Annotated in this window: 110 protein-coding genes and 2 riboswitches (2 of these 112 running past the window's edge); of the genes, 40 read left to right on the top strand and 70 right to left on the bottom strand. The window is 56.2% G+C overall.

What is annotated here, in order from left to right; all coding sequences use genetic code 11:
- Positions 1 to 299: the end of a winged helix-turn-helix domain-containing protein gene (locus tag UF64_RS03550; protein WP_052657438.1), read on the top strand. It extends 940 nt beyond the left edge of the window; only the last 299 of its 1239 coding nucleotides appear in the window; its start codon lies off the left edge, out of view; it ends in the stop codon at positions 297 to 299.
- A gap of 97 nt (positions 300 to 396) precedes the next feature.
- Here the strand turns inward: UF64_RS03550 and UF64_RS03545 are convergent, their stop codons facing one another.
- From UF64_RS03545 to UF64_RS03515, 7 genes are all read right to left on the bottom strand, one after another.
- A complete protein-coding gene (locus UF64_RS03545) occupies positions 397 to 1167 on the bottom strand; it encodes an SDR family NAD(P)-dependent oxidoreductase (protein WP_044827215.1) in 771 nt (256 codons plus the stop codon).
- Positions 1168 to 1245: 78 nt separating this feature from the next.
- On the bottom strand, positions 1246 to 2253 hold the full coding sequence (locus tag UF64_RS03540; RefSeq protein WP_044827214.1) for an ABC transporter ATP-binding protein: 1008 nt from the start codon (positions 2251 to 2253) through the stop codon (positions 1246 to 1248).
- A gap of 38 nt (positions 2254 to 2291) precedes the next feature.
- Positions 2292 to 3122, bottom strand: a complete 831-nt coding sequence (locus UF64_RS03535; protein WP_044827213.1) for a carbohydrate ABC transporter permease — start codon at positions 3120 to 3122, stop codon at positions 2292 to 2294.
- Positions 3123 to 3132: 10 nt separating this feature from the next.
- Entirely contained in the window at positions 3133 to 4005 is an 873-nt protein-coding gene (locus tag UF64_RS03530; protein WP_044827212.1) for a carbohydrate ABC transporter permease, read from the bottom strand.
- Between the two features lie 149 nt (positions 4006 to 4154).
- Positions 4155 to 5465, bottom strand: coding sequence for a sugar ABC transporter substrate-binding protein (locus tag UF64_RS03525; protein WP_044827211.1), 1311 nt, complete (start codon positions 5463 to 5465; stop codon positions 4155 to 4157).
- A gap of 197 nt (positions 5466 to 5662) precedes the next feature.
- On the bottom strand, positions 5663 to 6613 hold the full coding sequence (locus tag UF64_RS03520; RefSeq protein ID WP_044827210.1) for a sugar-binding transcriptional regulator: 951 nt from the start codon (positions 6611 to 6613) through the stop codon (positions 5663 to 5665).
- 192 nt (positions 6614 to 6805) lie between these two features.
- The gene (locus UF64_RS03515) at positions 6806 to 7828 is read right to left on the bottom strand and encodes an aspartate-semialdehyde dehydrogenase (RefSeq protein ID WP_044827209.1); all 1023 of its coding nucleotides are present in this window, start codon (positions 7826 to 7828) and stop codon (positions 6806 to 6808) included.
- Between the two features lie 484 nt (positions 7829 to 8312).
- Here UF64_RS03515 and UF64_RS03510 point away from each other — a divergent pair, with 484 nt between their 5' ends.
- The 4 genes from UF64_RS03510 to sigJ all read left to right on the top strand — a co-directional run bounded on the left by UF64_RS03510 (position 8313) and on the right by sigJ (position 11697).
- Entirely contained in the window at positions 8313 to 9458 is a 1146-nt protein-coding gene (locus tag UF64_RS03510; RefSeq protein WP_235284950.1) for a cyclopropane-fatty-acyl-phospholipid synthase family protein, read from the top strand.
- A 247-nt stretch (positions 9459 to 9705) separates the two neighbouring features.
- Positions 9706 to 10122: a hypothetical protein gene (locus tag UF64_RS03505; RefSeq protein ID WP_044827207.1), complete on the top strand. Its 417-nt coding sequence runs from the start codon at positions 9706 to 9708 to the stop codon at positions 10120 to 10122.
- A gap of 134 nt (positions 10123 to 10256) precedes the next feature.
- The gene (locus UF64_RS03500; RefSeq protein WP_052657437.1) at positions 10257 to 10691 is read left to right on the top strand and encodes a carboxymuconolactone decarboxylase family protein; all 435 of its coding nucleotides are present in this window, start codon (positions 10257 to 10259) and stop codon (positions 10689 to 10691) included.
- Between the two features lie 103 nt (positions 10692 to 10794).
- Positions 10795 to 11697 carry an RNA polymerase sigma factor SigJ gene (sigJ, locus tag UF64_RS03495; protein WP_044827206.1) on the top strand — a complete coding sequence of 301 codons (903 nt, stop codon included), beginning with the start codon at positions 10795 to 10797 and terminating at the stop codon, positions 11695 to 11697.
- A 56-nt stretch (positions 11698 to 11753) separates the two neighbouring features.
- On the opposite strand, the gene leuB is transcribed toward sigJ, so the two are convergent.
- From leuB to ccoN, 20 genes are all read right to left on the bottom strand, one after another.
- Positions 11754 to 12857 carry a 3-isopropylmalate dehydrogenase gene (leuB, locus tag UF64_RS03490; RefSeq protein WP_044827205.1) on the bottom strand — a complete coding sequence of 368 codons (1104 nt, stop codon included), beginning with the start codon at positions 12855 to 12857 and terminating at the stop codon, positions 11754 to 11756.
- An 89-nt stretch (positions 12858 to 12946) separates the two neighbouring features.
- Positions 12947 to 13558, bottom strand: coding sequence for a 3-isopropylmalate dehydratase small subunit (gene leuD / locus UF64_RS03485; protein WP_044827204.1), 612 nt, complete (start codon positions 13556 to 13558; stop codon positions 12947 to 12949).
- Positions 13559 to 13562: 4 nt separating this feature from the next.
- Entirely contained in the window at positions 13563 to 13751 is a 189-nt protein-coding gene (locus tag UF64_RS03480; RefSeq protein WP_044827203.1) for a hypothetical protein, read from the bottom strand.
- An 11-nt stretch (positions 13752 to 13762) separates the two neighbouring features.
- A complete protein-coding gene (gene leuC, locus UF64_RS03475) occupies positions 13763 to 15169 on the bottom strand; it encodes a 3-isopropylmalate dehydratase large subunit (RefSeq protein ID WP_044827329.1) in 1407 nt (468 codons plus the stop codon).
- Positions 15170 to 15741: 572 nt separating this feature from the next.
- On the bottom strand, positions 15742 to 16146 hold the full coding sequence (rplS, locus tag UF64_RS03470; RefSeq protein ID WP_044827202.1) for a 50S ribosomal protein L19: 405 nt from the start codon (positions 16144 to 16146) through the stop codon (positions 15742 to 15744).
- A 3-nt stretch (positions 16147 to 16149) separates the two neighbouring features.
- Positions 16150 to 16866 carry a tRNA (guanosine(37)-N1)-methyltransferase TrmD gene (trmD, locus tag UF64_RS03465; RefSeq protein ID WP_044827201.1) on the bottom strand — a complete coding sequence of 239 codons (717 nt, stop codon included), beginning with the start codon at positions 16864 to 16866 and terminating at the stop codon, positions 16150 to 16152.
- 3 nt (positions 16867 to 16869) lie between these two features.
- The gene (gene rimM, locus UF64_RS03460; protein WP_044827200.1) at positions 16870 to 17544 is read right to left on the bottom strand and encodes a ribosome maturation factor RimM; all 675 of its coding nucleotides are present in this window, start codon (positions 17542 to 17544) and stop codon (positions 16870 to 16872) included.
- A gap of 47 nt (positions 17545 to 17591) precedes the next feature.
- On the bottom strand, positions 17592 to 18005 hold the full coding sequence (rpsP, locus tag UF64_RS03455; RefSeq protein ID WP_008889815.1) for a 30S ribosomal protein S16: 414 nt from the start codon (positions 18003 to 18005) through the stop codon (positions 17592 to 17594).
- A gap of 149 nt (positions 18006 to 18154) precedes the next feature.
- Positions 18155 to 19642, bottom strand: coding sequence for a signal recognition particle protein (gene ffh, locus UF64_RS03450; protein ID WP_044827199.1), 1488 nt, complete (start codon positions 19640 to 19642; stop codon positions 18155 to 18157).
- A gap of 266 nt (positions 19643 to 19908) precedes the next feature.
- Positions 19909 to 20766, bottom strand: coding sequence for a pantoate--beta-alanine ligase (gene panC, locus UF64_RS03445; RefSeq protein WP_044827198.1), 858 nt, complete (start codon positions 20764 to 20766; stop codon positions 19909 to 19911).
- A gap of 45 nt (positions 20767 to 20811) precedes the next feature.
- Positions 20812 to 21657: a 3-methyl-2-oxobutanoate hydroxymethyltransferase gene (gene panB, locus UF64_RS03440; RefSeq protein WP_044827197.1), complete on the bottom strand. Its 846-nt coding sequence runs from the start codon at positions 21655 to 21657 to the stop codon at positions 20812 to 20814.
- A gap of 213 nt (positions 21658 to 21870) precedes the next feature.
- Positions 21871 to 22569: a cyclic nucleotide-binding domain-containing protein gene (locus UF64_RS03435; RefSeq protein ID WP_044827196.1), complete on the bottom strand. Its 699-nt coding sequence runs from the start codon at positions 22567 to 22569 to the stop codon at positions 21871 to 21873.
- A gap of 79 nt (positions 22570 to 22648) precedes the next feature.
- Positions 22649 to 22837 (bottom strand): cbb3-type cytochrome oxidase assembly protein CcoS, encoded by a 189-nt coding sequence (ccoS, locus tag UF64_RS03430; RefSeq protein ID WP_044827195.1) that lies wholly within the window; start codon positions 22835 to 22837, stop codon positions 22649 to 22651.
- 4 nt (positions 22838 to 22841) lie between these two features.
- Positions 22842 to 25265 (bottom strand): heavy metal translocating P-type ATPase metal-binding domain-containing protein, encoded by a 2424-nt coding sequence (locus UF64_RS03425; RefSeq protein WP_044827194.1) that lies wholly within the window; start codon positions 25263 to 25265, stop codon positions 22842 to 22844.
- A complete protein-coding gene (locus tag UF64_RS03420) occupies positions 25262 to 25780 on the bottom strand; it encodes a FixH family protein (protein WP_044827193.1) in 519 nt (172 codons plus the stop codon). Before UF64_RS03420 ends, UF64_RS03425 begins: the two co-directional genes overlap by 4 nt.
- Positions 25781 to 25812: 32 nt before the next feature.
- Positions 25813 to 27312, bottom strand: coding sequence for a cytochrome c oxidase accessory protein CcoG (gene ccoG / locus UF64_RS03415; protein ID WP_235284949.1), 1500 nt, complete (start codon positions 27310 to 27312; stop codon positions 25813 to 25815).
- A 320-nt stretch (positions 27313 to 27632) separates the two neighbouring features.
- Positions 27633 to 28505, bottom strand: coding sequence for a cytochrome-c oxidase, cbb3-type subunit III (ccoP, locus tag UF64_RS03410; RefSeq protein ID WP_044827191.1), 873 nt, complete (start codon positions 28503 to 28505; stop codon positions 27633 to 27635).
- A gap of 15 nt (positions 28506 to 28520) precedes the next feature.
- Complete coding sequence (locus UF64_RS19855) at positions 28521 to 28682, bottom strand: cbb3-type cytochrome c oxidase subunit 3 (protein WP_082049488.1); 162 nt, start codon at positions 28680 to 28682, stop codon at positions 28521 to 28523.
- A 15-nt stretch (positions 28683 to 28697) separates the two neighbouring features.
- The gene (gene ccoO, locus UF64_RS03405) at positions 28698 to 29429 is read right to left on the bottom strand and encodes a cytochrome-c oxidase, cbb3-type subunit II (protein WP_044827190.1); all 732 of its coding nucleotides are present in this window, start codon (positions 29427 to 29429) and stop codon (positions 28698 to 28700) included.
- A gap of 14 nt (positions 29430 to 29443) precedes the next feature.
- Positions 29444 to 30901, bottom strand: coding sequence for a cytochrome-c oxidase, cbb3-type subunit I (ccoN, locus tag UF64_RS03400; RefSeq protein WP_044827328.1), 1458 nt, complete (start codon positions 30899 to 30901; stop codon positions 29444 to 29446).
- A 419-nt stretch (positions 30902 to 31320) separates the two neighbouring features.
- Here ccoN and UF64_RS03395 point away from each other — a divergent pair, with 419 nt between their 5' ends.
- From UF64_RS03395 to pgk, 3 genes are all read left to right on the top strand, one after another.
- The gene (locus UF64_RS03395; protein ID WP_044827189.1) at positions 31321 to 31827 is read left to right on the top strand and encodes a hypothetical protein; all 507 of its coding nucleotides are present in this window, start codon (positions 31321 to 31323) and stop codon (positions 31825 to 31827) included.
- A gap of 109 nt (positions 31828 to 31936) precedes the next feature.
- On the top strand, positions 31937 to 32782 hold the full coding sequence (dapF, locus tag UF64_RS03390) for a diaminopimelate epimerase (RefSeq protein ID WP_044827327.1): 846 nt from the start codon (positions 31937 to 31939) through the stop codon (positions 32780 to 32782).
- Between the two features lie 186 nt (positions 32783 to 32968).
- On the top strand, positions 32969 to 34165 hold the full coding sequence (gene pgk / locus UF64_RS03385) for a phosphoglycerate kinase (RefSeq protein WP_044827188.1): 1197 nt from the start codon (positions 32969 to 32971) through the stop codon (positions 34163 to 34165).
- 82 nt (positions 34166 to 34247) lie between these two features.
- On the opposite strand, the gene UF64_RS03380 is transcribed toward pgk, so the two are convergent.
- The 10 genes from UF64_RS03380 to gpmI form a co-directional block, all read right to left on the bottom strand.
- Complete coding sequence (locus UF64_RS03380; RefSeq protein ID WP_044827187.1) at positions 34248 to 35234, bottom strand: squalene/phytoene synthase family protein; 987 nt, start codon at positions 35232 to 35234, stop codon at positions 34248 to 34250.
- A gap of 94 nt (positions 35235 to 35328) precedes the next feature.
- Positions 35329 to 35865, bottom strand: coding sequence for a hypothetical protein (locus UF64_RS20100; protein ID WP_152630591.1), 537 nt, complete (start codon positions 35863 to 35865; stop codon positions 35329 to 35331).
- Between the two features lie 358 nt (positions 35866 to 36223).
- Positions 36224 to 37069: an alpha/beta fold hydrolase gene (locus UF64_RS03370; protein ID WP_044827185.1), complete on the bottom strand. Its 846-nt coding sequence runs from the start codon at positions 37067 to 37069 to the stop codon at positions 36224 to 36226.
- Positions 37070 to 37105: 36 nt separating this feature from the next.
- Complete coding sequence (locus UF64_RS03365; RefSeq protein WP_044827184.1) at positions 37106 to 37912, bottom strand: methyltransferase domain-containing protein; 807 nt, start codon at positions 37910 to 37912, stop codon at positions 37106 to 37108.
- A 120-nt stretch (positions 37913 to 38032) separates the two neighbouring features.
- Positions 38033 to 38221, bottom strand: a complete 189-nt coding sequence (locus UF64_RS03360; RefSeq protein ID WP_044827183.1) for a hypothetical protein — start codon at positions 38219 to 38221, stop codon at positions 38033 to 38035.
- 78 nt (positions 38222 to 38299) lie between these two features.
- Entirely contained in the window at positions 38300 to 38845 is a 546-nt protein-coding gene (locus tag UF64_RS03355; protein ID WP_044827182.1) for an RNA pyrophosphohydrolase, read from the bottom strand.
- Positions 38846 to 38888: 43 nt separating this feature from the next.
- Complete coding sequence (locus UF64_RS03350; RefSeq protein ID WP_044827181.1) at positions 38889 to 40412, bottom strand: divergent polysaccharide deacetylase family protein; 1524 nt, start codon at positions 40410 to 40412, stop codon at positions 38889 to 38891.
- Between the two features lie 58 nt (positions 40413 to 40470).
- Entirely contained in the window at positions 40471 to 41772 is a 1302-nt protein-coding gene (locus UF64_RS03345) for a S41 family peptidase (RefSeq protein ID WP_052657436.1), read from the bottom strand.
- Positions 41769 to 43118 (bottom strand): murein hydrolase activator EnvC, encoded by a 1350-nt coding sequence (locus UF64_RS03340; RefSeq protein WP_235284948.1) that lies wholly within the window; start codon positions 43116 to 43118, stop codon positions 41769 to 41771. Before UF64_RS03340 ends, UF64_RS03345 begins: the two co-directional genes overlap by 4 nt.
- Entirely contained in the window at positions 43108 to 44700 is a 1593-nt protein-coding gene (gpmI, locus tag UF64_RS03335; RefSeq protein WP_044827178.1) for a 2,3-bisphosphoglycerate-independent phosphoglycerate mutase, read from the bottom strand. Before gpmI ends, UF64_RS03340 begins: the two co-directional genes overlap by 11 nt.
- A 272-nt stretch (positions 44701 to 44972) precedes the next feature.
- Positions 44973 to 45078: riboswitch (glycine riboswitch) on the top strand.
- Between the two features lie 3 nt (positions 45079 to 45081).
- Positions 45082 to 45204: riboswitch (glycine riboswitch) on the top strand.
- Between the two features lie 69 nt (positions 45205 to 45273).
- Here gpmI and UF64_RS03330 point away from each other — a divergent pair.
- Positions 45274 to 46713 (top strand): L-serine ammonia-lyase, encoded by a 1440-nt coding sequence (locus UF64_RS03330; RefSeq protein WP_044827177.1) that lies wholly within the window; start codon positions 45274 to 45276, stop codon positions 46711 to 46713.
- Between the two features lie 162 nt (positions 46714 to 46875).
- A complete protein-coding gene (locus UF64_RS03325; RefSeq protein ID WP_044827176.1) occupies positions 46876 to 47409 on the top strand; it encodes a dihydrofolate reductase family protein in 534 nt (177 codons plus the stop codon).
- Between the two features lie 81 nt (positions 47410 to 47490).
- Here UF64_RS03325 and fabG read toward each other — a convergent pair whose 3' ends face one another.
- Positions 47491 to 48270: a 3-oxoacyl-ACP reductase FabG gene (gene fabG / locus UF64_RS03320; protein WP_044827175.1), complete on the bottom strand. Its 780-nt coding sequence runs from the start codon at positions 48268 to 48270 to the stop codon at positions 47491 to 47493.
- A gap of 229 nt (positions 48271 to 48499) precedes the next feature.
- Here fabG and UF64_RS03315 point away from each other — a divergent pair, with 229 nt between their 5' ends.
- Both UF64_RS03315 and UF64_RS03310 read left to right on the top strand, forming a co-directional pair.
- Entirely contained in the window at positions 48500 to 49501 is a 1002-nt protein-coding gene (locus UF64_RS03315; RefSeq protein ID WP_082049486.1) for a phosphotransferase enzyme family protein, read from the top strand.
- Positions 49498 to 50832 carry an aspartate aminotransferase family protein gene (locus UF64_RS03310; RefSeq protein WP_044827174.1) on the top strand — a complete coding sequence of 445 codons (1335 nt, stop codon included), beginning with the start codon at positions 49498 to 49500 and terminating at the stop codon, positions 50830 to 50832. The genes UF64_RS03315 and UF64_RS03310 overlap by 4 nt, the downstream gene beginning before the upstream one ends.
- Before the next feature lie 22 nt (positions 50833 to 50854).
- Here UF64_RS03310 and UF64_RS03305 read toward each other — a convergent pair whose 3' ends face one another.
- The 7 genes from UF64_RS03305 to UF64_RS03275 form a co-directional block, all read right to left on the bottom strand.
- A complete protein-coding gene (locus UF64_RS03305) occupies positions 50855 to 51628 on the bottom strand; it encodes a DeoR/GlpR family DNA-binding transcription regulator (RefSeq protein WP_044827173.1) in 774 nt (257 codons plus the stop codon).
- Between the two features lie 53 nt (positions 51629 to 51681).
- Positions 51682 to 53490: a methyl-accepting chemotaxis protein gene (locus tag UF64_RS03300; RefSeq protein ID WP_044827172.1), complete on the bottom strand. Its 1809-nt coding sequence runs from the start codon at positions 53488 to 53490 to the stop codon at positions 51682 to 51684.
- Positions 53491 to 53694: 204 nt separating this feature from the next.
- Positions 53695 to 55458 carry a methyl-accepting chemotaxis protein gene (locus tag UF64_RS03295; protein WP_044827171.1) on the bottom strand — a complete coding sequence of 588 codons (1764 nt, stop codon included), beginning with the start codon at positions 55456 to 55458 and terminating at the stop codon, positions 53695 to 53697.
- A 215-nt stretch (positions 55459 to 55673) separates the two neighbouring features.
- Positions 55674 to 56132, bottom strand: coding sequence for a 23S rRNA (pseudouridine(1915)-N(3))-methyltransferase RlmH (gene rlmH, locus UF64_RS03290; protein ID WP_044827170.1), 459 nt, complete (start codon positions 56130 to 56132; stop codon positions 55674 to 55676).
- A 79-nt stretch (positions 56133 to 56211) separates the two neighbouring features.
- Positions 56212 to 56601, bottom strand: coding sequence for a ribosome silencing factor (gene rsfS, locus UF64_RS03285; protein WP_369792934.1), 390 nt, complete (start codon positions 56599 to 56601; stop codon positions 56212 to 56214).
- Between the two features lie 54 nt (positions 56602 to 56655).
- The gene (locus UF64_RS03280; RefSeq protein WP_044827168.1) at positions 56656 to 57264 is read right to left on the bottom strand and encodes a nicotinate-nucleotide adenylyltransferase; all 609 of its coding nucleotides are present in this window, start codon (positions 57262 to 57264) and stop codon (positions 56656 to 56658) included.
- Positions 57261 to 58547, bottom strand: a complete 1287-nt coding sequence (locus tag UF64_RS03275) for a glutamate-5-semialdehyde dehydrogenase (protein WP_044827167.1) — start codon at positions 58545 to 58547, stop codon at positions 57261 to 57263. Before UF64_RS03275 ends, UF64_RS03280 begins: the two co-directional genes overlap by 4 nt.
- 251 nt (positions 58548 to 58798) lie before the next feature.
- On the opposite strand from UF64_RS03275, the gene UF64_RS03270 reads away from it, so the two are divergent.
- Both UF64_RS03270 and UF64_RS03265 read left to right on the top strand, forming a co-directional pair.
- Positions 58799 to 60673 (top strand): ABC transporter ATP-binding protein/permease, encoded by a 1875-nt coding sequence (locus UF64_RS03270; protein ID WP_044827325.1) that lies wholly within the window; start codon positions 58799 to 58801, stop codon positions 60671 to 60673.
- Between the two features lie 90 nt (positions 60674 to 60763).
- Positions 60764 to 61858: a YHYH protein gene (locus UF64_RS03265; RefSeq protein ID WP_152630590.1), complete on the top strand. Its 1095-nt coding sequence runs from the start codon at positions 60764 to 60766 to the stop codon at positions 61856 to 61858.
- Here UF64_RS03265 and UF64_RS03260 read toward each other — a convergent pair whose 3' ends face one another.
- On the bottom strand, positions 61859 to 62815 hold the full coding sequence (locus UF64_RS03260) for an AEC family transporter (RefSeq protein WP_044827166.1): 957 nt from the start codon (positions 62813 to 62815) through the stop codon (positions 61859 to 61861).
- An 88-nt stretch (positions 62816 to 62903) separates the two neighbouring features.
- Here UF64_RS03260 and UF64_RS03255 point away from each other — a divergent pair, with 88 nt between their 5' ends.
- Entirely contained in the window at positions 62904 to 63518 is a 615-nt protein-coding gene (locus UF64_RS03255; RefSeq protein WP_235284947.1) for a DUF4269 domain-containing protein, read from the top strand.
- On the opposite strand, the gene UF64_RS19575 is transcribed toward UF64_RS03255, so the two are convergent.
- From UF64_RS19575 to nadB, 3 genes are all read right to left on the bottom strand, one after another.
- The gene (locus tag UF64_RS19575; protein WP_052657434.1) at positions 63515 to 64585 is read right to left on the bottom strand and encodes a GAF domain-containing protein; all 1071 of its coding nucleotides are present in this window, start codon (positions 64583 to 64585) and stop codon (positions 63515 to 63517) included. The genes UF64_RS03255 and UF64_RS19575 overlap by 4 nt on opposite strands.
- Before the next feature lie 74 nt (positions 64586 to 64659).
- Positions 64660 to 65109 carry an MOSC domain-containing protein gene (locus UF64_RS03245; protein WP_044827165.1) on the bottom strand — a complete coding sequence of 150 codons (450 nt, stop codon included), beginning with the start codon at positions 65107 to 65109 and terminating at the stop codon, positions 64660 to 64662.
- On the bottom strand, positions 65110 to 66756 hold the full coding sequence (nadB, locus tag UF64_RS03240; RefSeq protein WP_044827321.1) for an L-aspartate oxidase: 1647 nt from the start codon (positions 66754 to 66756) through the stop codon (positions 65110 to 65112).
- Positions 66757 to 66993: 237 nt separating this feature from the next.
- Here nadB and UF64_RS03235 point away from each other — a divergent pair, with 237 nt between their 5' ends.
- The gene (locus UF64_RS03235; RefSeq protein WP_044827164.1) at positions 66994 to 67440 is read left to right on the top strand and encodes a GFA family protein; all 447 of its coding nucleotides are present in this window, start codon (positions 66994 to 66996) and stop codon (positions 67438 to 67440) included.
- On the opposite strand, the gene UF64_RS03230 is transcribed toward UF64_RS03235, so the two are convergent.
- From UF64_RS03230 to UF64_RS03195, 8 genes are all read right to left on the bottom strand, one after another.
- The gene (locus UF64_RS03230; protein ID WP_200892628.1) at positions 67431 to 68405 is read right to left on the bottom strand and encodes an SAM-dependent methyltransferase; all 975 of its coding nucleotides are present in this window, start codon (positions 68403 to 68405) and stop codon (positions 67431 to 67433) included. The two genes, UF64_RS03235 and UF64_RS03230, sit on opposite strands and share 10 nt — an antisense overlap.
- A gap of 94 nt (positions 68406 to 68499) precedes the next feature.
- Positions 68500 to 69801, bottom strand: coding sequence for an esterase-like activity of phytase family protein (locus UF64_RS03225; RefSeq protein ID WP_044827163.1), 1302 nt, complete (start codon positions 69799 to 69801; stop codon positions 68500 to 68502).
- Between the two features lie 164 nt (positions 69802 to 69965).
- On the bottom strand, positions 69966 to 70571 hold the full coding sequence (locus UF64_RS03220) for a flavin reductase family protein (RefSeq protein ID WP_044827162.1): 606 nt from the start codon (positions 70569 to 70571) through the stop codon (positions 69966 to 69968).
- Between the two features lie 88 nt (positions 70572 to 70659).
- Positions 70660 to 71949: an amidohydrolase family protein gene (locus UF64_RS03215; protein ID WP_044827161.1), complete on the bottom strand. Its 1290-nt coding sequence runs from the start codon at positions 71947 to 71949 to the stop codon at positions 70660 to 70662.
- 48 nt (positions 71950 to 71997) lie between these two features.
- Positions 71998 to 72939, bottom strand: coding sequence for an ABC transporter permease (locus UF64_RS03210; RefSeq protein ID WP_044827160.1), 942 nt, complete (start codon positions 72937 to 72939; stop codon positions 71998 to 72000).
- A 17-nt stretch (positions 72940 to 72956) separates the two neighbouring features.
- Positions 72957 to 74027, bottom strand: a complete 1071-nt coding sequence (locus UF64_RS03205; protein WP_044827159.1) for an ABC transporter permease — start codon at positions 74025 to 74027, stop codon at positions 72957 to 72959.
- The gene (locus UF64_RS03200; protein ID WP_044827158.1) at positions 74024 to 75631 is read right to left on the bottom strand and encodes an ABC transporter ATP-binding protein; all 1608 of its coding nucleotides are present in this window, start codon (positions 75629 to 75631) and stop codon (positions 74024 to 74026) included. The genes UF64_RS03205 and UF64_RS03200 overlap by 4 nt, the downstream gene beginning before the upstream one ends.
- A 132-nt stretch (positions 75632 to 75763) precedes the next feature.
- A complete protein-coding gene (locus UF64_RS03195; protein WP_044827157.1) occupies positions 75764 to 76771 on the bottom strand; it encodes a BMP family protein in 1008 nt (335 codons plus the stop codon).
- Between the two features lie 478 nt (positions 76772 to 77249).
- On the opposite strand from UF64_RS03195, the gene UF64_RS03190 reads away from it, so the two are divergent.
- Together UF64_RS03190 and UF64_RS03185 are read left to right on the top strand one after the other, a co-directional pair.
- Complete coding sequence (locus UF64_RS03190) at positions 77250 to 78350, top strand: site-specific DNA-methyltransferase (RefSeq protein WP_044827156.1); 1101 nt, start codon at positions 77250 to 77252, stop codon at positions 78348 to 78350.
- Between the two features lie 142 nt (positions 78351 to 78492).
- Positions 78493 to 78702 carry a hypothetical protein gene (locus UF64_RS03185; protein ID WP_235284946.1) on the top strand — a complete coding sequence of 70 codons (210 nt, stop codon included), beginning with the start codon at positions 78493 to 78495 and terminating at the stop codon, positions 78700 to 78702.
- 105 nt (positions 78703 to 78807) lie between these two features.
- On the opposite strand, the gene mutY is transcribed toward UF64_RS03185, so the two are convergent.
- The gene (gene mutY, locus UF64_RS03180) at positions 78808 to 79887 is read right to left on the bottom strand and encodes an A/G-specific adenine glycosylase (RefSeq protein ID WP_082049480.1); all 1080 of its coding nucleotides are present in this window, start codon (positions 79885 to 79887) and stop codon (positions 78808 to 78810) included.
- 69 nt (positions 79888 to 79956) lie between these two features.
- Between mutY and UF64_RS03175 the strand changes: the two genes are divergently transcribed.
- From UF64_RS03175 to UF64_RS03135, 9 genes are all read left to right on the top strand, one after another.
- Positions 79957 to 80568, top strand: coding sequence for a DUF721 domain-containing protein (locus tag UF64_RS03175; RefSeq protein WP_052657433.1), 612 nt, complete (start codon positions 79957 to 79959; stop codon positions 80566 to 80568).
- 232 nt (positions 80569 to 80800) lie between these two features.
- Complete coding sequence (locus tag UF64_RS03170) at positions 80801 to 81397, top strand: DsbA family protein (RefSeq protein WP_044827153.1); 597 nt, start codon at positions 80801 to 80803, stop codon at positions 81395 to 81397.
- Between the two features lie 73 nt (positions 81398 to 81470).
- Positions 81471 to 85004 (top strand): chromosome segregation protein SMC, encoded by a 3534-nt coding sequence (gene smc, locus UF64_RS03165; RefSeq protein ID WP_044827152.1) that lies wholly within the window; start codon positions 81471 to 81473, stop codon positions 85002 to 85004.
- 88 nt (positions 85005 to 85092) lie between these two features.
- Entirely contained in the window at positions 85093 to 86424 is a 1332-nt protein-coding gene (locus UF64_RS03160; RefSeq protein ID WP_052657432.1) for a bifunctional 2-polyprenyl-6-hydroxyphenol methylase/3-demethylubiquinol 3-O-methyltransferase UbiG, read from the top strand.
- Between the two features lie 449 nt (positions 86425 to 86873).
- Positions 86874 to 87239 carry an AtpZ/AtpI family protein gene (locus tag UF64_RS20835; protein WP_044827151.1) on the top strand — a complete coding sequence of 122 codons (366 nt, stop codon included), beginning with the start codon at positions 86874 to 86876 and terminating at the stop codon, positions 87237 to 87239.
- A 21-nt stretch (positions 87240 to 87260) separates the two neighbouring features.
- On the top strand, positions 87261 to 87983 hold the full coding sequence (locus tag UF64_RS03150) for a F0F1 ATP synthase subunit A (protein WP_044827150.1): 723 nt from the start codon (positions 87261 to 87263) through the stop codon (positions 87981 to 87983).
- Positions 87984 to 88043: 60 nt separating this feature from the next.
- Positions 88044 to 88268 (top strand): ATP synthase subunit C family protein, encoded by a 225-nt coding sequence (locus UF64_RS03145; protein WP_007089066.1) that lies wholly within the window; start codon positions 88044 to 88046, stop codon positions 88266 to 88268.
- 74 nt (positions 88269 to 88342) lie between these two features.
- Entirely contained in the window at positions 88343 to 88828 is a 486-nt protein-coding gene (locus UF64_RS03140) for an ATP synthase subunit B' (RefSeq protein WP_044827149.1), read from the top strand.
- Between the two features lie 4 nt (positions 88829 to 88832).
- Positions 88833 to 89336: an ATP synthase subunit B gene (locus UF64_RS03135; RefSeq protein ID WP_044827148.1), complete on the top strand. Its 504-nt coding sequence runs from the start codon at positions 88833 to 88835 to the stop codon at positions 89334 to 89336.
- A gap of 83 nt (positions 89337 to 89419) precedes the next feature.
- On the opposite strand, the gene UF64_RS03130 is transcribed toward UF64_RS03135, so the two are convergent.
- A complete protein-coding gene (locus UF64_RS03130; RefSeq protein ID WP_044827147.1) occupies positions 89420 to 90379 on the bottom strand; it encodes a glutathione S-transferase family protein in 960 nt (319 codons plus the stop codon).
- A gap of 157 nt (positions 90380 to 90536) precedes the next feature.
- Between UF64_RS03130 and UF64_RS03125 the strand changes: the two genes are divergently transcribed.
- Entirely contained in the window at positions 90537 to 91502 is a 966-nt protein-coding gene (locus UF64_RS03125) for a LysR family transcriptional regulator (protein ID WP_044827146.1), read from the top strand.
- A gap of 11 nt (positions 91503 to 91513) precedes the next feature.
- Here UF64_RS03125 and UF64_RS03120 read toward each other — a convergent pair whose 3' ends face one another.
- The 4 genes from UF64_RS03120 to UF64_RS03105 are packed head-to-tail and all read right to left on the bottom strand — an operon-like array spanning position 91514 to position 98285.
- Entirely contained in the window at positions 91514 to 93589 is a 2076-nt protein-coding gene (locus tag UF64_RS03120; protein WP_044827145.1) for a hypothetical protein, read from the bottom strand.
- Complete coding sequence (locus UF64_RS03115; RefSeq protein WP_044827144.1) at positions 93586 to 96294, bottom strand: DUF4159 domain-containing protein; 2709 nt, start codon at positions 96292 to 96294, stop codon at positions 93586 to 93588. The genes UF64_RS03120 and UF64_RS03115 overlap by 4 nt, the downstream gene beginning before the upstream one ends.
- On the bottom strand, positions 96291 to 97244 hold the full coding sequence (locus UF64_RS03110; RefSeq protein WP_044827143.1) for a DUF58 domain-containing protein: 954 nt from the start codon (positions 97242 to 97244) through the stop codon (positions 96291 to 96293). Before UF64_RS03110 ends, UF64_RS03115 begins: the two co-directional genes overlap by 4 nt.
- Positions 97245 to 98285 (bottom strand): MoxR family ATPase, encoded by a 1041-nt coding sequence (locus tag UF64_RS03105; protein WP_044827142.1) that lies wholly within the window; start codon positions 98283 to 98285, stop codon positions 97245 to 97247.
- A 113-nt stretch (positions 98286 to 98398) separates the two neighbouring features.
- Between UF64_RS03105 and UF64_RS03100 the strand changes: the two genes are divergently transcribed.
- The 5 genes from UF64_RS03100 to UF64_RS03080 are packed head-to-tail and all read left to right on the top strand — an operon-like array spanning position 98399 to position 101989.
- The gene (locus tag UF64_RS03100; RefSeq protein ID WP_044827141.1) at positions 98399 to 98980 is read left to right on the top strand and encodes a DUF1285 domain-containing protein; all 582 of its coding nucleotides are present in this window, start codon (positions 98399 to 98401) and stop codon (positions 98978 to 98980) included.
- Complete coding sequence (locus UF64_RS03095) at positions 98977 to 99621, top strand: CoA pyrophosphatase (RefSeq protein ID WP_044827140.1); 645 nt, start codon at positions 98977 to 98979, stop codon at positions 99619 to 99621. The genes UF64_RS03100 and UF64_RS03095 overlap by 4 nt, the downstream gene beginning before the upstream one ends.
- Before the next feature lie 35 nt (positions 99622 to 99656).
- The gene (locus UF64_RS03090) at positions 99657 to 99944 is read left to right on the top strand and encodes a hypothetical protein (RefSeq protein WP_044827139.1); all 288 of its coding nucleotides are present in this window, start codon (positions 99657 to 99659) and stop codon (positions 99942 to 99944) included.
- A gap of 30 nt (positions 99945 to 99974) precedes the next feature.
- Positions 99975 to 101330 (top strand): CCA tRNA nucleotidyltransferase, encoded by a 1356-nt coding sequence (locus UF64_RS03085; RefSeq protein ID WP_235284944.1) that lies wholly within the window; start codon positions 99975 to 99977, stop codon positions 101328 to 101330.
- Positions 101330 to 101989, top strand: coding sequence for a GDSL-type esterase/lipase family protein (locus UF64_RS03080; RefSeq protein WP_044827138.1), 660 nt, complete (start codon positions 101330 to 101332; stop codon positions 101987 to 101989). Before UF64_RS03085 ends, UF64_RS03080 begins: the two co-directional genes overlap by 1 nt.
- Before the next feature lie 15 nt (positions 101990 to 102004).
- On the opposite strand, the gene UF64_RS03075 is transcribed toward UF64_RS03080, so the two are convergent.
- The 5 genes from UF64_RS03075 to UF64_RS20710 form a co-directional block, all read right to left on the bottom strand.
- On the bottom strand, positions 102005 to 102358 hold the full coding sequence (locus tag UF64_RS03075) for a hypothetical protein (protein WP_044827137.1): 354 nt from the start codon (positions 102356 to 102358) through the stop codon (positions 102005 to 102007).
- 128 nt (positions 102359 to 102486) lie between these two features.
- The gene (locus UF64_RS03070; protein ID WP_044827136.1) at positions 102487 to 104286 is read right to left on the bottom strand and encodes a GGDEF domain-containing protein; all 1800 of its coding nucleotides are present in this window, start codon (positions 104284 to 104286) and stop codon (positions 102487 to 102489) included.
- 259 nt (positions 104287 to 104545) lie between these two features.
- Complete coding sequence (gene xerD, locus UF64_RS03065; protein WP_044827135.1) at positions 104546 to 105496, bottom strand: site-specific tyrosine recombinase XerD; 951 nt, start codon at positions 105494 to 105496, stop codon at positions 104546 to 104548.
- A gap of 26 nt (positions 105497 to 105522) precedes the next feature.
- On the bottom strand, positions 105523 to 107523 hold the full coding sequence (locus UF64_RS03060) for an antifreeze glycopeptide (RefSeq protein ID WP_235284943.1): 2001 nt from the start codon (positions 107521 to 107523) through the stop codon (positions 105523 to 105525).
- A gap of 67 nt (positions 107524 to 107590) precedes the next feature.
- A complete protein-coding gene (locus UF64_RS20710) occupies positions 107591 to 107728 on the bottom strand; it encodes a hypothetical protein (RefSeq protein ID WP_167722791.1) in 138 nt (45 codons plus the stop codon).
- A 400-nt stretch (positions 107729 to 108128) separates the two neighbouring features.
- Between UF64_RS20710 and UF64_RS03055 the strand changes: the two genes are divergently transcribed.
- The 7 genes from UF64_RS03055 (at position 108129) to UF64_RS03030 (ending at position 114204) form a co-directional block, all read left to right on the top strand.
- Positions 108129 to 108740 (top strand): shikimate kinase, encoded by a 612-nt coding sequence (locus tag UF64_RS03055; protein WP_052657430.1) that lies wholly within the window; start codon positions 108129 to 108131, stop codon positions 108738 to 108740.
- 4 nt (positions 108741 to 108744) lie between these two features.
- Entirely contained in the window at positions 108745 to 109860 is a 1116-nt protein-coding gene (gene aroB, locus UF64_RS03050) for a 3-dehydroquinate synthase (RefSeq protein ID WP_044827133.1), read from the top strand.
- Positions 109861 to 109991: 131 nt separating this feature from the next.
- Positions 109992 to 111266, top strand: a complete 1275-nt coding sequence (locus UF64_RS03045; protein ID WP_044827132.1) for an HlyC/CorC family transporter — start codon at positions 109992 to 109994, stop codon at positions 111264 to 111266.
- A 251-nt stretch (positions 111267 to 111517) separates the two neighbouring features.
- Entirely contained in the window at positions 111518 to 111967 is a 450-nt protein-coding gene (locus UF64_RS03040) for a CBS domain-containing protein (RefSeq protein ID WP_044827131.1), read from the top strand.
- 198 nt (positions 111968 to 112165) lie between these two features.
- Complete coding sequence (locus tag UF64_RS03035) at positions 112166 to 112735, top strand: DUF2889 domain-containing protein (RefSeq protein WP_044827130.1); 570 nt, start codon at positions 112166 to 112168, stop codon at positions 112733 to 112735.
- An 87-nt stretch (positions 112736 to 112822) separates the two neighbouring features.
- A complete protein-coding gene (locus UF64_RS19570) occupies positions 112823 to 113086 on the top strand; it encodes a hypothetical protein (protein ID WP_052657429.1) in 264 nt (87 codons plus the stop codon).
- Positions 113080 to 114204, top strand: coding sequence for a hypothetical protein (locus tag UF64_RS03030; RefSeq protein ID WP_052657428.1), 1125 nt, complete (start codon positions 113080 to 113082; stop codon positions 114202 to 114204). Before UF64_RS19570 ends, UF64_RS03030 begins: the two co-directional genes overlap by 7 nt.
- Before the next feature lie 32 nt (positions 114205 to 114236).
- On the opposite strand, the gene UF64_RS03025 is transcribed toward UF64_RS03030, so the two are convergent.
- Positions 114237 to 114845 (bottom strand): c-type cytochrome, encoded by a 609-nt coding sequence (locus UF64_RS03025; protein WP_044827129.1) that lies wholly within the window; start codon positions 114843 to 114845, stop codon positions 114237 to 114239.
- Positions 114845 to 115343, bottom strand: the 3' portion of a protein-coding gene (locus tag UF64_RS03020) for a sorbosone dehydrogenase family protein (protein ID WP_044827315.1). Its footprint extends 755 nt past the window's final position; only the last 499 of its 1254 coding nucleotides appear in the window; its start codon lies beyond the right edge, outside the window; the stop codon is at positions 114845 to 114847. The genes UF64_RS03025 and UF64_RS03020 overlap by 1 nt, the downstream gene beginning before the upstream one ends.

The raw sequence follows: 115343 nt of genomic DNA, 5'->3' as shown, positions 1-115343 counted from the left end.
GTTTTACCTATCGGATCGAGATTTATGTGCCCGCCGAGAAACGCGAATACGGCTATTACGTTTTGCCATTCATGCTAAATGGCGAGTTTGTTGCGCGTGTCGATTTGAAATCAGACCGGCAGGCCGGGGTGCTTCGGGTGCAAAGTGCGCATCTGGAAGAGCATGCCAAGGCCGGGGACGTCGCCGGGCCGCTAATGGAAAACCTTGTGCGTCTTTCGGTCTTCTTGGGACTGGACGGGGTCGAAGTGATGCCCGCCAACGATTTTTCCAAGTACCTTGCCAGTGTGGCGATAAGGTAAACGGGGCGCAGGTCCCACATCCGCGCCCCGTCTATCCGTCATCCTGGCTGACCACAAAAGCTTCAGGACATTGTGGTCATTATTGTTGCACCTGGCCTTACCAGCAGGTGTAACCCCCATCTGCCAGAACGATGGACCCGGTCATCAGGCTGGAAGCGTCAGATGCAAGGAACAGCACGACCGAACCGATTTCTTCGGTCAGACCCAGACGGGCCATCGGGGTGCCATTGATCCAGGCGTCATACATTTCCGGCTTGGATTTCACGAACTCATTAAGCGGGGTCGCGATGTAGGTCGGCGCAACCGCATTGACGCGCACACCACGTGCGCCCCATTCGGCCGCAAGCGATTTGGTCAGGTGATGAACCGCGGCCTTGGATGCGTTGTAATAGGCCTGTTCCTGCGGCTTGTTCACGATGAAGCCCGACATGGAGCCGACATTGACGATGACGCCGTTTTTCTTGGCCAGCATCTGCTTGCCGAATTCACGGCAGCACCAGAAGGTGCCGTTCAGGTTGACGTCAATGACATTGAGCCAATGTTCATCAGTCACGGTTTCAGCCGGCGTTTCGGAACGCGCAATGCCGGCATTGTTGACAAGGATGTCAACGCCGCCCTGCTTGGCCATCTTTTCGGCGCTGTCGCGGACCTGATCGGTGTTGGTGACATCCATGATGTCGATGTCTGCCGAATAGCCTTTGGATTTCAGGTAATCGCGGCCTTCTTCGGCAACGCCGTCACTGATGTCACCGATGATGACATGTGCGCCTGCTTCGGCAAGGGCTTCGCAGCAGGAAAGGCCGATGGCGCGACCGCCGCCGGTGACATAGGCCCGACGGCCGGTAAGGTCGAACTTTTTCAGGTACATTTTGGACTCACAATTAACTTGGTTGGTAAGACGGGACCGTAATGCGTGTGGGACATTGCGATCCGGTTCATGCACGTATCAGGAATTGCCCAAAGCCAGCCCGTGGGCGTCAAAGCGATGGATGCGATCCTGTTCCGGGGTCAGGAAAATTTTGTCATGTTCGCCCAGCGGAACTTCGCCGGTAGCGCGGACTGTCATCGGGCCATAACCGTCGGCCTCGACATGCAGATAGGTTTCTGCACCGAGATGCTCGGCGATTTTGACCGTTGCGGGGATTTCCCCGCTTTCCGTGCTAACGGCGACATGTTCCGGGCGAATGCCGATTTCGTGGCAGCTGTGTTTTTGTGCAAGCTCCCCGCCCAGGAAGTTCATTTTCGGTGACCCGATGAAGCCCGCGACAAACTTGTTTGCCGGGCTGTTATAAAGGTCCATCGGTTTGCCGACCTGCTCGACGCGGCCGGCCTGAAGAACCACAATCTTGTCGGCCATGGTCATGGCTTCGACCTGATCGTGGGTCACGTAGATCATGGTGGTTTTGAGTTCCTGATGCAGACCGGTGATTTCAAGCCGCATGTTCACACGAAGTGCCGCGTCAAGGTTGGAAAGCGGTTCGTCAAACAGGAAGGCTGCCGGATTGCGGACAATCGCACGGCCAATCGCGACACGCTGACGCTGACCACCTGAAAGCGCGCTTGGGCGGCGTTCGAGATAGTCGGTCAGGTTCAGAATCTTGGCCGCAGACTGGACTTTCTCTTCGATAACTTCCTTGCTTTCGCCCGCCATTTTCAGGCCGAAGGCAATGTTGTTATAGACCGTCATATGCGGATACAGCGCATAGGACTGAAAGACCATCGACAGGCCACGTTTGGCCGGGGCCTCGTTCGCGACATCGGTTCCGTTGATCAGGATTTTGCCGTCGGTGACGTCTTCGAGGCCTGCAATCAATCGCAGAAGCGTTGATTTGCCACAGCCCGACGGACCGACAAAGACAACGAACTCGCCGTCATTGATATCAAGATCGACACCGGGAATTACGTCCAGTGTGCCGAAGGTTTTCTTGACTTTCTCCAGTCGGATAGCACCCATTTTGGTGTTCCTTCTTCCAGATTTCTATCAGGCTGCGGTTACTTGACCGCGCCGAATGTCAGACCACGAACCAGCTGTTTCTGAGAGAACCAGCCAATCACGAGAATTGGAGCAACCGCGAGCGTCGATGCGGCTGAAAGCTTCGCCCAGAACAGGCCCTCGGGGCTTGAATAGGAGGCGATGAAAGCTGTCAGCGGAGCTGCATCAGACGTTGTCAGGTTGAGCGTCCAGAAGGCTTCGTTCCATGCCAGGATCACATTGAGCAGCATGGTCGATGCAATGCCCGGGACCGCCATGGGCAACAGCACAAAGATGATTTCCTTGGGCAGGGTTGCGCCATCCATGCGGGCCGCTTCGAGAATGTCGGTCGGGATTTCCTTGAAGTAGGTGTAGAGCATCCAGACCATGATCGGCAGGTTCATCAGGAACAGAACCATGATCAGACCAAAGCGGGTATCAAGCAGTCCCCAATCGCGGAACATCAGATAGATCGGGACCAGAACGCCGACCGGCGGCATCATCTTGGTCGAGAGCATCCAGAGCAGCGCATCCTTGGTTCGCTTGGTCGGATTAAACGCCATCGCCCAGGCACAGGTGACAGCAAAGACCAGACCGACCAGGGTTGAGCCAACCGCCAGGATCACCGAGTTCATGGCGAACTTGAAATAGTTCGAGCGTTCCTGAACCTCGGCATAGTTTTCAAGCGTCCAGTCAAAGGAGATGAAGCTCGGCGGGATGGAAACCGCTTCGAGTTCGCTCTTGAAGCTGGTCAGCACCATCCAGAAGATCGGGAAGAAGATCAGAAGACCCACAATCCACGCAAAGACCGAGAAGCTGACATAGCCAAGGGGTGTTTGTTTCTTTTCCATGTCGTGGCCCCTAATTATCCAGGTTCTTGCCGATAAGGCGGATCAGGAAGATCGCCACGATATTGGCAAGAATGACCGCAACAATGCCGCCGGCAGAAGCACCCCCCACATCGAACTGCAACAGCGCCTGCGTATAGACGAGGAAGGCGATGTTGGTCGTTGCCAGACCCGGGCCACCACCAGTGGTGACAAAGATTTCGGCAAATACGGTCAGCAGGAAGATGGTTTCGATCAGGACAACCACCGTGATCGCACGGCTGAGGTGCGGCAGGGTGATATAGAAGAAGATCGAGATCGGCCCGGCACCGTCCATCTGGGCGGCTTCTTTCTGATCGCGGTCAAGCGACTGCAGCGCGGTCAGAAGGATGAGCACAGCAAAGGGCAACCATTGCCAGGACACCATGATGATGATCGAGGTCAGCGGTGCATTGGTAAACCAGTCGATCGCGGGCAGGCCAAACAGGCTGGCGATCCAGGCAAACATGCCTGACACCGGATCCATCAAAAGGTTTTTCCAGACCAGAGCGTTCACGGTCGGCATGATGAAGAACGGCGCGATCACCAGCAGGCGCAGGATGCCGCGGCCAAAGATCGGCTGATCAAGCATCAGGCCCAGCAGAATGCCACCCACCACGGTGATGACCAGAACCGATCCGACCAGCAACAGGGTGTTGGCAAGGGACGCGAAGAACGCCGGATCTGTCAGGAAGAATTCGTAGTTAAGTGTTCCGATCCACTCTTCCATGCCCGGCGACAACAAGTTGTAGCGCAGGAAGGAGAAGTAAATCGTCATGCCCAGCGGGACGGCCATCCACAAGAACAGGACGATGATCGACGGTGCGGACATGATGCGCCCGGTAAGGGTCGAGGCCCGTGTCGACATGATGTGCTCCCCGAAATTAGTTTTCTATCCTTGCCCTTAAGGGAAAAAAAGGGCGGTGCGTTTTGCAACCACCACCCAAGTTTCTCTCAGGTTAAGGAGGTGCAGACCGGAATTCCAATCAGGTAAAGAATTCCGGTCTGGGAAGTGTATCAGTAGTAACCAGCCTTGCGCATGGTGCGGTCGGTGGAGGATTGTGCAGCCGACAGGGCCTGCTCAACACTCATCTGACCGGCAAGGGCTGCGGAGAACTGCTGACCAACCGTGGTGCCGATGCCCTGGAATTCAGGGATTGCAGCGAACTGAACGCCAACATACGGCTTCGGTTCCAGGGTCGAGTTGATCGGGTCTGCGCTGTCGATCGCCAGAAGGGTCTCGTCTGCGAACGGTGCCGCTTCGAGATATTTCGGGTTTTCATAAAGCGACATACGAGTGCCCGGCGGTACGTTTGCCCAGCCTTCCTTGGATGCTACCAGCTCGAGATATGCTTTCGAGGTCGCCCAGGAGATGAACTTCTGTGCGGCTTCTACTTTCTGCGAGCCCATCGGAATACCAAGGTTCCAAGCCCAGAGCCAGTTGGCACCGGTGCAGGTTACAGCGCACGGAGCTTCGGTGAAGCCGACCTTGTCTGCAACTTTGGATTCTTTCGGGTTGGTGACAAAGGATGCTGCAACAGTGGCATCAATCCACATGCCGCATTTACCCGAGTTGAACAGCGAAAGGTTTTCGTTAAAGCCGTTCGAAGTCGCGCCCGGAGGACCGTAGTTACCAAGGATGTTGGTATACATGTCGAGCGCATTTTTCCATGCGTCGCCATCAAAGGTCGGTTTCCATTCTTCGTCGAACCAGCGTGCGCCATAGGCGTTGCCCATGGTCGAGATCAGCGCCATGTTCTCACCCCAGCCGGCCTTGCCGCGCAGGCAGATGCCGTATACGCCTTCGTCAGGCTTGTGGAGTTTCTTGGCGATCTCAAGGGTCTGGTCCCAGGTCAGGCGACCGTTGATTTCAATACCGGCAGCTTCGAACAGGTCGGTGCGGTACATCATCATCGAGCTTTCGCCGTAGAACGGTGCAGCGTAAAGATTGCCATCGTTCGAAACAGCAGAACGGATCGCCGGCATCAGGTCATCGACGTCATAGTCGGAACCAAGATTATCAAGCGGTGCGAGCCAGCCTTTTTCCGCCCAGATCGGAACTTCGTAGGTGCCGATGGTCATCACGTCATACTGACCGCCCTTGGTGGCGATGTCGGTGGTGACGCGCTGACGCAGGGTGTTTTCCTCGAGCGTGACCCACTCAAGGGAAATGTCGGGGTTCTTGGAGGTGAAATCATCCGTCAGCTTCTGCATGCGGATCATGTCACCGTTGTTGACGGTTGCGATGGTCAGTTTTGTTTCGGCATTGGCGTGTGCGATACCGCCAGCCAGCAACGCACACAGCGCTGCTCCCATTACGCGTTTCATATTTCCTCCCAAAGGACTATTTACCCGCTGAGCAACTTAGGCTGCTCATGTTGATCATTTGTTCAGGTAATGAGCATTCACTCAATTTCAATATGTCTTGTCAAACAAAATCGTTTTTGCGGCGCACAAAGAAACGCCCCGGCAGCGGGGCTGTCGGGGCGTAAAGGTATTCGAACCATGTGCAAATTCGCCACGTGCTAGCGCAGCAAACTTTCGGCGGTGGCTTCATCGGTGATGAGAGTTGAAATCAGTTTACCGCGCATGGCGCCGCGAATCGCTGCGACCTTTTTTGCCCCCTTGGCGACCGCAATGGTGTTGGTCGCGGGCTGCAGCGCAGGCGCGCTGGTAACACAGTGGTTGACCGGATGATCAAGGATATTGCCATCCTGATCAAAGGACCAACTGATCACCTCGCCAATGCCGCCACTGTCACGCAGCGAGACGAGTTCGTCTTTTGATATAAAGCCATCAATGTGCAGCGGCGCGTCATCGCCGAGATGCCCGACGCCGATAAAGCGGATATCAGCCTCACGCGCAAGTTTGAGGATATTGTCCATCGGCGGCTGGTTTTGCATGCGTTCGCGCATTTGCGGATCAGCAATGATGACCGGGATCGGCAGCGGATAGTGCGGCGCGCGTGTGCGGTCGGCGAGGTCGGTGACGGCGTCATAAAAACTGGCCGCCCCGTCATGGGCGATGGTGCCAACCAGCGAGACGATCTTGTGATGGTGGGCATCAATACGCCCGATCTCATCGACCATGGCGCGCATGGCACGCCCCGTACCGAGTGCGATGATTTGCGGGTCGGTGGAATGCAGTGCGCGCTCCAGATAGTTGGCGGCGGCTTGGGCCATACCAAACATTGCATCGGGGGCGGCAGGATCGGTGGGCACCACATCGCAACTGGCGATGCCGTATGTTTCGCAGATCGCCTTGCCAAGTTCCATGCAATGGGCAATCGGGTGATCGAGGCGAACCTTTACCAGCCCTTCGCTGACCGCGGCTGATACCAGGCGCTGTGCCGTCGGGCGCGATACGCCAAGCTTGTGGGCGATTTCATCCTGCGTATTGCCAGCACTATAATAAAGCCAGCCAGCACGGGCTGCTTCATCCAGGCGGGCCGCTTCCTTACGCGTGCGTTTGACCATCCGATTCCCCAGATTTTTTTGATCCACCGTCGCAAGGACGCCGGATGTTTTTTGCTTTTGAAATGTCGTGTTCTTTTTCCCTAGCGCCTTTTGCTGCGTCTGACCAGCATCTTGCCGGGATACGGAACGACAAAACCCGCCCAATGATGGGCGGGTTCTGGTTTCAAATCGATGAAGGGATCAAATGATCGCTTATTTCTTCGGCAGGAAATCGGCGATGAGTTTTTCGGCGATCTGCACGGCGTTGAGTGCAGCACCCTTGCGCAGGTTGTCGCCAACGCACCACAGCGACAGGCCGTTTTCAACCGTCGGGTCCTTGCGCACGCGAGAGACAAAGACATTGTCTTCTCCCTGGACTTCCTGCGGGGTGACGTAGCCTTCGTCCTGACGGTAGTCGACGACCGAGACACCCGGAAAATCTTTCATTGCCTTGCGGGCGTCTTCAACCGTGATCGGTTTTTCGAACTCGATATTGACCGCTTCGCCGTGGCCGACAAAGACCGGAACGCGGACGCAGGTCGCGTGGACGGCGATTTCCGGCGCCAGGATCTTGCGGGTTTCGACCGTCATTTTCCATTCTTCGCGGGTCGCGCCATCATCCATGAAGCTGTCGATATGCGGGATGACGTTAAAGGCGATCTGCTTGGTGAATTCTTCTTTCTTGGGCGGGTCGTTCACATAGATGCCGCGCGTCTGGTTAAACAGCTCGTCCATGGCAGCACGACCAGCACCCGATACCGACTGATAGGTTGATACGACAATGCGCTTGATTTCGGCCATGTCATGAAGCGGCTTAAGGGCCAGCACCATCTGGATGGTCGAGCAGTTCGGGTTGGCGATGATGTTTTTCTTGCCGTAACCCGAAAGCGCTTCGGGGTTTACTTCGGGCACGACCAGCGGCACGCCCGGCTCCATGCGCCAGTAGCTGGAATTGTCGATCACGACACAGCCAGCGGCGGCTGCCTTCGGGGCGAGTTTCTTGGCGGTTTCGCCACCAGCGGAAAACAGCGCAATGTCGGCCTTGGAAAAATCAAAGGTCGCGGCATCCGACACCGACAGGTCGTCATCTTCGCCATAGGAAACCGTGCGGCCGATTGATTTCGACGAGGCCAGTGCAAAGATTTCGTCTGCCGGGAATTTGCGTTCGGCAAGGGTGTTGAGCATCTCGCGCCCGACATTTCCGGTCGCGCCGACAACGGCGATTTTATAGCCCATCAAGGTGCCTCTTTTCAGTCTGTCAGGCCGCGGCGATGCGCCTGCGTGTCTGTGAATAATGTCTGATAATCTGGGGCGACATGTAAGGGTTTCTGGGCGATTGCGCAAGCGTGTCGTTGGAAAGGCGATAATGATTACTACTTGAGATTGTTGAAAAATCTGGCAGAATTATTACAGGGGTTCTTGCATGGAACCTGAAATCAGAATCGTTTTGCATTTGCCAGGTTGATTTCTGACTTTCTGCCTGGCGGGCGTTGGCGCCACCAGTGCCACCACCTGACGACTTTTCCGGACGACCAGCCAAAACGTTCCTGATCAAAGGTTAGATGCAGATATGCAGCAGTGCTGCATATGGGGCGATCACTAATCGGACTTTTTATAAAAAGGACGGCCAATGACGTACCCGATGACTTTGGATTGGACACAGAAAAAGGTTCTCGATTTCTTTCGGGAACATGTCACACGCGGAACTTTGGTTTTTCGCGTGGATGACAAGCACGAAATCGTGCTGGGGGACGGGACAGACCCAAGGGCGGGGATGACCGTCCCGGACTGGACCAACACACTTAAAATGGCACTGAGCCCGGATCCTGGCTTTGGCGAGGCCTTCATGCATGGTGGCTTCAACCTTGTGAAATGCGAGATGGAGGACCTGATCAGGGTCTTGCGTCTTAATTTCGAAGGCGGCCATTCGACCAGCGGGTTTGGCAGCTTTATTGAAAAGCTGCAGGCGCTGAAATTCCAGATCGGGCAATTTACATCTGTCCGGGCGGCGTCGCATCGTGTGCGTCATCACTATGATATCGGCAATGATCTTTACACCCGGTTCCTTGATCCGGAGATGCAATATTCATGTGCCTTTTGGGATGACGGGGCGCACACCCTTGAAGAAGCCCAGCACCGTAAAATGAGCCTGACGACCCAGCGGCTCAAGATCAATGAACCGGGCTTGCGCGTGGTTGATATCGGTTGTGGCTGGGGCGGGTTAAGCCGCTTTATCCACCGGGAAACCGGGGCGGAGGTGCATGGCATCACGCTTTCGACCGAGCAATTCAACTGGGCGCAGGAAAAACGTGCCGAGATGGGGGCGAACATGAAGGCGGGGCTTGATTATCACCTGCTGGATTATCGCCTGTTTGCCGATGCCAATGCCGGGAAATATGACCGGGTTGTCTCGGTCGGTATGTTCGAGCATGTCGGTCGCCATCAGTTCAAAACCTATTTCGAAAAGGTGGGCGAGCTTCTTAAGGCCGGTGGGCGTGCCGTGATCCACACGATCATCAAGCCGCGCGCAGAATTCACATCCCCCTGGATCGACAAATACATTTTCCCGGGCGGCTATATCCCGGCGGTGCATGAAGTGGTCGAGGCGGCCGAGCATGCCAACCTGACGGTGGAAGCATCGCATTTCCATCCCGGGCGGAACTATGCCCGGACGCTGATTGCCTGGCGGGATCGTTTCCGCGCGGTGGCAGATGATCTGGACCCGGAAAAATATGACGATGAATTCAAACGCATGTGGGAATTCTATCTGGCGGGTTGCATCAATGCCTTTGACGACGCCGAGGGCGGCGGCGGCATGCGGGTTGGCCAGTTTGTCTTTACCAAGCCGGGCTTTGAATATGCCTGAGGATACAGGGTGGGGAACGATGGTTTCCCGCCCTGTTTGTTTTACGCGTACCGCTTCCCATATCAAATAATGCGGTGCTCGAAATTGCTGCGGTGAAAACCGCAGTATGGCTGCAAATCAAAATCAAACCAAAGCAGTCGAAAGCGTGCCTTCAAACCAAGTCACATCGCGTGATGGACCGGCACGACAGATGTGAAAAGCGACGATCAAAAGCGATAGGCCGGTCATTTTGTCGGGAGGAAACGACATGCTGAAAGTGATCACCTGGGATGACGCCGACCATCAGACACAAGATAACACCAATCTCGCCCCGCATATCGGCCGGCCGGAGGACTATGTTCGTGCCTTGGCTGAAATTGAAATGTCGAGCTGCGAACGCGATATGCTGCGCGCGCATGCCAATGCCCCGGGCCGCAAGATTACCGGTTTGAAACTGGCCGAAACGGTCGGGCATTTCGGCTGCCGGATCGGCAACAAGAAATACGGTCGCCTTGCCGCCAAGATCGCGTCGGCGGCTGGTCTGCCGAAGTGTGAGAGCGATGTCAGTGATTATCTGGCGGCGATCTTTACCCTTGCCGATGGTACGCAAAGCGATGGCGAGGACTGGACATGGGTGATGCATGACAATGTCGTCCGCGCGCTTGAAGATGCGGGCATGGTCTGAGCTTAAAAGACCCCTGATTTTATAAATTTCGAATTTTGCGGGCGGGTCGTGTAACGCGGGCCGCCCGTATTTCGTCCTTGTTGGCAGAGGGGTGAATTTCCCCGCTATTCCTCGTGCCACCAAGGAGAATTGTCATGACCCGCTTTGCCTTTCACGAAATCACCCCAAAACTGTTTCAGGCCCAGTTGGCTGTTGCCACAGCGCTTGGCGCCGCGCCGCTGATTGAGCCTGTATTGCGTGACCTTATTGAATGCCGGGTGTCGCAGATCAATGGCTGTGCATATTGTCTTCGCATGCATTCAGACAGTTTTGCTAAACATGGGGGCGATCCCATTAAACTGACAATGCTGCCGGTTTGGCAAAGTGCGGACGGGTTCAGTGCGGCCGAGCGTGCGGCACTGGTCTGGGCCGAATGCCTGACCCGGGCAGAATGCCAGGTCACGATTTCGAAGTGCCATCGCATGCTTCTTGATCATTTCGAAGAAGCCGAGATTTCCGAGCTGACCTGCATCATTGCCACGATGAATGCTTGGAACCGGTTGGGCATTGCGCAGCATGAATTTGCATAATCTTCGCAAGCTTCCTGACGGGGGTGGCAAAAGCCCCTACAATCAGACACACACAGCGATACGGGATTTGCCCGTATCGCTTCACGCGTTTGGTGGGACATCCTTGGCAGATCGTATTTTTGAACAACATCGCGGACGGCTTACAGCCCTTGCCTATCGCATGCTGGGCAGTCATGCCGATGCCGAAGACGCGGTTCAGGATGTCTGGCTGCGCTGGCGCAATCAGGATCAGGACACGATTCAAGATGCCACAGGGTGGCTTGTGCGGGTGTGCAGCAATATCTGCCTTGATGTGTTGAAATCCGCTCGCCGCCAGCGGGAGAACTATGTCGGTCACTGGTTGCCTGAACCGTGGTTGCCGCCCGAACAACCCAAAGCCGAAGCCGAACTGATCGAGCGCGATGGCCTTGGTCAGGCTTATATGTTGATGCTCGAGCGCCTCGCCCCGATCGAGCGGGTGGCACTTGTGCTGCATGAGGTTTTCGAGTGGATGCATGATGACATCGCACCCCTGATCGAACGCACGCCGAACAATACCCGTCAGATCCTGTTTCGCGCGCGACGCAAGATGCAGCGCGTAAGTGACCGCGATGCGACGCCCGAACCGGATGGGACGGCGTGCGATCGCGACCGGTTGGATGCTTTTGTTACGGCAATTGGGACCAGTGATGTCGGTCGGCTACTGGATCTGCTGGCCCCGGATGTGATCCTGCATTCCGATGGTGGCGGCAAGGCATTGGCGACGGCCAATCCACTGTTTGGACCGGATCATGTTTCGCGGTTCTTTATCGGTGTCTGGGGCAAGCGTAGCCCGGACGAGCGGGTGTTTGCCATCACCCTTGCTGATGCATGTTGGCTTCTGATGGTCGAAGACGGGGTTGTGACGACCGCGATCAGCGCGACCGAACGCGACGGGCAGATTGTTGATTTGTTTGTCCATCGAAACCCGGACAAGCTGGCATTGTTTTCAGCGGTTCTAACGGCCGCCCGCGAAATCACGCTGTAACGTAAAAAGGCCGGATCGAAATCCGGCCTTTTCATATTCGGGATCGTAAAGAACGATCAGACGAGCTTGTCGAGTTCGTTGATCAGCGACTCGCCCATGACGGTGGTCGAGACCTTGGCCATGCCCGGCTGCATGATATCGCCGGTACGAAGCCCGCCCTTAAGGACGTTCTGAACCGCATCTTCGATCAGGGTGGCATCATCGCCCATGTCGAACGAGTAGCGCAGCATCATCGCGAACGACAGAATGGTTGCCAACGGGTTGGCGATGTCCTGACCCGCGATGTCCGGAGCCGAACCGTGTACCGGCTCATAAAGTGCTTTGCGTGCACCGTTTTCATCAGCCGCACCAAGGGAAGCGGACGGCAGCATTCCAAGCGATCCGGTAAGCATGGCGGCACAGTCAGACAGAATGTCGCCAAACATGTTGGTGGTGACCATCACGTCAAACTGTTTCGGGTTACGCACGAGCTGCATGGACGCGTTATCGACATACATGTGACTCAGTTCGACTTCCGGGAAGTCCTTGGCAACACGTTCGACAACTTCACGCCACAGAACGGTGGATTCCAGAACGTTGGCCTTATCGACAGAGCACAGGCGCTTGTCGCGTTTCATTGCCATGTCAAAGGCAACGCGTGCGATGCGTTCGACTTCCGGCTCGGAATAAACAAGGGTGTTGAAGCCGTGACGGACACCGTCGCGTTCTTCGATGCCGCGCGGCTGACCGAAATAGATGCCCCCGGTCAGTTCACGCAGGATCATGATATCCAGACCCTTGACCACGTCTTCTTTCAGGGTCGATGCACCAACAAGCGCGTCAAACACAAGTGCCGGACGCAGGTTGGCGAACAGGCCCATTTCCTTACGGATTTTAAGAAGACCGCGTTCCGGTTTGATGTCGAACGGCATGTCGTCCCATTTCGGACCACCAACAGCACCAAGCAGAACCGCGTCAGCCGCCATGGCATCAGCCAGCGTTTCGTCGGTCAGCGGGTTGTTGTGCGCATCGATGGATGCGCCGCCGATCAGACCTTCGGTGATTTCGAAATTCACGCTGCGCTTTTTCGCCATCCAGTCCATGACGCGCTGAACCTGACGCATGACTTCCGGGCCAATTCCGTCGCCCGGCAGCATCAGTACTTTTTTGGTGGTGCTCATAAATGCTTCCTTCCCATATTCGTGGGGTCGCTCACCCCGTAACGATCAGAAAACGGGCGACAAACCGATGTTTGCCGCCCGTTTTGCAATTACAGCGAAAGCCAGGGCTGCGAGGCAGCGCGCTTGGCTTCGAAATCATTAATGGCATCGCCCTTCTGCAGGGTCAGGCCGATATCGTCGAGGCCGTTCAGCAGGCAATGCTTGCGGAATTCTTCGACTTCAAACTTGATGCAGCCGCCATCCGGACCGGTGATTTCCTGATTTTCAAGATCGATCGTGACGGTGGCGTTGGCACCGCGTTCGGCATCGGACATCAGCTTGTCGACATCTTCCTGCGGCAAGCGGATCGGCAGGATGCCGTTCTTGAAGCAGTTGTTATAGAAAATGTCGGCAAAGCTCGGTGCGATCACGCAGCGAATACCGAAATCAAGCAGCGACCACGGTGCGTGTTCACGCGAAGAACCACAGCCGAAGTTATCACCCGATACAAGGATCTGGGCATTGCGATAAGCCGGCTTGTTCAGAACGAAATCCGGGATTTCGTTGCCGTTGTCGTCGTAACGCATTTCATCAAACAGGTTCTTGCCAAGGCCCGAACGTTTGATGGTTTTGAGGAACTGTTTGGGAATGATCATGTCGGTATCGACATTGATCATCGGCAGCGGTGCTGCAACACCGGTGAGCTTGGTGAATTTTTCCATTGTCTTATCCCTTGCTTCCAGTTTCCCAGGCCAGACCCAGTGCTTCGATCAATTCTTCGGTCGCGTCGAGTTCCTGTGCAACGAAGTCCGGCAGGTTGATACCGGTCAGTTGCGGCAGGAGATGCTCAAGCACCGGCGCGCGACCCAGACGAGGCGCGCTTTCGCGGAAATTGATGAGTGTCTGTTCGGCCATGGGAACCTTCCTTAACCGAGTTTGCGAATGTCGGTCAGATGACCGGTGATCGCAGCCGCAGCTGCCATGGCCGGACTGACGAGGTGGGTACGACCACCACGGCCCTGACGGCCTTCGAAGTTACGGTTCGAGGTCGAAGCGCAACGCTCACCCGGGGCCAGACGGTCCGGGTTCATCGCCAGACACATCGAGCAGCCCGGCTCACGCCAGTCAAAGCCTGCTTCGATGAAGATCTTGTCGAGGCCTTCTGCTTCGGCCTGTTCCTTCACAAGGCCTGAGCCCGGAACGATCATGGCATTGACAGTTTCGGAAACCTTGCGGCCCTTGGCGACTTCGGCAACAGCACGCAGGTCTTCGATACGACCGTTGGTGCAAGAACCGATAAAGACGCGGTCGATCTTGATTTCCTCGATCGGGGTGCCTGCGGTCAGCCCCATATATTCCAGCGAACGGGCAATGGCCTTCTGCTTGCCGGCATCCTTGGCATCGGTCGGGTAGGGAACGGTGCCGGTGACCGGAACGACGTCTTCCGGGCTGGTGCCCCAGGTGACCTGCGGGACGATGTCGGCGGCATCGATTTCGATGATCTTGTCGTAATGTGCGCCTTCGTCAGACGGCAGGGTCTTCCAGTATTCAACTGCCTGCTCGTACGCGGCACCCTTCGGTGCCATCGGGCGGCCCTTGATATATTCAAAGGTCTTTTCGTCCGGTGCGATCAGGCCGGCGCGTGCGCCGCCTTCGATCGACATGTTGCAAACCGTCATGCGGCCTTCAACCGACAGCGAACGAATGGCCGAGCCAGCATATTCGATGACATAGCCGGTACCACCAGCAGTCCCGATGCGACCGATGATCGCAAGGGTGATGTCCTTGGCGGTCACGCCCGGATGCAGATCGCCTTCGACCTTGACCAGCATGTTCTTGGCCGGTTTCTGAACCAGTGTCTGGGTGGCCAGAACGTGTTCAACTTCCGAGGTGCCGATACCGAACGCCAGTGCGCCAAATGCGCCGTGGGTCGAGGTGTGGCTGTCACCACAAACCATGGTCACGCCCGGAAGGGTGAAGCCTTCTTCGGGGCCAACGATGTGCACGATGCCCTGACGGAGATCGTTCATCGGGAAATAATGAATGCCGGTATCCTTGGCGTTCTGGTCAAGGGTTTCAACCTGAATGCGGCTGTCTTCTTCCTTGATGCCTTCGGAACGGTCAGAGGTCGGAACGTTGTGGTCCGGTACCGCCAGCGTCAATTCCGGATGGCGCACTTTGCGGCCCGAATTGCGCAGACCTTCGAAGGCCTGCGGGCTGGTTACTTCGTGGACGAGATGACGGTCAATATAAAGCAGGCAGGTACCATCATCCTGCGTGTCGACCACATGGCTTTCCCAAATCTTGTCAAAAAGGGTTTTAGGCTGACCCATCTCGACCTCCTCATAAAACATCGATCTTTTGAGCAGCAACTCTCAATCCGTCAGGTGCGGTTCCGAATGTCTCGAAGATCGGTGCAATACCTGCCGGGATTGGCGGGCGGGACTTGTCGTTTCTCCGACGCAACCGGCTTTATCCAGTTTGCGTAATTTTATTATTCAGAACCACGCGGGTTTGATCGTTTTTGCCGCGGGAGTGCCTTTATACACGCCGCCTTCCAAATCGCAAGGTGCGGGGCGCGTGTTTTTGGTGGAAATACACCCTGAAATTGAGTTCGGTATTTTGCAGCATCCCAAAGTAGCCAAATCAGGCTTTTGCGATATAGGTAAGGGATATCTGATATAACGGAACCTGATGAATTTATCATCGGGTTTCTGCGGAACTGCCTGCAACAGCGGTGAATCGAACGATTCGCTATAATGCAATTTTAACGTGCATTTATAGGGTTTTGATCCCCCGGCCGTGCCGTGATGCAGGCTGGCAGGTGATCGGTGGACGGTAAACGAAAACGGGCCCACCCGAAGGTGAGCCCGTCTTTTTCGTCCGACGTTGCGGAACGTGCGAATTACTTCTTCGCGCGTTCTGCTGCGGTCAGCTTGCCTTTGTGGCCGGTGGTCTGCTCGGCGATACGTGCAGATTTACCGGTACGACCACGCAGGTAGTAGAGTTTCGCGCGACGTACGTCACCGCGGCGAACGACTTCGATTTTGTCGATGGCCGGGGAGTAGGACTGGAAGATACGCTCAACGCCTTCGCCCGATGCGATTTTACGCACGGTGAAGGAAGAGTTGAGGCCGCGGTTCTTACGCGCAATGCAAACGCCTTCGAACTGCTGGATACGCTCACGGGTACCTTCAACGACTTTCAGGTGCACACGAACGGTATCACCTGCATCGAATTCCGGAACTTCGCGCTTTTCAGCGATTTTGTCGAGCTGCTCTTTCTCGAGCTGCTGGATGATGTTGGTCATGGTTTAACCCTCTTTGATGTTCCCGTTTGCTACGTACCGGTCCCAAAGGTCCGGGCGTCGCGCGCGGGTAATTTCTTCTGCCTGAGCATGCCGCCAGGCTTGTACCTTGGCATGATGTCCGGAAAGCAATATCTCCGGCACGTCACGCCCGTTCCAATTGGCCGGGCGCGTGTAATGCGGATATTCAAGCAACCCGGTTTCAAAGCTTTCCTCGTCGACGGACTCGGTCTTGTTGACCGTTCCCTCGATGAGGCGAATGCACGATTCAATCAGGACCATGGCCGGCAGTTCGCCGCCCATGAGGATGTAATCACCGATGCTGATTTCCTCGGCCTCGTGTTCATCCAGAACCCTTTGGTCGATACCTTCGTAACGACCGCAAAGCAGGATGGCACCCGGGCCTGCTGCCAATTCACGGCAGCGTTTCTGGTTCAGCACTTTTCCCCGCGGGCTGAGATAAATCAGCGGTAACTGCGGTGCTTCCGCACGCAATTCACGCAGAGCGGCGTCGACAATATCCGGGCGCATGACCATACCGGCCCCGCCCCCGAAGGGATTGTCGTCTACAGTGCGGTGGCGGTCGGTTGCATGATCGCGGATGTCTTTGACATCAAGCGACCAGATCCCGTTCTCAAGCGCCTTGCCAGCCAGAGACTGACCAAGAACGCCCGGGAACATTTCCGGGAACAGGGTTGCAACTTTTGCCTGCCACACAGACATCGATCAGGCCTCCTTCCCGCTGCCGGTCGCGGTTTCCGCGCCTACTGCATCTGCAGTAACGGCCTCAGAATCGCGGTCGGCCTGAGAGTCCTTGCGGGATTTGTTCGGACGACGGTTACGATTACCGGGTCCGTCCTCATCCTGCAGTAGCCCCTCGGGCGGATTTACCACCATCTTGCGTTCCGAAAGAATGACCTCGGGCACGACTTCCTTGGTGAAGGGAAGAACAACCACCTTGTTTTTGGCTTCTTCGAGCGCGACTTCGATTACGTCGCCAGCGCCAAAATCAGCCACACCCCGAACGGTGCCGAAAATCGAACCATCAATGTGGAACGCTTTCAGACCGACAAGGTCGGCAAGGTAGAATTCATCTTCTTCAACCGTGTCAGGCAGTGCAGCACGCGGTACATGCAGCTTGGTGCCCCGCAGCCGTTCGGCAGCGTCCCGGTCGTCCACGCCTTCGATCTTGGCGATCAGCTGGTCGCGGACATGTCCGACAGGAGACAGCTTGTATTTCACGCGTCCCTTGGCGTCGAACAACGGGCCGTAACCGACAAGGTTATCCGGATCGACGGTATAGCTTTTGACGCGCACGGCACCACGCACCCCGTGCGGGGCGGTGATCATGCCGACGCAGACATAAGCTTCGTCGTTTTTGGATTTGCGGGTTTCAGCCATTTCGGTTCACAAGTTTTTGGTATCTGATCAAAGCGTGCGTTCAGCGATTACTCGCCTGCAGCTTCTTCTTCAGCAGGTGCTGCTGCTTCGGCAGCGGCTTCCGCAGCAGCGGCAGCAGCAGCTTCGGCTTTCTCAGCTTTCTCACGAAGACGTTCCTGAGCTTTCGCTTTCGGAGCGGACTTCTGCGGCTGTTCGGTCGGTTTGAACGCGTCAGCCAGGCCAGCTTTGCCCAGGAAACGTGCAACACGATCGGTCGGCTGTGCGCCAACGGACAGCCAGTATTTGATGCGCTCTTCTTTGAAGGTAACGCGGTTGTCAGCATCCTTCGGGAGCATCGGGTCGTAGGTACCGACGCGCTCGATGAAGCTGCCGTCACGCGGGGCACGAACGTCAGCAACTACGATACGGTAGTACGGACGCTTTTTGGCACCGCCACGGGAAAGACGAATCTTGACAGCCATTCGGATAAGTTCCTTTCAGCTTGGGTTTGTAGTCTTCTAAATCATGACCCCGAGGGGCCTATTCACTTGGTCTTTGATCCGGCTTTAAGGGCCGGGTTTGGTTCGTAAGAGGAATTCTGGAAGAACTCATTTTAGAACCGGGGGCTTGGCTATTTCTTTTTGCCGAACCCCGGGAATCCCGGAGGCAGGCCACCGCCGCCTCCCAATCCCGGCAACCCGGGCGGCAATCCGCCCCCGCCACCGGTCAATCCTTTTGGCAGGTTGCCCAAGTCCGGCATTTCGCCGCCCTCAAGCATTGCCGGGTCCATTTTCGGCATGCCGCCAAACAGACCCTTCTTGCCCATTTTGCCCATCTTTTTGATCATGGTGGACATGGTCTGGTACTGCTTCAGAAGCTTGTTCACATCCTGAACCGTCAGACCACAGCCCGCAGCAATACGTTTTTTTCGCGATGCCTTGATCAGGGCCGGGTTTTCACGTTCTTTCGGCGTCATTGACAGGATGATCGCTTCCTGATGGGTCAGCAGTTTGGGATCAAGCTTGGTCTGCGACATCTGTTTTTTCAGCGCGCCCATGCCCGGCAGCATCCCCATGATGCCGGAAAGATCACCCATTTTCTGAAGCTGTTTGAGCTGTGCCAGAAGGTCGTTTAGGTCAAACTGACCTTTACGCAGCTTCTTGGCCATTTTCTCGGCGTCTTCGGCCTTGATGTTTTCGGCAGCCTTTTCAACCAGGCTGACAACGTCGCCCATGCCAAGAATACGGTTGGCGATACGATCGGGATGGAAGGCTTCCATCTCGTCGATTTTTTCGCCGATACCGATCATCTTGATCGGGCAGCCGGTGATCTGACGCATCGAAAGGGCGGCACCACCACGGGCATCACCGTCAACACGGGTCAGAACGATACCGGTGATACCGACCTTTTCGGCAAATTCCTTGGCAACGTTCACCGAGTCCTGACCGGTCATCGCATCGGTGACCAGCAGCGTCTCGACCGGGTTGACCGCATCACGGACCTGGGCGACTTCGCTCATCAGTTCCATGTCGATATGCAGGCGACCGGCGGTATCGAGGATGACCGCGTCATAGCCTTCCTTGCGGCCGGTATCCATGGCGCGCTTTGCAATCGACACCGGCTTTTCGCCCATGATGATCGGCAGAACGCCAAGGCCGTTATCGTCAGCCAGAACCTTCAGCTGCTGCTGGGCGGCCGGACGATAGATATCGAGCGATGCCAGAAGGACTTTCTTGTTGCGCTTCTTGGTCAGGTTGAGCGCGATTTTCGCAGAACTGGTGGTTTTACCAGAGCCCTGCAGACCGACCATCAGGATCGGCACCGGCGGGGTAGACGCGAGATTGATTTCCTCGCCTTCGCCCAGCATGTTTTTCAGTTCGTCATGGACGATCTTGACAACCATCTGGCCCGGGGTGACCGAGCGCAGAACGTCCTGACCAACTGCACGTTCGGTGGCGTTGGAGATAAAGGTTTTCACGACCGGAAGTGCCACGTCCGCCTCAAGCAGGGCGACGCGTACTTCGCGCATGGCTTCCTTGACGTCGGATTCTTTCAGCGCGCCACGTTTGCGCAGCTTATCGAGAACCCCGCCAAGGCGATCGCTTAGTCCTTCAAACATTCCAAATCCCGTCTGTGTTGCTGGTGTTTCCACCGTGTGCGCACAAAAAACTAAAACCCAGTGCTCGAAACTCGAGGACTGGGGGAGTCACCTCTTGGGCGACCTTTGGTGGGGAGGGTTTATTGGATCAGGGGGTGGGAGTCAAGCGCAATCGGGCGCAAAAGCGCGTTATTCTGCGCTTTTTATCGACTTTGCCGTGCAATTGGCGATTCCGCCACTGTGCCCGGGTGTTTAACCCCCGGTCATGCTTGCCGTCATGCCAAAAGTTACGCAGGCTCAATCGCGTGATTGTCGATTAAACGTGCCTTGCCAAGCCGGGCGGCGACGAAGATTCGGGCCGTTTTTTGGACCGTGTCGCTGACCAGTTCGAGTGTTGCGGCATCGCGGACTTCAAGATAATCAATCGGATCGAAGCCGGCCTTGAGGATATCTTCGCGCCCCTTGGCCAGAAGCGGGCCGAGTTCGGTACCCTTGGCGGCCTTGGCGGTGATTTCGGCGAGTACCGCATTTAGCGTCGGGGCAACCGCACGTTCTTCAGCCGTCAGGTAGCGGTTGCGCGATGACATGGCCAGACCATCCGCTTCGCGCAGGATTTTTGCCCCGATAATCTCGACCGGGATATTCAGATCCGCACTGAAACGACGGATGACCATCAGTTGCTGATAGTCTTTTTGCCCGAAGATTGCGCAATCTGGCAGGGCCTGCAGCAGCAGTTTGGTTACGACCTGTGCCACGCCATCAAAGTGACCGGGGCGGGCAGCCCCGCACAGCACATTGGTCATCGCACCATCAACGCAGACCTTGGTGGCAAAGCCGTCAGGATACATTTCCTCGACCGAGGGGGCGAAGCACAGCTCGATACCAGCGGCATCAAGCAGCTTCTGATCGGCAGGCAGGGTGCGCGGATAAGCCCCGAAATCCTCGTTGGGTGCAAACTGGGTCGGATTGACGAAGATCGATACGATTACCCGGTCGGCATGTTCACGGGCAAGATGGGTCAGGCTGACATGGCCATCATGAAGCGCGCCCATGGTCGGGACCAGGGCGACACGCAGACCTTGCGCGCGCCAGTCGGCAACAGTCGCGCGCAAATCAGCGACAGTGTGAACAGTCGTAAGGGACATCGTTATCGTCGTACCGAAGATTGCAGAAAATCGCGGCGGTCTTAATCAGACCGCGCGCAAGTTACCTTTTTTCGCCACACCAAAGCAATGTTCATCCGCCGGGAACTGGCGGGTGCGGACTTCATCGGCATATTGGCCGACCGCTTCGGAAACGGCATCGCCAAGATTGGCGTAGCGCTTGACGAATTTCGGCGTGAAGTCCGAGAACATGCCAAGGATGTCTTCGGTAACCAGAACCTGACCATCACAGGCGACCGAGGCACCAATGCCGATGGTCGGAATGTCGATGGTTTCGGTGATCTGACGGGCGACCGGTTCGACCGTCCCTTCGATCACGACCGAGAATGCTCCGGCCTTGGCAACGGCCTTGGCATCAGCAAGGGCCTTCATCGCAGTTTCTTCGTCACGGCCCTGGCTTTTGAAACCACCCATGGTGTTGACCTGTTGGGGCATCAGGCCGATATGGGCCATGACCGGCACACCGCGCATGGTCAGAAATTCGATGGTTTCGGCAAGTTCGGCGCCGCCTTCAAGCTTGACGGCAGCGCAGCCGGTTTCAGCCAGAATGTGGGATGCCGTGCGGAACGCCTGTTCCTTGGATTCCTGATAGCTGCCAAAGGGCAGATCAACAACAACGCAGGCATTCTTGGATCCGCGCATCACGGCCTTGCCATGGTTGACCATCATATCGACGGTCACGGCAAGCGTGCTTTCCATGCCATAGACAACCATGCCCAGTGAATCGCCGACCAGAAGCAGGTCGCAATGTTCATCAAGGCGTTGCGCCATGGGCGCGGTATAGGCCGTCAGGCAGACAATCGGATCTTTGCCCTTGCGGGCGCGAAGTTCTGGGACGGAGGTCCGACCCATTTTCTTGCTGGTGGCACTCATGACGTTTCTCCCCCGGTTTAACCGGATTTCGCTGCCCGATCTTTGTCAGGCGTGCGGTCATGTGTACAATATCACAGCCGCAATCGGGAAACTTTTTTTGCAATCGCGAAATAGGCAATTCGGCCAATAACCGGCACTTCTGGCGCGTTCAGGCAATTGGTTCGACGATTCTGCGCCAGGAAAAGCTATTGGCCGTTTACAGGCACGGCAAACTCACAGACCTTCGGCAAGATCTTCAAGCATGTCCAGACCGACCGCCTCGATATGGCGGTTATCCTTGAGCGAAATGGTCGATTCCTTGCGCAGCTGGGTCAGCGTGCGTGACACGGTCTCAATCGTCAGGCCAAGGTAATCGGCAATATCAGACCGGCTCATGGGGACGTTGATGGTTTCCGTGCTTTCTCCGCGATGTTCCTGACGGCGGGCCAGCATCAGAAGGAAGGATGCGACCTTTTCCTTGGCGGTCTTGCGGCCAAGCAGAAGCATCTGGTCCTGGGCTGCTGCCAGTTCATCGACCGCCATGCCCAGCATGCGTTTTTCAAGATGCGGGAACTTGTCGAACAGCTTTTCAAGTTTCTGACGCGGGAAGCGACACGCGGTGACCGGTTCGATCGCCTCGGCGGAATAGCTGTAGTTCGAGTTCAGCGCGAGGCCGAGGAAGTCACCTGCAAACAGGAAGCCGGTAATCTGTCGACGACCATCACCAAGCAGTTTATACAACTTTACCGAGCCTGCCGTAACGTTGAAGACGTAATCGGCTTCTTCGGCTTCGTGGAAAATCGTGCTGTGCGAGTCGTAATGAGCATGGGTCAGCAATTGACGTAACTGATCATGTTCGTCGCCATGCAGCGCCGAGCAGAAAGTTAAATCCTTGATAGAACAGGCTTCGCAGATTTGGGGGCGGACTGCCATCGCAGACTCCGATGCTGGTGACCCGGTAAACGGAATACAGACAAATCTATCTGATGAGATAGGCCTGTTTCAAGCAATTCTAACTCTCGTCCTGATGGAACTTTTTCGAATTGCCTGACGGTTTGACATCATCGTCATCAAACAGAATGCGATTTGCCGCACCTTCCATATCGTCAAACTGCCCTGAACGCAACGACCACAAGAATGCTCCAAGGCCCAGAAGCCCAAGAAACAATGCAATCGGGATCAGGAGAAGAAGGTTGCTCATGGCATCAAGTTCCTGCCTGCTGCGACAATTCGGTTGCCGGTTTGATGTCGACACCTTCAGGCTTGCCCGATTTTACGTGTAAACGCAAGGCATTGGCGATCACGATGAGTGAAGAAGATGACATTGCAATTGCAGCGAAAAGTGGGGTGACAAACCCTGATACCGCCAGTGGAATGGTGATCACGTTATAGGCGAATGACAGGGCGAAATTCTGACGCACCAGTCGATCGGCCTTGCGGGCAACATCAATCGCCTCGATCACGGCACCAAGCCGGTCACCCTGAAAAACGATGTCAGCGGCATTTTGCGAAATTTCGGCGGCGGTGGCTGGCGACATCGAGGCGTGGGCCGCGGCAAGGGCCGGGGCATCATTGATGCCATCACCAACCATCAGGTCATGCTTGCCATCGTCTGATCGGGTCTGAATGTGGTTGGCCTTGTCGGTCGGGGACATGCGGGCCTGCCAGTTTGGAATGCCCAGCGTTTGCGCAAGCTGGCGCACCGTGCTTTCGCGGTCGCCCGAAAGCAGGGTCATGTCAAAGCCGCGCTTGCGAAGCGTCTCGATGACATCGGGCGCGTCGCTGCGCATGGTATCGCGGAAGACGAAGCGGGTTGGGGCCACGCCCGGCTCGGCCAGCCATAATTCCGGACCGGTAATATCGGACGGCACATCGGCGTTTTCGGCAATGTCACAAAACGTCCGGCTGCCAAGGCGGACCGGACCCGCCGGGCCCTGCATCATCAGGCCAAGACCGGCCTGTTCGCTGACATTGACCTGGGGGGTGACGTTGCCAGCCGCACGCACCAGTGCCCGCGATAGCGGATGGTTACTGTTGGCTGCCATGCTAGCGGCTAGCATCAGCTTGTCTTCCGGTGGCTGAGCGACCAGTTCGGGTTTGCCTGTTGTCAGTGTGCCGGTTTTATCAAAAATGATGCCGGTGATCTTGGTCAGGCGTTCAAGGGCAGTTGCCGATTTAACCAGGATCCCGGCCCGCAAAAGACGCCCGGTGGCAATCACCTGCACGACCGGAACGGCAAGTGCTAGTGCGCAGGGGCAGGTAATGATCAGAACCGCGATGGCGTTCATCAGCGCATCCTGCCAGCCAATGCCGCCAATCAGCCACCAGCCAATAAAGGTCGCCAGCGACAGGGTGTGAACCACCGGCGCATAGGCCTTTGCCACACGATCGGCAATGGCGACATAACGCGCGCGGCCCTGTTCGGCATTTTCCATCAAGCGGACAATTTCCGATAGCAACGTATTACCGCCGGTCGCGGTGACTTCGATGCGAAGCGGGGCGGAAATATTGGTGGTGCCGGCAAACACTGTGGTGCCCGGTCGGGTCAGGACGGGAATGCTTTCGCCGGTAATGATGCTGGTATCGATATCGGACTGACCTTCGATGACCGTGCCATCAATGCCGATGCGTTCGCCGGCTGCGGCCAGAACGATCATGCCCGGTGTCGCCTTTTGCGGCGCGATCAGACGCCGAGTGCCATCAGGCTCAATCACCGTGATCGAGCGTGCATTCAGCGACAGAAGATGTTCGGCCGCCGAGCGGGCCTGACCACGTGCGCGCCCATCTAGGTAACGCCCGATCAGAAGGAAGAAGAGAAGGGTAATCGCACTGTCGAAATAGGCATGTGGTTCGCCGCGAATGGTTTGTGCCAAGCTCATACCAAGCGCCAGAATGACCCCCAGACTGATCGGCACATCCATATTGACTCGGCGATTGCGAATAGCCCCAATTGCCGAGCGATAAAACGGCAATCCGGCATAGGCCGCAGCCGGAAGGGCGATCAGGGCCGAAATCCAGTGAAACAGATCGCGGGTTGCCCCGCCCATGCCCTGAAAATACCCGGCCCAGACCGAAACAGACAGCAACATGACGTTACCGGCGGCAAAGCCTGCAACCGCCAGACAACGCAGCAATTCCTTGTTGCGCGATGTCGTGGCCTGTTCAAGGGCGGCCGGATCAAACGGGATCAGGCGATAGCCCATCTGCATGACCGGGCGAATGATGTCTTCGATATCGGCAACTTCACCCTGCCAGCTCAGGCGTAGGCGACGGGTCGTCATATTGACACGCGCCTGCAAGACCGCACTGTTTCGCTGCAGCAGGGTTTCGATCAGCCAGACACAGGCCGCACAATGAATGCCATCGACCATCAGGTTGAGATGATGGTGGCCTTCGTTATCGGTGCTGGCGAGTTCGGTGAAATCGAAATTGGCGACTTCTTCTTCGTCCGGCCGTAGGGCACGGACTTTGGGATCGATGGCACGTCGGTTGTAATAGGATGTCAGCCCCATTTCGCCGAGAAGCTCATAAGCACCCGCACACCCGGCACAACAAAAGTCGGGGGCTGCGGGGGACATGGCTGTCACCGGCTCGCCGCAATGGCGGCAGGACTGAAGGGGGGCGTTCATGGATTTACGACGACATACTCGACGGTCTGATAATCATCACCCATCGCATTGGCGACGGTACGCAGCTGCCAACGCCCGTAAACCGGGAAGGAGGCACTTGCACGATATTCACCCGGCGCGATTTCCGCCATCGGGATGGTGGCATCCAGATCATCACGATCGGCACGCGACATCATGACAGACATCTTGGCACCCGTGATCGGCTTGGAGTCCTTGTCACGGAACAGGATGGTGATGGTGCCATTCTGATTAATGACACCGTCGACACTCAGCTTGCTGCGCCAGCCAAGTTCTTCTTGGCGGGCGGCACCAGAAATGGCCGCGTTATAATTGTTGCCCTCTTCGAAGGCATGCTTGGTCACAAGGCCATTCCAGCTGGTCATTGAAAACGTGATCAGCGAGATATTGGCAATCAGCATGACGGCGAAGCCACCGACAAAATACCACGGAATCCAGCGGTCCGATTTGCGCGGGCCATTCTGATTTGTGGAAGGTGATGTCATCTGCATTGCCATTTCTTGTCTCCTGTACTGAAACGCTTCTGCGATCAGCGGTCGTTTTCCGGACCGGCGAACACTGTATCATAAGTTTCGGTGTTGCCGGTTTCCTTATCGGTCACAGTGAATTCGAACGGTGTCGATTTACCATCAAGTGCCTTGGGGCTAGCGGCCACAAAGACACGGAAGCTGCCGACCCGGTCAGGGGCCACATCCAGATCATAGGTGCCGTCCTGATTGGGCGTCAGACCGATGACCTGAAGATCGGTCGCGTTGATCCCTTCAAGGGACAGGACATAGGTTTTTTCAGCTTGTTCCTTGTTCAGAACCTTAAGCGTGTACCCATTGCGCACGTCCCCGTTCGACAGGGCAACAAACAACGGGTTACGGTCGCGCAGGACATTGAGTTCAAGGACTGAACGGTTGGCCAGGCCAAACATCATGACCGATGCAATGATCACCAGCAGCACCGAATAGAAGATGGTACGCGGGCGAATGATACGCACGCGGGTTGCCTTGCCTTGGGAGCGAAGCTGGGTGTTCTGGACCGAGTCAAAGCGCACCAGATCCCGCGGGAAGCCGACCTTGTCCATCATATCGTTACAGGCATCAATGCACAGACCACATCCGATGCATTCCAGCTGCAGGCCATCGCGGATATCAATGCCGGTCGGGCAGACGTTCACACAGGCATGGCAATCGATGCAGTGACCTGTTTCAGGTACTTCGCCACGCACCAGATTTTTACGTTTGAGCGGACCACGCGTTTCACCACGCCAGCTTTCATAGGTGACGATCATGCTTTCGTCATCAAGCATGGCAGACTGGAAGCGCGGCCACGGGCACATATAGGTGCAAACCTGTTCGCGGGCCCAACCCGCCAGAAGGTAGGTCGAACCGGTCAGGAATGCGATCGTGACATAGGTGCCGTATGACGCATTGGCGGTGAAGATATCGACTATCACCGTTGGGGCGTCGTGGAAATACAGAACAAAGGCACCGCCGGTTGCCATCGAGATCGCAATCCAGGCCAGGTGCGTTGCACTGATTTTCCAGATTTTTTCCAACGTCCATTTCGACTTGTCAAGGCGGACACGGGCGTTACGGTCACCCTGAATGTAGCGTTCGACCAGCATGAACAGGTCGGTCCAGACCGTCTGCGGGCAAGCATAGCCACACCAGATACGTCCAAACAGCGAGGTCGCTAGGAACAGCCCGACAGCCGCCATGATCAGGATGCCGGTGATGTAATAGACTTCCTGCGGCCAGATTTCGATGAAGAAGAAATAGGCGCGGCCAAGGTCCATATCGATCAGAACAGCCTGATCCGGGGCGCTTGCCCCACGGTCCCAGCGCAGCCAGGGCACGACCCAATAGATGCCTAGAAGGGCGATCAGCGCAAACCATTTAAGGTTTCTGAACCGTCCGGATACGCGTTTCGGATAGACTTTGTCGCGCTTCTTATAAAGCGGGATTTCGTCTTCTTCCGCCTCGTGCGAAAGGTCCGGATTAGCCTGCGGGGGGACTTCAGAATGCTGCAAATTGGACATGGCCATTTTCGCTACCTGGTTGTTGCTCTGAACCTTGCGACTGCTCTCTGTGCGGGACGGACCCGCCAGTCGCTTTGAAGGTTAGGCTGTCAGGAGAAGTTGGGTTTCTGGCAGCTTTGCAGGGCAAACTCTAATTATTCAAATCTCAGGCAGAAAATACGAGAGGCCCGGCATAGACACCATGACACATGTCAATTTAATCGCGCATATTCTTATGAAATGTGTCGGACAAACCGCAAGATCAGAAGGCCCGGAAAAACGGGCTGAAAAAGAAAAAGGCCAGTGATCTGTGATCACTGGCCTTTTTCGGAAATGTTGGCTTACTGGCCGCCACCAAGTGAGTGGACATAAACCGTCAGCATTTTGATGGTTTCTTCGTCCAGACGGCCACCCCATGCCGGCATGACGCCGCGGCGGGAATTCATGACCGTTTCGGTGATGGTTTCTTTCGAACCACCATAGAGCCAGATGGCATCGGTCAGGTTCGGTGCGCCGAGATCCTGAATTCCTTTGGCATCTTCACCGTGGCAAGATGCACAGTTTTCTTCAAAGACGACCGCACCGCGATCCGCAGCAGCGGTGTCGGTTGCACGATCGGTGAAGGCCAGAACGTACTGAACCACATCTTCGATCTGGTCACGTTCAAGCAGTTCGTCACGACCAAAAGCCGGCATGTCGTTGAAGCGGGTATCTTCGTTGGCATCCCAACGTACACCGACATGCAGTGTTTCGTTGATCGCCTCAAGCGTACCGCCCCAAAGCCACGCATCGTCCTGAAGCGACGGGAAGCCGGGGTTACCCGAACCACCGGTGCCATGGCACGGCGCGCAGTTGTCGGCGAAGACCGCCTTGCCGCCAGCCATTGAGAAGTTCAGAAGTTCACTGTCATTGGTGATTTCCGAGACATCCAGGGCTGCCAGACGTTCCATGTAAGGTGCACGTTCGGCCGCAACATTGGCCATGGTTTCGTGCAGCTGGGTACGGTTGGTGGTCGCAAACATACCCTTGAGATAATCATTGGCAGTCGGCCAGGACGGGTAAACCACCCAGTAACCAACAGACCAGATGACGGTGATCCAGAAGACATAGACCCACCAGGAAGGCAGCGGAGTGTTGAGTTCCTTGATGCCATCCCATTCGTGACCGGTGGTATCTGTTCCGGATACCTGATCTTTCTCGACTTTAGTCGACATTGCTCTGTTCTCCCCTCAATCCTGATCCCGGAAGGGGATCTGCGCATGTGCTTCCATGTCCTGGTTGCGCTTTTTGCTCGGCCACATGACCCAGGCAATAATCGCGCCGAACAGCAGCATCAGCCACAAACCCCACAGAGGGCGGAAAAAGTCAGCGAGTTGCGTAAAGAATTCCATGACGATCCCCTAGCGTTAGCGCAGGTTCATCTGCGGGTTGTAGGTGGTGAAGTCGACCATCCGACCAAGGACCTGCAGGTATGCGACAAGCGCATCCATTTCGGTCAGCTCTGCCGGGTTGCCGTCAAAATCACCTGTTGCCGCATTCGGGTAGCGTGCGAGGAAATCATCGTCATAGGCCGCATCCTCGCTGGCCTGCAGGTAAAGGTCTGCCTTGGCCGCCTCGATCATCTCGTCCGTGTAGGGAACACCTACCAGTTTGAGGGTCTCGAGATGTGCCTGAGCGTCATCGAAATTCAGTTTGCGTTCCGCCAGGAACGGATAGCCCGGCATGATCGATTCCGGCACAACAGCGCGCGGGTCAATCATATGGGCAACGTGCCATGCGTTGGAGTATTTGCCACCAACACGGGCCAGATCCGGACCGGTACGTTTTGAACCCCACTGGAACGGATGGTCATACATCGATTCTGCTGCAAGGCTGTAATGGCCATAACGTTCGACTTCGTCACGGAACGGACGAATCTGCTGGGAATGGCAGTTATAGCAACCTTCGCGGATATAGATGTTACGACCGGCCTGTTCGAGCGGCGAATAAGGACGGACACCTTCTACTTTCTCAATGGTCTGTTCCATCGTGAACAATGGTACGATTTCAACGATACCGCCAATGATGATGGTCATGAAGATACCAAGGATCAGAAAGAAGACGTTCTTCTCTACGATATGGTGTTTTTTAAGAAGCATCTCTGTTTCCCCCCTTATTCGGCTGCAACGGTTGCAGGTGTGCCGATCGGTGCTTCGTTACGGAGGTCACCCTTGATGGTCTTGTAGACGTTCCAGACCATCAGCAGCGAACCCAGCAAGAACAGCAGGCCACCAGTTGCACGAATGATGTAGTAGGGATGCATTGCCTCGACAGTTTCGATGAAGGAATACTGCAGGAAGCCAAGCTCGTCATAGGCGCGCCACATCAGGCCCTGCATGATCCCCGAAACCCACATCGAGGTGATGTAAAGAACGATCCCGATGGTGCCGAGCCAGAAGTGATGAGCAACGAGGCGCATCGAATACAGGCGTTCACGGTTCCAAAGGACCGGGATCAGGAAGTAGATCGCACCGAACGATACGAAGGCAACCCAGCCAAGCGCACCGGAATGCACGTGACCAATGGTCCAGTCGGTATAGTGCGACAGGCCGTTGACGGCCTTGATCGACATGACCGGGCCTTCGAAGGTCGACATGCCGTAGAAACCGACAGCAGCAACCATGAAGCGCAGAACCGGGTCAGTGCGCAGTTTGTCCCAAGCGCCCGAAAGCGTCATCAGGCCGTTGATCATCCCGCCCCACGACGGCATCCACAGCATGATCGAGAAGGTCATGCCAAGGGTCTGTGCCCAGTCAGGAAGTGCGGTGTAGTGCAGGTGGTGCGGACCAGCCCAGATATACAGGAAGATCAGCGCCCAGAAGTGAATGATCGACAGGCGATAGGAATAAACCGGACGTTCGGCACGTTTCGGAATGAAGTAGTACATCATGCCGAGGAAGCCAGCCGTCAGGAAGAAGCCCACAGCGTTGTGGCCGTACCACCACTGGGTCAGAGCATCCTGCACGCCAGAGAACATCGAATAGGATTTCGCGCCCATGAACGAGACCGGAATGGCCAGGTTGTTGCCCAGATGGAGCATCGCAATGGTTACGATAAAGGCCAGATAGAACCAGTTCGCAACGTAGATGTGCGGCTCTTTACGTTTGAGCAGGGTGCCGACGAACATCGCCAGATAACCAACCCAGACAATGGTCAGCCAGATATCGACGAACCATTCCGGTTCGGCATATTCGCGACCCTGCGTGGTGCCGGTCACATAGCCGATTGCGGCCATGACGATGAACAGCTGGTAACCCCAGAACACGAACGCCGGAAGTGCCCGACCGCCATAAAGCGGTGCACGGCAAGTGCGCTGTACCACATAGAATGACGTTGCCAGCAGCGCGTTACCGCCGAAGGCAAAGATCACAGCCGAGGTGTGCAGCGGACGCAGACGTCCGAAGTTCAGAAACTCGGTATCAAAATTGAGAACCGGAAAAGCGAGCTGCCATGCAATGACATCACCCACCAAAAATCCGACTACTCCCCAAAATACGGTCGCAAGTGCGGCCCAGCGCACAACGTCCATATTATAATCGACAGCAACTGAAGGCGATGCTGCCTGTGCCATGCTCCCCTGGCTCATGCTTGACTCCCGTTCAAGGTGGTCGGGTGAACTGCCCAAAACCCTCTTGGGCAGTTTCAATAGTCCTGATGAACCGACGACATTTCTTGATCTTCGGTTCACCTGCACAAAAAGCCCCACCCAAAATGCGCCTTGGCTCAATGTCGCGGCGCGTTATTCCGGGCGAGGTTTCCTAATTCGTTCGATGAGTATGCGGACTGTTCGTCCGAAAGCCATTGACCTACGTCAATATTGGCTTGCTAACCCGTCAGAAATTCAATCGGAGGAAACGTGTTGGCCCTTCGGATGGGTACTTCTGTACTGGCTGTGTTTATGCGCGCGAAACCCTTAAAAGGTGTTGATGCACATCAAGGTGGGCGCGAATTATTTCCGGCATGATCTGATAAATTCTAGAGGGCAGGATCATGTCAGAAGCCTATAAGTCACTTCCACTTACAGCACAGACCGCGGATATGACCTATCCGTTGGTTCAGATGTTGAAAGTCGACATGTCATTTGATCGTTGGCGTGCATTCGTCGATCAGTATTGCATGCCGGTGGCAAAGGACTCTGTCGGGGCCAAAGCCGACGCGGATGATATCCTCTGGCAACGCCAGCGCGGCATCATCGTGATTGCCAACGAGCGCGGCTATATCCACGGCCTGTTTTCCTATTATGTTCGCGATGACATGACCGATGGCCTTGTCTTGCATGTCGACAACGTCATGGCGGTTGAAATCGTGTCGGGCGACTATGTCCTGGATGCGATGCGCGATGGCATGACCCGTCTGGCCCGCATTCACCAGTGCAGCAATGTCTATGTCTCGCTTGGTGAACCGGACGACCGCCTTAGGACCTATTTCGCCCGTTCAGGCTATGCGCCAAGCAAGGTGCGTTATTGCGCCCCCGCTGCCCCGCGCATGTCGGCCTAAGTCGCCTTCGGGTTCCTTTCCGTTCTGATCAATCATCGTTGCGAGAATCCCCTATCCATCGGGGATTCCACCTGTGGACGCATTGCGCATTCAGGATTATAAGGCGGGTATGAACGGTATTCCTTTTGTCAAAATGCATGGTCTGGGAAATGATTTCGTTGTCTTTGACGGACGACGCGATCCCGCTGTGCTTGATCTTGATAACGCGACCGCGGCCCGCATTGCCGATCGCAAGACCGGGGTTGGCTGTGATCAGCTGATCGTCATTGAACCGGCACGCGATGATCTGGCCGATGCCTTTATGCGCATCCGCAACAATGATGGCGGCGAGGTCGAGGCGTGTGGCAATGCGACGCGCTGTGTCGCCAACGTGATCATGGGCGAGCTGGGCCGCAAGGAAGTCATCATCGAAACCGTTGTTGGGCTGCTGGATGCCAATGGTCTGGCCGATGGTCGGGTGACGGTCGATATGGGGCAGGTTAAGCTGGATTGGCGCGATATTCCGCTGTCTGAAGCGGTTGATACCAATCACATTCCGCTATCGCTTGGTCCGCTTTCGGATGCGGTCGGGGTCAATGTTGGCAACCCGCACGGGGTGTTCTTTGTCGATGATGCCGAGGCGATTGATATCGAAAAGCTGGGTCCGGTGCTTGAGCATCACGAGATGTTCCCGGAACGCGCCAATATCGAGGTGTGCAGCATCATTGACGAAAACACACTGCGCATGCGTGTTTGGGAACGTGGCGTCGGTGTCACTCGTGCCTGCGGCACTGGTGCATGTGCGGCGGGTGTTGCGGCTGCGCGCCGTGGCCTGACCGGGCGCAAGGTTGAAGTGATCCTTGATGGTGGCCCGTTGACCATTGAATGGCTGCCCGATGATCACGTCCTGATGACCGGTCCGGTGGCGACCAGTTTCTCGGGCTTTTTGCACTCGTCCCTGTTGGGGCATCACTGATCTGATTTCGAGAACCGTGCGCCGTTTGATGGCGTTTGCGGTTTTCCGGCACGTATTTTTGCGGAGTCCATCCATCCTTGCGTCCCCGGCGCTGATCGGGCAAAACAGGGCGCATCAGGATTTGGTTCAATCCATGTCGGGACACCCAATCCCGTCTTTTGTGAAACTCAAAAGCAGGTTCAGATAATGGCTGACTTCAATACGCTTGACGGTGTCAATGTCGCTGGCAAGCGCGTTTTGCTGCGCGCTGATCTTAACGTTCCGATGAAGGATGGTGTTGTTGGCGATACGACTCGTATCGACCGCACCGTACCGGGCCTGATCGAACTGGCAGATGCCGGGGCGAAACTGGTGGTGATCACCCATTTCGGCCGCCCGAAAGGTGCCCGCGTTCCGGAAATGAGCCTGAAACCGGTTGCCGAAGCGCTTGCCAAGCAGCTTGGTCGTCCGGTGAAGTTTGCCGATGATTGCATTGGTGATGCAGCCGCAAGCGTTGTGAACAGCCTTGCAGACGGCGAAATCGCCCTTCTGGAAAATCTGCGCTATCACGCCGAAGAAGAAAAGAACGACCCGGCTTTCGTGGCCGAGCTCGCGAAACTTGGCGACGTTTACGTCAATGACGCGTTCTCTTGTGCGCACCGCGCGCATGCCTCGACCGAGGGCCTGGCACGTGCGCTTCCGGCTTACGCCGGCCGTTTGATGCAGGCAGAACTTGAAGCCCTTGGCAATGCTTTGGAAGCACCGAAACATCCGGTGATGGCAATTGTCGGCGGGGCCAAGATTTCCACCAAGCTTGATCTGCTGGGCAATCTGGTTGCCAAGGTTGACCAGCTGGTGATCGGCGGTGGCATGGCCAATACGTTCCTGGCGGCCAAGGGTGTGAATGTTGGCAAGTCGCTGTGTGAGCATGACCTGCTTGATGCCGCGCGCGAGATTTTCAAAAAGGCCGAAGCTGCCAATTGTGAAATCGTCCTGCCGGTCGATGGTCTGGTTGCCAAGGAATTCGCTGCCAATGCGCCGCATGATGTTGCCGATATCAATGACGTTGCCGCAGACGGCATGATCCTTGATGCGGGTCCGAAAACCATCGTCGATCTGAACAAGCGTCTCGAGTCATGTGAAACGCTGGTCTGGAACGGTCCGCTTGGTGCGTTTGAAATCACGCCGTTTGACACCGCAACCGTTTCGGTCGCCCAGCATGCCGCAGAACTGACCAAGGCAGGCAAGCTGCTGTCGGTGGCCGGTGGTGGTGATACGGTTGCAGCCCTGCGCCATGCCGATTCTGATCAGGCATTTTCCTATGTCTCGACCGCCGGTGGGGCCTTCCTTGAGTGGCTTGAAGGCAAAACGCTTCCGGGTGTGGCAGCACTTCGCGCGAGCTGAGCCGGTCGCCTTTGATGCAAAACGACAAACCCCGCCAAACTGGCGGGGTTTTCTTTTGGCGGGTTCTGGAAGGCCCCGGACCCTAATCCTTTTTGACGTCGGGCAGGCTGTTTTGCGCGGTGCTTTGCATAATGGCATCGCGGTCCTTGAGGAACGCGGCGTAGCCATTTTCGGTCATCGCACCAGCCAGTTCGATATAGACGGTGAACAGGCGCGATAACGTATCGGCCTCATCCGTATCAAGCACCGACAGCAATTCGCTGGATTGGGCCTGACCGGTTTCAAAATGCTCCCAAGCGTGTTCGAGCAGGATTTTACCGAGGTAATCGAGATCATCATATTTGCCCTGACCGATGGCATTGCGGATCTCGCCAAGGGTGATGTCGGCGGCAATCAGCATTTCGGACGGGATGGTGACCAGGCGGTCCGGGCCTTTGATGTCTTCGGGCAGGTCGCGCAGGATGTGAATGATATAGCAAAAGATCGCCATATCGCGCGCGTGATAAAGCGGCGGGTTGGTCAGCGGCGAGGTATAGCCGATTTCCGGATCATGGCGGGCTGACAACAGATAGACAAAGATTGATGCCGGTGCAGCGGTCGCCCCTTCGCAATAGGCAATGAAATCGTCCCACTCATCCATTGGTTCTTCGGCGATGTCGCGATGAAGGGCATCGGCCAGTTCGATCCACGGATCGGCGGGAAGGTCGCTGCGGCCAAGGGTGAGGCGGAGCGCGTCATAAACCGCGCCGGTCAACGGGCCGCCTTCGGGCATCGGATTGTCCATATCGGCCTTGGCCGCCATGACCTGGGCCTGCCATTGATGAACGGTTTCAAGGATGGTTTCGCGCTCGGCGTCGCGCTGGGCATCGGGCAGTTCAAGGAAGCCGTCATCGACGATATCGTCAATCACGCGCATCGAGGCATAGGCAGCCAGAAAGAATCGTTGGCGTTCCGGGCTAAGACGCATGGCCGCGCGATAAAGATTGGCGTTTTTCGCCGCGGCCAGATCGTTACAGGCATCAAATGGTGCGCCAAGCACAGCATGTTCTGGTGGAAGCGAATGGCTCATACGCGTCTGAATGTCCCCTTGGGTTTCCTTGGATCAGGTTAATCGGTCCTGACCTCAGAAGCCAGTCATACAGGACTGCCCGGTCTGCGCAAGATCAGAATTCGATCCGGTACCGTGCGGTCAGCCCCAGCATGGCATCAATGCCATCAAGCAGACCGTCTTCCGAATTGCGGGGTGTCAGATCGCGCGAAACCGACCCATGCAGGCCGATCCAGATATCTTCAAGCGGCATGTAGGATAGCGACCCTGCAAGCCCGGCATCATGCGCATCACCCGTCCCGGAGCCGCTGAAACCTGATCGAATGCGGCGTTGGGCACCAAGCCTGTCGGTCTGGTAAATGCCGATATTGCCCGGCGTTGCAGCATCCAGATCCAGAAACGGACCGACCGTAAATCCAAGATCAGGGGATGGCGAATAGCCAAGCCCGATCTGCGCATTCATACCGCGATCCGTGCGCGGAACGCCGCCGAATTCAAGCCAGTATTGTGATGTGTTTTCGGGATCGCTTGGCGTGGGCGCAAGTGCAATGCCATAGCGTGACGAAGGGGTGAAGTCCTGGTCAAAGTCGTGCGGCACCGTTGATGAAATACCACCGGGGCCAAAGGCCGAGCCGCCCGGAATCAGTTGCATGCCAGGTTTTGTCGGCAGCGCATTTTCAATGGTTTGAGCCAATAGGGTGGGGTTCTGCGCCAGACCTGCGTAAAACAAGGTCGTCAAAAACGTCACGGTCCGGTGTCTTTTTAGCCAATCTAACCAATGCAGCTTTGTCATGTCGCCTGTTCCCACAGGTGATTGAACAACCACAAAATTCGAGGCAACAGCCAGACTGCGTCCCGTCCCGGACGCTTGAATGGTTTGATTTTGTCGGTCCCAACCAACAACCGCCAAACCCGTGCCGCGTTCTTGGCGCGCGGCAAACATCACCGGGTTTATGACGGACGGGGATTTCAGGCGTGACTTGACCCTGCATTTACCGGCGATTGGCCAGTCAGGATATGCTTTTGCTCAGAAAGTCCCGAATTGCGTCGACTTGCGCTTTATCATTTAAGTGGGGAGCGTGCCCGCAATTCGCCACTGCAAAAACCGGCATTTCCGGTTTTTTCTGTTTCATCTTCTCGACAATCGCCTTGGGAATAAGGTCGGATTGCTCGCCGCTGATCAGCATGACCGGGCAGGGCAGGGCTTCAAACTCGGCCCATGCATCAAAGTTATCAATATGTTCGGCAAAGACCCGCATGACTTCCGGGTCGTAATGCATCATGAAATTGCCATTCGGCAGACGGCGGACCGATCGCGAGGCCAAAAACGCCCAGGTGGCGTCATCAGCCACCCCGAAGGATGCATAAACAAGCCGGACGAGCTGTTCGACTTCGTCAATCGTTTGAAATTCCGGTGCCGCCCCGACATAGGATTTGATGCGTGCGACTGCATCGGGATCAAGTTCCGGGCCGATATCATTTAGCACCAGCCGTTCGATGCGTCCGGCGACCTCGGTTGTCGCATAAAGGCCAATAAGCCCGCCCATCGATGTCCCGATCCAGTCGCAGGTATCAATGTTGAAATGATCAAGCAGTTCAAACATCTGTGCGGCATAGAATGGCACGGTATATTCCGCATCCGGATCGCTGGCCCAGCCGGAAAAACCACGGCCAATCATCGATGGGCACAGCACATAATATTTGTCGGTGAAATGAGGCGCGACATGATCAAAGTCATCGGCCAGACGGGCAAGCCCATGCATCATCAAAAGCGGCCGATTGGCCGGATCGCCCCATGCCCTGACATGCACTTCATAGCCACAGCATTTGACGAAATGTTCGCGAAAATCGGCCATGGGGGGCTCCTTGTCAGGGATGTCTGGTTCGGATGATTACGTGGATTTTTTGCGCGCGATCATGAACAGGCGATTGAACGGAAACAGGGTACGTCCGTCATCGCGTGACGGATAGACCTGATTAAGGCGTTCCTTGTATTTCGCGGTGAATTTTTCGCGTGCCTCGTCATCGGGCAGGGCGTCCATGACCGGACGCAGAATGGTTGAGCTCGTCCAGTTATAGACGGCATCCGGACCGGTCAGGACATGGCAATATTGCGTCTGCCAAAGATCGACCTCGTCACAGACCGGGGCAAGAACATCGAAATAATCACCCGGGCGCATGATGCGGGCGGCATGCATGGCGGTGGCCACTTCCTTGCGCCAGTCCATGCCGGCTTCGCCGATTAGCTGGTGGCTGGGAGCCAGAAAATTGTTGGGCACCTGAATGGCGATCATGCCGCCCGGGCGGACATGTTCCAGAAGGTGCGGGAAAAGCTTTGAATGATCGGGAACCCAATGCAGCGCCGCATTGGAAAACAGCAAATCCACCGGTTCATCGGGCTGCCAGTCGGCAATGTTGGCCTTTTGCCAGGTGATGTTTTCAGGGCGCTTGCGCGCGGTTTCAAGCATCTCGTCAGATGAATCAACACCCGTGATGCGCGCGCCCTCGCCATCACTTGCACCATATGCGTCGACAAGCAAAGCGGTGACAGATCCCGGGCCGCAGCCAAGATCGACAATATGACGTGGGGAAAACCCGCTTGCCGGTTTGGGCAAACGTGAAATCAGATCAATGGCCGGTCGCAGGCGCTCATTGCCGAACAAACCGTAACGGGCAGGGTCCCAATGTGTATTGCTCATGGGGAAGTCTTATCGCGTTTCGGGAGTCGTTTGAAGCATTGAGAAGAGGCAGGCACAAAAAGATGCGCCCCAGACCAGAGGTTGGGGCGCAGCAAATAGACGTTACTTCAGAAACAGCAATCAGTGATCGGCTGCTTCGAGCTGGTCATAGTGGCCCTTGATCAGATGGAACATGAACAGCACGGCACCAATGAACACGGTCAAGCCGACGAAATAGGAATAACCGTCGTGCGAACCTGACGCGTAAAACAGGCCGAAAAGACCGACCACAATGGTCAGAACACCAAAGATCAACCGATCCATACCCATGCTGGAACTCCTCTAAGCCGAATGTCTGTTTATTAAATCTAGCGAAAACTCAGCAGCGATCAAGCCGCAAACGTCGTCTTATGCCCGACCCATTTCACGAATTCTTTGCGGTACATCATGAAATTCGGCTGCGATTTGCAAATAAACCGGTCTTTTGAACGGCACGATCAGATCGGGCAGGGTGGCAAAGTCGTTCCAGCGCCAACTGTCAAATTCCGGGTTTGGTACATCGATGTTGATGTGTTTGTCTTTGCCGGTAAAGCGCATGGCGAACCATTTCTGCTTCTGGCCGCGATACTTGCCCTTGAAAGCCTTGCCGACCAGATGTTCGGGCAAATCGTAGGTCAGCCAGTTTGGCGTTTCGGCAACGATTTCGGCCTTGTCGGTACCGATTTCTTCCTTGAGTTCGCGCAGGGCGGCTTCAATCGGGGTTTCGCCATCGTCAATCCCGCCCTGCGGTAATTGCCAGGCACCTTCAAACCCGAACCGGTTGCCCATCCAGACCAATCCGTCGGCATTAAAAAGCGCAATGCCAACGCACGGGCGATACGGAAGATCTTCAGCCGTGACTTTATCCGGGGTGCCGGTTTCCGTCTGTTTGGGTTTATCGGACTTCTTTGCCATGATTGCTCCTGACTGACAGGTCGGCTGGGCCGGTTACCTGTCGTTAGTTCTCGATTGTGTTGGCGGGTTCGGCTTCTTCTTCCTGGGCTGCTTGCTCAGCCATAGCTTCGCGTTCGCGTTGCTCGGCCTCCTGACGGGCGGCTTCAGCCTCGTCAGCGGATTGTGCCGCAACTTGCTTACTTGCGATCGCACTGACCGGGACCAGAACAACACCCTGACGACGCAGGCGGAAGGCCCAGTTGCGCAGGCGCTGGATCGTGACGGGATAGGATTGGGCAACCCCGACCGCAACCCCGTTGCGTTTGGCGATCTCGACCAGCTCGCTCAGGCGGCTATCGATCTGTCGGCGGCTTGGAACATCATCAATGATGACATTGCCGATTGCATTTGGTGTACCGGCATTTGCCGCCAACTGCGCGCCGTAGCTGGCAACCCCGCTGCCCGATCCTTCGACATACATAAGTCCCGTGCGTGAGATGAATTCGATCACCGGGCGAATGGCGCTATCAAGGCTGCCAAATTTCGATCCCTGACGGCTGACCATACCGGCATAGCCCGGGAAACGCGCCATCAGCCATTCCAGACGGACAAGGTTTTCACCCTCCGACAGCGACGTCAGAAGGGCGCGCGGGCCGGGGTCGGAAAGCGGGAAGTCAGCCGGTTCCATCGGAAGTTCAAGGAATACCTCATGGCCCATCGCGCGTGCATCGCGGGCAACGGTTTGCAGATCGCGGGCATAGGGCGAAATCGCCAGTGAAATGTTCAGCGGCAGATCATTGATCGCAGTTTCGGTGCGCTGATCATTCAGCCCCACACCGGTCAACATCACCGCAACAACCGGGGTGTCTTCGGGCAATTCAAACGGGCGCTTATAGGCATCAAACGGTGTCGTGCCGTCGTCGCCAATACGCGGAACGCGGCCAAAGCTGCCTTCTTCGTCAAGGCCGGGCAACGGGGCCGGGCGCAGGGGATCGGGTTCGATCGGCTCGTCAAGCGAACCTTCTTCCTCGATCAGGGCTGCGAGTTCTTCGGGGGTGGGTGCGCTATCGCCTGTGCCATCGGGCGCACCCGGTGTGCCGATCAGATCGGACACGCCATCAAGGTTGCCTGCGATATCTTCGGCAGACTGGCCTTCGCCATTTGCGCCGTTGGCGGCTTCCTGGGCTGCGCGGTCGCGATCCTGCACGTCCTGAACGCCACGCGCGATTTCTTCTTGCAACTCGCGCTCGGTCCCCGGAACCGTCATTGTGGTTTCCGGGCTGCCTTCATGGAACAGGCGCCAGCCGGTTTCAGGATCAAGTACCGGGATCATCGCAACTGCCGTCGCCCCGAAGGGCGAGAGGAACAGCGTGATGATCAGCAGTTTTGAAAGCCAGCTTCGGCGTGATTTTGGCCGCTTGGGCAGTTTCTTGAACTGGACTTCGATCGGCAGTTCGTTAAAGGGCAGGTCATCCAGATTGACGTCTTCTTCATCGTCGGCGTCAGTCATCCCCTCGCCAAGGTCGTCGGCCAGATCATCGGCCATGTCCCCGTCGATGTCGCCGTCCTTCTTCTTTCGGAACGGCAAGGAATTTAGGATTTTCCTGAACACGAACAGCTAGTCTTTCACGATGCCAGGCCCAACCTTACCCGTTCGGACGCGGGCCAAACAGGGAAATACCCCGGATCATGTCAAGCGCACGCGACAGCTGATAATCGTCGATCGCCAGCTGCTCGGCCTCGTCACGGCGGGAATTTGCATCCTGTTCCGCATCGGTGATGCCTTCGTCCTCGTTACGAAGCGCGCCGTTAAGGGATGCTTCCGAGCGACGGGTATCTGCCTCGATGCTTTCGACACGTGCCTGCGGGACGATGATGTCCGGCACAATGCCCACTTCCTGAATGGATTTGCCTGACGGCGTGTAATAACGCGCCGTGGTCAGGCGAAGGGCGACGTTGCCTGGCATCGGCAGGATGGTCTGAACCGATCCCTTGCCAAAGCTGCGCGTGCCCATGATGACCGCACGGCGGTGATCCTGAAGCGCGCCTGCGACAATTTCCGATGCCGAGGCAGAACCATCATTGATCAGAACGACCACAGGCAGGCCTTCGGCCAGATCACCGGTGCGTGCGTTATAGCGTTCGGTGTTCTGGGTGTCGCGCGGACGGGTCGAGACGATCTCGCCCTTATCAAGGAAGGCGTCGGAAACCGAGATCGCCTGATCCAGAAGGCCGCCCGGGTTGTTGCGCAGGTCAATCACCAGACCCTTGATTTCCGGGCCGATATCTTCGCGCATGTCGGCAATGGCGCGCTGCAGGCCGCTAAAGGTCTGTTCGTTGAATTTGGTGATGCGGATATAGCCGATGTCGTCTTTGGGTTCGGCGCGCACCGACTGGATCTTGATCACAGCACGGGTCAGGGTGACGTCAAACGGCGTCTGTTCGCCCTTGCGGATGATCGTCAGGACAATGTCGGTATTGACCTTGCCGCGCATCATTTCAACCGCATCATTAAGCGTCATGCCGCGAATGGCGGTGCCATCAATGTGGGTTATGAAGTCGCCCGGCTGCAGGCCGGCCTTTTCCGCCGGGGTGTCATAGATCGGCGCGATGACTTTGACAAAGCCGTCTTCCATCGTGACTTCGATGCCAAGACCGCCAAATTCACCGCGGGTATCGACCTGCATTTCCTCGAAATTATCCATGTTCAGATAGGAGGAATGAGGATCAAGCGATGTCAGCATGCCGTTGATGGCGGCTTCGATCAGTTGTTTGTCATCGACTTCTTCGACATATTTGCCTTTGACCTGTTCGAACACGTCGCCGAACAGATTAAGCAGGCGATAGGTCTCCGCCGAGGAGGTTGAAGATTGCGCCAAAACTGGCGACGCAAGGCCGAAAGTCATGCCGGTCGCGAGTGCGAGTACTGCCAATCGAGAGGTTTTCATCCACTTACCTTGCCGTTTTTCGAGGCCAGCCATGGAAGCGGATTTATTGCTTCCCCGTCCTGGCGCATCTCCAGATATAGTTTTGGCGAAGTTTCACCCATAATACCAACAGGTTCGCCCGCCAACAGATATTGTCCTACCACACTGTCCAGCCGATCAAAACCGGCGATAAGACTATGGTATCCTTCGCCGTGTTCGATAATCAAGAGTCGGCCGTATCCGCGGAAGGGCCCGGCAAAGACGACTTTGCCGTCAAAAGGTGAGACAACCTGCGCATTTGCGCGCGTGCTGATCTCAATTCCCTTGGATCGGTTTACGGTCAAACCGTCCGGACCGCGTGATTTCTCACCAAAAAGTGTAACCACTTTACCGCTGGCAGGCATCCTGAGGTTGCCTTGCGCGAGCGTAATTGAACTGCCAACGGCGAATTCTTCTTCGCTGGTGTTGGCGTCGCCACTGCTGCTGTTGCCCGTATCGGTTTTGCTTTCGGGCGGCGGTGGCGGGGTGTTTCTGGCAATTGTTGTCGCGCCAAGGGTATCTGCATCCGGTTCGGTGCGCGCAGCCACCCGGACTTCCGGGCGCATCCTTGGATTTGGCAGGCCTTCGGCGCGGTTTTGCAGATTGCGCAACAGCTCGCCCAGTGATTTGGCCTCATCGGCGAGCGCACTGACGGCCTTGGCGGCTTCTTCTGCTTCGGCCTCTGTTTGGGCGCGCAGACGGCGCTTTTCACCAAGCAAGGCGGCAAGGGAAGCGCGTTCCTGCTGCAGTTCTTCGGTGGCCGATGCCAAGTCGCTTCTGCGTTCTCGGATATCGTCACGCAGGGTGGCTATTTCGCCCAGTTCCTTGCGCAGATCACGCGCATGTTGCTCGACCCCGGGCAACGCGGCCTTGAGCAACACGGCAGAGCGCAGGGTATCCTGCGGCGATGTTGGCAGGGCAATGACGGCTTCGGGCGGTGTCGTGGAAAGGCGCTGCAGGGCCATCAGGATGCGGGCATATTGCCCAGCCTTGTCTTCTAGGCTGGTGGCAGCAATCTTTTCACGGGATTCAAGTGTTTCAAGCTGATCTTCGAGATCGGTCAGCGTGGTTTCAAGGCGCTGGGTCCGTCTGGCGACCGAAATTGCTTCGGACTGAAGGGCTTGTTCTTCGGCCCAGAGTTCGCGCGATTTGCGCGACAGGAACTCTTCCTGTTTTTGCTGCTCGGAAAGCTGGCTTTCGAGTTGATCAAGTTGCTGATCAACCTTTTGCAGCGATTGGGCAAAAGAAGGCGCTGCCCCGTTTGCAAGCAGCACCGCAAATGCGGTCATGGCAAACGGGGCGATCTTCGCAGCTGATTTAGCTCGCAAGAAGCGCGTCATTCTGTTTCAGGCCCTTAAGCAAGGGTTTTCCGGTCATCTCGGCCGGTTGCGGCACGCCCAGCAATTGCAGCAGGGTCGGTGCGACATCGGCCAGACGGCCATCTTCCAATGTTACCCCTTCCGGACCGTTAACAAGGATGGTCGGAACGAGATTAAGCGTATGTGCTGTGTGTGGTTCGCCGGTTTCGGGATCGACCATCACTTCGCAGTTGCCGTGATCTGCAGTGACAAAGGCAACGCCGCCGACCGATTTGATCGCGTCAATCACCTTGCCAAGGCAGGTATCGACCGCCTCGGCCGCCTTCATGGCCGCTTCAAGGATGCCGCTATGGCCGACCATGTCCGGGTTGGCAAAGTTGAGGATAATGGTGTCGTATTTTTCCGACTTGATGGCTGCAACCAGCTTTTCGGTCACTTCCGGTGCGGACATTTCCGGCTGCAGGTCATAGGTAGCGACCTTTGGCGATGCGACCAGAATACGGTCTTCGCCTTCAAATACCTGTTCTTCGCCGCCGTTAAAGAAGAACGACACATGCGGGTATTTTTCGGTTTCGGCGATGCGGAGCTGTTTCATGCCGGCTTTGGAAACCACCTCGCCAAAGATATTTGGCAGGGTCTGCGGCGGATAGATCGCATCCATGTATTTCGCATGTTCGGACGAATATTCGACCATGCCGGCCTGAACAGCGAACTTCACCGGGGTGCCACGATCAAAGCCGTCAAATTCGGGCGCACAGAGGGCGGCGAGAATTTCACGTGCACGGTCGGCACGGAAATTGGTCATCAGAAGACCATCGCCATCCTTCATACCGGCATAGTCGCCAATCACGGTCGGCAGAACGAATTCGTCGGTGGTATCAGATGCATAGGCATTTGCAATCGCGGCTTCGGCACTTTCGGCGGTGCGGCCATCGGCGTAGTTCGTGCCCTGAACCATGGCGAAATAGGCCTCGCTGACACGTTCCCAACGGTTGTCGCGATCCATCGCGTAATAACGGCCGGTGACGGTTGCGATTTCAACATTGGCATCGCCAAGAAGGGCGCGGAATTTTTCAAGGAATTTGGCGGCACTTTTCGGCGGCGTGTCGCGGCCATCAAGATAGGCGTGGATTTTCACAGGGACACCAGCACCGGCAACGATTTTGGCAAGGGCGGCCATATGCGCCTGATGGGAATGTACCCCGCCTTCGGACAGAAGACCTGCAATGTGGCAAACGCCCTTGGAATCGGAAAGTTTGGCGATGATCTTTTTGACGGTGTCGGTTTCGCCGATGGTGCCGGTTTTGACGGCTTCATCAATTTTCGGCAGTTCCTGCATGACGACGCGGCCAGCGCCCAAGTTCATGTGACCGACTTCCGAGTTACCCATCTGACCTTCGGGCAGGCCAACATCCAGACCGCAGGCCTTTAGGAACCCGGTCGGATTATTGGCGTAAAGGTCATCCCAGACAGGCGTGTTGGCAAGCGCAACAGCGTTGTTCTTGCTTTCTTCGCGATAACCCCAGCCGTCCAGAATGCACAGCACCACAGGGCGCGGGCGCTTTACGGAATTCGATACAGTCACGTTCATAACCCCACAGATAAAGGAAAAGGCTGAATGTCCCGTAAATATGGTGACTTAGGGGATATTTCGCCATCAATCCCGCCATGCGAACAGGGTGGGCGAACCTTCGCGCATGACAGGTACATGAATTACACGGGCAATTTAGCACGATTACCGGTGCTTAACAGCATCCCGCACAGAAAATTTTGCAGATGCAAACCAGTTCTTTTGACAGTGTCTAAAGACACAGATAGTGTTCAATCTGACGGTGAACCTCAGAGGTGGCAGAAATGCCATTTCGCACCGTGACGGGAGAGTTCGGATATCGCGCGATTTGCATGATATCCGGCGCCGAAGGAGCAATGCCTCATAAACACTCTCAGGCAGATGGACCGTCACGGATAGAGGCTCTGGAGAGAGAAACCAATAAGCGTCAGGGAGAAGGCGCATAAAGGTTTCCACCGAAGGATGAACGCCATTTGGCCGATCTTGATCGGGCACTGACGGATAATCTCAGGTCAAGGGACAGAGGGGGCAAAAGCACCGGTTCGTAAACAGCGCGAAAACAAGCGCTTTATTGAGCCGTGAAGGAGGCCCTTGATGACTGCTCCCGCGACCGATCCCTCTTCGGGATCGCAAAATAATTCCCAACATGACGTCAACCTGTCGGTTGTCGACCTTTACACCATTGGTATTGGTCCATCGAGTTCGCATACGGTTGGTCCGATGCGCGCGGGATATCGTTTCTGCCTTGAGCTTGAGGCGCGCAATCTTTTGCAAAATACCAGCAGTGTGGTTGTGGATCTTTATGGATCACTTGCCCTGACCGGCAAGGGGCACGCCACCGATACGGCCGTCATCATGGGCCTGAATGGCAAGCGCCCGCGTAACATTGATCCCGATGATATCGTGCCGACCGTGGCCGCAATCGATGAAACCAGTCTGTTGCAGCTTTATGGCCAGTATCCGGTGGCGTTCAACCGCGATACCAATCTGGTGTTTCATTTTACCGAAACCCTGCCGCAGCATCCCAACGGCATGCGGATTACCGCCTTTGACCGCGATGGCATGAAAATTCACACCCAGGAATATTTCTCGGTCGGGGGTGGCTTTATTGTATCCAGCGACGATCATGGTGCGGAATATTCCGGTGATAACATCACCCTGCCATTTCCGTTCTCCTCGGCCGATGAACTCATGGAAATCTGCAAGCGCGAAGGCCGCTCCATTGCCGAAATCATGATGGAAAACGAGCAAAGCTGGCGGAGCCCGGAAGAAACCATCGCCTTTGTCGATCGCGTGCATGACGCGATGATGAGCTGCATTGACCGCGGCATTAAAGCCGAGGGCATTTTGCCAGGTGGGCTGAACGTCAAACGCCGGGCATCAAACCTTTACAAGGAACTGACCGGAAAGCCCGAAGCGGGCCTGCGTGATCCGCTGACCGTGATTGACTGGGTTAATCTTTATGCGCTTGCCGTGAATGAAGAAAACGCGGCCGGTGGGCGGGTTGTTACCGCGCCGACCAACGGGGCCGCGGGTGTTATTCCGGCGGTTCTGCGTTATTACGAAAAGTTCGGCGCCAACGCCAATCAGCACAATATCCGTGAATTCCTTCTGACCGCAGCGGCCATCGGGTCGATCTATAAAAAGCGTGCCTCGATCTCGGCCGCTGAAGTTGGTTGTCAGGGGGAGGTCGGGGTGGCCTGTTCGATGGCGGCCGGCGCGCTGTGTGCGGTTCTGGGCGGCACGCCCGAGCAAGTTGAAAACGCCGCCGAGATCGGCATGGAACACAACCTTGGCCTGACCTGCGATCCGATTGGGGGGCTTGTGCAGGTGCCGTGTATCGAGCGCAACACCATGGGTGCAGTCAAGGCGATCAATGCCGCGCGTCTGGCGCTCCGCGGTGACGGGCAGCATACCGTGTCGCTCGACAAGGTGATCGAGACCATGCGCCAGACGGGACTCGACATGCAAAGCAAGTACAAGGAAACCAGTCAGGGCGGCCTTGCGGTCAATGTCAACGTGGTTGAGTGCTGATCCCACTTCTTAAGAATAGGGCAGAAAACCGGGTTTTTTGACGCATTCGGTGTCAATGACCCGGTTTGCTGCGTTTGATTCTTGCGACTTGCGGTTGGTGTTTTGCTATGATTTGCCGATTAAAAATAGGGGCAAAGACCCCAATATCGGTTGGACATAGACATGAGCAAAAAACTGTTCCGCATTTATATCGCGGTCAGTCTGGATGGATTCATTGCGCGCGCGAACGGTGCGGTGGACTGGTTGGGGGAATATGACCCGGCAGAGTTCGGCTTTGATGACTTTCTGGACTCCGTTGGAACCTTGATCATCGGGCGAAACACCTTTGATCAGGTGATGGAATTTGGCGACTGGCCCTATGAGGCCCGCCGCACAATCGTTCTGACATCGCGTGATCTGCCCCATGACCGGCCCGCCAATACCGAGGCCTATGGTGGTAGCATCATCGAACTGGTCGATCAGTTGCGTGATCGCCGGGCCGGGGATGGTGACATCTGGGTCGTTGGCGGCGGCAGTGTGGTAACACAGTTCCTGTTTGGCGGCTTTGCCGATCAGCTTGATATCTTTACGATCCCGGAAGTGCTGGGGTCCGGCATTTCATTGTTCGGGCGCGATGCCGGAGGGCTCAAGCCCCGCCTGCTGGCATCAGAGCGATACAATTCCGGTGTCGTGCGCAGCCAGTACGGTTTGGCGTAAGCGCAAAAACAACAAAGACCGCATTGGATGAACGCGATGCGGTCTTTGCTTTTCTGTGCCGATTTTCTGCCGGGTGGTGGCTTAAATCTCTTCGAGTGCCTCAAGCGATTCCGGCAGGATCTGGCCGCCATCGACCACGATCTGCTGACCGGTAATGTAGGCGGCTTCATCAGAGGCAAAGAACAGGGCGGCATTGGCGATATCCTCGACACTGCCCAGACGTTTGAGCGGGATCGAATTCGCCATCGAGCTGAGATATTCCTGGCCCAGATCGGCCAAGCCCTCTGTCATGATATTGCCCGGCATGACGGCATTGATCGTCGTGTTATAGCGCGACAGTTCCATGGCGGCGGTTTTGATGAAGCCAAGCTGGCCGGCCTTTGACGCGCCATAATGCGACCAGCCCGGATAGCCGGTCACGGGGCCTGTGATCGAGGACGTAATCACCACGCGACCCTTGCCGGATTTTTTGAAATAGGGGATGCAGGCCTTTACGCACAGGAAGCTGCTTTTAAGGTTGGTCGACATCACCTGATCCCAGTCATCAGCCGTCATGTCGATCATCTTGATCTGCGGGAAGATGCCGGCATTTGCACACAGGATATCAATCCCGCCAAAGGTTTTGGCCGTGTATTCGGCCAGTGCAGAGACCTGATCAAAATCCGAAACATCACACAGGAACATGTCGGCCGTGCCGTCGGCAGCCTTGATTTCATCGACGGTGGCTGCCGCGTCCTTTTCAGTGCGGGCCGCGATCATGACCTTTGCCCCCTTGCTGGCAAATACCTTGGCGATGCCCTTGCCAATGCCCTTGGAGCCGCCGGTGACGATGACGCTTTTGCCTGAAATCGAAGTCAGCATGGTCGATCCTTTCGTGAAGTCATGGGGCAATGCGCCTGGCAGCTTTATTCTGCGCTGCGGATTGCCGATCCCTGATTGTGCGCTGCGTTATGTTTTCTTGATGATTGGTCGAAATATTCCGTGATGCAACAAAAAATGTTGCAAGTTACACATTTTGTGCCGCATTATTCACAAAATGGCGCGAAAACCCGATTTCGGGCGGTCATGAGAAAGCGACAGGAGGCATCGGTTGGGCGGCATTTACGATGACAACATGATTGATGTCCTGAAAGAGGGCGCGGTATCGGTCCTGCCCGGTTGGGGCATGGGCGAAGACACCGATGTGTCGCTTCTGACCGTCTCGGAAAATGCGACCTTTTTCGCAACTGACCCAAGTACCGGCGCGAAGCTGATCTTGCGGGTGCATCGGCCGGGCTATCACACGCGGGCGGAAATTGAATCCGAACTGGCCTGGATCAATGCTCTGCGTGCCAGTGATATCGTCGATACCCCCAAACCGCGCCTGCGCCACGATGGATCACTGGTCGCCGAATTTGATCATGGCGGGGTCAGTCGTCATGTGGTCGCCTTTGATTTCATGAGCGGCGATGAACCCTCTGCCGACGAGGCATTGGTTGACGGGTTCTTCAAACTTGGCGCGATCAGTGCGCGCCTGCATGGTCATGCGCGGCAATGGACGCGTTCTGTCAATTTCGTGCGCAAAAGCTGGACCTTTGACACCACGCTTGGTGCCAACCCGCATTGGGGTGACTGGCGCGCCGCACCCGGCCTTGATGGCGATGGCCTGGCCTTGCTGGAACGGCTTTGTGTGCATCTTGATCAGAAGCTGGCAGCTTTTGGCATGGGCAATGATCGCTATGGCCTGATCCATGCGGATCTGCGTTTGGCGAACCTTCTCGTCGATGGTGACCGGCTGGGCGTGATTGATTTCGATGATTGTGGCTTTGGCTGGTTTGGCTACGACTTTGCGGCTGCCATCAGCTTTATCGAACTTGATCCGATTGTCCCGGCCCTGAAAGAAGCCTGGGTCGAGGGATACCGAACCGTCGCACCGTTTTCTGCCAGTGACGCTGCCATGCTTGATAGTTTTGTGATGCTGCGTCGCCTGCTTTTGACAGCATGGATTGCAAGCCATCCGGAAACACCGACTGCGCAGGAAATGGGCACGGGCTTTACCGCAGGCACCCTGCAAATGGCAGAGGATTATCTGACAGCCGAGGGCGCGAAATGAAGCCTGTGCGCCCCATCCTTGATATGAATGCCTATGACGGCAAAACGTCATTTGGCCGCCCCCCAATTGGCGATGATCTGCTGTCACGGCGAACCCGGAACTTTGGCGCGGCATCGGTGCTGTTTTACCGTGATCCGATTGAAATGGTGTCGGGTTCTGGCTGCTGGATGACGGCGGCCGATGGCACGAGCTATCTCGATTTTTATAACAATGTGCCATCGGTCGGGCATTGCCATCCGCGCGTGGTCGCCGCCATGGCGGAACAGGCCGCGAAGCTTAATATCAACAGCCGCTATCTGCATCAGACGACCGAGGAATATCTTGATCGGCTTAAGGCGACATTTCCGGATTATCTTGAAAATATCGTCCTGACCTGCAGTGGCAGTGAAGCCAATGACCTTGCACTGCGCATTGCTGAGAGGGCGACGGGTGCCAGCGGCTTTATCGTGACCGAGTCCGCCTATCACGGCAATACGCGTGCGGTGACCGACATTTCACCATCGGCACTCAAACGCGGCAATCTGGCCGATCACGTCATTGCCGTTCCGGCCCCGAGCAAGCTGATTTATGGCGATGATGTTGCCGCCGGTTTTGCCGATGAGGTCAACAAGGCCGCCCTTGTGTTGCAGGATCGCGGTTACGGGGTCGCGGCCCTGATTGCGGACAGCATTTTTTCAAGCGACGGCGTGTTTTCCAATCCGCGCGGGTTTTTGCGGTTGGCGGTTGCGGTTGTCCATCGTGCTGGCGGGCTGTTTATCGCTGATGAAGTGCAGCCGGGATTTGCACGCACCGGTGATGCGTTTTGGGGTTTTGCCCGCCATGATGTCGAACCCGATATCGTCAGCATGGGCAAGCCGATGGGCAATGGTTTCCCGATGGCGGGCATTGCCGTGCGTCCGGAATTGCTCAGCGCATTTTGTGATGATGTCGGTTATTTCAACACCTTTGCAGCAAGTCCGGTGGCCTCGGCAACGGGATTGGCTGTTTTGAATGTCATCCGCGATGAAGAGTTGCAGGCCAATGCAGCACTTTGTGGCAAGTCATTGCGCGAAGGTTTGCTGCATCTGGCCGATATTGATGGCCGGATCACGGATGTGCGTGGTGCCGGATTGTTCATCGGTGTTGATCTGTCCCCCGATGGGGATCCGGCCAAACCCAGCGGGCAACTGGTCGGTGACGTGATCAATGCGATGCGCGAGAACCGGGTTCTGATCGGGGCGGCCGGGAAGTATGGCCAGACATTGAAAATCCGTCCGCCGCTTTGCCTGAAATCGTCCGAAGTTGATTTCTTTATCGAGGCTTTGGCGAAGTCGCTTCGTACTTGTCGCTAAATAGCAGGACTAGGTGGAGTGGCTAGCTGCGTGTGGCCGCCTTGATCGTGCAGCCACCTGCACGGATGGTTTCATCCAAAACACCCATCGGACTTTCATCCGTGACCAGCACATCCACCGACGTCCAGTCGCAATAGCGTGCCGGGAAGGCCTGATTGAATTTGGTGTGATCGGCAACGATCATGCTGCGCGTGGCACGTTCCATCATGACGGAATAGACATCAGCCGCCTCGATCAAGGCGTCACTGGCGCCGTCACCATCAAGGCCGCTGGCGCCCAGAATGGCCCATTCCACACGATAGTTTTCCAAAAACCGCACAGTCTGTGCGCCGTGCATTGCACCTTCTTGGGCGTGATAAAGGCCCGGCGCCATGATCACGCGGATCGTCGGGTTGATGGCAAGAACCGTGGCGACACCAAAGGAATGGGTGATCACGGTGAGATCGGTCATGGTGACCGCCAACCGTTTGGCGACATGCACGGTGGTTGCGCCTGATCCGATCATGATGTGGCGTGCGCCGGCCAGAACCGGAACAGATTGTTTGGCGATGCTTTCGCGCTCGGTGATGTGAAGCTGATGGCGTTCATTTAGGCCCGGCTCGCTGGCCTGACGGCGAACAGCCCCACCGTAGGTGCGGTTGATCAGCCCTTGCGACGTCAGTTCGTCAAAGTCGCGTCGAATGGTTTCATTCGAAACATTCAGACGTTCGGCCAGATCCGCGATTCGAAGCGACGGTTCGAGGTCAAGCTCGCCAAGAATACGTTGTTGTCGAAGGGTTTTCTTGTTTGTTGCCATGACGCGATGATAGTGCCCGCACCCTCATCGCGCCAGCCGTTTTAAGCAATCGGTCAATCGGATTTCAGGCCGTATTTGCGGCAATGGGCGTGGTAGCTGCTGGCAAGTTCATCTGCCCCGATCAGATTGCCTCCCTCGTCCTTGTAGGTCAGGTGATGTTCAATCGACTGACCCTGCCAAAGCTTCTCGATCTCGGCGCGTTTAGACGTCTTGCGGAAATCGGCAATGAAGTCATCGATCGCACAAAGCAACGGATAGGATGCCGGATCGGCTGCGACCGCCGCGACATAGAAGAACGGGTGCGGCAGGATCGGCTTGGGCAGAACCTCAAGCCTTCCATGCCATGGGCTTTGCGGGTTTTTCGACGCCCAGTAAAACACCGGATGGTCCCCGGCAAAGGCATCAATCGCTCCGTCGGCAACGGCATCATGCACGCGTGAAATATCACCATAGGCAATCATGTTTGAAAGCTTGGCAATGCCGCCGGGCTTATTTTCATTATCGGCCCAGCGAAGCCCGACATCCTCAAGCACGGCAAGGGCGGCCGGGTCGTTGACCGTACCCAGAACCTTGCCCTCAAGATCGGCAATCGTGTTGATCGATGTGTTGTCCGGGCGGCGGATCAGCGAGAAATTCAGATAGGTGTAGGTATCCGAGAACGCGACACCCTTATAGAAATCGCTGGGCGGCAAGGCGCACCAGACAACATCGGCGGGCGGCTGTCCGGCCTTTTTGCCGACAAACAGAAGTTCGGTCAGAAGATCCCACGGATGTTCAATGAACTCGCATTGCACACCGATGGATTTTGCAAAGGCCTCGGCATAGTCGATATCAATGCCATGCAGCGGACCGCCCTTTTGCGGGCGGAAGGAGGCGCCGACCAGTGCCGGATCAATCGCAATTCGGATCTTGCCGCGCGCCTTGATGTCGGCCAGCCGGTCATAGGCCGGGTCTTCCGGGATATAGTTGGCGGCCAAAAACCGTGAAAGTTTGCTCGATACATTTGCAGGATCGGTGGTGCAATCAGACAGCTTGCCGATTTCGCCAGAGGCCCAGCTGACCTTGCTGCGCGTGCGGGCTGATGAGTCCTTGCTGGCATCAAGCAGTTCAAACACGACCTGGTTGTGGCCGCTGATATGTTCAAGGCGGCCGGACATCTGGGCAAAGCGATCTTTCAGCCCACCAAGTGCCTCCTCGATTTCACCGCCCAGGCTATCAAGGTCATTGCCGATATTGCCCATGCTTTCGCGCAAGGATTTGGTGACATCGGAAAGATCGATTAGATCGACGGCCTCATTGGTGCGCTGCATGGTGCTTTGCGCCAGATTGCCGACTTCCTTGGCAACCACGGCAAAACCACGGCCATGATCACCTGCGCGCGCCGCCTCGATCGTGGCGTTAAGCGCCAAAAGCTTGATGCCCTTGCCGATATCTTCAATGGCACTCAGAACCTTTGCCGCCCCTTCGGCCTTGGTTTCCAGATCCTGACTGATTTTTTCAAGATCTCCACGGATGGCATCAGTTTTCGACGATACGGTTGCGCGCGTGCTTTCCTGTACGTCGTTGGCGGTATGGGTGCTTTCTTCGATTTCGCGACGCGTTTGTTCAAGACCGGTGCGCAGATTGTTGGAGCGCACATCGATCTCGCGCATCAGGCTGTCTTGCGTTTCGCCCGCCGTATTGGCGAATTCCAGCAGGTTTTCGATGTAATCAAGGGCAGTGGAAATACCGCGCATCAGCGCGTCAAGTTCATCGGGCTTTGGGGTGGGCGCATCTGACTTCGCTTCGGGGATGTCAGATGATTGTTGCGGCGCGTCCTGATCGACCAAGTCCGCACGCGGAGCCATGATGGTTTCTTCCATTTTTCAAAGCCTCACCACTGCCACTGAATTGTGTGAATTTTTATTTCTTATAAGGAAACTCTATCGCCCGGTGGAAAATGTTGCAAGGCAACATCTTGTGAAAGTTGATGACAGGTCCTGTGACGCCTTGAAGTTGCAATGCTTTTCAAATGCCGTTGGACAATCCGTCCTGGCCTGACGGCATTTGATGTTGCGTTGCGAATATTAAGCGTCGGCAATGCCGAACTTACGGCAATGGGCGTGATAGAGGGTTGCGAGTTCATCCGCACCGATCAGGTTGCCGGCCTCGTCCTTGTAGGTCAGGTGATGTTGTAATGCCTGACCCTGCCAAAGCTTCTCGATCTCTGCGCGTTCGGTGCTGTTGCCGAACTCGGCAATGAACTCGTTGATCGCACAAAGCAATTTCCACGATGCCGGTTCGGCAGCCACGGCGGCGGTATAGTAGTACGGTAGGGGCAGGATATTACCCGGCAGGACTTCGATCCGGCCATGCCAGGGGCTTTCGGGGTTGTTCGCCGCCCAGTGGAAGATCGGCTGATCAACCGCAAAGGCATCAACTGCCCCGTCGGCCAGGGCATCATGCAGTCGGGTCTGATCGCTATAGGCAATCAGGTTGGAAAGCTTGGCGATACCGCCCGGCTTGTTTTCATTATCCGCCCAACGCAGTCCCTGTTCTTCAAGAACCTGAAACGCCACCGGGTCATTAATGATGCCCAAAACCTTGCCATTCAGGTCCGAAAGACGGTTGATCTCGGTATTGCCGGCACGGCGACACAGCGCGAAGTTGAGATAGGTGTATGTGTCGGAATAGGCGACACCTTTGTAGAAGTCGCTGGGTGGCAGGGCGCTCCAGACCACATCGGCGGTTGGCGCACCGGGTTTTGCGCCAACGAACAAAAGCTCTGTCAGCAAATCCCACGGATGTTCGACAAATTCGCATTCAACACCCAACCATTTGGCGAGTGCGCGCGCGTAATCGGCATCAAGTCCGCGCAGCGGATCATTGGGCCTCAGGCGGAATGATAGGCCGACAAAGGCCGGTTCAATGGCAATGCGGATTTTGCCGCGTGCCTTGATGTCAGCCAGACGGTCATAGGTCGGATCATCATGCAGATGATGGGATTTCAGGAACTGCGTCAGGTTGGTCTGTGCCGTGTTGGCATCACCAAGGCTTGCGCCCAGTGCCTTGGTGTCGTTATGCGCCCACGTGACCTTGCCACGCGTTCGGGCCGAGGCATCCTTACTGCCCGCCAGTAATTCAAACACTACCTGATTATGTTCGGAGATATCAGACAGGCGCTCGGACATATTGGCAAAGCGTTCCTGAAGGGTGGTCAGCGACCCTTCGATTTCGTTGCCGAGGCTATCAAGGTCACTGCCGATATTGGCCATGCTTTCGCGAAGGGCCTTGGTCACGTCCGATAGATCAATCAGGTCGACGGCCTCGTGGGTGCGTTGCATGGTGCTTTGGGCAAGGTTGCCGACTTCCTTCGCAACAACCGCAAAGCCGCGCCCGTGATCACCAGCGCGCGCAGCCTCGATCGCGGCATTCAGGGCCAAAAGCTTGATGCCCTTGCCGATATCTTCAATGGCGCTCAGGACCTTGTTTGCACCTTCGGCCTTGGTTTCAAGCTCCGCACTGATGCGTTCAAGGTCGGTCCGGATGGCTTCGGTTTTTTCCGCGACGGTGGCCCGGGTGGATTCTTGTACGTCATGGGCAACGGATGTGCTGTTCTCAATCTCGCGGCCGGTTTCATCAAGACCGGCGCGCAGATTGTTGGAGCGCACATCGATCTCGCGCATCAGGCTGTCCTGGGTTTCGCCCGCTGTGTTGGCAAATTCCAGAAGATGCTGAATGTAATCCAGTGCGGTGGAGATACCGCGCATCAATTCTTCGATGCTGGCGTTTGTTTGGGCGACGTTGCGCGCAGTTTCGCTGTCCTGCGCAGCCAAAACGGTTTGTTCCATATTCAAAGCCTTACCATTGCCCAAGAGTCTTTTTTTGATTTTGGGAATATTTTTTTCTTGTAAGGAATGTTATCGGGGCAATGAGCATGTTGCAAGGCAGCATGCGCTAAAATGGGGAAAGGATCGTTGTTTTTTCGCGCAGAGCTTGAGCAAGGGTATAGGTCATATTCGACCTGAGGTAGGGGGTGACCCCACCTTTATGCTGCGGCGCAGTATTATTCGCGGTGATAGGGATGGTTGGTCTGGATGGCGTGGGCGCGAAACAGTTGTTCGGCGATCAGTGCACGCACCAGCATATGTGGCCAGGTGGCCTTGCCCAGGGACCAAAGCGTATTGGCCCGTGATTTCAGGGCCGCGCCATGTCCGTCCGCTCCGCCAATGGCAAAGGCGATATTGCCGGCATATTGATCCATCCAGCCTTCAAGCTTTTGCGAAAACTCGATAGAGCCATATTCCTTGCCGCGCTCATCAAGCGCGATCAGAAAGGCATTTTCCGGAATGACGCCAAGCAGGAGTTCTGCTTCGCGGTCTTTGAGCTGATTGGGGGGAAGCTTTTTCTTTTCTTCGACTTCGCGGAGCACAAAGGGCCAGCGCAGTCGGGCAGCGTAATGGTCAAAAAGATCTTTTTCAGGGCCGGCTTTCATCCGTCCCACCGCAGCAAGGGTGATTTGCATGTCTTCGATCCAGACCGTTACGCAAGTTATCTGTTTGACGCCAACGCCGTCCCCGGCAGGCGCCAAACAGCGCGGGCTGTTAGTACAGCCGCGCTGCCTGCTGTTTCAGGGCCGGGTTTTCAACGCCCCACATCTCTTCGATGTTGTAGAACGCACGAACTTCCGGACGGAACAGATGAACGATAACGTCGCCCGTATCCACCAGAACCCAGTCACCCTGTTCGGTGCCTTCGGCTGATGCACGGCCCTGGCCTGCATCCTTGATGGCTTCGACAATGTGCTCGGCCATGGCTGCGACGCGGCGCGAGGACGAGCCGGTTGCGATAACCATGTGATCAGCAAGGGAGGTTTTGTCGGTCAGATCGATGGTAACAAGGTCTTCGGCCTTGTCATCTTCAAGCGTACTCTTGATAAGCGAAAGCATTTCGCCCGGATTAAGAGACTGTTTTGCGGTACCTATGGTCGCCACCTTAATGTTCCGCGCGATGGTCGGAATTGCCCGACAAACACATCGCCGCGATGCTTACACCTGCCATCTGCCTTCGGCGCGGATTGCGGTCGAAGAAGCCGGATGGCGCTTGATTGGCAGGTATACCCAGGCCGGAACATCGAGATCGGCCAGCAAACCCGCCCTGTCCATGGGAATGCGCCAGCGTTCCATACGGCGCGCGGCGGTCCCGGACAATGCCTTGTTAGAATACCCTTCACGGTCAAGAACCGCAATGGGAGCACGTAAAATCAACCTTTCCCACCATTTCCATTTATGGAACTGGGCCAGGTTGTCAGCTCCCATCAGCCAAACGAACTTTGTTCGGGTAAAACGGCGTTGCAAGGCTGCAAGAGTGTCGGCCGTATAGCGGGTTCCAAGCTCGGTTTCAATTGCAGAAACAACAATGCGGGGATGCTTTGCCATCATCAGTGCTGAATCAAACCGATCCGCAAGGTCGGCCATGCCGGTCGATGACTTAAGCGGATTTTGCGGCGACACCAGCCACCAGACCGTATCAAGCTGCAGGCGTTTCAAAGCTTCGAGCGAGATATGCAGATGGCCTTCATGGGCGGGATTAAACGACCCGCCCAACAGGCCGACCCGGGGTGGGGCCGCATGTGATCTGGGTGCCGCTGAGATCATGGACGGGTTTGGCCAGTTCCACGAACGATGTATTTGTAACTCGTCAGCTGCTCGACTCCGACCGGGCCGCGGGCATGCAGCTTGCCAGTCGAAATGCCGATTTCGGCTCCCATGCCAAATTCACCACCATCGGCAAACTGGGTCGATGCATTCACAATCACGATCCCGGAATCCACCCCGTTCAGGAAGGTGGCCGTCGCCGTGGCGTTTTCGGCAACAATCGCGTCCGTGTGGTGCGAGCCAAACGTGTTGATGTGATCAACGGCCTCGTCAACACCTGACACAACCTTGATCGAGACAATCGCGTCGAGATATTCGGTGATCCAGTCATCAGCCGTGGCCGGTTTGATGCGCCCATCAATCGCCTGCGCGGTCTCATCACCGCGAAGCTCGCAGCCCTTGGCAACCAGTGCCTCGGCAATGCGCGGCAAAAGACGTCCGGCAACCGAACTGTCGATCAGAACGGTTTCGGTCGCACCACAAATGCCGACACGGCGCATCTTGGCGTTAACCACAATATCCACGGCCTTTTGCGGATCTGCACTGGCATGAACATAGGTGTGGCAAAGGCCTTCAAGATGCTTGAACAGCGGAATGCGGCTTTCATCGGTGATGCGCGAAATCAGCGACTTGCCCCCGCGCGGCACGATGACATCGATGTAATCCGACAGTTTCAGCATCTCGCCCACGGCCGCTCGGTCGGTCACCGGGATCATCTGAATGGCATTTTCGGGCAGGCCCGCCTCGGTGATGCCTGCCACCATGCAATCAAAGATCGCACGCGATGAATGGAAGCTTTCCGAACCACCGCGCAGAATGGCAGCATTGCCCGATTTGATGCACATGGCACCGGCATCGGCGGTGACGTTCGGGCGGCTTTCATAGATGATGCCAATCACGCCAAGCGGCACGGACACGCGTGCGATATCAAGGCCGTTATGTTCCGGGCTCCAGCGCGCAAGTTCACGCCCGACGGGATCAGGCAGTTCGGCAACCGCTTCGACACCCTTGGCAATGCCTTCGACGCGATCTGCATCGAGAGCCAGACGGTCCAGAAGTGCTGCGGTCAGTCCCTTGGCGCGGCCCGCTTCCATGTCCTTTGCGTTGGCGGCAAGGATAACATCGGAATTTTCACGCAGCTTTGCCGCTGCGGCCTTAAGGGCAGCTTCTTTTGGCTCGGCCGGGACCTGTGCGAGTTCGAGTGCCGCCTTGCGGGCCTTGATTCCCATATCGCGCATCAATGCTGCGATATCCTGGCTTTCGATACTGGCAAGCGCCGTCATGGTCCTGGTTCCGTTCCTTTGTGTTCGGCCTGTGCAAAACGCATTGGGCCGTTTGTTCTGAGATTTTATCAACAAATTGGCAAAATAGACGTCAAACCCGCTATCTGCAATGTCCTTGAATGCATAAAGCGCGCTGAATGCTTGCCAAACAGGACGCGGCGGTCCATCTGTTGATGACACAAAGACATGACATGCCGTGCGCATACCGCAATGCCGTTCGGTACCTGATTGGGGATAAGGTTTTGAAAAATATGGGTTCTGATCAGCCGACTGCGCGAGCAGAGTTCGGCGTCATCAAGACGTTCCTGCCCTATTTATGGCCGCGCGGCGAGGCAGAGCTTAAAGGCCGCGTTGTTATGGCCCTGCTGTTTCTGGTCGGGGCCAAGGTCGCCAATGTCTATATCCCCGTACTTTATAAATACGCGGTCGACGCACTTGGCGGTGGCGACAAGGCCGGTGATGCGGCAGCAAACGCGGCCCAGTCCGGATCGACCGATACCACAGCCTTGATCGTTGTGCCGGTCGCCCTGATTGTTGGCTATGGCCTTGTGCGCATTCTTGTTTCGGCCTTTGGCGAGATGCGCGATGCGGTCTTTGCCAAGGTGGCCCAACGTGCGATCCGCAGATCGGCGCTCAGCGTTTTTGAACATCTGCATGGCTTGTCGCTGCGCTTCCATCTTGATCGGCAGATGGGCGGGCTTTCGCGGGCGATTGAACGTGGGGTGAAGGGCATTGAATTTTTGCTGTCCTTCATGCTGTTCAATATCCTGCCGACCTTGCTTGAGATCGTCATGGTCTCGATCATTTTGTGGGCGCTTTATGATGTCTGGTTTGCGCTGATTACCTTTACCACCATCGTGATCTATATCGTTTTCACGCTGGTGGTCACCGAATGGCGCATGAAGTTCCGTCGCGAAATGAACAAGCGCGATGACGAGGCCAACACCAAGGCGATCGACAGCCTGATCAATTACGAGACGGTCAAATACTTCAACAACGAAGCCCATGAATCGACCCGATATGACAAGGCATTGCGCGGCTATGAAGTCGCTGCTGTGCAGTCGCAAGTCTCGCTTTCGAAGCTTAATGTCGGGCAGGGCGCGATCATTGCGGTGGGCTTGGTTCTCAACATGTTGCTGGCAGCCCAGGGCGTGAAGGACGGCAGCATGACGGTCGGTGACTTCGTTCTGGTGAACACCTATCTGCTCCAGCTTTACATGCCGCTTAACTTCCTTGGTTTTGTCTATCGCCAGATCAAACAGTCGCTGACCGATATGGAACGCATGTTCTCATTGCTGGACGTTGAAAAGGAAGTCGAAGACAAGTCTGACGCCAAGGGGCTTGCTTGCGGGAATGCCGCGATCCGGTTTGAGGATGTGCATTTCTCCTATAACCCGGATCGCAAGATCCTGAAGGGTGTCAGTTTCGAGGTCCCGGCGGGCAAAACCGTTGCGGTTGTTGGGCCGAGCGGGGCGGGTAAATCAACCCTGACCCGATTGATGTTCCGTTTCTATGACGTGTCGGGCGGCAAGATCACGATTGATGATCAGGACATCCGCGACGTAACGCAAAACTCGCTTCGGCGCGAGATCGGCATCGTGCCGCAGGACACCGTCCTGTTTAACGATACCATTGCCTATAACATTTCCTATGGCCGCCCGGGTGCGGAGCAGGACGAGATTGAAAAGGCCGCCAAGCTTGCCAGTATTGACGGCTTTATCGCCGGTCTGCCCGAAGGCTTCAAAACCATGGTCGGTGAGCGCGGTTTGAAGCTGTCAGGCGGTGAAAAGCAACGTGTGTCGATTGCGCGCATGTTGCTAAAACGCCCGAAAATCATGATCTTTGACGAAGCAACATCGGCCCTTGATACAAGGACTGAAAAGGATATCCAGCAAGCACTTCGCGATGTGTCGCGCGGCCATACCACGCTAATTATTGCCCACCGTTTGTCCACCGTGATTGATGCCGATGAAATCATTGTCCTGCGCGACGGGCAGGTGGCCGAACGGGGCCGTCATCAGGAATTGCTCGATCGTGATGGCCTTTATGCCGAGATGTGGGCACAGCAACAGGAAATCCGCGAGGCACAGGAAATCCTTGCCCATGCGGGCGAAATTCCCAGCTGATTGCACCGTACGGCAAGTTTGTACTGGAACCTTGCGACGTCATCGCCAAATAATGGGGATGACGTCGCAACTGGTTTTGGGGGAAGTCCGGTGCCGAAATTAACACGAAGCGATCTGCACGCGCTTGAGGGAGCGTCATCAGAACACCATCACGTTCATAGCCATGACCATCATCACCATCATGAGCCGATGGATGAAGGTGATTATGCCGGCGATACGCGCGAAGAAGTTGATCGCATGCGCCGCAACATTCTGGTGGGGATGGGGATGCTGCCGCTTGCCGGGATGGTTCTTAATCCGACCAAGCCGGCATGGGCGGTTTCAAACGAAGTCAGCATGCGCGAAGACGGTCGTTACCGCTATATCAATTCCAACGCGATCCCGGACCACGCGACCGGCAGTTTTCCAAACAGCAAGAATCCAAACTCCATCAAGGCGCAGTCGCTTGAATTTCGCTTGCCGCTGAACCCGGCGAAAGCCGGACGGTTTTCATCAATTGATCACATGTCATTTGGTGTGGCGGTCAATGGCGTACCGTTTGATCCCTATACCGCCGAGTTCTGGCAACGCGATCGTCAATCCGGCTGGCGCTACGAGGCTATTTCACCAACGGTCGATCTCGGCCTTGATCAGAATAACGCTCATGTCCAGCCAGACGGCACCTATCACTACCACGGACTGCCCAAGGGGCTGATTAAAAGCTGGTCGCCCGATCAGCATTCCATTCGTATTGGCTTTGCGGCTGACGGCTTCCCGATCTATGCGATGTTTGGTTATTCCAATCCCAATGATCCGGCCTCGTCCGTTGTGGCAGTGCGCAGTTCGTGGCGGGTGAAGTCCGGCACACGTCCGAACGGGCCGGGTGGCACATATGATGGCACCTATGGCGAGGATTTCGAATATGTCCAGGGGCTGGGCGACCTTGATGAGGCCAATGGGCGTGAAACCGTGACACCAGAATATCCCAACGGCACCTATGCCTATTTCGTGACGGAAAGTTTCCCGTTTATTCCGCGCCTGTTGGCCGGGATGCCCGATCGCAGTTTTGCCAAGGGGCAGGGCGGTATGGGGCCAGGTGGTACAGGTGGTGGGCCAGGTGCCGGTCTGGGCGGTGATCGGCGTGGTCCGCCACCGGGTGGCGGCTTCCCGGGGCAGCGTCCGAAATTCGGACCGCCGCCGCGTTAATCAGGGCAATGGCCCGAAGGCGGCGGAGCTATCAAGCATCCAAAGCGATATGCTGATGGTGATGAAGGACAGCAAGGTCGCCGCCATCAGGGCAGCGGCACTCATGCCTTCGTGGCCATATCGCTGACCATAGATGGCATAGACGCTAAACATCGGAGCACAGGCAAAGGTGACGGCTGCGATTTTCATCAGCGGATCAAGATCGGGCACAAGACCAAGCAAAAGGAAAATGATCAGCGGGTGCAGCACAAGCTTGCCGAAAACGATGCGCGCCATGTCAAAACGCAAACCGCGCAGCTTAAGTCCAACCAGCCCGCCGCCAATGACAAATAGCGCCACCGGACCTGAGGCAGAAGCCAGCATATCCACGACCGAAAAGATCGGGCCGGGCAAGGTGATGCCGGAAACCGAAATGGAAAGACCGATCAGAAGGGCGACGATGATCGGGTTGCGGCCAAGCCGAACAAAGGTCTTGCGCCAAATGTGCCAGCGATTTGCACCCTCTGTCTGGGCACTGTCGCCGAGGATCAGGGTAAGTGGCGTAATCACCAGATTTTCAATGATAAAGCAAAGGGCCAATGCAACCGCCGCCGTCGGGCCGAGCAATTGCACGACAATCGGATAGCCGACAAAACCACTGTTTGAGGCCGACATGCCCATGCCCTGAAGGGCAGCGTTCTGCTGGCTTTTCTTGGCAATAACGCGGGCAAAGAAATAGCCAAGTGCAAATACGATCAGCGACCCGGCGCAATAAACCGCAAGGTAGTCGGTATTAAGCACTTCTGTGATGTCACGAACGATCAGGGCGCGGATCAACAGGCACGGCAGGGCAAAGTTGATGACAAACGCGCCCATGCCACGTACGACCGGTTGCGGCACGATGTTGCGATAGACCGCGATATAGCCAATGGCAATAAGCAGGAAGATCGGCGTTGTAATGGCAAGGATATCAAGCATATGTGCCAGAGGCTTTCATTGTGAGTACGCGCAGATATGAGCTATCCCTGCTTTGGCATGCAGGTCAAGAAACGGAATGAATTTCAAGATGAACCATACGGTAATGGATTGGTCTGAGGGGCTCGATACGCAAAGCTTTTCCGGGTTGGCGTTACTTAAAGCCGCATCCGCGCAAGGTGCGCGGGCGGCCGATATCCTTGGCCGTCATCAGGTGCTTGAAAGCCTGGCTGCCTATGATCCGGAGGTCGTCGGAACCTTGCCGCTGGCGATTGGTACGCCGGAATCCGATATCGATATTCTTTGCCGTGTGTCTGATCTGGCGGCGTTCGACGCCTTTGCCGATGAGCGATTTGGCGGTTTTGATGGCTATAGTCGTCATCTGCGGAATGCCACCCGTCATGTGGCCGAGGCCCTTGTCGTCTGTTTTGACTGCGAAGGTCTTCCCATCGAAATCTTTGCCACCAATGGCCCGACGCGGACGCAATATGGCTTTATCCATATGCTGGTCGAAGCCCGAATTCTGTCTGTGATGGGGGATGCGTTTGCCAATGACGTGCGGGCGTTGAAGCAATCCGGCCTTAAAACCGAACCGGTTTTTGCCAAACTTCTGGGATTGGCCGGTGATCCCTATATCGCATTGGCAGAACTGGCGGAGTTATCCCCATCCGAACTTTGTGAACGATTGGACGTGCCGCGGAATTAGCCTGCGTCGGCCGGGACAGGCAACGCATGATACACGACATTTTCGATATCCTGTTCTCGGGCGACCTTAAGGGCGCTGCCCGCAATATCGAGGATGTCGCGCGCGCTGCTGTGGCGTTTGGCTTCGGGTTCGGCCCAGGTTGCGCCGACGCTGACCGTGATGCGTACCGGGTCGCCATTGTTGTCGGTAAACCGGCATTGTTCGCGCACGGTATCGCAAAGCTTGAAGCCCAGAAAACTTGTCTGTTCCTCGCGCGCGCCGGGCATCAGGCAGGCAAAGCCATAGCGGTCGACACGCCCGACAACATCGCGATCACGAAGCGACGACGTCACCGCGGACGCGATGGCCTGGACAACGCGTTCCATGGTTTCCTTGCCATATGTTTTGACAAGGTTTTCATGGTCATCAATCTCGAAGCGATAGATCGCAATCGGCGTGTGTTTAAGCCGCGAATTTATCAGTTCGCGATGCAGGAATTCCGTCATCCCTGTCGCATTCCAGGACCGGGTTTTTGGATCGGTCAGCATTTCCTGCTTGGCCGGATCAAGGTCGTCATAGACCTGTTGCGGGGTGCGTGCCCCGTAACGTAGCGCGATGATGGTTTCAGCCCAAAGTCCCAGATCCTCAAGGATCTGAAGGTCCTCGGTGCTGAACTGACGGGTGGTGGTATCAACCACACACAGGGTTCCGATCTTGAAGCCATCCGGGTTGGTCAATGGGACGCCTGCATAGGACCGAACAAACGGCGCATCGGTCACCAGCGGATTGTCGCGAAACCGGTCATCATTAGTCGCGTCTTCGACGACAAAGGCCTGATTGTCGTGGATGACATGGCCGCAGAACGAAATATCGCGCGGGGTTTCAGACGTCGGCTGATTGATGTTGGATTTGAAAAACTGGCGGTCGTTATCAAGCAGGGAAATCGCCACGATCTCGGAGCCGAAAATACGTTGGGCAACACGGGTGATGCGATCAAGTTCCGGGTCGGCGTCGCTGGTCAGGATGCCCATGCTTTCAAGCGATTTCTGACGATCAAGCTCGTCGTCAGGCAGTGCTGCCTTGTGCATCCGATTTCCCCCGTTTTGTCTTTTATGGCCGGAATTCTAATTGGTTCCGGCTTTTGATCAAGGTGACCTTCGACCTAGCTGTTCTCGCCAACCGGATCACCGATGGCAATTGTCCCGCCTTCAATCACCCTACATGTCACCCCGCCGCGCCAATCGGGCATCAGCGCGTCTTGCAGCCCCATGGCAACATCATCCATGCGATTGCAGGGATCGGTTTCGCCGGTGATCTCGAAAACAACGTTGCTGATCGAAAGCCTGCTTCCCTTGGTGCGCGGTAACGTAATGCCTCGAACCAAAAGGTTGGCCCGCCGTTCCGTCCAGGCAATGTCATTTTGGCCAAGTTCGGTACATGCCGCGTGCCAGTCTTCCTCGGCTAGGATAGTGACCTGACGCCGGCGCAGCTTGCCACGGTAATCGCCATCAACACCAAGGTCGGTTGTGACGTCTACGCGATCAAGGCTTTCCATCGGCGCACGCGAACGTGCTTTGCGGGCGATGCCAATAAGTTCTGCTTTGCCGGCCATTCAGGTTTTCCACTGACCGGAAATCACCCAGCGACCGGCGAAGTTTTCGGGCACCAGAATGGTCTGGCGCGGAGTGCCGCTTTCATCAAGTTCCGGATAATCGATGGTGTAATGCAAACCGCGGCTTTCACGCCGCCACAGGGCAGACTGAATGATCAGCTTGGCAACGACCGACAGGTTACGCAGTTCAAGCAGGTCATTGGTGACACGGAAGTTACCGTAATATTCGTCAATTTCCGAAAGCAGCAAGTCCACCCGGTGCTGGGCGCGCTGCATGCGTTTGGTGGTGCGGACAATGCCGACAAAGTCCCACATTACGTTGCGCAGCTGTTCCCAGTTATGGGCAACAATGACTTCCTCGTCGGAATCGGTAATGCCGGTTTCATCCCAGGCCGGGATCGGTTTGAAGTGGTCCTCGACCGGCAGGGCATCAATAATGTCCTTTGCCGCTGCATCACCAAACACAAGGCATTCCAGAAGCGAGTTCGATGCCAACCGGTTTGCACCATGTAAGCCGGTACCGGCACATTCGCCAATCGCGTAAAGCCCGGTCAGGTCCGTGCGCCCGCGCAGATCGGTCAAAACCCCGCCGCAGGTGTAATGGGCGGCCGGCACAACCGGGATCGGTTGTTTGGTCATGTCGATGCCGTAGCTCAGGCAATTTTCATAGATGGTCGGGAAGTGTTCCTTGATGAAATCGGGCCCCTTGCGGGTGATATCAAGGTAAACGCAATCCGCACCCAGACGCTTGAGCTCATGGTCAATTGCGCGGGCGACAATATCGCGCGGAGCCAGCTCGCCCCGTTCATCAAACCGGTCCATGAAGCACGTGCCATCGGGCAGCAACAGCTTGCCGCCTTCACCGCGCACGGCCTCGGAAATCAGGAAGGATTTGGCTTGCGGGTGATAAAGGCATGTCGGGTGGAACTGGCTGAATTCCATGTTCATCACGCGGCAGCCTGCACGCCACGCCATGGCAATACCATCCCCCGTCGAGCCATCCGGGTTGGAGGTAAAGCGATAAACCTTGCTGGCCCCGCCGGTGGCAAGGATCACTGTGCGCGCGTTAAACGATTTGACCTGCCCGCTTTCAAGATCAAGGGCATAGGCCCCGATGCAGCGACGGCCTTCACCGCCGAACTTGCGATCAGTGACGAGATCAATCGCCAGATAGTTTTCGAAAATCTTGATGTTGGGGTGATTAAGCGCCTGCCCCTGAAGCGTCGTCTGAACCGCGCGCCCGGTTGCATCTGCCGCGTGGACGATGCGCCGGTGGCTGTGACCGCCTTCGCGGGTCAAATGGAATGGCTGATTGTTGTCGCCATTCGGATCACGGGTCAGCTGAATGCCCAGTTCATCAAGCCATGCAATCGCCTTTGGCGCATTGGTGGCGACGAATTCAACGGTTTCACGTTTGCAGAGGTCAGCACCGGCAACCAGCGTATCGCGGACATGGTTTTCGATGCTGTCGGCGGCATCAAGCACGGCGGCAATCCCGCCCTGTGCCCAATTGGTCGAGCCATCATCAACCTTTCCCTTGGAAAGAACGGCGACCTTTACATGCGGGGCAAGTTTAAGGGCAGTCGACAAACCGGCAGCACCACTGCCGATGATGAGCACATCATACTGGAAAGAATTTTCGGACATTTTTCCCATCACTTTCGGGCGGTGCCAGATGGCGGAAAATGGCGCGGTGGCGTCAACATCAGGCTCCGAACAGAGGCGCAGAATAGGACTGCTTTTGTCCAATCTCAAACATAATTGTCTGAAAAAGTATGATGAAATATCGCGGCAAGGATATTGTTCATCGCGCAAGCACCTGCGATCAGGTTACCATCAGACCGCTTTGCATCGCGCAGTCCATCTTGACCAAGGGAGTTTCCGATGACGTCAGATACGGCCAGTCAGCATCACCACACAGGAAGCTGTCATTGCGGCAAGGTGCGCTTTGAAATCCGTGGTCAGGTCGACAATCCGGTGATGTGTCACTGTAATCTGTGTCGCAAACTGCACGGCCATGTCAGCTCCTATGCCCGGTTTGACCGCAAGGATTTGCACCTGGTCGATGAGGATGGATTGCGGTGGTATCGGATGTCGGGCAAGACCGATCGTGGCTTTTGCAAGCTGTGTGGTACGGGGCTTTTCTGGCGACCGGTTCGATCAAAGAGCATGGCGGTGATGCCCGGAACGCTCGACGATACCAGTTCATTGACAATGTCAGGCCAGATTTACTGTGCTGATAAGGGCGACTATTACCCGCTTGATCCGGCAATTCCCCAACATGATCAATCAGACAAGGCCGACAATGCTGCCGTTGCCGATCAATCCTGATCGGTGACGCCGGGCACCTTCATCCAGGTCAGTTCGTGCTTGTTGTTATACAAATGCACGACCTTTGATCCGGGGATATCGGCAAACTGGGTGATGGCGGAATAATCCGTATCGCCCTGCAGCTTGATGGTACAGATGAAATTGGTCGCCATACCGGCATCCATCCACTGATTGACCAGTGTAAACAGTCGATCCGGATAGCAAATCACGTCCGAGCACAGCCAATCGATATAGCCGACTTCTTCCGGGTTGAGGCCAAAGGCACTTTCCTGACGGAAATCAACGCGCGGCAGATTGGCGATTTTGCTATCAAGGCGCGCCTTGTCGATGGAAATGACATCGGTGCCAAATTCATGCAAAACCCATGTCCAACCGCCGGGGCTTCCACCCAGATCCATGGTACGATCACCGGCCTGCGGATAGGCACCAAGACGCGTGAAGGCTTCCCACAGTTTCAGATACGCACGGTTCGGCGGGGTGACTTTGTCTTCCTCGAACTCGACCTCGCCGTTTTTCCACGGGCTGGAACAATCGGCCGATGCAATGATGGTATCGGGATCAATCAGCGTCCATGAGCCAAGTGGTGCGGTCGGGGCCGGTTCACCAAAGACCTGACGTTTGGCCGACACATGCGGCAGGTGCCCTTCGATCAGTTTGGCGCGCGAAAAATGGTCAAACTTGAACAGGGCCCAGTTGCGCTGATTGAATTTCAGGATTTTGGCAGCGCCCTTGATCGACGGAATGGCAATGCGCACCGGGTTGCGCCAGACATTTTGTGCCCAGAAAACACGCCGTTCCGGACCGGGTGCAAACATCAGGCGGTCATGGCGTTCAATAACGTCGCCAAGCTCGGCTTCCAGCTGATCCTCAAAGCCCACAGGGGCGAGATAGCCGGTGGCATCCATCGGTTCGATCACGGCATCGATGCCGTCCGGGGTGTCGAATATGTTTGTGTTTTGCATCATGGGCCTGCTTTTACGCCGTTTTGACCCAATAAAAAAGCGGGAAAGCTGCATGACAGCTTTCCCGCTGATGTTTGCTTATCCGCGAGGCGACAACTCAGAATTTGTCAGCCTGCACCAGACCGTCGATCAGAATAACCTTGGTCGGGTCGCCCTTGATGCCAAAGTCATTGTCGTTGATCATGGCAAGTGCGCCGTCACCCATGATGGCAAGGCCTTCAAGCTTGTTTGGGGCTTCCGGGTAATCGGCACTGTCAAAACGAAGCGTCTTGGAAACGGCGACCAGATTGATGCTGCCAAGGTCGTTTTGCTGTTCCAGCGTCGGGCTGGTCGACATGTCATCCCAGCGGGTGGCGAGGATGTTGGTCGCACCTGCAAGTTCAACTTCATGCAGCTTGGTGGTCTTGTTAGTGCGTTCAAGCACCAGCAGACGGTCGTTGCCAAGGGCGAGAACTTCCGAAATGCGCGGTGCGTTCTGCTTCTTGGACGGATCGTTGCGGAAGGTCTGCGGATCATCAAGCTGATAGATATATTCACCATCAAGCTTCGATGATGCGCGATCATAAACATAAAGGCGCGTGTTCTTGGCGGCTTTGTAGGCATCTGCATTCGGGTTGGCGAGCGGGTTCTGAACCATGAAGTACAGCTTGCTCTCGTCTGGCGAGACAGCCATCGATTCAATACCGCGGTTGGTCTGGCGTTTAACCAGAATGGCCGGAAGACCACCGGTGACCTTATAGGCAGAACCTTCGAAATCCTTTTCCGAACCGGCCGGGACGATGCGTTCTATGACGGTGCCGTCAGATGAAACATGCAGGATCGACGGGCCGTTTTCCTCACCAATCCAGTAGGAACCATCGGTCAAACGAATGATGCCTTCGGCATCGATTGAGGAGACAGATTGTTCAAGCATGTTGCCATTGGCATCGACCGGCTTTTCGGTTTTTGCCACGGTCAGCTTGTTGGTCAGTCCGGTCAGCGGCACGCCATTCTGATCCTTGATGGTGATGACGTCCTTGATATCGAAGCTGCCATCGTCGTTCAGGAAGATAGTGTAGATCGACGGCGAGTAATCCGGGGTCAGATAAACGCGGACTTTCTGGCCCTTGCAGACCTGATCGGCGGAAACGCCCAGCACGGTTTCGACATCGCCACAAACGAAGTTCGGGCCACGATCTGAAACGGCATAGAACATGTTCGCCGGATCGCTCGGACGGCGATACGCGCCGGAACCAAGGCCGACGGTCAGATCACGTGCCTTGCCACCCTCGACCATGACGGTCGACAGGTTGTTGATCGCACTTTTGGTTTCAAAAACCTTGGCTTCGCCTGCCATGGCAGAACTTGCCATCAATATCGCGGTGACGCCGAAAAGACCGGCTGCAAACGTCCGTTTCATCACTGGGAATTCCCCGAAAAATTTCACAAAAACATGCAGCTCAAGCCCGTAATGTTCGGGCGAACTGTGTTCCTGTTCACATTAAGGGGTCTATGTGACAGTTTGTTTGCGCTTGCGCGTCGCTTTGATGAAACAAATCAGACGTTTGGCGGGGGAATGCCCGATTACTTCCAGAAATCCTCGCGGCGCACCGTAAAGGTCTCCGAAACGCTGGCATATTCCTGATAGCCAAGACGGGCGAGTGGTTCAAACAGGGTGATATCCACCATCCCGTCGCGAATGATGGCATCATCAATATGCAGGCCAATCACGGTACCAATCACCATGGCACAGGGGCGCTCGGGATTGGTACTTGGTAGATCAACGATCTGAAAGACCTTGCATTCCATATGCACCGGCACACCCTTGATCAGGTATGGTTTGACGCATTTTGCGGGCAGCTTTTCCAGACCGGCATATTCAAATTCATCTTCGCCCGGCGGCAGCGGGGCCGAGGAAAAGTTAAGCTCTTTGAGCATCGCCTTTGGCGCGACGCCGACCACAAACTCGCCGGTATCGCGCGCATTGCGCAAACTGTCGACCGAACCGCCCGATGAAAACATCACCATCGGCGGGTTGCCATGCACCGCATTGAAAAACGAATAGGGTGCAAGGTTGGGCCGGCCATCGGCATCAACCGTCGACACCCAGCCAATCGGGCGCGGTGCCACACAGGCCTTGAACGGATCATGCGGCAGGTTATGCGCGGTTTTTCCCGGTTCGTAGAACATGGTCGGTCCTGATCTGTTTGCGTGCTGTTCCTTATCCGTGGCCAATGCCCGGTTGGATCACCACAAGATATGCAACATATGGGGCTGCTTATTGACCTGGTGCATATTCATGTTCGCGGACATGGTCCGGGCGTTCCGCAAGATGCAGGCGTGTCTGGGCCATCGGGGTTTCGGCGATGATCTTGCCAGCCTTGATAACAAACAGGCGGTTGGCGCGCATGCGGATGGCCTCGATGGTGTCGCGGGCCTGAAGGATCACGAAATCGGCCTTGTTGCCGACCTCGATCCCGTAGCCTTCAAGGCCAAGGATCTTGGCAGGTTCGGTGGTGACGGCGTCAAAGCAGGCGCGGATATCCTCGCGCGAAGTCATCTGCGCCACATGCATCCCCATGGAAGCCACTTCAAGCATGTCGCCCGACCCCATCGAGTACCAGGGGTCCATCACGCAATCATGACCGAACGCGACGGTGAGCCCGGCATTGCGCAGTTCCGGCACACGGGTCATGCCGCGGCGCTTGGGATAGGTATCGTGGCGACCTTGCAGGGTGATGTTGATCAGCGGATTGGCGATGGCAGAAACCTCTGCCTCGGCCATCAATGCGATCAGCTTGGAGACATAGTAATTATCCATCGAATGCATCGATGTCAGGTGTGAACCCGCTACCCGTCCCTGAAGCCCCAAACGCTGGGTTTCATAGGTCAGCATTTCGATATGCCGTGACAGCGGATCATCCGACTCATCGCAATGCATATCGACCAGAAGTCCACGGTCGGCCGCCATCTCGCAAAGCTCTTTGATGCTTTGCGCACCATCCGCCATGGTGCGTTCGAAATGCGGAATGCCGCCGACAACATCGACGCCCTTATCAAGGGCGCGGATGGTGTTTTCCTTGGCGGTCGGGCTACGCAGATAGCCATCCTGCGGGAAGGCAACCAGTTGCAAATCAATATAGGGTGCGACCTGCTTTTTGACTTCAAGCAACGCATCCACAGCCAGCAGGCGATCATCGCAGACATCGACATGGGTGCGGATGGCAAGCAGGCCCTTGGAGACTGCCAGATCGCAGTATTTCAGCGCGCGTTCAATCACAGCTTCGGGGGTTAGGAGTGGTTTCAGCTCCCCCCAAAGGGCTATGCCTTCAAGCAATGTGCCCGACTCATTCATGCGCGGCAGGCCAAGTGACAGGGTCGCATCCATGTGGAAATGGCTGTCTACAAAAGGCGGGCTGACCAGCATGCCGCCGCAATCAAGCACCTCGACCGAGGGCACATCAATGTGACTGGCGATCTCGACAATCCTGCCATTCTGACAGGCAATATCGACGCCGGTCTGGCCGTTGGCGATATTGGCATTTTTCAGGATCAGATCGGGTTGCATGATGTCATCCTTGGTCTGGTGGTGGCAGTCACAAACGGGGCGTCGTGCTTAACGCTGGCCCTTGAACCATGGCACAAGAAGTGCCTTGGGGTATTCGGCTTTGCGGGCAACAACAATAAGCGCAATGATCGACAGGATATAGGGCATCATTAGGAAGACCTGCGATGGCAGGAATGCGCCGACTTCGGTCTGCAGACGCACCTGAAACGCATCAAATGCACCAAACAGCAATGCCCCGATCAATGCCTTGCCCGGTCGCCAGCTGGCAAATACCGTCAGCGCAATACAGACCCATCCACGGCCGTTGATCATGCCAAAGAAGAACGCATCAAAGGCCGACATGGTCAGGAACGCCCCGCCCAGTGCCATCAATGATGATCCAACCACGACCGCCCCAATGCGAAGGCCATAAACTGAAAGTCCCTGTGCCTCGACCGAGGACGGGTTGTCGCCAACCGCCCGGATCGCAAGACCAAGTGGGGTGCGATACAAAACCCAGCCGGTGACAAACACCAGCACAAGGGCCAGCATCGTCATCGCCGTCTGCGAAAACAGCGCCTGTCCGATGAAGGGCAGGTCCGAAAGGAACGGGATATCAAGCGGCCGAAATGGTTCGATCCGCGGCGGGGATGAAACGTCGGGCAATGCCGTGCGATATGTGAAATAGGACAAGCTGGTTGCAAGCAATGTCACACCAATACCTGACACATGCTGGCTGAGCCCCAAGGGCACGGTCAGGATCGCGTGGATCAGCCCAAAGAACGCCCCGGCAAGGGCGGCAACCAATACACCACCCCAAAGCCCGGCACCGAGCCAAACAGCCATCCAACCCGCCATGGCACCAGCGGTGAAGATCCCCTCGATACCTAGGTTAAGCACACCGGCACGTTCGCAAATCAAAGCGCCCAAAACGCCAAAGATCAGAGGGGTCGCGATGCGAATGGCGGCTTCCCAGAAGCTGGCGGCAAGAAGAATGTCAATGATTTCCATGGTCTTTTCCCTTGCCCCTAACCGTGCGCCGATTTGCGATCAAAGTGAACCTTGAACCGGGTCAGGAACCCGCCGATCAAAACGCACAGCAACGCCATGGCAACGATCAGGTCCGCCAGATAGCTTGAAACGCCAATTGCGCGGCTCATGGAATCTGCACCGACGAAAACCGATGCGACAAACAAGGCCGATGCGATCACCCCTATCGGCGACAAACGTGCAAGCATCGCCACCACAATCCCGGCATAGCCATAACCCGGCGACAGATCAGTCGCGAGATAGCCACGCGTGCCCGCCACTTCCGATACCCCGGCCAAACCCGCCAAACCACCCGAAAGGGCCGCAACAAGGATCATGGTCTTGGTCACCGAAATGCCGGAGAATTTGGCAGCAGCGGCATTTTCCCCAACTGCCCGAATTTCAAAGCCCCAGATCGTGCGTTTAACGAAAATCGCCAGCGCAACGGCCGACACAAGCGCGATGATCAAACCGATATGAACGCGCATGCGTTCGAGAAGGGCCGGGAATGCTGCACTGTCGATGATCGGTTCGGACTGCGGCCAGCCCATCGACATCGGGTCCTTAAGTGCACCTTCCAGCATCATCTGCACAAACAGCAAGACAATGAAGTTCAACAGAAGGGTGGTGACGACCTCGTCCACGCCAAGGCGCGTTTTCAAAAGCGTCGGACCAATCAGCATCAGCGCACCAGCCGCCATGCCAGCAAGGATCACAACCGGGATCATTACCCAGCTGGGTCCGTCAATCACGCCGGCACCGACGGCAACAGCCGCCATCGCACCCATGTAAAGCTGGCCTTCTGCACCGATGTTCCAGAGCTTGGCCCGGAATGCGATGGCAGCAGCAAGTCCGGTCAGGATCAGCGGGGTTGCACGGGTCAGCATTTCCGAGGTTGAGAAGACTGAGCCAAAGGCACCACTGATCATAAGGCCATAGGCCTCAATAATCGGGGCACCGGCAAGGGCAAGCGGAATTGCGGCCAGAAGAATGGCGATGGCTGCTGCCAGAACCGGCACGCCATAGACCAGAAACGGGCCTGGATTGCTGCGGGGTTCAAAGCGGATCATGCCGTTTCTCCCGGATTGGTGGCCGTCGAGGCATGGTTGGCGTTTGTTGCTGCTTTTTGTCCGGCCATCATCAGACCCAATTCGGATCGGTCAATGCTGTCGGTCGGCATGGCGGGTGTAATATGCCCGGCATGGATAACTGCGATCTGATCGGAAATTGTCAAAAGCTCATCCAGGTCTTCGGAAATCAGAATGACTGCCGCCCCGCCTTGGCGGGCTTCAAGCAAGCGACGATGAACTTCGGATTGCGCACCAACGTCAAGGCCGCGCGACGGCTGATTAGCCAAGATCAGCTTGGGTGATTTTTCCAGTACACGCGCAAGGATCAGTTTCTGGATATTGCCACCCGACAAAAGACGCGCCGGGGCATCGGGGCCGGGGCAGCGTACGTCATAATCGCTAATCGCATGTTCGGCACGTTTGCGGATGGCATCGAAATCAAGGAAACCGAGTTTCTGATATTCCGGGCTTCGGACATCCTCGATCGCGATGTTTTCGGCCACCGTCATCGACCCCACCATGCCGTCATGATGGCGGTCTTCGGGGATGCGGGCGATGCCGTTCTGCGCGAATGTGTGGGCATCAAATTTGGTGACGGTTTCGCCAAAAATCTCGACCGTGCCGCTATCGGGTTTATCAAGCCCGGCGATGAGCTGTGCCAGTGCTGCCTGACCGTTGCCCGATACCCCGGCGATGCCCAGAATTTCACCTTCGCGGGCGGTGATATTCATCCCATGCAGGGACCGGCGGGAATCCCCGCGATCAATGGTAACATCACGAAGGGTGATGACCGGTTTTCCCGGCTCGCGCGGGGTGCGTCGGCTGGCTGGAACTTCGCGGCCGACCATTAGTTCGGCAATGGATTTATGATCGGCATCACTGGTCAGCATCTCGCCAACCTTTGCCCCGCCGCGTAGAACCGCGATCCGGTGCGAAACGGCCAGAACCTCGGCCAGTTTGTGGGCGATGATGATTACGGCAAGGCCGTTTGCGGCAAGTTTGCGCAGGATGGCAAACAGGCTGTCGGCTTCTTGCGGGGTCAGAACCGCGGTTGGTTCATCAAGGACGAGCAAGCGCGCATCACGATACAGCGCCTTTAGGATTTCTACGCGCTGCTTTTCGCCAACGGTCAGTTTGTAGACCGGCTGATCCAGATCGACATTCAAGCCCGATCCGGCCATCAGTTCGCCAAGTTTTGCGCGCGCTGTACTGCGATCACGCCGCAGCCTGAAAATCGGTTCGGTGCCGAGGACGATGTTATCAAGCCCGGTCAGGTTTTCAGCGAGTGTGAAGTGCTGGTGAACCATGCCGATCCCGGCATCAAGGGCAGCCTGCGGGGCGCCCGGTTCAAGCTGTTCAAGGTTCCCGTCGCGACTGGCAACCGTAACGGTGCCTTCGTCAGCGACATAGTGGCCGAACAGGATATTCATCAGGGTGGTTTTTCCAGCACCGTTTTCACCAAGAAGGGCGACGATTTCGCCCTTGTGAACGGTCAGGTCGATGGCGTCATTGGCAACCAGTGCGCCAAATCTTTTGGTGACACCTGCCAGCGACAGCAGCAGGTCTTGCGACGTTTCAGGTGATGTGTGCGCAGCAGATGACATTCGGGTAATCCGTTTTGTTTTTATGCGTCACGCTGTGGGGCGGTGGGCGTCTTCGTGGCGGGCATGATGTCGTAAACGACAAAAGGGCAGTTCGATTGTTACACCGAACTGCCCAATCAGTTCACGGAAATCTTACATCGATGATTTCGGTTCTTCGTCGTTTACTTCGACAGTGAAGGACCCATCAAGGATTTCAGCCTGTTTGGCTTCGACTTCTTCGACCGTACCGTCCGGCAGCAGGGCCGGATCCAGAACGACAGAACCGCCGCCGAATTCCATGTAGCTGAATTTGCCGTAATCTTCGGCCTTGAATTCACCAGCTTTGACCGCTTCGATCGCGTGGTCAATGGTGGCTTCCATGTGCCAAAGTGCGGAACCCAGAATGGTGCCCGGATAATCAGCCGCCGTGTCGATCACGTTGCCAACAGCAAGGATGCCGCGTTCCTTGGCGGCATCGGAAACGCCAAAGCGTTCGGCATACATGATGTCTGCACCGCTATCGATCATCGCAAAGGCTGCTTCTTTGGCCTTGGGCGGGTCGTACCAGCTGTTGATGAAGGTCACCATGAATTCGACATCCGGATTGACCGATTTGGCACCTGCCATGAAGGCATGCATCAGACGGTTCACTTCCGGGATGGCAAAGCCGCCAACCATGCCGATCTTGTTGGTCTTGGTTGCCTTGCCAGCAGCCATGCCGACAAGGTAGCTCGGCTCGTGGATGAAGTTATCAAAGACCGAGAAGTTTTCCCCGTCCGGTGCGAAGCTCGAACCCATCAGGAATGCGGTTTCCGGATAGTCGGCAGCAACCTTGCGGGCCGCACGTTCAACACCAAAGACTTCACCAACGATCAGGTTGGAACCGTTTTCGGCATATTCGCGCATGACGCGCTCATAGTCGGTGTTGGCGACGTTTTCGGAAAATTCATAAGAAATATCGCCGCGTGCTTCGGCAGCGTTAAGCGCCTTGTGAATACGCGAAACCCACTGCTGTTCGACCGGAACGGTGTAGATTGCCGAAACCTTCAGCGGATCTGCGGCCTCTGCCGGTGCACCAAAACCAAACGAGACGACTGCGGCTGCGCCAGCGATGGCCGACAGCATGGCACGACGCGTAAGGCGGAAAGTACCAGACTTCATTTTTGTCCCCCTGCGGATTATTACCGTTATGCGAAACTCAACCTTTTGCATAGATTGTGAGCAGATTGTATACGCGATCACAAAAGAGGCAAAGCACCTTCTGTCCAAATGGTCAGTTTTCCGCTCTTTCGGGTAAGTATCTGGGAATGCACGGGGTTTGAGGTAAATCCCTGCGTGCAAAGGGCCGGTTTCTGCGCAGCCAATGGGTGAAGCAGGGGTGAGGGGATACCAAAACGGTGCTGCCAGGCACCGCTTCGATCAGCCGAGTCCGGGCTGTATCGCCGGGCTGTGTAGTGTTTGGTTAAACGGGCCAAAATCTTCCGGTTTTTCGACCATAGCAGTTAAGATTGTCTAAACAGGTGACGCACTTTCTAACACAATGCGAATCCTTGAAAAATTTCGGAGTCGGTTAACTCTTTCATTAACTATTTCGGTTGATGCTTTCAGCAAGATTTCAAGGGGGAACCTAGAAGGCATCATGACAAAAAAGACATCTTTACCACTTGATCAGGTGATGGTCGGCGATTGCATCGAACTGATGAACAGCCTGCCGGAAAAATCCGTCGATCTGATTTTTGCCGATCCGCCCTATAACCTTCAGCTTGGCGGTGATCTGCTGCGCCCGAACAATTCCAAGGTCGACGCAGTCGATGACCATTGGGATCAGTTTGACAGCTTCCGTCACTATGACGAGTTCACCCGTGACTGGCTGACGGCGGCCCGCCGTGTTCTCAAGGACACCGGTGCGATCTGGGTGATCGGTTCGTATCACAACATTTACCGCGTTGGTAACACGCTGCAGGATATCGGGTTCTGGATCCTCAATGATATCGTCTGGCGCAAAACCAACCCGATGCCGAATTTCCGCGGCAAGCGTTTCTGCAACGCTCATGAGACGCTTCTGTGGTGTTCGAAAAGCGAAGAGCAGAAAGCCATCACCTTTAACTACGAAGCGATGAAGCAGCTCAATGAAGGCCTGCAGATGCGCTCTGACTGGTTGATGCCGATTTGCTCGGGCTCGGAACGTCTCAAGGATGACAAGGGCAAGAAGGTCCATCCGACCCAGAAGCCCGAAGCCCTGCTGCAGCGTGTTCTGATGGCGACCACCCGTCAGGGTGACGTGGTGCTTGATCCGTTCTTTGGCACCGGCACGACCGGTGCGGCTGCCCGTCGCCTGGGCCGTCACTTTATCGGTCTGGAGCGGGAAGAAGGCTATGCCGAAGCTGCGCGCGAACGCATTGCCAAGGTCCAGATGCTTGATGGCGACAGCCTTGAGCTGACCGAGTCGAAGCGTTCCCTGCCGCGTATTCCGTTTGGTGCGGTGATCGAACGTGGCCTGCTTTCGCCGGGCGACAAGATCTATGACAACCGGGGCAATGTGGCCGCCATGGTGCGTGCGGATGGCTCCATCAGTCACAAGGACAATGCAGGCTCGATCCATCAGATCGGTGCACACGTTCAGGGCGCACAGGCTTGTAATGGTTGGACTTATTGGCATTACAAGTGTGATGGTCGACTGGTTTCGATCGACAATCTGCGCAGCCAGCTGCGTAAGGAAATGGGTCAGGTCCCCGCCTGATCCGGGTCGGAAAAATCCGGCTAAATCATTGATGCCTAAAAGAACCGGCGTGGTTGCAAAACCCGCCGGTTTTGCTTTTGACCAAAATTCTTGCTATATTTTTCCGATCAAAGCTTATCCGCAAGGATAGATGGAGAATGTTATGCAAGCAGGTGCAGTAGGGGGTGCCGCATACGCACCCAACCCGGTCCAGATTCAGCAGGCAACCTCGCCGATTGCTGAAACGGGTAATAACGACCTGAATTCACCGCCGACACAGCGGATCGAGCAAACAGCAGAAACCGAAACGTCGCAGCAGGCAGCCCCGACCCCGACAGAGGGCCGCGGACAGGTGATCGACATTTACGCCTGATCGCGCCGCGCGAGGTTCAAAAAAACAGAAGGCCCGTGGTTCTGACCACGGGCCTTTTTAATTGAGCCGGTCTAATGCCGAACAGTTGGTGTGATCACGATGCGATCACACGGACCTGTATTTCAGGGCGTGACGGACGATCTTTTTCATCACGGTCGGCAGGGCAAAGTCCGAAAGACCGTCGATGGTGGTCCAACTGCCATCAAGTTGATCGGCCTCGTGTGCTGGCAGGGTGGCGGCAAGCACGCTGACAGTAAGATGAAAATGCGTAAATGTATGGCCCACCGTACCATCAAGTTCCGACCATTCGGCAGATACCGGGGCTTCGGACAGCATGACATCATCGGGTGCCTCAATCGCGCGCCAGTCGCTGCCCGGCACTTCATACAAGCCCCCCAGCAATCCTTTTTCCGGGCGGCGGCGCACCAGAATGCGACCATCATCTTCGCGCCGGATCCAGAAGGCATAGCCGACCCGGGTTGGTTTCGGCTCCTTCTTGCGTTTTTTTGGAAGGTCGGGGGCGATGCCTGATTTGCGGCCCTCGCAGTCTGCTTGCCAAGGGCAAATACCACATGCCGGATTGCGCGGGGTGCAGACCGTAGCCCCCAGATCCATCAATGCCTGGGCATAGTCACCTGGGCGATTGGATGGCGTCAGGGCAGCCGACTTTTCCTTGATTTCGGGTTTGACGTCGGGAAGTGGCGTTTCCAACGCAAACAGACGTGAAATCACCCGTTCGATATTGCCATCCACCGGGCTTGCATGGCGGTTAAAGGCAATAGCCGCAACTGCGCAGGCGGTATAGGGGCCAATGCCGGGCAGTTTCAGCAAGCCTTCCTCGGTATCGGGAAAGACACCGTCATAGTCGGTTGCAACCACCTTGGCGCATTTATGCAGGTTGCGCGCACGGGCGTAATATCCCAACCCTTGCCAGGCGTGCAGAACATCATCAAGTTCGGCATTGGCGAGATCGGTCACTGCTGGCCAGCGTTTCAAAAAGGCTGCAAAATACGGCCCCACCGTCTGCACGGTGGTTTGTTGCAGCATGATTTCGCTAAGCCAGACGTGATACGGATCGGGCGTCTCGCCGGGTTCTGAGCGCCAGGGCAGGGTGCGGTGATGGCGGTCATACCATTCCAGCATGCTCGCTGCGAGGCGTTGTCTGTCCTGTTGGGTGAAATGCACGTCGATCCCGTGTTATGTTGTTTTACGGATCTGGTCCGAAGTTATGCAGACCCTACGAAAGAAGCGGGCGTGAGCAAGAAAAAAGATAACACTGGTACGAAAAGTGGCTCGGTGATGGATCAGGCATCCAAAACCGTGGCACCGAAAAAGAAGCAGGCATTTGCTCCGCTTGGCAGTTCGGAACGCCGCATGGGCCTTCGCAATGTTGCGCCGCTTGTCGGTAATCTGACCCGGCCACTGGTGCGCAAGCGCGGCTTTTTCCAGACCGAAATCATCCTGCATTGGGCCGAGATCGTCGGAAGCGATCTTGAAAAATATACCATGCCGCTGAAATACAGCCCGCCGCCCAAGGAAAGCATAGCTGGCGGGACGCTGTTGATCCGGGTTGTCGGGCCGGTCGCTCTTGAACTCCAGCACCGCATGCCGCAGATCATCGAACGCGTGAACAGCTATTTCGGTTATCGGGCGATCAACAAGATCACCATGCTTCAGGGCGACATTTCACGCCCCGAACGCACCGTCCATCGCCCGACCGAAGTCCCCGAAGCCGACATCAGCCCATCGCGTCAGGCGGACCTCGAAAAGATCGAAGATCCGCACCTACGGGAAGTCCTGACCCGCCTTGGTCGTCATATCGCCGGTGCAAGTGGTGGTTTGCGGCCCAAACCCGGCAAGAAATAAGGGCTGTGGCGAAGTCGCCTGTCGCCCGTTGGGGCGCGTCATCCGGTCACGAGCTGTTGTCTTGCACGTCGGGGATAATCGAATCAGTTTATTGAAATGAACGATCACGGAGTTGCCGCAATTGCGCGCCAACTTGGCGACTCGTTGGTGGCATAGCCGTTTTCGGGGGTGTGTTGACTCCCGTGCTGCAACAGGCTTGTAATCACAAAACTTTGTTTTAACGGAGGTTTCCTTGCTAAAGGCAGTTAAGTTTCTTGCTGGTGCTTTTTTGATGATGGTTGGGCTGGCAAGCGCCCAGCAGGCACAAGCAGTTGAGTGGAAAGAACATGTGATGGGTGACGAGAATGCACCGGTCACGATGATTGAATATGCATCTTTGACCTGCCCGCACTGTGCGTCCTTCCACACCGAGGTTCTGCCTGAGATCAAGGAAAAGCTGATTGATACCGGCAAGCTCAAGCTGATCTTCCGCGACTATCCCCTTGATGGTGTTGCCCTGCGTGCAGCTGCCATTGCGCAGTGCGCTGGCGAAGATCGCTATTTCGGTGTTCTGGGCATGCTGTTCAAATCGCAGATGACCTGGGCACGTTCGCAGGACCCGATCGGCAGCATCAAGGAAGTTGTCCGCTTTGCTGGCATGAGCGGCGATGCGGTTGATGCCTGCATGGCTGATCAGGAACTGATTGATGGTATTGTTGCTTCGCGCATGACCGGTGAACAGGAATTCAACGTCAATTCCACGCCGAGCTTCGTGCTGGATGGTGACACCATTGCCGGTTCGCGTGATGCCGAATTCTTTATCGACAAAGTCGAAGACCTTATCGACTAATCAAAACAATTCTGCCGGACACCGCGTCCGCGGTGTTCGGCAACAGGGGACAGGGTCGGACCGGGGGACATGATTGGTCCAGTTTAAATCGCTAAAGCTGACGGGGTTCAAATCCTTCGTCGATTCAACAGATCTACTCGTTGAAGACGGGCTGACCGGTGTTGTCGGCCCGAACGGCTGTGGCAAATCCAATCTTGTTGAAGCACTGCGCTGGGTGATGGGCGAAACATCGGCCAAGCAGATGCGTGGGTCTGACATGTCCGACGTTATTTTTGGCGGCACATCAAGCCGCCCTGCGCGTAACGTCGCCGAAGTTTCCGTGACCCTTGATAACAGCGAGCGCAAGGCGCCCGCGATGTTCAACGACTTTGATCTTCTCGAAGTCACACGCCGCATCGAACGCGGTGGTGGGTCGAACTATCGCGTCAATGGCAAGGATGTGCGCGCACGTGATGTGCAATTGCTGTTTGCCGATGCCGCGACCGGTGCGCGCTCAAATGCCATGGTGTCCCAAGGCAAAATTGGCGCCCTGATCGGGGCCAAACCGATCCAGCGTCGCCTGATCCTTGAAGAAGCCGCTGGCATTACCGGCCTGCATTCCCGCCGTCACGAGGCGGAGCTTCGCCTTAAGAATGCTGAACAGAATATGGAACGTCTTGAAGATGTTCTGTTGCAGCTTGATGGGCAGATCGCCTCGCTGCAAAAGCAGGCAAGACAGGCCGAACGCTATCGCAAGCTTTCCGAAAGTGTCCGCGAGACCGAGGCATTGCTGTTCCACATCCGCTGGACCGATGCCCAGAAGCGGCAGGAAGATGCGCGCGAATTGCTGGTCGCAGGTGAAAGTGCCGTGCGGGATCTGACCTCGTCAGTGACCGAGGCAACAACGGTTCAGGCCCATGTCGCCGCAAGCCTGCCAGATCTTCGCAAAAAAGAATCTGAGGCCGCAGCCGCCCTGCAGCGCCTTTTGATCGAGCGCGAAGGCCTTGATAAGGACAAAGCCCAGATCGAAACCCAGATGGGCCAGCTGCGTGGCCGCATCCAGCAGATCGATGCCGACCTTGCGCGTGAGGCAGAACTGGCAAGTGATGCCGAAGGCGCACTTAAAAAGCTTAAAGAGGAGCGCGAAGAACTGAGCGAGGCCCAGGGTGGCGAAGACGACGCCCTTGATGAGGCCCGCGAAGTCGCCTCCGAAAAGGCCCTTCGGGTCGAAGAACTTGAAGTCGATGTCGATGCGATGACCAACAAGGTCGCCGAGGAAGAGGCACGCCTCAAATCAGTACAACAGCGCCTGAGCGAGCTGAATGCCCGTCGTGCACGCCTGACCGAGCGCCATGACGAAGCGGTTGCCAAGCTTGATGACATCCGCATCGAAGCCGACTTTTCCGAGGCCCTTGAAGAAGCCAGCATGCATCTTGAAGAGTGCGAGGAACTGGTCGAGCAGCGCAAAATGGCGGTCGAAGAGGCCGAGATGCGCCTAGCCGAGATGCGCGACCGCGAAGACAGCCTGAAAACCGCTGAAAGCAGTGCCCGCGATGCCCTTCGCGATGCCGAAAGCCGCAAGGCCCGCCTGACGGCCGAGATCGAAGCCCTTGAAAGCCTGCTGCGCGGCGGTGATGACGATAAATATCCCGGCGTGATCGAAAACATCACGGTTCAGGGCGGCTTTGAATTGGCGATGGCCGCGGCCCTTGGCGAGGACCTTGATGCGCCGGATGCAGCCGATGCCGCGATGCATTGGTCGGCGATTGATCCGGCAACCGACGATCCGGCCCTGCCGGATGGTGTGACAGCACTTGCCAAATATGTTGAGGCACCCGCCCTTTTGAACCGTCGCCTTTGGCAGATCGGCATTGTTGATGACGAAGCCACGGGTAACTTCCTTGCCAAGAACCTGAAGGTTGGGCAACGCCTTGTCTCACGCGAAGGCGCGCTGTGGCGTTGGGATGGCTATCGCATTCTTGCCGGGGCTGAATTACCGGCCGCGGTGCGTCTGCGTCAACGCAACCGTCTTGAAGAATTGCGTGCCGAACTTGAAGAAGTCGATGCGGTGGTCGAAGCCGCAAGCGAACGGGCCGAGATCGCCAGTGAAAATGTCGAACGTCTTGATGAAGAAATCGAGGCGGCCCGAACGGCCGAGCAGGAATCCCATCGTGCAGTGCGCGATGCGGAAAATTCTGCGTCCTCCGCGCGTGAGGAAATCGCCAATATCAAACGCGATGCCAGCGCGATTGAAAGCCGCCTTCAGAACGCCGAAGAGGCCGAAAAACGCGCCAAGCAGGACCTTGATGAACTGATCGCCGAACAGGAAGAGCTCGCCGCCTTGCCTGAGGAAAGCAGCGAAGGCCTGATGGAAATCAAGGCGGAGCTAATTGAAAAGCGCGCCAATCTGGCCGATGCGCGCGCCGATCAGATGGAAGCACGCAGCCAGCTTGAACGTATGCAAAGCACCATGTCAGGCCGGCGCAAGCGCCTTGAATTCGTTGAAAACGAAATCTCCACCTGGAACGAACGTGCATCAGGGGCGGGCGAACGCGTTGCCGAATTGCGCGAACGTCAGGAAGAAGCACGCATGGAGATCGAGGAGCTTGAACTTAAGCCCGAAGAGATCGAAGAACGCCGTGCGATCCTTTCTGACCGGATCGAACTTTCCGACCAGACCCGCAAGGACGCCGCCGATGAGTTGCAGCGCGCCGAGAATGCACAGCGCGAAGCGGACATGAACCTGCGCGAAGCTGAACAAAAACTGGCCGAGGCCCGCGAAGGTCGCGTGCGCTGTGAAGCATTGCTGGAACAGGCCGAACAACACCGCCGTGATTTGATCGAACGTATCCGTGAACGTGTGAACGCTACGCCAGATCAACTGGTTGAACTGGGCCAGATTGATCTGACCAAGGACCTGCCAGCCGAAGGCGACATCGAAGCCCGGCTGCAACGTCAGACCCGCGAGCGTGAAAACCTTGGTGCGGTCAACCTGCGTGCCGAGGTCGAACTGGCCGAGATGCAGGAACAGAAAGACACCATGGTGTCGGAACGCGATGATTTGATTGCTGCCATTGAGAAACTTCGCAATGGCATCAATCAGCTCAACCGCGAAGCCCGCGCGCGCCTTAAGGCGGCCTTTGACGAGGTCGACAAACACTTCCAGCAATTGTTTGTCCGCCTGTTTGGCGGCGGTGGTGCGCATCTGATGCTGACCGACGCGGATGATCCGCTGGAAGCCGGGCTTGAGATCATGGCATCCCCGCCGGGCAAGAAGCTTCAGCATCTGTCGCTTCTATCGGGTGGTGAGCAGGCGCTGACGGCTGTTGCTTTGCTGTTTGCGGTCTTCCTGACCAACCCGGCACCGATATGCGTGCTCGATGAGGTTGACGCCCCGCTTGATGACGCCAACGTTGACCGTTTCTGTAAGCTGTTGGAGGCCATTGGCCGTCATGCCAATACCCGCTTCCTGGTCATTACCCACCACCGTATGACCATGGCCCGGATGAACCGCCTGTTTGGTGTGACCATGGCCGAACGTGGTGTGTCCTCGCTGGTGTCGGTCGATCTGCATCAGGCAGAAGTCTATTCCAAGAAAGAACAGACCGAGCTCGACTTCACCAACTAGTTCGCGCGCGTTATTAAGCATTCCATTAATAAACTGATAGGGCACGCGGTGTTACACATCATTGAAACTCAATGGTGGTGAAGGCCGAATGTCTCAAAAAGTGCGCGAGCTTTACGAACAGTTTCCCTATCCGCTGCGCGATCCGCAGCAGGAAAAAGACCGCCTGTTAATGCCGCCACTCGATACCCTGTCACGGGTCAATCATTACTGCTTTGGCGGGACACGGGACTTCGATGACAGTTTTCGTGCGCTGGTTGCTGGCGGCGGCACTGGCGATTCCCTGATCTGGCTTGCAGAACAGCTCCGCGATGTTGGCGGGTCTGTGACCTATCTTGAACCGTCAAGTGCCAGCACCAAGGTCGCCCGCGCCCGGGCCGAGGCGCGCGGCCTTTCAAACATCACCTACGTTAATCAGACGATCTTGGAGTTCGCGAAGTCTGAACCTGAAGCGTTCGATTACATCAATTGTGCTGGCGTGCTGCACCATCTTGAAGACCCGGAAGAGGGGCTTCGTGACCTGACTTCGGTGCTTAAGGCCGATGGTGCGATGGGCATCATGGTGTATGGCGAACATGGTCGCTTGGCGGTCACTGAGTGGCGCAAAATGATCGAGCCATTGCTGGAAGGCAAAGACCTGCAGCAACAGCTTGCCATGACGCGCACACTTCTTTCGGGGCTGCCCGAAGACAACATGTTGCTTAAAATGGGTGGTGGTCCCGGCTTTATCAAAGGTCTGCTTGAAAACGATCCGGAAATCGTTGATCTGCTGCTGCATCCGGTTGAATGCGCCTATGATGTTCATGGGGTTTATCGCTTTGCAGCGTCTGCGGCCTTGCATGTCGCGGCCTTCACCGGCTTCTTTGGTTTCGGTGGTACGGGCAAGGCGCATTACAATATCGAAAATCTCGTCCGCGATCCGGCCTTGCTGCGCGAACTGGCTGCCAAGCCACTGCGCGATCAGCAGGCATTTTGCGAACGGTTCAGTGGCGCGATGCCGCTTCATGCCTTCTATCTGACGCGCGAGGACAAGGGGCAAAGTACAGAAGTGCTGCCTGATGCCGAACTGGCCCCCTATTTCTTTGTCCAGCCTAATGAGAGTTTCTTTGATGATCTGGTCGCACTCGCGGGTCAGCCGGTCCTGATCGAGGATGGCAGCGGCAATGCGGTGGATCTGACCGGTGGGCCGGATCTGGCGCGGTTGCTGGCGGTGTTTGATGGCAGAAACTCGGTCGCAGAACTCGTCGCGATCTTGCGCGATGAAATTCTTGATAAGCAGCCGATTGATATGAATTCGATTGCGATCAATACGCTGGGCGCTGTCTGGGCACTGTTTCACAAGTTTGACTGGATGCTGGCTGCCAAACCAGATGGCTGGCAGAAATCGGACGGCGAACGTACTTTGCGCGTGCGCAAGGTCTGAAGGGTTTCCGATTGCGCGGGCACCGGTAACACGTTTTGCGCATTGCAGGTGAATCGGGAACGCCAGGTGCGTTTAACCGGCCGATATTTCATGCATCTGGCAAAAAAAGGTCCTGATTTTGGCAAATTGCCGGGTCTTGGGGAAAAACACCAAGTTTGTCAGGCACCTTGGCAAAAGCCGTAAAACCGGCGGGAACCAAGGAAAACCGCCGGTTGCAGGCAGGTAGGGCCGATCAGCGGGAATTAATGTGACTGCGACTATTGCCTAACTCTAAAAGTGTTTTCCTTCACATTTCATAGGTTAAATATCTGAAATAATTGGAATTATTCCGGTTTTCGCAGGTCGCGCAAGACGGGGTTTTACAGCTTGACAGCCCATGGGGTGCTAAGTATGTTGCCCGCGCATTTCCTTGCGACGTCTGCAGGGCTGCCACAGCGGGGTTCACGACAATGAGCGATGATAAAGATCGCGCTTCATTAGCAGAGCTTGAAAGCAAACTGGCAGCTGTTACAGGCAAACGCGAAGAGTTGCACAGCCCGAACCGGGCGACCGGCAAACCATCCCAAGGGATGGCGCTTGGCATGAGGATTTCGGCGGAAATGATCGCTGCTGTCCTTGTTGGCTTGCTGATCGGCTGGGCGCTGGATCGGGTGCTTGATACGACACCTTGGCTGCTTGTTCTGTTTGTCTTTCTCGGAGCAGGTGCTGGAGGTTTGAACGCTTATCGTGTTGCCAAGGGTTTTGACAGTGCTGTCGGACTTGGTCGTGCGATGGGGGAGCGCAAGCAGGGGAACGGGGACCAATCCGAACCCTGATAATATTGAGCGAGGATTACGGTGGCTGGACCGCTAGAGCAGTTTGAAATCAAGCCCTTGGCCGAGCTTTCGGTTGCTGGCATTGATGTTTCCTTCACCAACTCCGCACTTTGGATGGTGATCGCAGCCGTTCTCGTAACGGGCTTCATGACGCTTTCGATGCGTCGCGGCGCGCTGGTTCCGGGCCGCTGGCAGGGTGCTGCCGAGGTGATGTACGAATTCGTCGCCAACATGCTCAAGGACAACGTGGGAAGCGCAGGTCGCAAGTATTTCCCGTTCGTCTTTACACTGTTTATGTTTGTTCTGTTCGGGAACCTGCTTGGCATGATCCCGCACAGCTTTACCTTTACGAGCCACATCGCAGTTACCTTTGCGATGGCTCTGGTGATCTTCCTCGGTGTGACGGTCATCGGCTTCATGCGTCATGGTACGCATTACCTTCGGATGTTCTTCCCTGAAGGTGCGCCGCTTGCGACTGCGATCATTCTGGTCCCGATCGAAATCATCTCCTATTTCTCTCGTCCGTTCAGCCTGGCGATCCGACTGTTTGCAAACATGACCGTCGGCCACATCATGCTGAAAGTTATCGGTGGGTTCGTCGGCCTGATTGGCATTCTCGGCGTACTTCCCTTTGCGATGCTGACGGGGATTACTGTTCTGGAGTTCGGCATTGCTGCGCTTCAGGCTTATGTCTACACAATTCTCACCTGCATCTATCTCCATGATGCAATCCACATGCACTGATGTGTGTGGTTTGGTGTGATCTCTTCTGATTGCCTTTAAGAAATTCGAAAGGGTGAAGTTATGGAACTCGATGCTGCTAAGATGATTGGTGCTGGCCTGGCTGCTATTGGCATGATTGGTGCCGGTATCGGTGTTGGTAACATCTGGTCGAGCCTGATTGCGACTGTTGGCCGTAACCCGGCTGCAAAAGGCGACGTTGAACTGTATGGCTGGATCGGCTTTGCTGTTACCGAAGCTATTGCACTGTTCGCACTCGTCGTTGCGCTGATCGTTCTGTTCGGCTAATCGGCGCCTTTTGCGCGAATACACGGCCCGGCGAGGCACTCCCTCGCCGGTCTCGTTGAATTCGGGAGTAGGCTATGCCGCAGTTTGATATTGCGACGTTCTCAGAACAGATTTTCTGGCTGTTCGTAATTTTCGCCATCTTGTATTTCCTGATGTCGAAAATCGCGCTGCCGAAGGTCGGTGAAGTTCTTGAACGCCGTCAAAAAAACATCGAAGACAACCTTGGCAAGGCTCGGGCGTTGAAAGACGAAACCGATGCCGCCATCGCGAAATACGAGGCTGCCCTGGCAGAAGCTCGTGATGCCGCTCAGGCTGACATTCGCGAAGCATCGGAAAAGGCTGCTGCAGAGCAGGCCAAAAAAACCGATGCCATGGTCAAGAAGTTGACTAAAAAGACATCTGAGGCCGAAAAGGCAATTGCGGACGCCAAAGCGGAAGCAATGACGGGTGTTGCAGAAGCAGCATCGGAAATTGCCCGTGAAGCAACCGACAAACTTATCGGTGTCAAGGTTCAGGCCAAAACCGCCGACAAGGCTGTTTCGGCAATCGTAGGAGAGTAAGATAATGGCAACCCAAGAGGTTACTTTCCTTACCGATCCATACACCTGGACCACGCTTTCCTTCGTGCTGGTCGCCGGTTTTGGTGGCTTCAAAGCCGTCAAGGGGATCTCGGCTGCACTTGATAAACGTGCACAGAAGATTTCTGATGAACTGGACGAAGCACAGCGTCTTCGCGAAGAAGCTCAAGAGCTTCTGGCCAATTATCAGGCCAAACAGCGTGAAGCCCTGAAGGAAGCTGACGAAATCCGCGCGCATGCCAAGGCAGAAGCCGACCGTATGCTCGAGAGCGCCCAGGCAGAGCTGAAAGCGGCCCTTAAACGCCGTGAGCAGCAGGCCCTGGATCGTATCTCCAACCTCGAAAGCCAGGCTATCGCCGAAGTTCGTGCGCATGTCGCCGAAATCGCAGCCAAGGCCACCACGGCTCTTGTTACTGACAAGGTCTCCGGTGCAAAGGCAGACGAGCTGGTTGATAGCGCGATCGCGGAAATCAAAGGTCGTCTGAACTGATTTTTCCGGTCTCCGGAAATTAAAAACCCCGCAGCATCGCTGCGGGGTTTTTTGTTATCTGATCCTGATGATCAGCAATGTGATCAGGACAGTTTCTCGCGGCCATGCGGCTCTTCAAGATCCATAACCGGGCCAAGCGGCACCACGCCGGACGGATTGATCGTCGGGTGGCTTTCGTAATAGTGGCCCTTGATATGGTCTATAAAGACCGTTTCCTTGATCCCGGGCTGCTGATAAAGATCGCGCGTATAGGCCCAAAGGTTGGGATATTCATTCAGCTTGCGCAGATTGCATTTGAAATGCCCGTGATAGACCGGGTCAAAGCGCACGAGTGTGGTAAACAGGCGCCAGTCGGCCTCGGTAAGCTGATCGCCAACCAGATAGCGCTGTTTTGACAGACGATCTTCCAGCCAATCAAGTGCATCAAACAGGGTGGTGACGGCTTCTTCATAGGCCGACTGCGTTGTCGCAAAACCCGACTTGTAAACGCCGTTATTCACGTCGTGATAAACGCGCTCGTTGACCGCATCAATCTCGGCACGGAGTTCTTCAGGATAGAAATCAACATCCGTTGCACCCAGATCATCAAACGCGCTATTGAGCATCCGGATGATTTCAGCGGATTCATTGCTGACCAGTTTGTTGGTCTTCTTGTCCCACAGCACCGGCACGGTCACACGCCCGGTGTAATCAAACATCGCATCGGTATAGACCTGATGCATGAAGTCGCGGTCTTCCAGATGATCCGGAAGGCCGGTATCGCGGTCAAACTTCCAGCCATTCTCGCCCATATGCCAATGCACGACAGACACACTGATCATGTCTTCGAGGCTCTTGAGCGCGCGAAAGATCAGGGTGCGGTGCGCCCACGGGCAGGCGTAGGAGACATAAAGGTGGTAGCGGCCCTTTTCGGCCGGGAATTCGGCATTCTGATCGGCAGACACCCAATTGCGAAAAGCAGAATCCTGGCGTTTGAATTTTCCGCCGGTGCTTTTGGTGTCATACCATTTGTCTTGCCATTTTCCGTCGACAAGTAATCCCATGTCCGTTTCCAATTTTGTTCGTCGGTTTTGGCAGGCGTCCTGCCTCGGTTGGTGTTTATTCTCCTGATTTGCGCGTTGAAGACAATTCGCTGATGTGACATTAATTTGTTTCCAATCGCGAAACAGTACATCGCGGAATGTAGCCGGGAGTCACATAATGTTGATCGGAAATCTGGACGGCATGACCGTCTTTGCACGTGTTGTCGAGGAACGCAGTTTTTCCGGTGCGGCGCGCAAGCTTGGCATGTCGAAATCGGCCGTCAGCAAACATGTGACCAAGCTGGAAGACAACCTTGGCATCCGGCTTTTGAACCGCACCACACGGCGGCTGAGCCTGACCGATGCCGGGTCGACCTTCTATCAGCACTGTGCGCGCGTGGTCGAAGAAATCGAAACCGCCGAACATGCCCTGACCGACTTGCGCGGCACGCCGCGCGGCACCTTGCGCATTTCCGCTCCCTTGACCTTCGGGCAGATGTATCTGCCGCAACTGGTCACCGAATTCATGGAAAAATATCCCGGCCTGCATGTCGATATCCATCTGGCCGATCACATGGTTGATCTGGTGGCCGAAGGGATCGATATGGCGGTGCGGATTACACGCCTTAAGGATTCAAGTCTGATTGCGCGCAAGCTTGCCGATTTCACCGGCCACGTGGTGGCATCACCGGGCTATCTTGCCGAACATGGCGAACCCAAAACCCCGCAGGAACTGGCAGATCATAAAACGATTTCCTATACCAACGTGCCAAGTCCCAATATCTGGGATTTCGAAGGGCCCGAAGGGCAGGTGTCGGTACGTGTCGATCCGGTGATGTCGTGTAATAACGGCGAATTCACATCGGTTGCCGCCATCCGTGGCCTTGGTATTGCGCGCGAGCCGGAATTCATCGTTGCCGAGGCGCTGAGCGAAGGGCGCCTTGTCCGGATCCTGAATGATTACGATCCGCTCAGCAGCGGTGGCATTTACGCGGTCTATCCCGAACGTCGCCACCTGCCCAGCAAGGTGCGCGTCTTTATCGATTTCCTGGTCGAGAAGTTCAAAGGCGGTCTGTGCAACTTCCACAAGGATGCCTGCGTCGAATATCGCGAAGGGCGTGGTCGCCAGCGCCCGACGCCATGAGATGACTTGGATTACTTGCTTTCGACCCGCCAGCCCAGCAAACAGATCACCCCGATCAAAAGGGCAACAAACGGGATGGGCAGCAGATTGGTAATGCCGCCAATCACTGTCTTGAAACTGTTGGTCTGAACAAATCCGGCCCAGTTGCTGCCATGCCAGATACGGTCATCGGGCACATGGCGGAAATCGGGTAAGCCGTCTTCGATCCGGCCGATATAGCCTTCATTTTCCGCGACCAAACCGGCCAGAAGGTCGGGGGTGGAATTGGTGTTCTGAGTTTCGGCTGTCAGGACATCGCGATCGACATGCAGGCTGGTTTGGCTGCGGTTATCCTGATCACGCACCCGAATGCGGATCAGGCCGCGTGTTTCAATCGGCACGGTTGCCTGCCATGACTGATCAGGAAGCTGTTCGAACGGGGCGTTGATCTGCTCGCCGGTTTCCGGGTTGATCACGCTGGCGGCTTCGGGGGCCGCCCCAATCTTGCGCCAGTTCAGGATCAGGCTATCACCATCCGGGCTGCGTTCGGTGCGCACCGTGTTTTCATCCAAAGCCGGTTCCTTCATCAGCCAGTGCGAAAGACGCCTGAGCAATTCGGCAACCGGACCGCCGCCGTCATGGCCGCGCTGCCACAGCCACATCTGATCGGAACTCAGCATCGCAACCCGGCCTTCCTCGACCCGCTGCATGGTCAAAAGCGGCAGGTCATCAACCCCGGTCAGAAGCGTCATCGCATCCGGATCGGACACGCGTGTTTCAATCTGGCGGTACCATTGCCCCCATTTCGGCGGTGTTGATGGTGATCCGGCAATGGCGGTTGTGACAGGGTGCAAGCGACCTGCCTGATTAACTCGGGGGACAAAGGCCTGCTCGACGATGCGTCCGGTCGGAACAGCAGGCATCAGGTCATTCAAGGCCGTGCTGGCAAGCCCGTCCGGCCCGATATATTCCGGCCCGGCGACGACCAGTGCCGCACCACCCCAGCGTACGAAATCGACAACCTTTTCGAGATAATGCGGCGGCAACACCCCGCGCATCTGATAGCGATCAAAAATGATCAGATCAAACTGACGCAGGCGCACTTCAAACAGGTCACGGATCGGAAACGGGATCAGGGCGAGCTCATTGATCGGCGTGTCATCGCCCTTTTCTGGCGGGCGCAAGATCGTGAAATGCACAAGATCCACACCCGGATCCGCCCGCAAAAGGTTGCGCCATGCGCGCTCGCCGGGATGGGGTTCACCCGATAACAACAACACGCGCAACCGATCCCGCACGCCCGTGGTTTCAAGGATCAGGCGGTTATTGGACTTGTCGGTTTCTTCTTCAAGCGTATCCATGCGCAGTTCGGCCAGAACCGACCCGGCATGCGGGACCGGGATGCTGACCCGGCGTTGTTCATTGGCGGGCAGGGCAATTTCACGTTCCGTACCGTCTTCAAGCAACATACGAACCGGGATGGCGGTGCCGGCGGGCAGTTGCGGATCAATCGCCTCGATCATGAATTCGGCGTCCTTGCCGACAATGCCGTAATCGGCACTTTGGCGGATGACCAATCGACGGTCTCGTTCATCACGCCCGCCGCTGATCAGAACATGCAATGGCGCATTCAGGTCAAGACGGCCGGGCACATCATGAACCTGCCCGTCAGTGATCATCATGACCCCGCCCAACCGTTCGCGCGGCAATCCACCCAGCAACCGGTCAAGTACAGCAAACATGCGGGTATCGGTTTCACCCGGGACATCTTCAAAGCGAAGCTCGACCGTCGGATCATCGGCAAAGCGGTCCTGCAGTTCGGCAATTGCCGCATCGGTCTGCGCGCTTCGGTCGGCGATATCCTGGCTTGTGGATCGGTCGACCAGAACAAGGACAATGTCGCTTAGTTTTTCGCTTTCGCGGTCGGTGAATTGCGGAGCCAGAAGGGCAAGCAAAACCAGCACCATCACCACCCCGCGCCAGACCGTGCCGCGCAGGCGGAAGATGGTAAAAACGATGATGGCCCCAAGGCACAGAACGGAAAGCGCCTGCAGGATGGTGATATCCAGAAGCGGTGCAATCTGAAGGTTTTGCCATCCCTGGTTCATCGGCCCAACCTTTCAAGGATGGCCGGGATATGGACCTGATCGCCCTTGTAACTGCCGGTCAGGGCATACATCACCAGATTGACCCCGAACCGATAGGCCATTTCACGTTGGCGCGGGGAGATATCTTCACTGCGCAGGTCATCGCGACCTTCGGGGATGATCCATGCCGATGCCCAGTCATTGCCGCCAAACAGGACCGATGCCACCCCGTCCAACCGTTGGCTTGGACGAGCATCGAGCCACAGCGGTTCGGAAAACCGGCCAAAGGCATGGTCAAGCAGATAGAAACTGCGAAACAGGATGTGATCACTGGGCGCACGATCCAGAAGCGGCACTTCCAGCCCGGCCAGCAGCCGGCGCAAACGGGCCGGTTGGACTTCGCGGTCGCGACTGTCGATCAGGATCATCCCGCCATTATTAAGATACCGGTTCAACCGATCCTGCGCGCGTTCGGAAAACGGTTCCTGCCCATCCACTAGCGGCCAGTAAATCAGTGGATAGAAACTGAGCTCATCAGTTTCCGGGTTGATACCATCGACCGTATTGAGATCGGCGGCACTGCGCCGGCGCAAGATTTCGGTCAGGCCGGTCATGCCCGCGCGGCTGAGGCGATCAACCGGGGCATTGCCGGTTTCAAGATAGGCCAGACGTGGCTGAAGTGCTGCTTCGGGAAGGGACGCCGCATGGCCGGCTGAGGGCATCAGGAGTATCGCCGTCCCGCCTGTAAGGACGAGCGCCAGCAAGATCGAGGTCAGCGCATTACTGCGTCGGCTGCGCCGCAGGGACAGGTTGTTGAGCACCAGCAGGATCAACGCATCAAGCAGCACAAGTATAAAGGCCGCCAGCAGGCAAAGCGCCGCAAGATCGACCTGGCTTTGATTGGTGATTTCGCGTGTGCTGATTCCTGATGGCCAGCTAATGTCGCGCCCAATGTTGGTCAGAGACGGGCCAAGGTTCAACGCAACCGCCTGGCCATTCTCACCATAAATGCCCGGCGGATGACGCGGGTTGGGCACCGGCAGTGGTGTTTGAACCGGCAGGATCAGCGCATCTGGCTGATGCGGGCGGCCAAACCCGTCAAGCACGGTCTGGGCGGGCAGGCTGCTTTGCAGTTCAGCGTCGCTGCGATTGCTTGGGCTGGCAAGCGGCAGCAGCTTTTGCCACAGCTCAACAAACAGGCCCGACATCGGCAGGTTCGACCAGTCTGCCCAGGGCGTGACATGGAACAGCACAATCCGCCCGGCATTGCGCGGCGTGCTGGTAATCAATGGCGTGCCATCGGTCAGGCGCGCCCAGGTCTTGCTGACAATGTCCGGGTCCGGTTCGGCCAGTAGTTGCCGGGTGACGGTGATATCGTCCGGGACTTCAATGCCCTGAAACGGACTGTTTTCCGGAAAGTCGAGCAACCTTTTGGGCTTTTCCCAGGACATCGACCCGCCAAAGTCCCGATTGCCAAGGCGCAGCGTGACCGGCAGGAACTGATTGCCGATCTGTGATGAGCTGTCACCGGCAAAGCGCACCAGCATACCGCCTTCATTGACCCAGCGTTCGAGCGCATCAAACTGGCTGCCAAGCCCGGATATCGGCCCGGCGGAAACCAAAACGTCTACCCCGTTTTCCAACAAGGTTCCCAGCGGCGCATAGGTCACATCGGCATAGGGCGATAGTGCGCGATCAAGGAAGAAATACTGATCGGACAACACCCCCGGACCATCCCCGGAGCTGACGATCACACCGACCCGGCGTTGCTGCCAGCGGGCCCCGGTCTGAAAGACCGATGCAGCACTTTCGATCCCCTCGATCCCGACCGACTGGATGGCGTTTGAAATGTCGCTTGGCAGCAGGATCACAACATCACTTTGATCGCTATCGGCAGCGAGTTCGACCGTATGGCGCAGGATGACGCTGCCACGTTCGCCGCGCGCCAGAAGATTGATCTCGCGCGGTTGGTCATCGCGGTCATGGGCCAGGGTTGCAACCATCCCGGTGCCAGATCGGCTCAATGATCGGATGGCGATACGATCGGTGATGGTTGGTGAAATGGTTGTGATCGGTGCGATGTCTTGCAGTTCGGATGCAATCTTGGTCTTGCCGGGGCTGTCCATCTCGCCCGTCAGCCACAGGATGCTGCCCACTGACTGGCTCATGTCCGGACGTTCGGAAATCAGGTCAGAAAGGGCAGCATAATCTGATGCCCAGGGAAGGGGTTGCAGGCGGTCAAACAGGCTTTTGGTATCATTGGGCGATACCGGCCCGACAATGTCTGGCAATTGCCATGTAGTGGCACCGGCGGCCTCGGGTGCGGTTTGGGCGACATAGATGGTTTGCAAATCAAACCGGGCCTGATTGGCGATCTGTTGCAAGGCGGTGCGGTACTGCCGCCAGTTTGCCGCACTGTCCCAGCCATTATCGGCAATGATCAGGATTGCACCATCGTTGGCGGCAAAGTCATTGCGGTTCATTACCGGGCGGGCTGCGGCAATAATCAGAAGCGTCAGGATCAGACAGCGCAGAATGGTCTGCCAGATCGGGGCACGCTGAATGTCGCGGCGCTTGCTTTTAAGACCACGCAAAATGCGTGCAGCCGGGAAGACAACGGTTTTTGGCGAACGCGGGGCGGATCGGATCAAAAGCCAGACAATGGGCAACACCATCAGCCCGGCCAGAATCGCAGGATAAAGGAATGTGATGGCCGAAAGGCTCATGACATCTCCTGCGTGTTATGGCGGTGCATGTTGGGCCGGCCCCGGCCGTTTGACCCGCTTTGATTTTGCCGCTCGCTGAGATGCTGATAAAGGGCGAGCAATGTTGGGCTGGCACTTTCGGATGTGACATGGCGATCATATAGCCAGTTATTCTGGCGCGCGGCATCGCGGACCTGTGCCCGCCATTTTTGTGCCCGCCTTTTATAGCTATCAGCAAGGTCTTCGAATTTCTCGCTGCGAAAAATCATCTGATCGTCGGTATCAAACAGATCGACGCGCCCGTGAAATGGCGGGGTGATTTCGGCGGGATCAAGGATCTGCACCAGTGCCCCGTCATTCTGATACTGGCCTAACCTGCGCACGGTCTGCGCCGATTTTTCCGCCTGATCGGAAAACTCAAGGAAGTCGCCCAGGATCAGAACCGAATGCTTACGTCCGGGGTGAATGTTAGCCCCCTGATCAGCAATACTTTGCGGGGTGGCCAGCATCGCGTGGGCCAGTTTTTCAAGATGCTCGGCCGATGTGATGCGCGTGCGTTCACCATCGAAGGTACCCACGGTTTCGCCATTGCGGATCAAAAGGTCGGCCAGCGCGATGGAAATGATCAGGGTGCGTTCGGCCTTGGATGGCAGGCTGTCCTTGGCAGACCAGTATGTCGAAGGGGATAGAACCGGCCAGATCCAGTAATTGTGACTGGCCTGCCATTCGGTCTGGCGGATGAAGGTATGTTCACTACGTGCCGACCGGCGCCAGTCAATCTGGTTGGTCGGATCGCCGGGGACATAGGGGCGGAACTGCCAGAAATCACTGCCGGGTCCGACCTTGCGATTGCCATGCAGGCCGCTGCGCAGACTGATGGCCGTTCGGCGCGACTCATCAATCAGCTGGGGCAGTCGGGCCGCAAGGGCGCGGGCGGCGGCGACATGATCATGCACGGCAGTGCTCGCCAATTAGCTGTTCTCCTGCAAATGGGCCAGCGCATCGGTAATCAGGCCCTTGGCGGTAAAGCCTTCGGCGCGCGCGCCATAGGTCAGGCCGAAACGATGGCGCAGGACAGGAACGGCCAGTTCTTCGATATCCTCGATCGACGGTGCAAAGCGGCCAAACAGCATGGCACGCGCCCGACACGCCAGTGACAGCGCCTGTGCCGCACGTGTGCCCGGACCCCAGGCGACATTTTCGCGGATATCGGCAAGTGATGTGCTTTCCGGGCGGCATTCGCGGCACAGCGCAATGATGGTATCAAGCACCCGGTCTGGCATTGGCAGGCGGCGGACAAAGTCCTGTGCCTCGACCAGATCATCGGTCTGAAGAACCTGACGCGGACGGGCCGGATAACGGCCGGTGGTTTCGGTGACGATTTTGCGTTCTTCGTCGGCATTTGGGTAGCTCAGGCGGACTTCAAGCAGGAAACGGTCAAGCTGGGCTTCGGGCAGGGGATAGGTGCCTTCCTGCTCTAGCGGGTTCTGGGTCGCCAGAACATGGAACGGTTCAGGCAGCTTGTGGCTGTAACCTGCCACCGAAACTTCGCGTTCCTGCATGGCCTGCAGAAGGGCTGACTGGGTGCGCGGGCTGGCACGGTTAATCTCGTCAGCGAGAAGCAACTGGCAAAATACCGGGCCCTTGATAAAGCGAAAGGCGCGCTTGCCATCGGCCCCTTCTTCCAGCACTTCGGAACCCAGAATGTCGGCTGGCATCAGATCAGGGGTGAACTGAACACGCTTATCAAGCAGGCCAAGAACCTTGCCCAGTGTGTGGGCAAGCAGGGACTTGCCAAGGCCCGGCGCACCGACCATCAGCACATGTCCACCCGATAAAATGCCGATAAGTGTTTGCTCTACGGCATCATTCTGCCCAAATATAATAGAGGAAATCATTTTGCGGGCTTCGGCCAGCCGTGCGACACACTCGTCCAGACGAGCTGCATCGCGTTCCAGACTGCTTTCCTGGGAGAAACCCATTTCTTCGGGGAATTGTGGCGCGTTTGTCATGGCGGTTGACTGTGCTTCCTATGTTGCAGTGCAGGCGTTGGCAGGCCAGAGAACGCAGATGAAATCGGTTAAGCGAAACGGGAAAACGTCTGGTTCAGGATCAACTCTACAGCATGAATGATAACCAAAAAACCGTCGATCTCGCCGAAAAATTGTGGACGCGCTTGCGCGGGCAGAAGCCTGATACCGGGCGGCACCCGCAAATCTGCGGCGATATCCCTATGTCTATAGGTCGGGATGGCACCTGGTTCTATCAAGGTGGCCCGATTGGCCGAATCGAACTGGTGAAGCTTTTTTCTTCCGTACTGCAACGTGACGAGGAAGGCGGTCACTGGCTGGTGACCCCGGCTGAAATGGCCCGGATTGATGTCGAAGACGTCGCCTTTATCGCGGTCGAAATGCAAAATGAAGGCGAAGGCAAAGACCAGAATATCCGCTTTCGCACCAATATCGACCAGTGGGTCGAACTTGATCAGGACCATCCGCTGCGCGTCGAACATGATCCGGAAACCGATGAACCATCCCCCTATGTCGGGCTGGATCGGGGCCTTGAAGCGCGCCTGAACCGGGCGGTGTTTTATCAACTGGTCGACCTGGCCGAGGAAATAAGTGACCCTGATAACGGCATGATCCGTATTGGTGTGTATAGTCATGGCCAGTTCTTTGAGATCGGTCGTATGGAGGCCACCGAATGACACCCGATGACATCATTGCAGCCTTGCGCGCGCCAACCGGCGATGTTTTGCAGCGCCGTGGTGATCATGCTGTCGATTTTCCGGGGTCGAAATCCCGTGCGCGGGCCTTTGCCGATGGTGAGCTGGTGTCGCGTCCGGCGGCCGTTCTTGTGCCGCTGGTCAAACGCGATGCGGGTCTGCACGTGATCCTGACACGCAGAACTGATCATCTAAGCGATCATGCCGGCCAGATCAGCTTCCCCGGCGGGCGGCAGGAAGAAGTCGATGCCACCCTTGAAGAAACCGCCCTTCGCGAAACCGAAGAAGAAATTGGTCTTTCGCGCCGTCATATCGATCTGGTCGGGCGGATTGACGATTATTACACCGTGACCGGCTATCAGGTGACGCCGGTGATCGGTCTGGTCACACCGCCGTTTGATCTGAAACCCGATGATCACGAAGTTGCCGAAGTCTTTGAAGTTCCGCTTAATTTCATTCTTGATCCGCGAAACCAGAAACTGCAAACCGTGACGTTCGAAGGTGCGCGCCGACGTTATTTTGCGATTCCCTATCGCGAATATTACATCTGGGGGGCCACGGCCGGGATGCTGGTCAATTTCTCTGAAGTGATCCGGGCCAACGCGCCGTCACTGCAACCTTAATCCGTTTAGTTCATCCGAATACTGGGACCTGCCTTATGTTGCGACAAATCATCCAGATCGGCCTTCCCCTGATCCTGCCCTTTGTGATTTACGGGCTGTGGTTGAAGTGGGCGCGCGCCAAGGCCATCCGCGAAGGTCACGACATCGTTCCGCCATGGAGCAAGGGACCCTGGCTGCTGCTATTTGGTCTGGGCGTGGCATTGACGGCCGCAATCCTGATTTTCACCGCACTTGGGACTGGTGCGCCGCCCGATTCCATTTATCATGCGCCGGTATTGCGTGACGGCGTGGTCGAGCCGGGCTATTTCGAACCCAAGAAATAGCCATAGCCCAGCCATCGTCGGAACAGCCAAATGACAGGTGGCGACACAGCAGCGATGACAGCACTCGAAGTAACCGGCAGATTGCGGCCATACGGGATTATGGTCGCCGATGATACCGCCCGCGTTTTTGATGCCATTGCGCAGCAAGGCGGATGCGCGCGCTTTGTCGGTGGTGTGGTGCGCGATGCGTTGCTTAAACGCGACCTGGTGGATGTCGATATTGCTTGTGACCTTGCACCCGAGGTAACCCAGGCAGCACTTGAAAAGGCCAGCATTCGGGTGATCCCAACTGGCCTTAAACACGGCACGGTCACCGCAATTGCCGACGCTGGCGCTTATGAAATCACCACGCTTCGGGTTGATGTCCTGACCGATGGCCGCCATGCTGAAGTCGCCTTTACCGACAGCTGGCTTGAAGATGCCAAGCGTCGCGATTTCACCTTCAACGCCATTTATTGCGATCTGGACGGCACGATCTATGATCCGTTCGATGGTGAAACCGATCTGCGCGATGGGCGTGTGCGCTTTATCGGGGTTGCTGAAAACCGCATTGCCGAGGATTTCCTGCGCATCTTGCGGTTCTTCCGGTTTCAGGCATGGTTTGGCCGCCCGCCGATTGACCCGATCGGGGCAGAGGCCTGCCGCAAGGCAGTAAAAGGACTTCATGATATCTCGGTCGAGCGTATCCGCGATGAAATCTTCAAACTGCTACGCTCACCCAGTCCGGCAAGCACGATCAATGACATGATCGGCTTTGGCATTCTGCCAGCCATCCTGCCCGCGCTGACCCATACCGATTGCCTGCGCATCATGCAGTGGCTTGATAGCACCGCCCTTGCCGATCCCACCATCCGGCCCGATCCGCTGCGTCGTCTTGCTGCCCTGTTTGCGCCCGAAGGCGACAAACGCAGCCGCGATGATCAGGAAGACAATCTGGCCGCAGCCGAACGTTTTGCACGGGGCTTGCGCCTTTCGAACGAAGAAACCGACCGGTTTGCCGAAATGGTCGCCCACGCGCCATTGATTGATCCGAAATTGCCGCCCGAAACCGTGCGCCGTGATTTGTATCGCATGGGGCCGGTAGCGTTTCGGGATGCAGTGCTTCTGGCATGGAGTGCGCGTGGGGCGGTGCCGCCACGCTGCACGCGGGCCGAAAATGACGAATGGAAAGCCTTACTTGAAGCAGCGGCAAATTGGCAGCCGGTCAAATTGCCGATACAAGGGCGCGATATCCTGAAAGCCGGTCTTGCCCCGGCAGGCCCGCGTGTCGGCGCTCTTTTAAAACAGGCCGAGGAATACTGGCTGGAACAGGACTTCAAACCTGGCCGCGATGACTTGATGGAATATCTTGCCCGCCAAAATACGGCCGGCGAGGAGGAGAAGTAATGACGACAGGCGCAATTGGACATCGGATTTGCTGTTTTGGTGACAGCCTGGTCAATGGTGTTCGCGACGGGGAAAAGGGCGGCTGGCCCATGCGTCTGGGACGGCGTTTGTTCGATGAAGCCGGGCGTGAAGTCACCATCTATAACCTTGGTATCCGCGCTGAAACCTCCGATGGTCTCAAGGCCCGCTGGGAGTTTGAAGCCAAATTACGCATGGTCGAAGAATTCCCGACGGTTCTGATCTTCAGTTTCGGTGTGAATGACGCCAACCACGCTGAAGACCGCGGCGAGGAAACCACCATGCGGGTGTCACCTGCCAAGTCGGCGGCCAATGCTGCCGAGATCATCGGGACGGCGTCCAAACTGGCGCCGACGCTTTGGATCGGGCCGCAGGCGGTGATTGATGGCAGCAAATCCAGCCAGGAAATCAACCAGCGGCTTGAGGGGCTAAATCAGATATATCTCGAAACGGCGTGCGGGTTTGATGTGCCCTATCTTGATCTGTTCGCGACCACCCTTGGCGATGACACATGGCAGCGGGCCTTGCGGCGCGGCGATGGGTATCACCCCGACAAGCACGGCTATGACCGGCTGGCCGATTTGATCTGGGAATGGGGTGCTGTGCAAAAGACCATCGGTCTTTCGCCGTCAGGCGACTAACGCGCGGCTAAGCGATCAGGTCAGAATGTCGAAATACTGGCCACGGCCACCGGCACTGGCGGCCTGATTGTTCGCTGAATTGCCCGACGCGTTATAGGTCGGGGATGCGAACTTTTCGATATATTGATCCGATTGCGTCTTCTGTTCGCCGTCTTTGAGGAACTGTCGCTGTTCGCTGCGGTCCCGTTGATAGGACTGAACGGCGCGTTCGATTTCCTGATCGGATGTCAGGACTGTAGCACGTGTCCCGTCAATAATCCGGCTTTGTTCGGCAAAGCGTTGCTCATCGCCGCGTTGTTGCGCGATCGGGCTTGCCTGACGGACGGGATTTGACGGCGAAAGATCAGAAAAAGGCGCGATACTTACCATTGACGGAACTGCTCGTTTGAACCGATTGGTGTTTTTAATTCGGGCGGAATATTACTCAGAGTGACTCGGATTTGAAGCCCTAATTTGCCTTTTATCGCGATAAAAATAACAAGTCTTTGAAAACCAAATTAAAGTAATTTTGGTTCGCTGGCATCGTTGCTGTCCGGGTCGTAAATTCCGGTCGCGAATCGGCCCTGACTGGTCTTGGCGAGCGCCTTGAGTTTCGCTGCTTCGACCGAAATATGATCAAGGGTGATGTCGGTGCGTTCGGCTGGAATCCGGATCATTGCGGCACTGACACTCATCAGATCAAACCGGGCCTGTTTGCCGTCACGCCCCTTGCCGGTCAGGTATCCGCTTTCGCGGGTTTCCGGGTCATAGAAACTTTTGATCTGGGCATCAAACATCGCCTGCACGCGTTGAACCGCCGCGACCGCGTCTTCGAAATCAATCGACTGGACATAGGCAAAGAAATCATCGCCGCCGATATGGCCGACAAACCAGTCATTCTGGCTCAATACCTTGCCGAGGATATCCTTGAACAGCAGGATCGCGCGATCCCCCTGACGGAAGCCGTAGCGGTCATTGAACGGTTTGAAATTGTCGAAATCGAAATAGACGGCAAAGCGGCGGCGCCTTGGCTCGGCAAGCGCACGCGCGGCGTATCGGTATATCGCACTGTTGCCGGGCAGGCGGGTCAGCGGGTTTTCATCACGCGCGTTTAGCGTATTGCGCTCATTAACAGCCCGCAAAAGCGCACTTTGATCCAGCACCCCAAGGTACAGGCCGTTCTCTGTCAGGATCACGCCATCAAGGGCTTCGGTCGCGACAAAGGTTTCAAGAAGCTCCGACAGACTGGTGCGGATATCGGCAATCGGACAGCGGCGCAGGAAGCGTTTAATATTCGCCCGGTTGGCCGGGTTTTGCAGCAGCTCACGCCCAAACGGCGTGTAGATAAACGCCTTGAATTCGGAATCGCGGACAATGCCTAATGGCTCACCATCCTGATTGACCACCGGCACCAGCGAGATATCCGGGTTCTGCTGAAAATAGCTCAGGATATCGACCGGATTGATATCAATCGGCAGTGCGGGTGTTTCGAGCAAATAGGATCTGACAACGTCATCATCGCGGTCCGACTGGCGGCGTGAGTCTGCGGCGATGTCGGCGGTACTTGAAACGATATCGGTCTGTTCGGGGATCTCAAGCGCCGGGCGGGCGATGAAAAAGCCCTGCACCAGATCACAGCCCAGCCGACGACAGCACAGGAATTCTTCGCGGGTTTCAACCCCTTCGGCGACGACTTGTGCCGCGATCATGTGCGCGAATGCGGTGATTTGCGTAACAAACAATTCCTTGCGACGGTCACGGTCGATACCGTCGATAAAGAACCGGTCGATTTTGATGATGTCGGGTTCGCATTCATAAAGTGCGCGCAGCTGGGCAAAGCCGCTGCCGTAATCATCAATCGCGATCTTGAAGCCCTGACTGCGATAGCGCACCAGAATGTCTTTAAGGTATCCGGCATTGCTGATGTCGTGGCGTTCGGAAATCTCAAGGAAAATGGTGTCGCGTTCCAGCCCGGCTTCGCTCAGCAGGGCGGCGGTCTGGCCGGGTTGGTAGTCCTCGGTTTTCACAACGCGATTGTCGAAATTGTAAAACAGCTTGAGCCGCTTGGCACCGGGGAAGCGTGCGAATTTCTCGATCGCCTTGGCGCGCAGCATCATGTCGACACTATGCAGGTTGCCCGTATCCCACGCGGTATCAAATAGCGCCTGAATGGATGTGAAACCGGCGTCTTCCCAGCGGCGCAACAGCGCCTCATAGCCGAAAACATGACCTGTATGCGGGCTGACAATGGGTTGAAATGCGAAGTCGACTTTTTCGACGACCTGCTGCCAGTTACGGAGCATGACCGGATGGGTCATGGGTCGATCCGATATCCACTGTTCATCTGCATCAGACGTCAAATGCAGTACCCCGATCTTCAAAATGTCGCGCTTTCCCGGAAGTTAGAAAGATTAGAAGTTTCCGGGTTTGCTGTTATCCCAGATATGACAACAAGTTCGTGACAATGGGGTTACGAATATGTGACATCCGCAGAAAACATCTGCTTTTCTGTCAAGAAACGGCAGTGTTGCTATACAAAGGGGTTAGGCAAATCGACCGCATTAATACCGCCCTGGACTAGCCGATGGCGCGACTGGCCAGCGGATGATGCTCCTGAACCAGTCCGCGCAGGCGTGACTCGAGAACATGGGTATAAATCTGCGTGGTCGAGATATCCGAATGGCCCAGCATCTTTTGCAGAGACCGCAAGTCCGCTCCGTTGGCCAAAAGGTGGCTGGCAAAGGAATGGCGCAGGACGTGTGGCGAAACCTTTGACGGTGGTACCCCGGCCTCGATCGCCAGATCCTTGATCATTTTCAAGAACATCTGACGGGTGAGATGCCCGGTTTTCCCGCGTGACGGGAAAAGGTATGAGGATTGCCCGGGGCGGTCCGCATGGCCTTCCGATTTGTCTGATGGAATGAAGGCATCGCGCACTTCAAGGTAATCACGCAGCGCATCGCGGGCCGGATCAGAAAGCGGCACCAGCCGTTCCTTGCTGCCCTTACCGCGCACAATCAGCATCTGCGGATCGCGGGCGGCGGCCGCAAAGGGCAGCTCGACCAGTTCGGACACACGCATGCCGGTGGCGTACATCAGCTCCACCATCGCAAGCAGGCGCTTGCCTTTGATGCCGGGATGATTGGTAGCCGCGATGATCAGACGGTCGATTTCCTCAATCGACAGGAATTTAGGCAGGGTTTGACCCTGCTGCGGGCTGTCGATATTTGATGACGGGTCATCATTGCGATAGCCATCGGAATACAGAAACTTGTGAAACTGTCGCAAGGCCGACAAACGCCGCGCCTGTGTGCGTGGGGCAAGCCCGGCCGCACCCAGTTCCGCCATATAACGTCTGACATCCGTATCATTTGCCGATGCCGGATCGGTTTTTGCTGCCGTCAGCGAGGATGCATAATCTTCAAGGTCACGGCGATAGGCATCAAGCGTATGCACACTGGCTCCGCGTTCAGCCGCCATCATTTCCAGAAAGGCCGATATCAGCGAGTTTGTCAGTGCCTTGGCCATGGCCTGTCCTGCCGTGATTAAAGGACTTACTGGTTAAACGACATCAGCAATTCTGTTGCCAGACGTCGCGCATCAGCTTCAAGCCCAACGGTTGCAAGTGCGGTTACGGTATCGCTCAGTGCCTTGGGATCGGCATTTTCAGCACTGGCGACCTGCTGGGCCTGAATGGCCATCGCCACCGTTTTTGCCTTTTGCTGTGCGGCGGCGGCCGTGATCAGGTGATGGGAAACCGCACTGTTGGTGGTTACGCGTTCTTCCGCATATGGCGCGGTCAGAAGGCTGTCCCACAACGCATCGGGGACTTCGATCCCGGAGCCTTCAAACAGGTTGAAGATCAGTTCGCTATACCGTCTTGCTGCAGCCTGATCACCGCGTGCTGCCTGCATTTCCTGCCATTCGACCATGCGCGCGCGATGACGGGCAAGGGCGGCTGCGCGATCCGATGCGCTTTGCACATCCTCAGCCGAGGTCGAATTGGGCATGACGGTTGCCGATGCCAGCCCGCCGCTTGAGGTCGGTGCATCCGCAACAACCGCACCGCCAAGGCCAAAGTTCTGCAAGGCGATCTGTCCATCGCTGCCGAAGGTCTGAACCGAGCTGCCGCCAGCCCCGTTGGCCGATGGCGCTTGCGGTTTGACCGCACCGGTTTCTTCAAGCCCCGACATCGCCAGAGCCGGATAAAGCAGGCTCAGGCGTGAAGAAATGTCATTCGATGCATTGGCCGATGATTTGGCAACCTGAAGCCAGTTTGCCGCGCGCTCGAAACCGTTTGAGGCAATTGATGCCTTAAGGGCGGGAACGGCAAACCATGAAAAGTCACCATTGACCGGAATGTCTGCCATCAGCGGCGCTGAAAGGCGCGCAGCCTGCATGAAGTCGCCTTCAAACTCGGCCGTTTCAAACAGGGCTGCAAGGATTTCGGCGCGCGCTGCGGGCACATCGCTTTGGGCGGCTGCCTGATAAAGCTTGGCATATTGGCGGGCCTGAATGCCTTCACTGGCATCATCAAGAACATTTGCCAGGGCATCTGCGCTGAAACTCACCGAGCGATAAACAGACGCCAATTGTTCCGGGCTGATCAGACCAAGTTTTTCGGCCTTGCGGGCCACTTCAAGTCGCACATCGGTTGCGGTCGCGTCGGCATTGGTGATGCCGATGATCGCTGCCGGGTTGCCATTTTCAAGCTGGCTGGTCGGGATCGATTGTTTGGCAATCGCCAAAAGCGCCAGATCAAGCGGGCGCAAGTCGTTCAGCAATTCCGGGTTGGCGGCATTGCCGCTTCTGATCGCCGATACCAGACCAAAGAAGGTCGCATCGCCTTCGCCGCCCATTTCACGGACAAGATCGACCGAAAAGGCGGCCGAGGTCGGGTCATTGGCATAAAACGCGCACATGGCGGCGGCCTTGAGCCAGAAAAGCTCGTCATAGCTTGCGCTGTAACTTTCAATCGCGTCACAGGCTGCATCGATCTCGGCACCGATCAGAAGGGCATTGACCTCTGCCTGGGCCAGCATCGATCCGCGCGACCCTTGCGGGGCGGCGCGCAGAAGCTCGATCGCGTCATTGAGCGCACCCATTTCGATCAGCTTCGCAACGCGCGCTTCAAGCAGGCTGATTTCCTGTGAATCTTGCGGAAGGGCAGCGGCCGATAAAAGCATACGACGCTGCAGATCGCGCGCGGCATGGGTCGCAGGTGTTGCTGGCAGTTCCGAAATCAGCTGTGCCGCAGACCGGCGTGTGGTGCCGTTCCACATATCAATGCCAAGCCCGCCACGTGACCGATCCAGCGTTCCGACAGCCTCGGCATCAACTGCGCCAAGCGACAGGGATTGAACCGCATTCGGATCAGACGGGAAAGTGTCGGTCTGGGTATTGGATGTGCTGCCAAAGCCACCAGAAAGCGGGGCGCTTGTTGCCCCTGGATTGGTTGGGCCTTGATCAGACTGGCGTTCCGCGTCCTGTTCGGCTTCCTGTTTTAAAAACAGCGGCACCGGGGCCGAGGTTTGTGCCAATGCAGGCGCGGACACAAGTCCAGTTCCCGTCATCATGGCCAGTAAACAGGTCTGTGCGAATAAACGGGAACGCAAATTCATATTAGTTGAACCTCGAATTCGGGATGGTTTCTTCGATTTGGGCGGTCGGGGCCGGGATGTCCCAGGTCACCAGAAAGGTAGCACCGCCGGCAATCACAGCGATAACCAGCAACAGGATGATGCGCGATAAAATCTTCATTTTAATCCAGACTTCGAAGCGTTTGAGCGAAGGACGCGAATACCAGTATGCGGACGAAAATCAAAGATGCAAGAACGGGGGCTGCCAATCATTTTGGTCCTCCGTTCACTTATCCTGAACCCTTCATCGCACCGTGGTCGTCGCATGCCAATTCGGCAACTTAATGGCAGTATAGGTCGCTGTTACTCACAGAGAGTTAATACGCTTTCCAATGCGACCTCGCGCAACAAGCTTGGGCAAAACTTTGCCAACACATGCGCAAAGTGACGCAAAGGAGCATTTTGACGCTGCATTTTTGTCGCGTTTGCTGCGCGGTTTGCTTGCGTTCAGGGGCAAGCTGCCCTAAAGAATTGGGTAATTTGTAACGCATTTGATTGAACCACAGGACTGCAAACCGAACATGGACAGCAACATTGCCGAGTCGGGTTTGCACGAAGACGTGATCGCCAGAATTCGCAGTGGCCTTAAGGGCCGCACATTGGTGTTCATTGGACTGATGGGTGCAGGAAAAAGCTGCATCGGCCGTATGGTCGCCAAGGAACTCAATCTGGATTTTGTCGATGCCGACCGCGAAATCGAAGAAGCCGCTGGCTGCTCGATAGCCGATATCTTCAAGCTGTATGGCGAAGAGGCTTTTCGCGACGGCGAGGAACGTGTAATTGCCCGTTTGCTTGATGGCGAACAGATCGTGTTGGCCACAGGCGGTGGTGCGTTCATTCGCGAACGCACCCGTGAACTGATTCTCGAAAAATCCGTATCGGTCTGGCTGCGTGCCGACCTTGATCTGCTGATGCACCGCACCAGCGGGCGAACCCATCGCCCGTTGCTCAATAACGGTGACCCCAGACAGGTTCTGGCCGATCTGATCGAGACACGTTACCCGGTCTATGCTGGGGCAGATATTATTTTCGACTGTGATGAATCGTCCAAGGAAGCCACCCGTGATGCAGTTCTTGAACTGCTTGCGAATTCCTTTGATGACGATGGTCAATTGATCAAGACAGGAACCTGACAGAGTGAGCAATCACGACACCCTTCGCGTCGAACTTGGCGCGCGCAGCTATGACATCCTTGTTGGCAGCAACCTTTTGGCCGACACCGCCAAATATATTGCCCCGTTCGTCAAGAAGGCCGGTGTTGTCGTGATCAGCGATGCGGCCCTTTCGGACAACCACCTGCCGACCGTTCTGAACTCCCTTGACGGTGCCGGGATCCCGCACCGCGAAGTCGTCGTGCCGTCGGGTGAGAAATCCAAAAGCTTTGCCATGTTCGAAGATGTCGTCGAACAGATTTTGGCGATGGGGATCGAACGGTCCACCATGATCATTGCTTTGGGCGGTGGCGTGGTTGGTGATCTTGCCGGTTTTGTTGCGGCGTCACTTCTGCGCGGGCTTGATTTCGTGCAGATCCCGACGACCTTGCTGTCGCAGGTGGATAGCTCTGTTGGCGGCAAGACCGGGATCAATTCCAAGTCGGGCAAAAACCTGATCGGGGCGTTTCATCAACCCCGCTTGGTTCTGGCCGACACGTCGGTCCTTGATACCCTGCCAGCACGTGAATTGCGTTCCGGCTATGCCGAGGTTGCCAAATACGGTCTGATCGATGATCCGGAATTATTCACCTGGCTTGAAGAAAACGGGCAGGCGGTTCTTGATAAAGATGGCCCGGAACGCCGTCAGGCGGTGATCAAAAGCTGTACGGCCAAGGCACGCATTGTGTCTGAAGACGAACGCGAAGGCGGCAAGCGCGCGCTGCTTAATCTTGGTCACACCTTTGGTCACGCGCTGGAAGCCGAAACCGGATATGGCGAAAAGCTTCTGCACGGTGAAGCCGTTGCCATGGGCATGGTCATAGCCCATGACGTTTGCGGGGCCATGGGCATGGCGCCAGCGGGCGAGAAAGACCGGATTGTTGCCCATCTGAAATCGGTTGGTCTTCCGGTGATGGCATCCGAAGTCACAGGCATGCATTGGGATATCGACAAGGTTATCGGGCACATGTCGCGCGATAAAAAGGTCCGCGACGGCGAGATCACCTTTGTCATGACGCGTGGTATCGGCAAGGCATTCACATCCAAGGCAATGGATGTTCAAAAGATGCGTGCGGCCATCACCCGGTCCTGCCGCGGGTAACGGTTTTACGACATTTGGCGCCCTGATCGGCGCCGATGTGTTGTTGTTAACTTGTTTAACGCCATTTGACCTTATAGATGAACACAGGACAAACTCGTTCTTAAGACTTCACCGCTTGGAGACGGCCCTGAATGACGGTCACGATTGTCGTGATTTTTTTGCTGTTGATGCTTTCGGCATTCTTTTCTGGCTCGGAAACCGCGCTGACGGCGGCGTCGCGTCCGGTCATGCACCACAAGGAACAGGATGGTGATCAGCGGGCCGGGATCGTTAACAGGCTGCGTCGTTATCAGGAACGGTTGCTGGGTGCGATTTTGCTCGGCAACAACATGGTCAATATTCTGGCCTCTGCCCTGGCGACCTCGGTGATGATCGAACTGTTTGGTGAAAACGGCGTGGTCTATGCGACTGCCGTCATGACCGCCCTTGTTCTGATTTTCTCGGAAATTCTGCCAAAGACCTATGCGCTTCAGCATGCCGATACCATGGCGCTGCGCGTTGCGCGTCCGATGAGTGTCTTGGTCGTTCTGTTCGCGCCGATCACCCAGACCATTCAGGTTGTCGTGCAGGCGACCTTGCGCCTGTTTGGCAGCGGCGAAGGCCCGGGGCTTGATAGCGAACGCGAACTGCGCGGTGCGATTGAACTGCATGCCGATGATGTGGTTGTTGGTAACCACCATGCCGAGCGTACCATGCTGCATGGCGTTCTCGACCTTGAAGATGTCGGCGTCTGGGAAATCATGGTGCACCGTCGCAAGGTGCAGATGATCGATATTTCCCGTCCGATGGAAGAAATCCTCGATACGGTGCTGGCAAGCCCGCACACCCGTATTCCGATCTATGAAAAGGACCCGGACAATATCGTCGGTGTCCTGCATGCGCGCGAAGTCCTTAAGGCGATCGTGCGTGGTGCCAAACCTGCCACGGCCGAAGATGTCCGTGAACTGAGCGCCGAGGCATGGTTTATCCCGGATTCAACGACCCTTGCCGATCAGCTCAAGGCGTTCAAGGAACGTCACGAGCATTTTGCCATTGTGGTTGATGAATATGGCGCGTTCGAAGGCGTGGTGTCGCTTGAAGACATTTTGGAAGAAATCGTTGGCGATATTTCCGATGAAACCGATGTCGAAGTGGTCGGTGTTCAACCGCAGGCCGACGGATCGGTTATCGTGCGCGGCGATGTCACCATTCGCGATTTGAACCGTCGTTTTGGTTGGCGTCTGCCGGACGAGGAGGCAGCGACTGTGGCTGGTCTTTTGCTTTATGAAACCCGGCGTATTCCCGATGTCGGGCAGCAGTTCCGGTTCCATGGTTTTGAATTCGAAGTGTTGCGCCGTATCCGCAACCAGATCACCCGTGTGCGTCTGCGCGCTGTAACCGACCCGGCCGGGGAAGAGCAGGAATAAGAACCTGCGCCCGGCGGCAGTTGTGTTGCCACAAAACCATTCCCGCGTAAAAAATTTCAGCTTTATCTACTTATGGGTTAAACTTGTGCATCAAGGTCTTGACCCAAAGGATTGCAGGGCCACTTGCAAATAAGGGCCCGTCACACTGTGTCATCCACAGACGTCACTTCAATCTGACGTTTGTCAGTGTGAAACCAGATAATCTGATCGGGTTTGGGCATGTGGCAACAGCAACCTGCAGAGAGAGATGCATGGATACGAAAATTGTACCGGGTGTGGTCCAGGAACAATCCATCGCGACACTCAACCCCGCCGATTCAGTGATGGACGCCGTCAATATGATGAGTGAACGCAAGATTGGCGCGGTCATCATCGTCGACAACAACGCAAGACTAGCCGGAATTTTTACCGAGCGTGACCTTGTCAACCGCGTGGTCGCCAAGGGGCTGGATGCGGCATCGGTGCCGCTCTCCAAGGTCATGACAGCAGACCCTGATACGCTTGGTCCCGATGACTCGGCCATGAGCGCACTCGATCTGATGAGTGCGCGGCGATACCGTCACTTGCCGGTGGTCGATGGGGACAAGGTTGTCGGCATGGTGTCGATCCGGGACCTGTTTAATGTCGTCAAACGCCAGCTTGAAGAAGATGTCCGCGAACGCGAAAAATTCATCTTCGGATCTGATTACGGCGTAGCCTGACCAACCGATTTCCAGGTGTGTGATATGTCATTGGCCTGAAGGGAAACTCCTTCGGGCCTTTGGCCTGTGTGGAATTCCGGGCGTTATTCAGGGGCAGGAATGCGGGCCTGAACGGGTGGCTGGAATAACCGGAAACGCTTTTGCGACTTGACAGCGTGCAGGTGAACGTCTTTACGTTTACGTAAAGGAGAGAGTCCCATGCCATTGTCCCGCCCCGCAGAACGCGAACATATTCACACCCGCACAGTGACCTGTCAGGGGTTCCGCCGCGCAGACGGCCTGTGGGACATTGAAGGTCACATCACCGATATCAAGACCTATGGCTTTACCAATCACGACCGCGGCGAAATCCCGGCGGGGGAGCCGGTCCATGGCATGTGGATCCGCGTCACGGTTGGTGATGATCTTGTCATCCGCGCGGTCGAGGCTGAAATGGAATATGCCCCGTTTTCGGCCTGTGATGCGATCGCACCCAACTATGAAAATCTGATTGGTTTGAAACTCGGCCCGGGTCTGCGCAAACAGATCCGCGAGCGGACCGGTGGCGTGCATGGCTGTACGCATCTCAATGAATTGATGGGGCCGGTTGCGACCACGGCGTTTCAGACGATCTTTCCGATCCTCGCCAAGGAATCCCTTGAGGCGCCGGAAGAAAATGACACCAAGCCGCCCCGTCGTAATCCGTTGATCAATACCTGCCACGGCTGGCGCAGTGACGGGCCGGCGGTCAAGCGTATCTCGCCGGATTTCTATACCGGCGACAAATAGGGCGGCCTCCCGATCCCGGTATCTTGCAAGTGCATTTGCGCGGACCAATATCAGAACTGTCCGTAACGTGTATTTGTCAGGTGACCCATGACCATGTTGCGCCGGGATGGAAAGTCCAAAACAACAAACAACAAGAATGGTTGGGAAGGCCGGTTGCGCCCGGGTGTTGGCGCGGCATTGGTGCTTTTCCTGATCAGTGCGGTGATGCTTTTTGCACCCGCCCTTCAGGCCCACGATCTTCCTTCGCCACAAGCAGAAGAAGGTCAGGCCGATATCGATAGTCAGGACAGTTTTCTGATCCTCAAACCAACCTGCATCCCCCCTATCAGGAACTGCAAAACGGCATGCTGAGCGGCTATTCCGTTTCGGTGCTGAATTGTGTGTTCGAACGGATCGGGGTTGGCTATGGCCTTGCGATTGCGCCGCGCCAGAGAAACCGCGAAATGGTGCGCAATGGCAAGGCGGACGGGTTCTTCTTGGCGCGCATCAGTGATGCCATGGACGAGTATGCGGTGGCGACCAATCCGCTTGCACTGGAAAAATGGGTGTGGGTTTCATCCTCGATCAAGTCCGATGACCCGCGCGTCAGTCGCCGGCCCAAGCCCGGTGATTTTACCACCGTCGGCGCCATTCTGGGCTCGAACGAGGCCGAATGGCTGGGCGAGCAGGGTTATAACGATGTCATGCGCGTCCCTTCGATTGCGTCGCTTGTCGGTCAGGTCGCCGCTGGTCGTGTCGAATATGCCCTTGTTGATAAGCACAGCTTTGAAATTGCCCGCAACGAACTGGGATTGGGCGCGGAAAAATTCATGGTGCAGTTCGAACGCTATGCACCGCTGGTTGTTTATTTTTCCAAAAGCTATGTCTCGGCTTTTCCCGATATGCTCGATGAACTCAATGCCGTTTTGGAATTTTGTGAAACTCGTCCGATGCATCTGGAGCCGTGGGAACGCGATGCCATCGAACAGGCGCAATTGCCCATCGTGCGTCAGTTCGCAAATTCGCCGGAACTTGTCGCCCATGTTCAGGATCAACTTGCCGGGATGATCCACCCGACAGCCGATGATAAACGCCTGACCGATGCAGAATGGAAGGCAATGGCCCGAAATGGGGAGACAAGCGCAACCGCAGCCGAAATTCTTGGTAATGAGCTTTCGGAGTATCTGCGCGTTTTCCAGACAAGTGTCGGCGATAAGGTGGCCGAGGCCTTTGTCTTTGACACACACGGCGAGATCGTTGGCATGAGCCGCCTGACATCGGATTTCGATCAGAGCGACGAAACCCAGTTCCAGATGGTCGAAAGCATCAATCGCGATCAGGCCCTGATCACCGATATCTGGTATGATGCCTCAACCCGCGCGTTTCTGTCGCAAATCACCGTGCCGGTGATTGATCCCGATACCGGCCGGACATTGGCGGCCCTTACGGTCGGACTGAATGTGTCCGCCGCCCTTCGCCCTGAAAGTTAAGATCCCGGATTAGGTTGAGAAAACCGTCCGGACTAATTGCCGGACGGCTCAGTGATCTTGATGTCGATATTGCTATACCAGTCTGCAGCAGCCTGCATTTCGGCATCCGTCAGGTCCTTGGCAATCGGTGTCATGATGTCATGCACCCGTTTGCCATTACGAAACGCCTTAAGCTGCGTTTCGATATAGATGTTGGTTTCCCCCGCCAGATTGGGGGCATCTTCAAGCGTCGAAATCCCGTTCGCACTATGGCAGCCAACACAAAGCTCCGGGGCGTCATCCTCGGACGTGTTGGCGGGCAGGGTGCCGGTAGCTTCAAAATGATTGAACCAGTGTGCGACAACCTCGATCTGATCATCAGAAAGGCTTCCCGCCACCACCGTCATCATTTCATGTTCACGCGCCCCGGACTTGAACGCCTTTAACTGCGCAATCAGGTAATCGACAGGCTCGCCCCCGATATGCGGGGCAATCGGAATGCGCGCCAATCCGTCAAGACCGTGACAGGTGCGGCACATGCCCGCCACCTTGCGTCCATCCTTGAGCATTTCGGGATCAGGTGCAGCGGCATTTTGTGCTGCCACAGGAAACACCCCGGCGGACAAAAGCCCGCCGAGGAGTGCGATCAAAGCTATGCGCATCAATTGCCCTCGTACCAGATGCGATACAGCGCACCGGCCAGATCATCGGAAACAATGATCGAACCATCACGCAATTGGGCAACATCGACCGGACGACCAAGATATTCCTCGTTCTCGTCAATCCAGCCTTCGGCAAACGGTTCGGTGGTGGCATTGCCTTCGTCATCGATGAAGGTCACCATCACGCGTGCGCCGACCGGGGTGGTGCGGTTCCACGACCCGTGCTGGGCCGAGAAGATCGCGTTCTTGTAAATGGCTGGGAACATCTTGCCGGTATAGAAGCTCATGCCAAGGTCGGCGGCATGGGCCACGGTTTCAACCGCTGGCATGACCACGTCATAAGGCACTTCCTGATCGGCATATTCGTTGGTACGGACATCACCGCCGCCATACCAAGGATGGCCAAAATGCTGGCCCGCGGCGGTCTGACGGTTGATTTCACCGGGCGGGATATCATCGCCCATGCCATCAACCTGGTTATCGGTCCACCACAGCTCA

It is taken from the genome of Thalassospira sp. HJ (genome assembly GCF_000948415.1).
Lineage (GTDB): Bacteria > Pseudomonadota > Alphaproteobacteria > Rhodospirillales > Thalassospiraceae > Thalassospira.
Note: the sequence above shows the minus strand (reverse complement) of the source record. Positions and strands in the feature narration are given on the sequence as shown.

Coding starts and splice junctions, on each gene's coding strand:
- UF64_RS03545 (WP_044827215.1), bottom strand. CDS start 1,167: ATGTACCTGAAAAAGTTCGACCTTACCGGCCGTCGGGCCTATGTCACC.
- UF64_RS03540 (WP_044827214.1), bottom strand. CDS start 2,253: ATGGGTGCTATCCGACTGGAGAAAGTCAAGAAAACCTTCGGCACACTG.
- UF64_RS03535 (WP_044827213.1), bottom strand. CDS start 3,122: ATGGAAAAGAAACAAACACCCCTTGGCTATGTCAGCTTCTCGGTCTTT.
- UF64_RS03530 (WP_044827212.1), bottom strand. CDS start 4,005: ATGTCGACACGGGCCTCGACCCTTACCGGGCGCATCATGTCCGCACCG.
- UF64_RS03525 (WP_044827211.1), bottom strand. CDS start 5,465: ATGAAACGCGTAATGGGAGCAGCGCTGTGTGCGTTGCTGGCTGGCGGT.
- UF64_RS03520 (WP_044827210.1), bottom strand. CDS start 6,613: ATGGTCAAACGCACGCGTAAGGAAGCGGCCCGCCTGGATGAAGCAGCC.
- UF64_RS03515 (WP_044827209.1), bottom strand. CDS start 7,828: ATGGGCTATAAAATCGCCGTTGTCGGCGCGACCGGAAATGTCGGGCGC.
- UF64_RS03505 (WP_044827207.1), top strand. CDS start 9,706: ATGCTGAAAGTGATCACCTGGGATGACGCCGACCATCAGACACAAGAT.
- UF64_RS03500 (WP_052657437.1), top strand. CDS start 10,257: ATGACCCGCTTTGCCTTTCACGAAATCACCCCAAAACTGTTTCAGGCC.
- leuB (WP_044827205.1), bottom strand. CDS start 12,857: ATGAGCACCACCAAAAAAGTACTGATGCTGCCGGGCGACGGAATTGGC.
- leuD (WP_044827204.1), bottom strand. CDS start 13,558: ATGGAAAAATTCACCAAGCTCACCGGTGTTGCAGCACCGCTGCCGATG.
- UF64_RS03480 (WP_044827203.1), bottom strand. CDS start 13,751: ATGGCCGAACAGACACTCATCAATTTCCGCGAAAGCGCGCCTCGTCTG.
- leuC (WP_044827329.1), bottom strand. CDS start 15,169: ATGGGTCAGCCTAAAACCCTTTTTGACAAGATTTGGGAAAGCCATGTG.
- rplS (WP_044827202.1), bottom strand. CDS start 16,146: ATGACCAACATCATCCAGCAGCTCGAGAAAGAGCAGCTCGACAAAATC.
- trmD (WP_044827201.1), bottom strand. CDS start 16,866: ATGTCTGTGTGGCAGGCAAAAGTTGCAACCCTGTTCCCGGAAATGTTC.
- rimM (WP_044827200.1), bottom strand. CDS start 17,544: ATGGCTGAAACCCGCAAATCCAAAAACGACGAAGCTTATGTCTGCGTC.
- rpsP (WP_008889815.1), bottom strand. CDS start 18,005: ATGGCTGTCAAGATTCGTCTTTCCCGTGGCGGTGCCAAAAAGCGTCCG.
- ffh (WP_044827199.1), bottom strand. CDS start 19,642: ATGTTTGAAGGACTAAGCGATCGCCTTGGCGGGGTTCTCGATAAGCTG.
- panC (WP_044827198.1), bottom strand. CDS start 20,766: ATGTCCCTTACGACTGTTCACACTGTCGCTGATTTGCGCGCGACTGTT.
- panB (WP_044827197.1), bottom strand. CDS start 21,657: ATGAGTGCCACCAGCAAGAAAATGGGTCGGACCTCCGTCCCAGAACTT.
- UF64_RS03435 (WP_044827196.1), bottom strand. CDS start 22,569: ATGGCAGTCCGCCCCCAAATCTGCGAAGCCTGTTCTATCAAGGATTTA.
- ccoS (WP_044827195.1), bottom strand. CDS start 22,837: ATGAGCAACCTTCTTCTCCTGATCCCGATTGCATTGTTTCTTGGGCTT.
- UF64_RS03425 (WP_044827194.1), bottom strand. CDS start 25,265: ATGAACGCCCCCCTTCAGTCCTGCCGCCATTGCGGCGAGCCGGTGACA.
- UF64_RS03420 (WP_044827193.1), bottom strand. CDS start 25,780: ATGGCAATGCAGATGACATCACCTTCCACAAATCAGAATGGCCCGCGC.
- ccoG (WP_235284949.1), bottom strand. CDS start 27,312: ATGTCCAATTTGCAGCATTCTGAAGTCCCCCCGCAGGCTAATCCGGAC.
- ccoP (WP_044827191.1), bottom strand. CDS start 28,505: ATGTCGACTAAAGTCGAGAAAGATCAGGTATCCGGAACAGATACCACC.
- UF64_RS19855 (WP_082049488.1), bottom strand. CDS start 28,682: ATGGAATTCTTTACGCAACTCGCTGACTTTTTCCGCCCTCTGTGGGGT.
- ccoO (WP_044827190.1), bottom strand. CDS start 29,429: ATGCTTCTTAAAAAACACCATATCGTAGAGAAGAACGTCTTCTTTCTG.
- ccoN (WP_044827328.1), bottom strand. CDS start 30,901: ATGGCACAGGCAGCATCGCCTTCAGTTGCTGTCGATTATAATATGGAC.
- UF64_RS03395 (WP_044827189.1), top strand. CDS start 31,321: ATGTCAGAAGCCTATAAGTCACTTCCACTTACAGCACAGACCGCGGAT.
- dapF (WP_044827327.1), top strand. CDS start 31,937: ATGAACGGTATTCCTTTTGTCAAAATGCATGGTCTGGGAAATGATTTC.
- pgk (WP_044827188.1), top strand. CDS start 32,969: ATGGCTGACTTCAATACGCTTGACGGTGTCAATGTCGCTGGCAAGCGC.
- UF64_RS03380 (WP_044827187.1), bottom strand. CDS start 35,234: ATGAGCCATTCGCTTCCACCAGAACATGCTGTGCTTGGCGCACCATTT.
- UF64_RS20100 (WP_152630591.1), bottom strand. CDS start 35,865: ATGCAACTGATTCCGGGCGGCTCGGCCTTTGGCCCCGGTGGTATTTCA.
- UF64_RS03370 (WP_044827185.1), bottom strand. CDS start 37,069: ATGGCCGATTTTCGCGAACATTTCGTCAAATGCTGTGGCTATGAAGTG.
- UF64_RS03365 (WP_044827184.1), bottom strand. CDS start 37,912: ATGAGCAATACACATTGGGACCCTGCCCGTTACGGTTTGTTCGGCAAT.
- UF64_RS03360 (WP_044827183.1), bottom strand. CDS start 38,221: ATGGGTATGGATCGGTTGATCTTTGGTGTTCTGACCATTGTGGTCGGT.
- UF64_RS03355 (WP_044827182.1), bottom strand. CDS start 38,845: ATGGCAAAGAAGTCCGATAAACCCAAACAGACGGAAACCGGCACCCCG.
- UF64_RS03345 (WP_052657436.1), bottom strand. CDS start 41,772: ATGAAAACCTCTCGATTGGCAGTACTCGCACTCGCGACCGGCATGACT.
- gpmI (WP_044827178.1), bottom strand. CDS start 44,700: ATGAACGTGACTGTATCGAATTCCGTAAAGCGCCCGCGCCCTGTGGTG.
- UF64_RS03330 (WP_044827177.1), top strand. CDS start 45,274: ATGACTGCTCCCGCGACCGATCCCTCTTCGGGATCGCAAAATAATTCC.
- UF64_RS03325 (WP_044827176.1), top strand. CDS start 46,876: ATGAGCAAAAAACTGTTCCGCATTTATATCGCGGTCAGTCTGGATGGA.
- fabG (WP_044827175.1), bottom strand. CDS start 48,270: ATGCTGACTTCGATTTCAGGCAAAAGCGTCATCGTCACCGGCGGCTCC.
- UF64_RS03310 (WP_044827174.1), top strand. CDS start 49,498: ATGAAGCCTGTGCGCCCCATCCTTGATATGAATGCCTATGACGGCAAA.
- UF64_RS03305 (WP_044827173.1), bottom strand. CDS start 51,628: ATGGCAACAAACAAGAAAACCCTTCGACAACAACGTATTCTTGGCGAG.
- UF64_RS03300 (WP_044827172.1), bottom strand. CDS start 53,490: ATGGAAGAAACCATCATGGCTCCGCGTGCGGACTTGGTCGATCAGGAC.
- UF64_RS03295 (WP_044827171.1), bottom strand. CDS start 55,458: ATGGAACAAACCGTTTTGGCTGCGCAGGACAGCGAAACTGCGCGCAAC.
- rlmH (WP_044827170.1), bottom strand. CDS start 56,132: ATGCAAATCACCCTTGCTGCGGTGGGACGGATGAAAGCCGGCCCTGAA.
- UF64_RS03280 (WP_044827168.1), bottom strand. CDS start 57,264: ATGATCTCAGCGGCACCCAGATCACATGCGGCCCCACCCCGGGTCGGC.
- UF64_RS03275 (WP_044827167.1), bottom strand. CDS start 58,547: ATGACGGCGCTTGCCAGTATCGAAAGCCAGGATATCGCAGCATTGATG.
- UF64_RS03270 (WP_044827325.1), top strand. CDS start 58,799: ATGGGTTCTGATCAGCCGACTGCGCGAGCAGAGTTCGGCGTCATCAAG.
- UF64_RS03260 (WP_044827166.1), bottom strand. CDS start 62,815: ATGCTTGATATCCTTGCCATTACAACGCCGATCTTCCTGCTTATTGCC.
- UF64_RS03255 (WP_235284947.1), top strand. CDS start 62,904: ATGAACCATACGGTAATGGATTGGTCTGAGGGGCTCGATACGCAAAGC.
- UF64_RS19575 (WP_052657434.1), bottom strand. CDS start 64,585: ATGCACAAGGCAGCACTGCCTGACGACGAGCTTGATCGTCAGAAATCG.
- UF64_RS03245 (WP_044827165.1), bottom strand. CDS start 65,109: ATGGCCGGCAAAGCAGAACTTATTGGCATCGCCCGCAAAGCACGTTCG.
- nadB (WP_044827321.1), bottom strand. CDS start 66,756: ATGTCCGAAAATTCTTTCCAGTATGATGTGCTCATCATCGGCAGTGGT.
- UF64_RS03235 (WP_044827164.1), top strand. CDS start 66,994: ATGACGTCAGATACGGCCAGTCAGCATCACCACACAGGAAGCTGTCAT.
- UF64_RS03230 (WP_200892628.1), bottom strand. CDS start 68,405: ATGATGCAAAACACAAACATATTCGACACCCCGGACGGCATCGATGCC.
- UF64_RS03225 (WP_044827163.1), bottom strand. CDS start 69,801: ATGAAACGGACGTTTGCAGCCGGTCTTTTCGGCGTCACCGCGATATTG.
- UF64_RS03220 (WP_044827162.1), bottom strand. CDS start 70,571: ATGTTCTACGAACCGGGAAAAACCGCGCATAACCTGCCGCATGATCCG.
- UF64_RS03215 (WP_044827161.1), bottom strand. CDS start 71,949: ATGCAACCCGATCTGATCCTGAAAAATGCCAATATCGCCAACGGCCAG.
- UF64_RS03210 (WP_044827160.1), bottom strand. CDS start 72,939: ATGGAAATCATTGACATTCTTCTTGCCGCCAGCTTCTGGGAAGCCGCC.
- UF64_RS03205 (WP_044827159.1), bottom strand. CDS start 74,027: ATGATCCGCTTTGAACCCCGCAGCAATCCAGGCCCGTTTCTGGTCTAT.
- UF64_RS03200 (WP_044827158.1), bottom strand. CDS start 75,631: ATGTCATCTGCTGCGCACACATCACCTGAAACGTCGCAAGACCTGCTG.
- UF64_RS03195 (WP_044827157.1), bottom strand. CDS start 76,771: ATGAAGTCTGGTACTTTCCGCCTTACGCGTCGTGCCATGCTGTCGGCC.
- UF64_RS03190 (WP_044827156.1), top strand. CDS start 77,250: ATGACAAAAAAGACATCTTTACCACTTGATCAGGTGATGGTCGGCGAT.
- UF64_RS03185 (WP_235284946.1), top strand. CDS start 78,493: ATGCAAGCAGGTGCAGTAGGGGGTGCCGCATACGCACCCAACCCGGTC.
- UF64_RS03160 (WP_052657432.1), top strand. CDS start 85,093: ATGTCTCAAAAAGTGCGCGAGCTTTACGAACAGTTTCCCTATCCGCTG.
- UF64_RS20835 (WP_044827151.1), top strand. CDS start 86,874: ATGAGCGATGATAAAGATCGCGCTTCATTAGCAGAGCTTGAAAGCAAA.
- UF64_RS03145 (WP_007089066.1), top strand. CDS start 88,044: ATGGAACTCGATGCTGCTAAGATGATTGGTGCTGGCCTGGCTGCTATT.
- UF64_RS03140 (WP_044827149.1), top strand. CDS start 88,343: ATGCCGCAGTTTGATATTGCGACGTTCTCAGAACAGATTTTCTGGCTG.
- UF64_RS03135 (WP_044827148.1), top strand. CDS start 88,833: ATGGCAACCCAAGAGGTTACTTTCCTTACCGATCCATACACCTGGACC.
- UF64_RS03130 (WP_044827147.1), bottom strand. CDS start 90,379: ATGGGATTACTTGTCGACGGAAAATGGCAAGACAAATGGTATGACACC.
- UF64_RS03125 (WP_044827146.1), top strand. CDS start 90,537: ATGTTGATCGGAAATCTGGACGGCATGACCGTCTTTGCACGTGTTGTC.
- UF64_RS03120 (WP_044827145.1), bottom strand. CDS start 93,589: ATGAACCAGGGATGGCAAAACCTTCAGATTGCACCGCTTCTGGATATC.
- UF64_RS03115 (WP_044827144.1), bottom strand. CDS start 96,294: ATGAGCCTTTCGGCCATCACATTCCTTTATCCTGCGATTCTGGCCGGG.
- UF64_RS03105 (WP_044827142.1), bottom strand. CDS start 98,285: ATGACAAACGCGCCACAATTCCCCGAAGAAATGGGTTTCTCCCAGGAA.
- UF64_RS03100 (WP_044827141.1), top strand. CDS start 98,399: ATGAATGATAACCAAAAAACCGTCGATCTCGCCGAAAAATTGTGGACG.
- UF64_RS03095 (WP_044827140.1), top strand. CDS start 98,977: ATGACACCCGATGACATCATTGCAGCCTTGCGCGCGCCAACCGGCGAT.
- UF64_RS03090 (WP_044827139.1), top strand. CDS start 99,657: ATGTTGCGACAAATCATCCAGATCGGCCTTCCCCTGATCCTGCCCTTT.
- UF64_RS03085 (WP_235284944.1), top strand. CDS start 99,975: ATGACAGGTGGCGACACAGCAGCGATGACAGCACTCGAAGTAACCGGC.
- UF64_RS03080 (WP_044827138.1), top strand. CDS start 101,330: ATGACGACAGGCGCAATTGGACATCGGATTTGCTGTTTTGGTGACAGC.
- UF64_RS03075 (WP_044827137.1), bottom strand. CDS start 102,358: ATGGTAAGTATCGCGCCTTTTTCTGATCTTTCGCCGTCAAATCCCGTC.
- UF64_RS03070 (WP_044827136.1), bottom strand. CDS start 104,286: ATGACCCATCCGGTCATGCTCCGTAACTGGCAGCAGGTCGTCGAAAAA.
- xerD (WP_044827135.1), bottom strand. CDS start 105,496: ATGGCCAAGGCACTGACAAACTCGCTGATATCGGCCTTTCTGGAAATG.
- UF64_RS20710 (WP_167722791.1), bottom strand. CDS start 107,728: ATGAAGATTTTATCGCGCATCATCCTGTTGCTGGTTATCGCTGTGATT.
- UF64_RS03055 (WP_052657430.1), top strand. CDS start 108,129: ATGGACAGCAACATTGCCGAGTCGGGTTTGCACGAAGACGTGATCGCC.
- UF64_RS03045 (WP_044827132.1), top strand. CDS start 109,992: ATGACGGTCACGATTGTCGTGATTTTTTTGCTGTTGATGCTTTCGGCA.
- UF64_RS03040 (WP_044827131.1), top strand. CDS start 111,518: ATGGATACGAAAATTGTACCGGGTGTGGTCCAGGAACAATCCATCGCG.
- UF64_RS03035 (WP_044827130.1), top strand. CDS start 112,166: ATGCCATTGTCCCGCCCCGCAGAACGCGAACATATTCACACCCGCACA.
- UF64_RS19570 (WP_052657429.1), top strand. CDS start 112,823: ATGACCATGTTGCGCCGGGATGGAAAGTCCAAAACAACAAACAACAAG.
- UF64_RS03030 (WP_052657428.1), top strand. CDS start 113,080: ATGCTGAGCGGCTATTCCGTTTCGGTGCTGAATTGTGTGTTCGAACGG.
- UF64_RS03025 (WP_044827129.1), bottom strand. CDS start 114,845: ATGCGCATAGCTTTGATCGCACTCCTCGGCGGGCTTTTGTCCGCCGGG.